Genomic DNA, 114,712 nt, shown 5'->3' on the forward strand with positions numbered 1-114,712 from the left:
CCAGGGTGGCCGGGTCGACGGCGTCGCCCCACAGGTGCAGGCCCCAGCCCGTGTAGTCGCCGGCCGGGCGGTAGTAGTGCACCGTGGCCGTGGTCAGCGGCGGGCGGGCGTAGCGGACCGTGCGGACCGCGCTCACCGCGGACGGCTCCCGGAGCACCGCCCGGTAGCGGATCTGGGTGCCGGCGGCCAGGTTGAGCGGTGTCAGGTCGTCGAAGACCGTGTACGCGGGGGACGAGTCGTCGCGGCCGATCGTGGTCCAGGGGGCGCCGGCGATGCTGCGTTCGAAGCGGACCACGTGGCCCGCGCGTTCCGGGTCGGCCACGGCTCGGACCTCGACGGTGCCGCGGACGTTGGCGGCCTCGGCCGGGGCCTCGATGGTCAGGGACGGGGCCGGGACCCGGGCCGTACGGGACGAACTGGTTCTGCTGTGGCCGGCGTTGTCGAGGACCACCGCGCGGTACTGCACGGCTGCGCCGGCGGGCAGGCCCGAGACGTCGTGGAAGACCTGGTAGGGGGCGTTGTCGTCGGTGCCGATCGGCTGCCAGCCGCCGCCCGCCGTCCGGGCGTAGAAGGTGACCTCGGCGAACGACGAGCCGGCGACGGTGGCCGGGACGCGCATGCGGCTGGGCGACTCGGACGGGGTGGGCCGGCCGAGCGACACCGCGGGAGCCGCCTTCGAGGGCGGGACCCGGCCGGACGAGGCGTAGACGACCGTGGACAGTGGCGGCACGGTGACGGTGATCGTCCGGTCGCCTGCCGACCGGACGGTGGCGGGGCCGGAGCCGTACACACGCTGGAAATCGCCCTTGGCGAAGTAGGTCGGGACGGCGGCCGTGCGGGGCTGCTCGCTGTTGTTGAGGGCGACGACGTATTCGCGCTGGCCGGTGCGGGAGAACGCGTAGATTCCGGGGCCCTCGTCGGCGTAGCGGTGCTGGTGGGCGCCGTCGCGCAGCGCGGGGTGCTCGCGGGTCAGGGCGGCCAGGGCGGCGATGTCCCGGTAGAGCGGGTGGGTGCTGACGAAGTTGTCCTGCGCGTGGGTGGCGGTGGTGCCGAGCAGGTCGTCGTCGAGGTAGTCGGGCACGCGGCTGGCGAACAGGGTCTGCCGGGCGTCCTGGTCGCCGCCGGGGCCGGTGAAGCCCTGTTCGTCGCCGTAGTAGACGACCGGGTTGCCGCGGGAGAGGTACATCAGCTCGTGCGCGAGCCGGTCGCGGGCGACCCATTCGGCGTCCCCGGCGCCGGGGTTGTCGGCCCGCACGAACGAGCCGATCCGGCCCATGTCGTGGTTACCGAGGAAGGTGGGCAGCTGGTAGACGTTCGAGTCGGCGTCGGTGTACCAGTCGTCGGCGGCGAAGAACGAGCCCAGCGCGGACGCGGGCTGGCCGCGTGAGGCGAAGTTGCGGGCCGCGTCCTGGAACGGGAAGTCGAGCACGGCCTGCATGCGGTCGCGGGTGGTGAACTGCGAGGTGAAGCTGCGGGAGGTGTCGAAGACCTCGCCGAACATGAAGAACTCGGGCTTGCCGTGCTTGCGGGCGAACGACAGCACCTCGGGACCGAATTTCTGCCAGAACTCGTCGTTGACGTGCTTCATGGTGTCGATCCGGAAACCGTCGACGCCGAAGTCGGCGATCCACTTCTCGTACACCTCGGTCATGCCCTTGACCACGCGCGGGTGCTCGGTGAACAGGTCGTCGAGGCCGAAGAAGTCGCCGTAGAGGGAGTTCTCGGCGGTGAACGTCGTGTCGCCGCGGTTGTGGTAGAGCGTGACGTCGTTGAGCCAGGCCGGGACCTTCAGGTTCTGCTCGGCCGGGTCGAGGACGGGAACGTACGGGAACGACTTCTTCGGGTCCAATGCCGGGAAGGTCGCCTTCCCGGCGTAGTCACGATCGTCGAACGGGCGGCCCGCGGCGTCGCGATAGGGCGAGACATCTTTCGAGACGTACGGCTGGCGCGCGCCCGACTCGTACCCGATGACGTCGGCGGTGTGGTTGGTGATGATGTCGAAGTAGACCTTCATGCCGCGGGTGTGCGCGGCGTCGACCAGCGACCGCAGTTCGGCGTTGGTGCCCAGGTGCGGGTCGATCTGGGTGAAGTCGGTGATCCAGTACCCGTGGTAGCCGGCCGACGGGCCGTCCTCCAGCTGCACGGCCTTGTTCTTGAAGCTGGGCGTGAGCCAGATCGACGTGGTGCCCAGGCCCTGGATGTAGTCGAGGCGCCGCAGCAGCCCGGCCAGGTCGCCGCCGTTGTAGAAGCCCTTGCGGGTGGGGTCGAAGCCGGAGACCAGCGGATCGGCGCCGAGGCCGCCCTGGTCGTTGGCCGTGCTGCCGTTGTCGAAGCGGTCGGCCATGACGAAGTAGAAGTTCTCGTCGGTCACCGGCGCCCGCAGCGAATGCCGTCCCGCAAGCCCACCGCCGCCGGGCCCACCGGCCGTGGCCGGCGTGCTGAGCGCGGTGGCGGCCAGAACGGCGGACGTGAGTACGGCCAGGCCTCGTCGTAAGCGCATGTCATCGACCGTAATGGATGATCAGGTCGGCCAGCAGCAGAATGTCTGATGCATTCGCTATCCCCCAAGCGCGTGATTAGGCGCCGCGATGGTTGACCCCGGACAAGCAACGTTCCAAGACTGGCTGCTTGAACCGGCCTCTCCGGGAAGGTCACTGTGACGCTCACGCTCACCCACGCCGTGGACAACGCGACAGTCGAACTGACCGTGCGCGGCCAGTGGACCCGCCGCACCGCGGTCGACGTCCATCAGGCGCTGTGCAACGGGCTCGCCGAGCACCCCTCGGCGATCATCATCGACCTGCGGGAGATGAGCGATCTGGACTGCCGCAGCGCTCCCACCTGGATCGCGGCCAGCCAGGCGGCCATGACGCTGCAACCGCCGGCGAAGGTGGCGATCTGCGCCCCGCCGACCCGGCGGCTGGTGAAACGACTCCGCCAGCTGGGCTGCGCCCGTTTCATGTCGCTGTTCGTCAGCGTCGATCAGGCCCGCTCGGCCGTGACCGGCGCGCCGCCGCTGACCGACCGTCTCCAGCTGCGCTGGATGCCACCGTACCTCGACGCGCTGGCCTCCGTTCACGACCTGATCGCGCTGGCCGGCCGCGCCTGGGGCGTCCCCGCGCTGGCCGGCGCCGCCCAGGACGTGGCGCGTGACCTGGTCGAGGACTCGCTGGCGTTCGCCGGCACGGCCATGCTGTTCACCGTCTGCCGCCGCCGCAGCAGCCTCTACCTGGCCCTGCGCGACCGCGACCCCACCTTGCCGCCGCTGCGGCGGTCGACGGCGCGGCTGCCGGTCGTCACCGCCCGCAGCTACGTCTGGGGCGCCTCGGCGCTGCACAACGGCAAGGTGGTCTGGGCCGTCGTACGGCCGGCCGTCAGGTGAGAAGAGCGGCTGTCGGGCCGAGCGCGCCGGTCGCCGCTTACGCGCCTCCGCCTATGACGTGGGGTGTATTCAGGGATCGACGACCATGATCCATAATCTCCGGATGCTCGTCGCCCCCGTGCTGGAGTTGCGCTCGGTCACCCGAACCCACGGTTCGGGCGAGACCATGGTCCGCGCGCTCGACGACGTGTCGGTGTCCGTGTCGCCCGGAGAGCTCGTCGCCATCATGGGCGCCTCCGGCTCGGGCAAGTCGACCCTCCTGGCCATCGCCGGCGGCCTCGACCGGCCGACCAGCGGTGACGTGCTGGTCGAGGGGGCGTCGCTGGCTTCGATGTCGCGCAAGGCGCTGGCCAAGCTGCGCCGCGACAGCGTCGGCTATGTGTTTCAGGCGCTCAACCTGCTGTCCAGCCTCAACGCGATCGAGAACGTGATGCTGCCGCTGGAGCTGGACGGAGTCGGGGTGCGGGCCGCGCGACGGGAGGCGGTCGGCGCCCTGTCGGCGGTCGGGCTGTCCGGTCTGGAGAGCCGGTTCCCCCACGAGATGTCCGGTGGCCAGCAGCAGCGGGTGGCGATCGCCCGTGCCCTGGTCGGCCGGCGCCGGCTGGTGCTGGCCGACGAGCCGACCGGCGCGCTCGACACGGCGACCGGCGACGCGGTGCTCAGGCTGCTGCGTGAGCGGGTGAACGCCGGCGCCGCCGGAGTGCTCGTGACCCATGATCCCGGGCACGCGCGGTGGGCCGACCGGGTCGTCCACCTCCGCGACGGACGGGTCGTCAGCGGCGCCACGGCGGTGACCGTGCCGATGCTGGTGATCCCGGCCGGCCGGGCGCGATGAGGTCCTGGCGGCCCGCGCTCCGCATCGCCCGGCGCGAGGCCCTTGCCCACAAAGGCCGCGCTCTCCTGGTGGCTGCCCTGATCGCGATTCCGGTTCTGGCCCTGTCGTTCGGCGCCGCGACGTACGACATGTTCACGCTCCGGCCCGGTGAGACCTACGCCCGGGAGGGCGGCCGGTCCGACGCCGTCCTGGTGTGGCGTTCCCGCAAGGCGATCGAGCAGGACTGGCGGGCCCGTGTCATCAGCAGCCCCGGCGGGGACATCGAGGCGCCGGCGGGCGTGACCGACCGGTCCGTGCTCGGCCTGCTGCCGCCGGGAAGCGCTGTCGTGCCGCTGGACGAGGGCTATCTCGTGGTCCGTACCAGGAACGGCGCCGGCGGCATCGAGGCCTTCGCGACGAACGCCGCGGATCAGCTGACCCGGGGCATCGTCTCGATCGTGTCGGGGACGGCTCCGGCCGGGGCCGGCGAGATCGCGGTGTCCGCGGCGGCGGCCGACCGGCTCGGGGTGCGACCGGGCGGCAGTGTGACCACACCCGACGGCGCACAGTCGTGGCGGGTGACCGGCGTCGCCGAGTTCCCGGCCGACCTGAGCGAGCGACTGCTCTTCGCGGCCGGCGCGATGCCGGCCGCGGTCCAGAACCGGCAGCCGACCCGGTGGCTGGCCGCCGTCGCCTCGCCGATCACCTGGGACCGGGTGCCGGACTTCAACCGCAAGGGCGTCTCGGTCGCGTCCCGCGCCGTCTACGCGAACCCGCCGAAGGCGGAGGCGGCGGCGGACCGGCCGGCCGGCATCGACATGGCTGTTCTCGTGGGCGGTCTGGGCGTTCTCGAGGTGGTTCTGCTGGCCGGGCCGGCCTTCGCGGTCGGCGCCCGGCGCCAGCGGCGGGAGCTGGCCCTGGTCGCCGCGAACGGCGGCACGCCGGCCCACCTGCGCCGGATCGTCCTGGCCGACGGTGTGGTCCTGGGCGGGCTGGGCGCGGCGGCCGGGGTGACGATCGGCGCCGTGGCGGCGCTGGCGCTCCGGCCCTTGATCGAGACGTCCCTCATGCACGAGAGGGCCGGCGGGTACCGGATCTTCCCGTCCGCGCTGCTGGCGATCTCAGCGCTGGCCGTCGTCACGGCGGCGCTGGCGGCGCTGGTTCCGGCGATCACGGCGGGACGCCACGACGTCGTGCACGGCCTGACCGGCCGGGCCGGCGTGGTGCGGTCGCGGCGCCGGTGGATCGTGGCCGGGGTGGCGCTGCTGGTCGTGGGCGGAGCGCTCGCGGTGGTCGGCGCGGTGACCGCCTCGCCGGCGGGGATCCTGGTCGCGGTGGTGGCCCTCGAAGCCGGACTGGTCCTGGTCACGCCGGGGATCATCGGGTTGCTCGGCCGGATCGGGCATGTCCTGCCGCTGCCGTTGCGGATCGCGCTGCGCGACACGGCACGGAACCGGGCATCGGCGGCGCCGGCGGTCGCGGCGGTCATGGCCGCGGTCGCGGCGAGCGTGGCGATCGGCATCTACTTCACCAGCGCTGGGCTGGCCGCGGTGGACAACTACCGTCCGGGCATCCCGGTCGGCGCGAGCTACGTGAACTTTCTGGGCGAGCCGCCGGCCGGCGGGATGCCGGCCGCCGTCGCGGCGGTCCGGAGCGCGCTGCCCGAGTCGCCGATCGTCGTCGTCAACGGCTACCGCTGCGGCGGCTCCCGGACGGCCGGCGCCACGTGCTCACTGGAGCGTGTCCTGCCGCGGGACCAGCGGTGCTTCCTCGCCGAGGTGAGCACGCCCTACACCTCCGATCAGCAACGCCGGGCCCTGGCCGACCCGCGCTGCGACGCCGACAGCGGCCGGGTCCGCGTCGGTGACGGCGTGACCGAGCAGGTCGGCGACGCCGACTTCCTCGACAGGGTGCTGCGGGTCTCGGGGTCCGACCGGCGGGCGGCGAAGGCGGTGCTCGACGCGGGCGGCGTGGTGGTGCGCGACCGGCGCTACGTGACCGGCGGCCGGATCACGATCGCGGTCCGGGACTCGCGCCGGCCGGGTTCCGGCCAGGACGTGCCGGACGAGAAGCTGCCCCGGATCCAGGCGCCGGCCTACGTGGTGACCTCGGGCGGCGGGCCGGAGGATCTGGCGGTCTACTCCCCCGGCCTGATCCGCCGGCTCGGCTTCGCGACCGTTCCGGCCGGGCTGATCGCGCTGCCGGCCGGCGGCGGGGCGGGCGTGCTCGATCAAGCCGGCGAGGACCGGCTGCGCGCGGCGCTGCTGCCGGTCTCCCTGCCGGCGGCGGCCAACCTGGTCATCGAGCGGGGCGCGCGAACCACCACGGATCCGCGGCTGCTGATCGCGGCGGTGGTGGCGTCGTTCATCACCATCGGGGCGACCTTCATCGCGACCGGGCTCGCGGCAGCCGACGGGCGGGGCGACCTGGCGACGCTGGCGGCGGTCGGCGCGGCGCCGGGCCTGCGCCGATGGTTGTCGCTGACCCAGGCCGGCGTGATCGCCGGGGTGGGCGCGGTGCTGGGCACGGTGGCCGGTGGCGCCGCCTGCCTGGCGGTTCTGGCCGCGTACAACCGGTCGACGGCCGGCGCCTACCCGGTCGTCGTGCCGTACCCGCTGGAGATCGCCTGGCCGAACGTGGCCGCCGCGCTCGGCGTGCCGCTGATCGCGATGGCCGGCGCCGGCCTTCTCACCCGGTCACGCCTTCCCGTGGAACGGGCTACGGAGTGATCGCCCGTTCCGCGGCCTCGGCCACCGCCAGCAGGGCAGGGTCCTCGAAGATCGGGCCCTCGAGGGTGAGGCCGACCGGCAGCCCCTCGCTCGTACGGCCGGCGGGCAGCGACAGCATGGGCCCACCGGCCACCGTTCCCGGGGCGGCGTTGCGGATCGCCGTGGCGAAGGCCGGCACGGGGCGGCCGTTGTGCTCGAAGGTGACGCCCTCGCCGACCAGCGGCGGCGGCGACGCCTTGGAACATCTCCGCGTACGCCTGCCGCAGCCGCCAGCGCTGGGCCCGATGCCCCTCGTAGCCGGCGGCCGGGACGGGCTGGCCGACCATGATCTGCACGTTGCCCTTGACGTCGGATGAGGCCACGAGATCGAAAGAATGGGTGGTACGGGCCCGCAGGAGCCGCACGAAGAGCACGATCGGCAGGCCGGCCTCACCGGCCGGGGCCAAGTCGTCCTTCAGCTCCACCTCGACGAGGTCGGCCCGGCGGCGGCGAGCTTGTCGAGCGCGGCCGTCAGCACCGCGCCGGCCCGCGGGTCGATGTCGTCGAACCGGCCGCGCGGCACGCCGAGCCGGACGCCGGCCAGGCCGGACAGGTCGAGGGCGGGACGTGAGCTGGTGATGACCCGGTCGATCCGGCGCACGTCGCCGACCGTGCAAGCGTGCGGGCCACGGGGCGGGGTCACGCCGTTTCGCCGTAGGCGGCGTGATCTGATCGGTCCATGATCTTCGACGTGAACCGCATCCGGTCCGGCTATCCCGCCCTGGCCGAAGGCTTCGCCCAGCTCGACGGCGCCGGCGGCACCCAGCCGGCCGGCGCGGTGATCGACGCGATCGCCGCGGCGATGCGCACGGCGGTGTCGAACCGCGGCACCGCCAGCGAGCCCGCCCGCCGCTCGGGCGAGATCGTCGAGGCGGCCCGGTCGGCGGTGGCCGACCTGCTCGGCGGCGACCCGGCGGGCGTGGTGTTCGGGCCGAGCGCGACCGCGCTGACCTACCTGGTGGCCCGCACGCTCGCCGAGGGCTGGGAGCCGGGCGACGAGGTGGTGCTGTCGCGGCTCGACCACGACGCGAACGTCCGGCCGTGGGTGCAGACCGGCGCGACGGTCCGGTGGGCCGAGTTCGACCCGGCCACCGGCGGGCTCGACGTGGCCCAGTACCGGAAGCTGATCGGCCCGCGCACCCGCCTGGTGGCGGTGACGGCGGCCAGCAACGCGGTCGGAACGGTCCCGGCCGTCCGGGAGATCGCCGACCTCGCGCACGAGGCCGGCGCGCCGGTCTTCGTGGACGGCGTGCACGCCACCGCGCACCGGCCGACCGACGTGGCCGCCCTGGGCGCCGACTTCTACGTGACCAGCGCCTACAAGTGGTCGGGCCCGCACTACGCCGCGGTCATCGCCGACCCGGCGGTGTGGGAGCCGCTGCACCCGCGGAAGCTGGTCCCCTCCCCGGACAGCGTCCCGGGCCGGTTCGAGCACGGCACGCTGAGCTTCGAGCTCCTCGCCGGCGTCACCGCCGCCGTCGACCACCTGGCCGGCCTCGTCCCGGCCGAGGGCGACCGCCGCACCCGCCTGCTGGCGAGCATGTCGGCGGCCGCCGACCACGAGTCCCGGCTGCTCGACCGGCTGCTGACCGGCCTGGCCACGATCGAGGGGATCACGGTTCTGCCGGCCCCGGCCGACCGCTGCCCGACGGTCTCGTTCCGCCTCGACGGCGTGACACCGGCCGAGACCGCCCAGGCCCTCGGCCGGCAGGGCGTCTGCGTCTCCCACGGCGACTACTACGCCGTCGAGTACTTCGACGCGATCGGCCTGCGCGCCTCCGGCGGCGCGGTCCGGGTGAGCCTCTACCACTACAACACCGAGGAAGAGGTCGACCGCCTCCTGCAAGGGTTTTCCCTGATTCGGGGATAGATATCCGTAGATAGCGTCGCTCCTGTAGCCGAGAGGAGCACACAAATGCTACGAAAGCCCCTGGTCTTCGCGCTGGCCGCCGGTACCGCGGCGGCCTCCGCGATGGTCGCGGTGTCCGGACCGGCCGCCGCGCAGGCACCCACGCCATCGGTGGACGCGGTCGCGCAGGCCGACGCCGTCGTCGCCGGCCGCCCGTCCGTTCTCAAGGCCGGCGCCCACGACACCTTCCACCGCAGTCAGGTCTACCGGTCGCAGGGCCTCACGTACGCGGCGTACGACCGCAATTACAAGGGTTTCCCGGTCAAGGGCGGCGACTTCGTCGTGGTCACCGATGACGCCGGGCAGACCCGCTACACGTCGGTGGCGCAGAGCAGCCCGATCGGCGAACTGTCGACGGTGCCCACGGTCTCCGAGGCCGCGGCCGTCGCGACCGCGAAGAAGCAGCTGAAGACCGTGAGCGGCGTCGAGACGACCCGCCTGGTGATCGTCGCCGGAGAGGGGCAGACGGCCAAGCTGGCGTACGAGACGACCGTCAACGGCACCGGCGCCGGCGGCGTCAGCCGGCTCACCGTCGACGTCGACGCGGTGACCGGCAAGGTGCTGTCCACCGAGGAGCACGTCACCGAGGCCACCGGCACGGGCACCGGCTGGATCAACGGCTCGGTGTCGCTGAACACCACCCAGTCCGGCTCCACGTACTCGCTCAAGGACCCCTCGGTCACCAACCTGAGCTGCCAGGACGCCTCGACCCGGACCACGTTCAGCGGCTCCGACAACGTCTGGGGCAACGGCAACGGCACCAGCAAGGAGACCGGCTGCGTGGACGCGCTGTACGTGGCGCAGAAGCAGAAGGCGATGCTGTCGGCGTGGCTGGGCCGCAACGCGCAGAACGGCTCGGGCGGCGCCTGGCCGATCCGGGTCGGCCTCAACCAGCAGAACGCCTACTACGACGGCACCCAGGTCCAGATCGGCAAGAACACCGCCGGCAAGTGGATCTCGTCGCTGGACGTGGTCGGTCACGAGCTGGGCCACGGCATCGACGACAAGACCCCCGGCGGCATCTCGAAGGGCGGCACGCAGGAGTTCGTGGCCGACACCATCGGGGCGGCCACCGAGGCCTACGCGGCCAACCCGAACGACCCGTTCGACTACCAGGTCGGCGAGGAGGTCAACCTGGTCGGCAGCGGCCCGATCCGGTACATGTACAACCCGTCGCTGGCCGGCGACAGCAACTGCTACTCGAGCAGCACGCCGGGCTCCGAGGTGCACGCCGCGGCCGGTCCGGGCAACCACTGGTTCTACCTGCTGGCCCAGGGCAGCGGCGGCAACGGCCAGCCGGCCAGCTCGACCTGCAACGGCAGCACGGTGACCGGCGTCGGCATCCAGAGCGCCATCAAGATCATGTACAACGCGATGCTGCTGAAGACCTCCAGCTCCTCGTACGCCAAGTACCGGGTGTGGACGCTGCAGGCCGCGAAGAACCTCACCCCGGGCAACTGCACCCAGTTCAACGCGGTCAAGGCCGCCTGGAACGCGGTCAGCCTGCCGGCCCAGTCCGGCGAGCCCACCTGCTGATCCACCACCACGCAGCAACGCTCGGACGCTCGGCTGGACCCTTCCAGCCGAGCGTCTTCGCGTTCCCTACAGGAATCCGTAGCCGGCCTCGGTGATGTGAGCGGCCAGTACGACGTCTCCCGGCTCCTCGGACCACACCTCCGCCCGCGCGCTCTCCCGCGCCAGGTCATCCCCGGTCAGCGGAACACCCTCATCCCACCTCGCCGGCCAGCCGGAGAAACGGCGTACCTCGACAAAGCCGCGAGACTCCAGCGAGATCAGACCGGGCGCCAGGATGTCAGCGAGCTCCCGCAGCGTCGTCTCCTCATGCCGGCGGAGTTCCCAGAGCGGCCGCGGCGAGTCCTCCAGGGGATCCAGAACCAGAACTTCGGCGTAGTCCAGCCCTTCTTCGGTCATGCGTTCCTCCCGACCGCGGCGCTTGTCTATTTGACGGGTGGAAGTAGATCACAGTAGCTTGCCGCTCATGAAAACCGTTTTCATTTCACTTACGGCGGCGGTGGGGCTGCTGGCCGGGTGCGCCGGCGCCGGGGCGGCACCCGCGCCGCGCGCGGAGGCGGCTTCGGTCGCTAACTGTGGGGTCACCGTCGCCGTCAAGGCGGCGCCTCAGCGGGCGATCGCCATGGAGCAGAACGCGACCGAGATCCTGCTCAGCCTCGGGCTGGCCGGGCGGATGGCCGGGACCAGCTACCAGACCGACCCCGTTCTGCCGTCGCTGAAGGGCGGCTACGACAGCGTTCCGGTCCTGGCCAAGCTCTATCCGTCGCGCGAGAAGGTGCTCGAGGCGCGGCCCGACTTCGTCTATTCGACATTCACTTCGGCGTACGCCGGTGAGGCCGCCGGGCCGCGGCCGGAGCTCGCGAAGCTCGGCGTACCCGCGTACCTGTCCCGGTTCGCCTGCGAGAAGGATCCCGCCGCGTTCGCCTTCGCGGGTCTCTTCAGTGAGATCGAGGAGGTCGCCACCCTGTTCGGCGTGCCCGAGCGCGGGCGGAAGCTGGTCGCCGGCGAGCGGGCCCGGCTCGCCGCGGCGCTGACGAGCAAGCACAGCGGGACCTCGCTGCTCTGGTACTACTCGGGCACCAGCACGCCGAACGTGGCCGGGCCGGGTGGCGTTCCAGCCGCGATCACCGAGCAGCTGGGCGCGGAGAACGTGTACGGCGACGCCAAGCAGACCTGGCCCGCCGGCAGCTGGGAGCAGATCGCGGCCCGCAACCCGGACGTGATCGTGCTGGCCGACCTCACTCGGGGCGGCGACGGCGACAGCGCCCAGTCGAAGATCGACTTCCTGCGGTCGAACCCGGTCACGGCCAAGCTGGACGCGGTCAGGACCGGGCGGTTCATCACCGTGCCGGGGTCCTCGATGGACCCCTCGGTGCGCAGCGTCGCGGCCGTCGAGACGGTCGGCGCCGGGCTGGCGGAGCTGGGCCGATGAAGCGGTTGCTGGATCTCTGGGACGAACAGCAGTCGGCGTACGTGGCCCACCGCGAGAACCGCTTCCAGGTCATGCTCGACATCCTGCGCCTGCACGGGGAGCAGCCGCGGGTGCTGGACCTGGCGTGCGGGCCGGGGGCCATCTCGCGCCGCGTGCTCGAGGCGTTCCCCGGCGCCCGGGTGACGGCCGTCGACTACGACCCGATCCTGCTCAGCGTGGCCGCGGGGGCTTTGCAAGAATTCGGCGACCGGGTACGGGTTCTGGACGTCGACCTGATCGACCCGGGCTGGCCGGCACGGTTCGAGGGTTTCGACGCGGTGCTGACGTCGACCGCGCTGCACTGGCTCTCCCCCGATCAGCTGCTCGCCGTCTACCGGGACGTCGCCGGCCTGCTGCCGCCCGGCGGGATCCTGCTCAACGCCGACCACCTGCGCTTCGACGACCGCTCGCCGGCCCTACGCGACCTGTCGGCCCGGCACGACGAGGACACGCAGCGGGCGGCGTTCGCGGCCGGGGCGCTCGACTACGCCGCCTGGTACGCCGAGGCGGCCCGGGAACCGGATCTGGCCGCGCTCGTGCCCGTACGGGAGAAGCGGTTCGCCGATCGTCCCCCGCAGCCGCTCGCGCCGCTCGAGTTCCACCTCGCCGCTCTGCGCGCGGCCGGCTTCGCCGAGGCCGGCACCGTGTGGCAGTACCTGGACGACTACGTCGTCTACGCACGACGGTGACCGGTCGCCTTCTGCTGTTTCCGGCGGCGGCCGGCGTCCTGCTGCTCAGCGTCGCCGTGTCGGTCACCATCGGCGTGGCCGACCTGGGCGCGGGCGAGGTGCTGCGGACACTGGCCGCGCACGCCGGGCTGCCGGTGCGGCGGCTGCCGCCGCTGGCCGACAGCATCGTGTGGGAACTGCGCACGCCGCGGGTGCTGCTGGCCGGAACCGTCGGCGCCGGGCTGGCGGTGTGCGGGGCGGTGTTGCAGGCGCTGACCCGCAACCCGCTGGCCGACCCGTACCTGCTGGGCATCTCGGCGGGCGCGTCGACCGGCGCTGTCGGGGTGCTCGTGCTGGGGGTGGGCGCCGGAACCGTGGCGTTGTCGGCGGGCGCGTTCGCCGGTGGGGTGGCCGCGTTCGCGACGGCCGTGCTGCTGGCCGGCCGCCGCTGGACCGAACCGGCCCGGATCCTGCTGGCCGGCGTGGCCACGGCCCAGCTGTTCTCGGCGCTGACCAGCCTGGTCGTCGTCGGGCAGGCCAGCCCCGACAGCACCCGGAGCATCATGTTCTGGCTGCTGGGCTCCCTGACCGCGGCCTCCTGGCCGTCGGTCGCGGTGACGGCGGCGGTCGGCGGCGCGGCCGTGCTGGCCTGCTGGGCGGCCGCGCCCGCCCTGGACGCCTTCGCGTTCGGCGCCGACGTGGCCCAGACGCTGGGCTTCTCACCGGCCCGGGTACGCGCGGTCCTGTTCGGGGTGACCGCGCTGCTGGCGGCCGTACTGGTGGCGGCCAGCGGCGCCATCGGCTTCGTGGGCCTGATCGTGCCGCACGCGGTACGCCGCCTGACCGGCTCCCGTCACCGCCTGCTGCTGCCGGCGTGCGCGGTCTCCGGCGCGGTCCTGCTGATCTGGGCCGACACCGCGGCCCGAACCGTCTTCGCCCCACAGGAGCTCCCGGTCGGCGTCGTCACCGCCCTGCTCGGCGTGCCGGCTTTCGCCCTGCTCCTGCGCCGTTCCGGAGGCCCATCATGAGCACCAGTCTCCCGTCGCCCGGGCGACCCGCTCCCGCGTCGCCGGGAAGAGACGCCACGGCCGCTGCTTTCGCCCCTGTCCGAGAGACAAGCCCTGACGCCGCCTCGGCCCGTCCGCCCTCACCCGCCGCGAAACGGTCGCCACGCTGCTCTCCCACAACTCGGACCGCGCCATCAGCGCCTCCTCCCGCTGCGCGGGAGGCGCGTTGTGCGGGTTGAAGCGCAGGACATCCACAGCCGACGTTGCGAGGCCGCTCGGAAGCGCGACGGGTCCGTCGAGGTCGACAGGCCGGGTCGCGATGAACAGGGTCTCGATGAACATGGTCGCGATGAACGGGAAGGTGCATGGTGAGGGTTGAGGCGCGGGGCGTCGACCGGCGGGTTCGTGACGTCGCGCTGCTCCGGGCGGTGGCCTTGGACGCGCCGCCCGGCAGCACGGTCGGGCTGCTGGGGCCCAACGGCTCCGGCAAGTCGACCCTGCTTCGGGTGCTGGCCGGGCTCGATCGGCCGGACGCCGGGCGGGTTCTGCTCGACGGGGTGGATCGGGCGGGGCGGCCGCGCCGGGAGGTCGCCCGGCGGGTCGCGGTGGTCACCCAGCACACGCCCGCCGACGCCGACATGACCGTGGGTGATGTGCTTCGGCTGGGGCGTATCCCGCACCGGGCGCTGCTGGCGCCGGCCGGCGCCGACGACGAGCGGCGGGTCGCCGACGCCCTCGACGGGGCCGGGCTCAGCGGGTGGGAGCGGCGCCGGTGGACCTCGCTGTCCGGTGGTGAACGCCAGCGGGTCGCCATCGCGCGTGCGCTGGTGCAGGAACCGGAGGTGCTGCTGCTCGACGAGCCGACGAACCACCTGGACATCAGGCACCGGTTCGCGCTGCTGGCCGACCTGGCCCGGGCGCCGGTCACCGTGGTCGCCGCCCTGCACGATCTGGACCTGGCCGGCCAGTACTGCGACCGGATCGTGCTGCTCGCCGGCGGTCGCGTCGAGGCCGCCGGCACGCCGGCCGATGTGCTCACCGCGGAGACGATCGCCCGGGTCTTCGGCGTCGCGGCCGAGGTCATCGCCGCCCCGGCGGGCCGGGTCCGGATTCTGCTGCGGGCACCCGATCAGGGTGATTCGGGTTTCTGGTCGATTCGTGGCGATCAGTGAAGGGGCGTGCACACACTGGCGCGCATGAGGATCCGTCGCGTCATCAGCGTTCTGTGCATCGGTGTCCTGGCCGCGGCCGGCCTGTCTTCGCCGGCCGCCGCGGCGGCGCCCGGCATCACCGACTGGAAGCCGTGCGCCGACCGGCCCGACGTGCAGTGCGCAACGCTGCGGGTTCCTCTGGACTGGGCCCGCCCGTACGGTCCGAAGATCTCGCTCGCCGTTGCCCGGAACCCGGTCGACGACCCCTCGAAGCGGGTCGGCACCCTGTTCCTCAACCCGGGCGGTCCGGGCGGGCCGGGAACCATTCTCGCCCTCTACGGCGATCTCGTCTTCTCGCCCGCGCTGGCCGAGCACTTCGATCTGGTCGGCGTGGACCCGCGCGGCATCGCGGGCAGCACCCCGGTGTTGTGCGACGGAGATCCGTACCCACCCGGTCTGACGCTCTTTCCCCGCGGCGCCGCCGAGTTCCGGCGGTTCGTCGAGGCCAACCGGGTCTTCGGGCAGAGTTGCGCCGACGCCACCGGGCCGCTGATCAGTCACGTCGACACGGTGTCGGTGGCCCGCGACCACGAGGCGGCGCGGGTGGCGCTCGGCGAGAAGGAGTTCAACTGGCTCGGGCTGTCGTACGGCACGCAGATCGGGGTGCAGTACGCGAACCTGTTCCCGCACCGCGTGCGGGCCATGGTCTTCGACTCCGTGCTCGACCACAGCATGGGCACCGAGCAGATGCTGCTGGACGAGGCCGCCACCGTGGAGGACTCGTTCAACCGGTTCACCCGGTGGTGCACGGCCACGGCCGCCTGCGCCCTGCACGGGCAGGACGTCGGCGCGCTGTTCGACCGGATCGTGGCCGCCGCCGACCGGAACCCCATGCCCGTGCCGGGCGCCGCCCGGCCGGTCAGCGGTGAGGACATTCGCCTGCTGACGCAGGAATACCTGGTGTTCAAGGAGCCGAACTTCTTCCGCCCGGTCTCCGGATGGCTCCAGCTCGGGCAGGCGATCAGCGCCACGCTCGCCGGCAACGCCGAGGGCTTCGCGATTCCCGCGCCCGAAGGGCCGCAGAGTTCTCAGGCCACCGGCCCGGCCTGCATGGACAACCCATCCGAGATCCGCACCTATGACGAGTACCAGCGGCTGGCCCAGCGGGCGAAGAGGATCGCGCCGCACCTTCAGGGGGCGTCGCAGTCCTGGACGCTGCTGCGCTGCACCGGATATCCGGTGCGGGCGACGAACCCGCCGCGACGGCTCGACGTTCGGAATGCGCCGCCGATCCTGATGGTCAACGCCACCCATGACGCCTCCACGGCGTACAAGTGGGCCTGGCAGTTGAAGTCTCAGGTGCGCGGCAGCGTGGTGCTGACCCGGATCGGCGACGGGCACACGTCCTCGATGCACGACGCCTGCGCCCGCGCCGCCATCGACCGCTACCTGATCGACGGGGTGATGCCGGCTCCGGGTTCGGTGTGCCGTTAGCGGCGCAGGAAAAGCAGGACCGCGAGGACGCGGCGGCTCTCGCTGCCGGTGGCGGGCAGGCCGAGCTTGCCGAAGATGCTGGACACGTACTTCTCCACCGCCCGCAGCGTGATCACCAGACGGTCGGCGATGCCCTGGTTCGAGGTGCCCTCGGCCATCAGGGTCAGCACCTCCCGCTCGCGCGGGGTGAGCGCGGCCAGCGGGTCGTCGCGACGGCGGCGCGACAGCAACGTGGCGACGATGATCGGGTCGACGGCCGAGCCACCGGCCGCGACCCGGCGTACCGCCGTCAGGAACTCGGGCACGTTGCTGATCCGGTCCTTCAGCAGATATCCCACCCCGTCGGCCGAGTCGGCCAGCAACGACATCGCCAGGCCGACCTCGACGTACTGGGACAGGACGAGAACGGCCAGGCCCGGGTACGCCGCCCGCAGCTCGATGGCCGCCCGCAGGCCCTCGTCGGTGTGCGTGGGCGGCAACCGGATGTCGACGATCACGACGTCGGGCACGGCCGCCCGCACCGCGGCCCGCAACTGGACCGCGTCGCCGCACCGGGCCACGACGTCGAATCCGGCGTCGGCCAGCAACCGCCCGATCCCCTCGCGGAGCAGGACGCTGTCCTCCGCGATACCGACCCGCACCGCTGCTACCGGCACGGCAGCTCCGCCCGCACCCGGGTGCCGCCACCGGCCGGCGTGCACACCCGCAACCGGCCGCCGAGGGCCTCCACCCGGTCGGCCAGCCCGCGCAGGCCGGTCCCCCGCTCGGTGTCCGCGCCGCCGCGCCCGTCGTCGACGACCTCGATGACGATCGCGCCGTCGGCCGGGGTGACCACGACGGCCGCGCACGACGCCTGCGCGTGCTTGCCGATGTTGGTCAGGCTCTCGCAGACCACGTAGTAGGCGGCGACCTCGATCGCCTCGTCGACCCGGCCCGGCAGGTCGACGGTCAGCCGCACCGGCACGGCGGCCCGGGCGGTCAGCGATTCCAGGGCCACCGCCAGCCCGTGCGCGCTGACCACCGCCGGGTGCAGCCCACGGGCCAGATGGCGCAGCTCCTCCAGGGAGACCGCGATCTCGGTACGGGCCAGGTCGAGCAGCGCACCCGCCTCCGGGTCCCCGTCGAGCCGGGTCCGCAGCACGCCCAGGTTGAGGGAGAGGGCGACGAGCCGTTGCTGGGCGCCGTCGTGCAGGTCCCGTTCCAGCCGCTGGCGTTCGCGCTGACCGGCCTCGAGCACTCGGGCCCGCGACCCGCGCAGCTCCTCCACGTTGGCCCGTAGCTGGGCCTGTAACCGGCCGGTCCGCAGCGCGATCGCGGCCGCCGCGCTGACCGCCTCGAGCAGGGCCGGCTCGTCGCGCAGGGCCGCGTCGTGCACCAGTGCCGCCATGGGCCGGCCGTCGTCGGAGATCATGGTGACTCGGGTGGCGTCGCCCGGCAGCCGCACCGGCCGGCCCTCCTGGTCGCCCCAGACCCCGAACTGCGGCAGCCAGTAGGTGAGCACCAGCGACGGGTCGCGCAGCGCGCGGACGAGCGGGCCGCGCAGGTCGGCCGGCCCGGCCCGCAGCTCGACGATCAGATCGCCGACCGAGCTGCGGGCGAGCCGGGCCTGGAGCAGCCCGGCCACGAAGGCGACCGGGGCGACACCGACCAGCAGCAGGCAGATCCGCTGAACGACAGGGAACACCGGTCCACCCAGGACACCGACGATCAGCAACACCGCGATCATCATGAGGCCGACGGTGAACGAGTCGATGACCAGCGACAGCGAACGGCGGAGCGGATGCCCGCGGCGCAGCACCAGCAGCACGGCGCCGCCCAGCGCGACCGCGCTGACCACCAGCAGTTCTGTCTGATGGATGACCGTGCCCAGCGTGTGCCGCTCGACGACGGCCAGAACGTGCGGTTCGAGGACGCCGAGCAGCATCGCGGCGAGCTGACCGGCGATCGCGGCCAGATAGCCGGCGGCCAGCAGGATCCGCTCCGCCCGCCCCCGCAGCCGGCCGGTCGGGAACGACAGGAAGACGTGCACGATCAGCACGAGCGGAAGCACGTCCACGGCCTGCCCGACGGTGTGCGGGATCCGGCCGCCCGACCAGCTCAGCGCCCCGACCATGCTGCTCACACCGGTGACGATCATCAGCGGCCCGAACCGGTTGCCCGGCCGGCAACGCCACGCGACCAGCCCGCCGACCGTGTACCCGGCCGCGATCCAGGCGACGACCGCGACGTGCGCCCGCGGGATCCCCTCGCTCACTCCGAGCGCGACGACGCCCACCCACGCGGCCGGCAACACCGAGCCGAGCGTGGCGAGCACAGTGGTCGTCGGGCGGAGCGTCCGCACCCGGTTGACGCTACGCCCCTCGGATACACCAGCAAACCGCCTCACCCGCGCGCTTCCCCGCCGGGAACGTAGCGGCCCGCGCGCCCCGCTGGACGGCTGACGGGGGTGGTCAGCCGGCCACGGTGCCCTTGCGGACGTCGAGGAACTGGCGGTCGTCGTAGTCGTGCCCGAGTTCGGAACGCACCTCGACCACGCCCGCCACCTGCCGGGTCAGCCGCTCGGCGATCTCGGCCGAGGTGTATCGCTGCACTCGCCCGGACAGCGTCACCACGCCGTCGACGACAGCCGCGGTCACCGTGGTGCCCTCGTCGTCCACGTAGGGCAGCAGGACCCCCGACTCCACGTCCGCGAGGATTTCGTCGTCCGGCCGCAGGTGGGCCTTGAGCAGGTCGGAGCGGGAGACGATGCCGACCAGCCGCCCCTCGTCGTCGACCACGGGCAGCCGCTTGACCTTCTCCCGGTCCATCAACCTCGCCGCCGAGGCGATCGACGTGCCGCTGACCGTCACCACGGCCGGCGCGCTCATCAGGTCGGCCACCGTGCTCGCCTCGGCCTTGCGCCGCTCGTCCCGGCGCCGGCGGCCCTCGAACATGCGCGGTTCCTCGCCCGCGAACTCGACCTTGCGCAGCAGGTCGGCCTCGGACACCACACCGGCCACCTGCAGGGCGTCGTCGACCACCGGCACCGCGCTCAGCCGGTTGGCGATCAGCAGGTCGACCACGTCCCGGTAGGAGTCGGCCGTCTTCACCGACACGACCTTCCTGGTCATGACGTCATCGACGGTCCAGGTCTTCACGGCGTCCTCCTTCGACAGACTTCAATTCCTGACACAGTACGGGGGTGCGCCCGCGCGCGTCAGAGCCGATCGGCCCTCCCGCCACTCCGGGCGGCGTCCTAGCCTGGACGTGAGCACTCCACGAAGGAGGCCGGGATGAACATCTTTCGCCGGGCTCTGTGCGCGCTGGGACGGCATTCGGGAGAGTGGTCCCACCCGGGAAGCCGCTGCGAGACGGTCCGCGTCTGCGCGGTCTGCGGCCGCACCGAGGAGCGGGGCCGGCACGACTGGGGCGCGTTCGCGGCCGCCGGCGGCTGCGACCGGGTCCGCCGGTGCCTGCGGTGCGGCGCGACGGACTCCTGGCCTGAGCACGACTGGGGGCCGTGGCTCTACGCGAACACCGAGTTCAACGCGCCGCAGGTGCGCGAGTGCCGGCGCTGCCACACGCGTGACCGGACGACGCCCACCTACCGCTGACGGTCAGCGGGGCGGAATGCGGCGGCGGACGTCCTCGGCCGTGGACGGGCCGGCCTCCCAGGCGGCGACCCACGGGTGGTCGTCCGCGTGCGGGGCGAGGACGCCCTCTTCCAGGAAGGCGTAGCGGTCGGCCAGGAGGCGCTTGGCGGCTCGGACGTCCACGCTGTCGTTGTTCGCCCAGAGCGCGGCGAACAGCGCCTCGGCGCGCAGACGGGCCTGCCGGCAGAACAGGTCGGCCAGTTCCACGCCCTCCGGGCGGTGGGCCTGTTCGCCCCGGGCGCGGACGCAGGCGGCGGACATCGCGAACAGCTCCGCGCCGATGTCGACGATCCGGCCCAGGAAGCCCTGTTTGCGTTCGAGCTTGCCCTGCCAGCGGGACATGGCGTAGAACGTCGACCGGGCGAGCTTGCGGGACGCGCGCTCGGCGTAGCGCATGTGGCCGGCCAGGGGCCCGAACTCGGCGTACGCCGAAGGGGCCTGGCCCCGGCCGACGGCCAGGGTGGGCAGCCACTTCGCGTAGAACGCCCCCGCCCGTACCCCGGCCCGGGTCTTGCGGCCGAGGCCGGCCTCCGGGTCGATGATGTCGCCGGCGACCGCGAGGTGGGCGTCGACCGCCTCGCGGGCGATGAGCAGGTGCATGATCTCGGTCGAGCCCTCGAAGATGCGGTTGATCCGCAGGTCGCGCAGGAGCTGTTCGGCCTCGGCGGCCCGCTCGCCCCGGGCCTCCAGCGAGTCCGACCGCTCGTAACCGCGCCCGCCGCGGATCTGAATCAGCTCGTCCGCGATCCGCCACGCCATCTCGCTGGCGTACAGCTTGACCAGGGCCGCCTCGATGCGGATGTCGTTGCGGTCGTCGTCGGCGATCGCGCAGCTCAGGTCGAGCATCGACTCCATCGCGTACGTGGTGGCGGCCATGAAGGCGAGCTTGCCGGCCACCGCCTCGTGCCGGCCGACCGGATGGCCCCACTGCACGCGCTGGGCCGACCATTCGCGGGCGATCGCCAGCGCCCGCTTGCTGGCCCCGACACACATCGCGGGCAGCGACAACCGGCCGGTGTTGAGCGTCGTGAGCGCGATCCGCAGGCCCTTGCCGGGGCCGCCGACGACGTTGCGCTCGGGCACGAAGACGTCGTGGAAGCGGGTCAGGCTGTTCTCCAGCCCGCGCAGGCCGAGGAACGAGTTGCGCCGCTCGACGGTGATGCCGGGCGCGTCGCCCTCGACGACGAAGGCGGTGATGCCCCGGCCCGGCACGCGGGCCATGACGACCAGCAGGGTGGCGACGGTGCCGTTGGTGGCCCAGAGCTTCACCCCGTTGAGCCGGTAGCCGCCCTCGACCGGTTCGGCCACGGTGGCCAGGCGGGCCGGGTCGGAGCCCACGTCGGGCTCGGTGAGCAGGAACGCGGACACCTCGCCGGCGGCCAGCCGGGGCAGGAACTCGGTCTTCTGCTCGGCCGTGCCGAAGATCTTCAGCGGTTGCGGCACCCCGATCGACTGATGCGCCGACAGCAGCGCGCCGGCCGCCGGGCTGACCGACCCGATGAGGGTCAGCGCCTTGCAGTAATGCAGATTCGACAGGCCGAGGCCGCCGTACGTCTCGTCGATCTTCATGCCGAAGGCGCCGAGCTCGGCCAGGCCGTGGAAGACCTCGTCCGGGATCCGGTCCTCCCGCTCGATCCGGGCCCCGTCGACGGTACGCAGGTACTCCCGGAGCCGGCCCAGGAACGCCGGATCGGGCTCGGCGGCCGGCCACGGGTCGATCAGATCGAGCCGTAACCGGCCCAGGAACAGCTCCTTACCGAAGCTGGGCTTGCGCCACTCGGTCTCGCGAGCGGCCTCGGCGACCTGCCGCGCCTGCTTCTCCGAGACATGGGCCTGCGTTGGCTGCGTTGCCGTCACGGCTACCCCCTGACCTGGCTCGCCGTCACGCTACTGAACGGTGTTACCAAGCGGTAGGCGTCTGGCGCATGCCGCGATTTCGCCCCCAGGCTAGACGCGGAACGAGGAGACCAGGCTGCTCAGCTCGGTCGACATCCGGGCCAGCTCCGCGTTGGCCTGCTGGGTCTCGGCGACGCCCTGGCTGGTCATCCGGGCCGCCTCGGCCACGCCGGTGATGTTCTGCGCGATCTCGCCGGTGCCGCCGGACGCCTCGGCCACGCTGCGGTTCATCTCGGCCGTGGTCGCCGTCTGCTCCTCCACCGCCGACGCGATGGTCGTCTGGAACTCGCTGATCCGGCCGATGACCAGAGAGATCTCCTCGATCGCGGTGACCGCGCCGCTGGTGTCGGCCTGGATCGCCTCGACCCGCTTGGAGATGTCCTCGGTCGCCCGCGCCGTCTCCTGAGCCAGGTCCTTCACCTCGGAGGCGACCACCGCGAAGCCCTTGCCCATCTCACCGGCCCGCGCCGCCTCGATCGTCGCGTTCAGCGCCAGCAGGTTCGTCTGCTCGGCGATCGCGGTGATCGTCTTGATGACATTGCCGATCTCGGCCGACGAGTCACCCAGCTTGTTCATCGTGGCCGAGGTGGCCGCGGTGACGGTCACCGCCTCGGCCGCGACCCGGGCCGCCTCGGCCGCGTTCTGCGAGATCTCCCGGATCGACGCGCCCATCTCCTCGCTACCGGCCGACACCGTCTCGACGCTGCGCGACACCTGCTCGGCCGCGGCCGACACCGCCTGCGCCTGCACCGACGCTTCCTCGGCCGAGGCGGCGATCTGGGCCGATGTGCCGGTCATCTGCTCGGACGCCCCGGCCAGGGACGCGGCCGAGCCCTCGATGGTCGCGATGGTGGCGCGCAGCCGGGCCATGGCGGCGTCCAGCGAGCGGCCCATCCGGCCCGGCTCGTCGCGGGTTTCCAGGCCGGTCGTGCGGGTCAGATCGCCGTCGGCGAGGCCGTCACAGACGTACGTGACCTTGGAAAGTGATTGCACGATCTTGCGGGCGACCAGGAAGCCGAGCAGCAGGGCCAGCGCCAGCCCGATGACCAGGATGACGATCGCGGTGGTCCGGCTGGACTCGTACCCCGACCGGGCGCTCGCGGCGTTCTTGGCCGCGTCGGCGGTCTCGATCTTGTCGAGGTCGGTGAGCTGGTCGTAGATCGAGTTCAGGGCGGGCAGGGTCTCGTTCTTGCGTACCGAGACCCAGGTCTTGATGTCTTTGCTGGTGCCGGCGGGCAGGAGCTTGTTCTCGACCAGCCCGGTGTAGGTGTCCCAGGTCTTCTCCAGCGCGTCGATCTGGGTGGTGTTCGCCGCCGGCATGGTGCCGCGGTACGCCTTCAGGGCCGCGTTGGCGTCCGTGATGTCGGTCTTGACGTCGTCGGTGAACTGCTTCGTCGTCTCGGGGGTGAGGGAGAGGGCCTGGTTGGCGACGTCCGAGCGGGTCTTCGTCATGACGAACTTGATCTGCCCGATCGCCTTGATGCTGGCGACGTTGCTGGCGTAGATCAGCTGGGCGGAGTCGCTGGCCCGGCCGAGCGACACCAGCCCGACGATCCCGACGACCAGCGCCACCAGGGCCGCCGTGGCGACCGAGGCGATCACCTTCACGCTGACGCTGAGATCCGCGAACGAGGCCCGGCGCGGCGCGGCGGAAAGGGTCATCGTGCTCATAACAGTCCTCTTCCGGATGAATCCGAGGATAGGGAGACCCACTACCACCTTCACTATGCAAGTGCCCGGCCCCACCCCTCACCGCTATCGGCGAATCCGTCAAACGAAGTTGAAGTTCACGCGGAACAGGTTGTCCGGGTCGTACTTGTGCTTGACGGCGAGGACACTTCCATAGAGCTCCGGCCCGTACACGTCGCGCAGCCCGGCTCCGCCGGCGGTCATGAAGTTGGCCATCTGGTGCTCGTACCGCCAGGGTCGCAGCGCCTCGACGAGCCGGTCCAGGGCGGCCCGCAGACGCGGCAGGTCGTCCGGCCCGCCCGCGCCGATGCCGAGCACCTGGAAGGGCAGCCCGCGCGAGGGCACCGCGTCCGGGGCCGCGGGGGCCCGGTCGAGGGCGCCGCCGAGGGCCCGGATCTCGACGGTGACCAGCGGGCAGTCCACCCCGGGGCCGACGGCGCCCAGGAATGCGGCCAGCGCCTCGTCCGTGAGTTCCCGCACGCCGAGGCCCTTGTCCACGTACGGCAGCGGGTTCAGCGGGTCGGCGTGCATCAGGGCGGAGTCGCGGTACGGCACCTCGGCCACCGAGTCGTCGACGGCGGTGCCGGCGGCCCGGATCGGGGCCAGCAGGGCCTCGCCCTGGTCGGCCGGGCCGGTGAAGGCGAACCGTACGTGCAGCAGGAAGGCGCCGCGCAGGTGCGGCGGCAGGTCGGGCACCGGAGGAAGCCGGTCGACGGCCACCGAGGTGCCGGCGTTCTCGGGCAGGGTGGCCGCCCAGTCGCGCCACAGCGGCAGCAGGGTGGTCATCTGCTCGCCGGGGAAGAAGATGCCGCCGGCGTAGATGGTGGGGTGGCGCAGCAGGCCGATGTCCATCCGGGTGACCACGCCGAGGTTGCCGCGGGTGCCCTTGAGGGCGTGGAAGAGCTCAGGCTCCTGAGTGTCGTTCACGACCCGAAGCGATCCGTCGGCGGTGACGACCTCGAACTCGGTGACGTGGTCGCTGGCGTAGCCGTACTGCCGGCCGAGAGTGGGGCTCTGACCGCCGCCAAGGACGTAGCCGATGGCGCTGACGGTCGGCGTGGACCCGTTGAGCGGCGCCAGGCCGTGCTCGGCGGCCGCGTCCAGGACCTGGCCCCAGCGCGCCGAGCCGGTGACCCGGGCGACCGCCGACGACGGGTCGACGGTGACGCCGGCCATCCGGTCCAGAATGATCAGGACGGCGCCGTCGCCGGGAACCGGCTGGAGGTGCCCGCCGCCCTTGACGGCCACGGCGAGGCCGTTGGCCGCCGCGTACCGGACGGCCTGCTGGACGTCGGCCGCGCTCGCGGCGTCGACGACGAGCGCCGGACGCAGTGGGGCGAGCACGTTGAAGGTGGCGCAGGCGGTGGCGTACTCCGGCTCGCCGGGCCGGAAGACACGAAGTTGATCAAGGTTGTCCACGCCGTCGATGATGCGGCGCACCCCGGCACCCGGGCATCGGGTGATGTCACCACCAAACGACGGCGAGAGTGGGAGACCTCAACCCTCCAGGGCCTCCCGCAGCTGTACGCGTGAGGTGACGCCGATCTTGGGGAAGATCTTCGCCAGGTGGGCCCCGACCGTGCGGTGCGAGATGTAGAGGCGCTTGCCGATGTCGCGGTTGGTCAGGCCCTGCGCGGCCAGCTGGGCGATCTGGAACTCGTGGGCGGTGAGCCGGTCGGTCGCGGCGGCGGCCCGCTGACCGCTGCGCTCACCGGCCGCGCGCAGCTCGCGCCGGGCCCGGTCGCCCCACGGCACGGCGCCGAGCGCGTCGAAGGCGTCGCGCGCCGCCCGCAGCGGCTGACGGGACTCGGCGACCCGCCGCCGGCGGCGCAGCCATTCCCCGTACGCCAGCTCGGCCCGCGCCCGCGTGAACGGCCGCCGATCCAGATCCTGGGCCAAGGCGTCCTCATATGCCGAGGGGTCGTCGCCCAGCAGGGCCCGGGCCAGCCGCAAACCGTCGTGCAGCGACGGCGACGGGGTGCGGGCCGCCGCCCGCTCCATCTCGGCGATGACCGGTGCGATCAGCTCGGCGCGGCCGGCGTGCGCGGCGGCGTCGGCCAGGTCGCCGATCGTGTGGCAGCGCAGCGCCGGCTGATAGGACGGGTCGCCCGGGTCGTGCAGGCGCAGCAGCCGCTCCAAAGCCTCGGCATGGTCGCCCTCGCCGAGAGCGGCCAGGGCCCGGGCGTGCTGGGCGGTGGCGAGCACCGGCCGGGCGCCGACCGGCAGGCCCCGCCGCTCGGCCTCGCCGGCCAGCCGCCGCGCGCCGTCGAAGTCGCCGCGCAGGGCGGCCAGCTTGGCCTGGCTGGCCCGGATCAGCCCCAGCAGGTACGGCTGCCCGGTCTCCTCGGCCAGGTCGCTCGCCTCCTGGGCGGCCGGGATGGCGACCGCGAGGTCGACCAGATGCACGGCGCTCCAGGCCTGGGCGGCCAGTGCTCGCGCGAGCAATTGCAGGCGGCCCTGCGTACGCAGCCCGGTGAGCGAGGCGGCCGACTGGGCGAGGGCCACGTCGAAGGAGCCGACCAGCACGGCGGCGCTGCCCAGCAACCGCACCGCCCGCGGGTCGGGCAGCGGCTGGGCCAGCACTTCCCGGGACCGTTCGATCACCACGGCGCCCCGGTCGATCGGCGCCGCGTAGGCCAGGATGGCCAGCAGCCGGGCGTCGTGCGGGTCCAGCGGCAGGCCCTCGGCCACGGCCACGATCCGCCGGCGGGCGTCCGGCCCGGGCTCGGACCAGAAGCAGCGCAGGGCCGCGCTCCACAGGATGCGCACGCCGAGGTCGAGGTCACCCGCGGCGGCGGTCTCCCCGGCCAGACCGGCCAGGGTGGTGGCGTCGGTCTCCCGGTCGCGCATGCCGTCGTCGAAGGCGGCGCCGATCCACGCGGCCCGGGCCCGCTGGCCGGCCGTGAGGTCGAGTTCCCGGGCGGCGCCGAGCAGCCGGTCGACGACCTCGGTGCGGCCCAGGTCGACCCCGGCGTCGGCCGCGCGGAGAAGCCGGTCGGCGCGGCGCCACGGGTCCGGGCTGAGCCGGGCCGCCCGGTCGAGGGCGGCCACCGCCGTGGCCGCGCCGCCCCGCCGCTGGGCACGGGCGGCCACCGCCTCCAGCGCGGCGGCGACGGTCTCGTCCGGCCGGTCGGCGGCCGAGGCGAGATGCCACGTCCGCCGGTCGGGGTCGGTGGTGAGCACTCCGGCCAGGGCCTGGTGCACGTCGCGACGGCGTGCGGGCCCGGCGTTCTGATGGACGGCCGAACGGATCAGCGGATGGCGGAAGGTCAGCCGGTCGTCATCGATCTCGACGAGGCGGGCGTCCACGGCGGGTCGCAGCGCCTCGGCCCCGACCGGGTGGCCGGTCAGGGCGGCGTTGGCGTCCTCGATCTCGGCCAGGGCGGCGCCGTCGTTGAGGGCGGCGACCTGCAGGGCCGCGAGCGTGTCGGGCGGCAGGCCGGCGGCCCGGTCGACGAAGGCCCGTTCCAGCCGGTCGGTCAGCGGCAGCCACGGCGCGGCCAGCGTTCCGCGGGTGGCGGCGACCGCGGCCGGGAGCTCGATCAGGGCGAGCGGGTTGCCGGCCGCCTCGGCCAGCAGCCGGTGCCGTTCGGGCGGGGTGAGGCCCGCCTTCGACTGGCCGAGCAGGTCGGCCGCGGCGGCGTCGGACAGCGGCCGCACGGTCAGCTCGGGCAGGCCGGCCCCGGTCCAGCGGGTGACGCCGGCGCCGGTGCGCACCGCGGCCAGCAGCAGGATCGGCTCGGACTCCAGCCGGCGGGCGAGGAAGCTGAGCACGTCGGCGGTGGCGGCGTCGAGCCAATGCGCGTCCTCGGCCACGATCAGGGTGGGTGTGGTGTCGGCGAGCTCGGCCAGCAGGTTGAGCACGGCGAAACCGACCAGGAAGGCGTCGGGCACGGTCTCGTCGGACAGGCCCAGGGCCGCCCGCAGGGCCGCCTGTTGCCCCGCCGGCAGCAGGCCGAACGCGTCGTGGACCGGATAGAGCATCTGGTGCAGGCCGCCGAAGGGCAGATGGGCCTCGGCCTCGGTGCCGGCCATGGTCAGGACCCGCAGTCCGGCCGTACGGGCGGTGGCGGCGGCCCGGGCGAGCAGGGCCGACTTGCCGATGCCGGCCTCGCCCTGCAACACGAGGGCGGCACCGTGGTCGCGGACGGCGTGGATCATCGCGGAGAGCCGCGCCACCTCGCTGTCCCGTCCCACCAACGTCACCGGCGAATTTTACGCGTGACCTGCGGCACCTAGGTCATATGGCCGGTGTTCGCGGGCGCCCGGGCGCGCAGAGTGCCGCTATGACCCAGGCAGTCGAACGCCGGCGGCTGGCCCGCGATCTCCACGACGGGGCCCAGCAGAGCCTCGTGGCGCTGATGATCAATCTGCGGATCGCCCGGGGGTCGTTGCCCGACTCGTCACCGGCGGCGGCGCCGCTGGACGAGGCGATCGCGGCGGCGACCCGGGCCATCGAGGAGATCCGCGCGTTCTCGTACGGGCTCCACCCGCCGATCCTGAGCCGGCGCGGGCTGGTGCCGGCCGTGCGGGCGCTCGCGGCCCGCTCGCCGGTGCCGGTGACCGTCACCGACGCCACCAGCGGCCGGTTCGACGCCGACCTGGAGTCGAACGCGTACTTCGTGATCGCCGAGGCGCTGACCAACGTGGCCAAGCACGCGCGGGCGGACCAGGCCGCTGTCACCCTCACCGAGGACGACGGCACGCTGACGATCGTGGTGCAGGACGACGGGGTGGGTGGCGCCTGCCCGCGGTCGCTGCGGGACCGGGTCGCCGCGTACGGGGGAACCCTGCTCGTCGAATCTCCGGCCGGCGCCGGAACCCGGGTGACGGCGGTGCTCAGAGGTCACCGATAGCGTCGCGCAGGGCCGCCCTCTTCGTGATGCCGAGCTTCGGGAACACCTGGTAGAGATGGCCGCCCACGGTGCGCGGGGACAGGAACAGGCGCTCGGCGATCTCCTTGTTGGTCATGCCGCCGGCCGCCATTCGCGCGATCTGGAGCTCCTGCGGGGTCAGCGACTCGACCCCACGGGCGCCGGCCGGCGTGCGGGTGGCCTGCCCGGCGGCGCGCAACTCGGCCTCGGCCCGGTCGGCCCAGGGGCCGGCGCCGAGCCGGCGGAAGGCCGCGTGGGCGATCTCCAGCTGGTGCCGGGCCTCGACCGCCTCGCGCGATCGGCGCAGCCTCTCCCCATACGCCAGACGGATGCGGGCCGCGTCGAACGGCCACCGCTCCACAGTGGGCATTGCCAGCGTCCGGGCGAAGAGCGTGTCGTCGTCGGAGACCAGGGCCTCGCACGCCGCCGACAGGATCGCCAGCCGCGGCGAGAGCGCGGCCACGTCCGCCTCCCGCATGGCCCGCACGTGCGCCTCGGCGTCGTGCCGGCGGCCGGTGCGCAGCGCCGCGTAGACCAGGTCGAAGGCCACCCACAGCGCGATCGGCACGTATGGGGCGAACGTGCCGGGCGGGCTGATCCGGGCCGCGTGCCGGTACGCCTCGTCGAAGTCGTTGCGGCTGTACGCCTCCAGCACCAGGGCGTGCCGCGCCATCGTGGCCGCCAGCCCGACCCCGATCGGCGCCGCCCAGTCGAGCATGTGCTCGGCCCGGGCCCGGCACTCGGCCGACCGGCCGTGCACCGCGTGCAGCAGCGCCTCGTGGTACCAGAAGTAGAACCGGAAGAACCGGGTGCCCGGCGCCGCGCTGACGCTCAGGCCCTCGGCGACCAACTCGGCCTGCTCCGCCCAGGCCCCGCGGTGGAAGTCGTCGACGCTCAGGTTCATGAGCGTGACCAGGCGCAGCCGGGCCGGTCCGCCGTCGTGGACGGCCTCCAGCAGCCGGCCCCGCAGCACGCCGATGCGGTCGGTGAACCAGCCACAGGCGACCAGGTTGAGCACCGCGTCGAGGTTGGTGTCGTGCTGGGCGGCGGCCAGACCGGCCTCGAACCGGGGCAGCGCGGCCACGCCGGTACGGACCGGATCACCGAACAGGTCCATGGCCAGCCGCAGATCGGGTTGCCGGACGTCGTGCAGCGGCGCCCACATCTCGGCCCGGCCGCCGAAGAAGGCGAGCAGGGCGACCATCCACTGAGCGCCCTCACGCGGGCCCTCCCCGGTCCGCAGGGCGCGCAGCACGAAGGCGTGCGCGACGTCGACCGGGGTGCCGGAGTCGAGCATCACCAGGGCGGCCGCCGCCGCGTAGTGCAGCGACGCGTCCGCCTCGCCCGCCGCCCGGCGGGCCTCGGCCAGCAGCTGGGCGGCGCTGCGGGCCTCACCCATGTACTCGGCGCCCACGTACGCGGCCTCGGCCAGCCGGCGGGCCCGCTCGGCGGCGTGCGGGCTCAGGTCGGCGGCCCGCGTCAGCGTGGCCAGCATGGCCTGGTAGTCGCCCCGGCGCAGCTGGCTCTGGGCCGCCTCCTCGAGCAGGGCCGCGACCTGTTCGTCGGGGCCGGTGGCGGCCTCGCCCAGATGCCAGGCGCGCCTCTCGACGTCACCGGGGAACGCGGCCGCGAGAGCCTGATGGGCGCGCCGCCGCTCGGCCGCGGTGGAGCCGGTCACGACCGCGGAACGGATCAGGGGATGCCGGAAGACCACCCGCCCGGCGCCGCCGTCGACGCGGACCAGGTCGTCCCGCTCGGCCGGCTCCAAGGCGTCGAGCAGCCGGGGGCTGCCCGCGGCGGCCGCTCCCTCCAGGGCCGCGGTGAGCAGCACGGCCCTCGTCTCGGCGGGCAGGGCGGCGATCCGGTCCGCGTACAACCGCTGCAGCCGCTCCCCCAACGGGAGCACCGAGGGGAGGTCGTCACCCAGTGCCTGTGGCAACTCCAGCAGCGCCAGCGGGTTGCCCTGCGCGGTCGCCAGCACGCGGTCGCGCGCTCGCGGATCGAGGGCGGGGAACCGCTCGGCCAGCAGGCCGGCCGACGTCTGCTCGTCGAGCGGCCTCACCTCGTACTCCCGCAGGCCGGAACGGTCGAAGAAACCGGAACCACCGGTGCGGAAGGCGGCCAGGACGGCCGCCCGGCTGCCGCCGAGCCGGCGGGCCACGAAGCTGAACACCTGCGCACTGGCCCGGTCGATCCACTGCAGGTCGTCCACGATGAGCAGATGGGAGCCGCGGCGCAGCAGCAGCGTGACCGCGCTGGCCAGCAGCAGCGGCTCCGGCATGGGCCCGGCGCCGAGGCCGAGGGCCACCCGCAGGGCCCGCTCGTGGGCCTCGCCCAGCGTTTCGATCTCGTCGAGCAGCGGCAGCAGGGCGCGGTTGAGGCCGGCGAAGGCGACCTCCGCCTCGTACTCGGCCACCGGAACCCGGATGACGCCGGTCTCCGTGGCCTCGGCCGCGTCGAGCAGCGCGGTCTTGCCGACACCGGGCTCGCCGGTCAGCAGCAGCGTGCCGCCCCGCTCGGCGAGGAAGGCGGTGAGGTAGTCCAGGTCCGCCGACCGGCCCACGAGAACGTTCACGGTGGCGATTCTCCCCGTCGTTCGAGTCAAACGACTGGTGCTCTCACCTCGCGGTGGCGTCAATCATGGTGTAGAGGATCGCCGAATGGGGAGGTTTCTGGATGAACAGCACGCTGAGGGTCGTCGTGGCCGACGACCACGCGCTGATCCGCGAGGGCATGGTGCGCGTGCTGGAACGCGGCGGGGTCGACGTGCTGGGCACCGCCGCCACCGCCGACGGCCTGCTCGGGCAGGCCCGCGCGTATCGGCCGGACGTGGTCGTGACCGACCTGCACATGCCCTCCGGCGACGGCCGCGACGGCATGTGGGCCGCCCTGCAACTGCGCCGGGACGATCCGGCGTGCGCGGTGGTCGTGGTCTCGCAGTTCATCGAGGAGGACTTCGCCCTCGAACTGGTCGCGGCCAGCCCGACCGGCGTCGGCTACCTGCTCAAGGAGAAGATCGCGGTCGCCGACACCCTGGTCGACGCGGTCCGCCGGGTCGCGGCGGGCGACGCCGCGCTCGACCCCGACGTCATCTCCGGCCTGCTGCGGCGCGGGCGCAAGGACGGCCCGCTGGCCCACCTGACGGCCCGCGAGCGCGAGGTCCTGGCCCTGATGGGCGAGGGCCGCTCCAACACCGGCATCGCGGCCCAGTTGTTCATCACCGTCCCGGCCGTGGAACGGCACGTCACCGGCGTCTTCGCCAAGCTCGGCCTGGGCGGTCCCGGCGGTCACCAGCACCGCCGGGTCCAGGCCGTTCTCCACTATCTGAGCTCGGAGCAGTGTGCTTTCCACACTGACGCCGGCCGCACCCGAAGGTGAGATGGCACCATGACAACGATCGGAACACGCAAGCTCGGCTCGTACGGGCCTGAGGTCTCCACCCTGGGCCTGGGCGCCATGGGCATGTCCGACCTGTACGGCCCGGCCGACGAGCGGGAGAGCATCGCGACGCTGCACGCGGCCATCGACGCCGGCGTCACGCTCATCGACACCGGCGACTTCTACGGCTCCGGGCACAACGAGATGCTGATCGGCCGCGCCCTGCGCGAACGCGACCGGTCCGAGGTGGTGCTCAGCGTCAAGTTCGGCGCCCGGCGGACTCCCGACGGCGGCTTCCAGCAGGTGCCGTACGACGTGTCACCGGCCGCCGTGAAGGACCGGCTGGCGTACTCGCTGCGCCGCCTCGGCACCGACTACATCGACATCTACCGGCCGTCACGGCTGAACCCGCACATCCCGGTCGAGGAGACGATCGGCGCGCTCGACGAGATGCGCCAGGCCGGCTACATCCGGCACATCGGACTGTCCGAGGTGGGCGCCGACACCCTGCGCCGGGCCGCCGCGGCCGCGCCGATCAGCGACGTGCAGATCGAGTACTCGCTGGTGTCCCGCGGCCCCGAGCGCAAGATCCTGCCCGTGCTGCGCGAGCTCGGCATCGGCCTCACCGCGTACGGCGTGCTCTCCCGCGGTCTGCTCAGCGGCCACTGGTCGGCCGAGCGGGCACTGACCGGCGCCGACTTCCGGGCCCACAGCCCCCGCTTCCAGGGCGAGAACCTCGAGGCGAACCTGCGCCTGGTCGAGGCGCTGTCCCGGGTGGCCGAGCGGCTGGGCGCCACGACCGGCCAGGTGGCCATCGCCTGGGTGCTGGCCCAGGGCGCCGACATCGTGCCGCTGGTCGGCGCCCGCCGCCGCGACCGCCTGGCCGAGTCGCTGCACGCGGCCGACCTCACACTGAGCGAGACCGTGCTGCGCCAGATCGAGGAGGCCGTCCCGGCCGGGTCCGCCGCCGGCGACCGCTACGCCGCCCCGATGATGGCCATGCTCGACAGCGAGCGTTAAGGGTCGCGGGCAAGCATCGACAGCATGCACGTGCGCGCCCTTAAAAAGGGAACCTGAACTGACACGCGGTCCAAGTCGGCCCTCTCGTACCAGCGCCCCTTGAAGCTGATCCTCGAGGAGAGAAAACGAGCGCCCGCCGTCGCGGTCACGGCGGGCGCTCATGGGGCAGCCGGGTGGTGGATCGGCCCGCTCGTGTGCGACAACCGGCGCCCGCTGCGGCCGGAGCGAAGCAGCAGGAGTTCGGCGCCGATGCTGACCGCCGTCTCCTCGGGAGTTCGCGGGTCGAGGTCCAAGCCGACCGGTGATGACAGCCGAGCCAGATGTTCGGCGGGCACACCGCTGTCGCGCAGACGTTCGAGTCGCTGGTCGTGTGTGCGGCGGGATCCCATGGCCCCCACGTAGGCCACAGGCAACCGCAAGGCCACCCGCAGGGCGGGGATGTCGAACTTGGGATCGTGCGTCAGAACGCAGATCGCGGTGCGTTCGTCGATACGGCCGGCCTCGGCCTCAGCCTCGAGATATCGGTGCGGCCAGTCCACCGCCACCTCGTCCGCGCCGGGCATGCGCCGTTCGGTGGCGAAGAGCGGGCGGGCGTCGCACACGGTCGTCCGGTATCCGAGGATCTTCCCGACCCGAGCCAGGGCCGCCGCGAAATCGGTCGCGCCGAAGATGATGAGGCGGGGCGGCGGCTGGTAGGAAGCTACGAACACCGGCGTTCCGTCCTGCTCCACCAGGCCGGTGCGGCCCTGCTGCCACATGGCGCGGACGGCCTCACCGTGCCCTGGGTCGCCGTCGGTGTGCTGTGGCCAGATCACGGCGCGCCGCGGGGGTCCGGAGACGGTGGTGGCCACGGCCACCCGCGCTCCGGCCCGGATCGCGGCGGCGACCGACCCGAGTTGCGGGAAGGTCGCCCGGTCGACACGTTCGACGAACACCTCAAGAGTCCCGCCGCATGTGAGCCCTACGGCGAAGGCGTCATCATCGCTCACGCCGAAGCGGTGAAGGCCGGAGATTCCCGTCTCGGCTGCTTCGCGGGCCAGTTCGTACACCGTTCCTTCGACGCAACCGCCGGACAGGCTGCCGACAGCCGTGCCGTCCGGTCCGGCCAGCATGGTCGCGCCCGGCAGCCGCGGAGCCGAACGCCAGGTGCTCACCACCGTGGCGACGCCGACGGGCTGCCCGTCGTTCCACCATCGCAAGAGATCGTCCAATACGTCGAGCACCGTAGGCTCCTATGCCGCTTGATGTCAGTTAGCGCCGGTACCAGCCGGCGCCGCGGCGCCGTCGGTCCCGCGGGTTTGCTTGTCCTCGGCCACTGTCACGGGCCAGCGGTGCCAGATCGCCACGTGCAGGATGATCGCCAAGCCGATGCCGTTGAGCGCCGCGAAGGCGATCCAGTCATCGGTGTTCGCGCCGGGCCGCCAGACGTGTCCGGCCACGCAGAGACGGAGCAGGCCATAGATCACGGCGGTGGCCGAGACCACGGCCCCCAGGACGGTCGCGCGCCCGGAAGCCGGCCGGAGCCGGTCGAGAATCCATGAGTCGAACAGCATGCCGACCAGGAGCGATCCGGCTACGGCGCATCCGGCTATCGCGGTGATGCGGGTAGCGGGCCAGGCCGCCCCGTGCCGGGCCACGAGATAGGTGAGGCTCGCGCCGCCCAGGACCACGAGGTTGCCGGTCAACCTGCGCAGATGGGGTCGGCGGATCAGTGTGATCGGCCAGCCGCGCAACGCCACGTACGGGACCACCTGCCACGCACCGATCACCGTGAGCCAAGCGCCGTAGGCACCGGGCTCCATCAGGTGACCTCGCACCACCAGCAGGTAGCCGGCCGCGCCGACGACCCAGCACAGCGTCAGTGCGGTCACCCCGGCCGCAGCCCGCGGCAGGTGGCGTACGGGAAAGCCCTCCCCGACCAGAGTCAGTTGCAGCATCGCCGTGAACACTCCGGCCGCCAGAGGCAGCGTCGCGGGCCAGATGGCCGTATGACCCGGCCCGGGGTAGGGATGCACAAGAGCGGTCACGTCGACACGGTCGATCACCGCCTGACCGAGCAGGGTGAACAGAACCGCCGCGACCAGCGCCATCACCGTGTCCGTCACCGCCGACCACTCCCCCGGCAGGCCGGTACCCGGCCAGTCGTCCCACCAGAAGGCGATCATCGCCACCGTCGGCAGCCCGAAGGTGGCGACCGGGCCGACCACCCGAAGTGCCGTCTCGGCACCTCCGGCGGCGAAAACCAGCACGAGGAACACCGGCAGGACGAACAGGAGCCCGGCAGCTCCCGCCGCCGGCTGCCGCAGCCTGATGTGATGTGTCACCGGTTCTCCCCCTGAGCCGCTCCGATCGTCTCGAGTCGAGTGTTGGGCGGTGACGCGGCACCGGCCATGGGGTAAACCCCACGGCCGCCCGCGGAAAACCCCTGCTCGCCGTACAGAAGGCCATACAGACCGGGCCGCCCGTGGCGCGCACCCTGAGGTGGACGTCCGTCACCGACATTTGGAGGGACTCGTCGTGGTCGTACCGACAACGTTCACCGTCAACGACACCCACCAGCAGCTCGACCTCGATCCGCGCGAGAGCCTGCTGGACGTGCTACGGGAAAGGCTGCGGATCACCGGCCCCAAGAAGGGCTGCGATCAGGGGCACTGCGGGGCGTGCACCGTGCACCTGGACGGGCAGCGCGTGCTGTCCTGCCTGACTCCGGCCGTACAGGTCGAGGGCCGGCACGTCACCACCATCGAGGGGATCAGCGGGCCCGGCGGCGGCCTGCACCCGCTGCAGGAGGCGTTCATCGAGAACGACGCCCTTCAGTGCGGCTACTGCACCCCGGGACAGATCATGTCCGGCATCGCCTGCATCGCCGAGGGCAACGCCGGCACCGACGACGACATCCGCGAGTACATGAGCGGAAACGTCTGCCGGTGCGGCGCCTACCCGGGCATCGTCGCGGCGATCCGGCAGTGCGCGCACCGTACGGAGGCTTCCTGATGCTGCCGTTCACCTACTTCCGCCCGCGGACGCTGGACGAAGCGATCGAGGCGCTGCGCGCGGGCGGGGAGTCCACCAAGCTCCTGGCCGGCGGAACGACGCTGTACGACATGATGAAGATCGGCGTCGAGGCACCGGCGGCCGTGGTCGACATCCACCTGTTGCGTGAACTCGACCACCTCGAGGTTCGCGCCGGCGAACTGGTGATCGGCGCGGGCGCGCGGATGTCGGCGGTATCGGCTCATCCCGAGGTGCGCCGCTTGTTCCCGGCGGTCTCGGAGTCGCTGTGGCGCTCGGCGTCGCAGCAGCTGCGCAACATGGCCACCATCGGCGGGAACCTGATGCAGCGCACCCGGTGTGCGTACTTCCGCGGTGGAGTGCCGTACCCGTGCAACAAGCGCGATCCCGGTACCGGCTGCGCGGCGCGTGACGGCGTGGACGGCGGTATGGCGGTGCTGGGCACCAGCGACGACTGCATCGCCACCTACCCCGGGGACCTCGCTGTCGCGCTGGTCGCGTTCGACGCCGTCGTCGACGTGCTCGGGCCCGACGGCGCACGGAGCCTGCCGGTGGCCCAGCTGCGCCCGTTGCCGGGCGACACCCCGCACGTCGAGCACGTCCTGCGGCCGGGCGAGGTGATCACCCAGGTCCGGCTGCCGATCACCGCCGTGGCTGCGAAATCGGCGTACCTGAAGATCAGGCCACGGGAGAGCTACGCGTTCGCGTTCGCCTCGGCCGCGGTCGGCCTGGTGCTGGCCGGCTCGCCGGCGGAGGCCGCGGTCATCGAGTGCCGCATCGCCCTCGGGGGCGTGTCGACTGTGCCGTGGCGTGCCGCGGCGGCGGAGCAATGGCTGATCGGCCGGCCGCTCACCGAGGACGCGGCCCGGACCGCCGGCGAGATCGCCATGCGCGGTGCGGAACCGGGGCGGGCCAACGCGTTCAAGGTCGAGCTGGGCGTTCACACCGTCGCCCAGTCCCTGCTCAGCCTGTCGAGGAGTGAGTCGTGAGCCGCGTAGATGCCCGAGACAAGGTGCGCGGCGCCGCACTGTACGGCTCCGATCAGGTGCCGGACGGGCTGGCCCACGCCGCCTTCGCCACCGCGACCATCGACCGCGGCCAGATCACCGAGGTGGACACCACCAGGGCGTCCGAGGTGCCCGGCGTGCGCCTGGTTCTCACCCACATCGACGAACTGCGCCCGGCGGGATTCGTCATGGGCGGCGGCTTCGCCGTGCAGAGCTTCCAGCCGCTGACCACCGACCGGATCGCCTACAAGGGCCAGCCCATCGCGCTCGTGGTCGCCGACGACCCGGTCACCGCGACCTACGCGGCGTCTCTGATCGGCGCCACGTACGTCACGGAACCGTTCGCGGTGAGCCTGGACGACCCCGGCGCGACGGCCGTGGTGCAGGAGGAGGCGATCCCCCTGCCGTTCCTCAAGGACATCAAGTTCGGCGACGCCGACGCCGCGATCGCCGGCTCCGACGTCCGAGTCGAGCAGACCTACGACCATCCGCCGCAGAACCCCGCTCCGATGGAGTTGCTGGCGAGTGTGGTCGAGTGGCGCGGTGACACGCTGGTCGTGCACGAGGGCACCCAGAATGCCGCGGCCGTCCGTAACGGCCTGGCGCAACAGCTCGGCCTGGACGCATCCAAGATCGAGGTCATCTCCCCCTACCTGGGTGGCGCCTTCGGCCAGAAGAACTCCCTGCAGAATCACACCGGACCGCTCGCCGTCGCGGCCCGCCGGCTCGGCCGTCCCGTCAAACTCGTCCTGACCCGGCCTCAGACGTTCCACAGTGGAAGCTTTCGGCCGCAGAGCCGTCACCGCATCAAAGTGGGCGCCGACCGCGGCGGCCGTCTCACGGCGATCGTGCACGAGGCCGACCAGCAGACGTCGAGGCACGATCTGTTCCCGGCCACCTTCACCGAGGTCAGTTCGCGGCTGTACGGCGTGCCCGCGTTCCGCGGGCGCCAACGGCTGGTGCAAACGGATGTGCAGACGCCGGGATACATGCGGGCGCCGTTCGAGCATCCCGCGGCGTGGGCGGTCGAATCAGCCGTCGATGAGATCTCGTACCAGCTCGGCATGGACCCACTCGAGCTCAAGCTGGCCAACGACGCCACGCACGACCCCGTCACCGGCCTGCCCTTCTCCTCCCGGCATGTGTCCGAGTGCTTACGCCGAGGGGCGGAGATGTTCGGTTGGTCCCGGCGGCCGGCGCGGCCGGGGAGCTGGCTGGACCCGGACGGCGCGCAGATCGGCTGGGGCGTGGCCATCGGAGCCTATCCGGCCTCGATGACCCCGGCCGTCGCCCGGGTCACGGCCAACGCCGACGGCACGTTCCAGATCGATGTGGACGGCCACGAGATGGGCCAGGGCATCCGGTCGGCGATCGCCCTGCTCGCGGCCGAGCTCCTCGAGGCGGACCCGGCTCTGATCCGCGTCGGCGTGGGTGACACCCGAGTCGCGACCCAGCATCTGACCGCCGGTTCGTGGGGCACCGCTTCGGCGCTGCCCGCGGTCCGCGCCGCCGTCCTGGAACTGCGGCCGCAACTCGGGGGCACGTTGCCGGTCACGGTGACCGCGAGCAACGGCCTGCCCGAGGCGATGGTCGAGCGAGCGCGCACCGGCCTGGTGACACTGGCCGGCCCGGTATACGACAGCTTCGTGACCTTCAGCTATGTCGCGCATTTCGTGGAGGTCCGCGTCGAGAAGGGTACTCGCCGCATCCGGGTGCCCCGTGTGGTCAGCGTCGCCGACTGCGGCGCCGTGGCAAGCCCGGTCACAGCGGCGAGCCAGGTCAGAGGCGCGGTCACCTGGGGGCTGGGCGCGGCTCTGCGGGAACACCTCGAGCTCGACAGCCGCTACGGCGGGTTCGTCAACGCGACCCTGGAGGAATACCCCGTCTCGGTCAACGCCGACATCGGGCAGATCGACGTCGACTTCATCGACAAGCCCGACTATCAGCTCAATCCCGTCGGTGTCAAAGGGCTGGGCGAGGTCTCCATGGTGGGCGTCGCCGGCGCGGTGTCCAACGCGGTGTTCCACGCCACCGGGCGGCGAATCCGAAAACTGCCCATCACCCTCGCGGACCTGCTGTAGCGGGGTCCGCTGTCGGGCGGGGCCGGTGGCGTCAGCCCGTCACCGGTCCCACCCTCCCGGCTGAAGGAGTAGCACCATGACCACTCATACGTTCGCCACCAAGGTCGCGCTCGCCCGGGTGACCCGGGCGAAGCTGCGAGCGACGGAGCACGAGGCGGCGGTGGCCGACCGGCGGGCCGGCGCCGTCGTGTCCTTCCACGGTGTCGTGCGTGACCACGACCACGACCGCGCCGTCCTCGAGCTCAACTACGAATGCCACCCGGACGCCGACGAGATCCTGCGCCAGGTGGCTGAGGACGTCGCCGCCGACCCCCACGTCGTCCGCCTCGCCGTCTCCCACCGCGTGGGCCCGCTGCGCGTCGGCGACCTGGCGCTGATGGCCTCGGTGAGCACCGCGCACCGGGCCGACGCGTTCGCCGCCTGTGCCCGGCTGGTGGAGGAAGCGAAGGCGCGGTTGCCGATCTGGAAGCACCAAGTGTTCCTCGACGGCACCGACGAATGGGTGAACTGCCCATGACATCGACCAGCGGGCTCACCGACCGCTTCGGCCGGGTCGCCACGGACCTCCGCGTGTCCCTGACCGATCGCTGCAACCTGCGCTGCGGCTACTGCATGCCCGAGGAAGGGCTCGCCTGGATGCCGCGCGAGCAACAGCTCAGCGACGACGAGGTCGTGCGGCTGGTTCGGGTGGCGGTCGAGCTTCTGGGGGTGACCCAGGTTCGCTTCACCGGCGGGGAACCGCTGATCCGTCGTGGCCTCGTCGGCATCGTCGACCGGATCGCCCGGCTCCGCCCACGCCCGGCGTTGTCGCTGACCACCAACGGCATCGGGCTCGATCGGCTCGCCGCAGCGCTGCGCGGGGCCGGCCTCGATCGGGTCAACGTCTCCCTCGACACTCTGCGACCCGACCGCTTCCACACCCTGACCAGGCGCGATCGGCACGCCGACGTGCTGCGCGGGCTGAGCGCGGCGGCGGCCGCCGGCCTGACCCCGGTGAAAATCAACGCGGTGCTCATCCGCGGCGTCAACGACGACGAAGCACCAGCGCTGCTGGACTTCGCCCTCCGCCACGGCTACCAGCTGCGCTTCATCGAACAGATGCCGCTGGACGCCCAGCACGGCTGGCGCCGCCTGGACATGGTGACCGCCGAGGAAATCACGGCGAGCCTCGTCTCCTATGGGCTCGTCCCCGATCAGAACCGGCGCGGTGCCGCCCCGGCCGAAATCTGGCTGGTGCCCGGGCACGTCGACGCGGCCGGCGAACCGGCACGCCTGGGCCTCATCGCGAGTGTGACGCAGCCGTTCTGCGGCGCCTGTGACCGGACCCGCCTCACCGCCGACGGGCAGATCCGCAGTTGCCTGTTCGCCTCGCAGGAGAGCGATCTGCGCTCGCTGCTGCGCAACGGCGCCACCGACCAAGAAATCGCCGCCGCCTGGCGAGCCGCCATGCGGGGCAAGCCCGCCGGCCACGGCATCGATGATCCTTCGTTCCGCCAGCCGGACCGGCCGATGTCCGCCATCGGTGGATGACGTCGCCACGGCGCTCACACAAGGGGCAGATCATGATAGTTCGATACTTCGCGGCGGCTCGCGCCGCCGCCGGCGGTCTCTCGTCGGAGACGATCTCAGCGACGACCCTCGGCCAGATGAATCGCGTTCTCGCCGCGCGCCACGGTGAGCGTCTGGCCGCCGTCCTGGCATCGTCGAGCTTTCTGGTCGACAGCACGGCCTGTCATGATCCACATCGGCCGCTGCCGGCCGGCGCCGTCGTCGATGTCCTGCCTCCGTTCGCCGGAGGATAGCCGCGAGATCCATCGGCGTCACGCCGAAGCTCCGTGGGGCGCGGCCGAGCCGGCCCGCGCCCCACGGAGCTGCCCGCCGGTCAGGCCCGGATCGTCATCCGGGACACGCGGTCGCCGTCCACGCGGAAGGTGAAGTGACCCGGGCCGGTGTAGCCGTTGCCGCCGACCTCGACGGTGACGGTGATGTCGGCGCCTTGGACGTGGATGTCCTTGACGGTCAGAGCGACCTGCTTGCCGATGAACTCGTTGTCGCTCCAGCCCCGGATGCGCTCGGCGCCCCGGAACTCGCGTCCCCAGTCGTCGACCACCCCGTCGTCGGTGAAGGAGGCCAGGAAGGCGTCGATGTCGTTGGCGTTGGCCGCGTCGAGCGCGCGCTGGACGGGTTCGGTCAGGTGGTTCATCTTCTCTCCTCGGTGGCGATGGCGAAGGGGTGGCAATGCGGCCAGCAACGCGGCGGCCTGTCTGATCAGCGTCATGCGGCCCGGTCCATGTCGGCGCCCAGTTCCAGCAGGTGCAGGGCCAGCCGGAGGTGCAGGTTGAACGGGCCGCTCTGCCAGTCCGGACCGAGCAGCCGCCCGATCCGGTCCAGCCTCTTGCCCATGGTGTTGGGGTGAATGTAGAGCTCGCGCGCGGCCCGGGTCGCGTTGCCGTTGTTGGCCATCAGCACCCGCACCGTGCGCAGCAGGTCGCCGCGGTGGTCGCGGTCGTGGCTCAGCAACGGCTCGAGCGTGCCCAGCGCGAACGTGCGCAGCTCTCCGGCCCGCTCGGCGTCGAACAGCTTGCGGTAGACGACCAGGTCGTGCGCGGTGACCACGCGGTCGTCGACGCCGAGCGCGGCCAGCAGCTCGGCCCCGTGCGCGGCGGCCGCGGCCGCCGCGGCCAGCCCGTCGCGGCGCGGGAGCACCGGGTCGGAGACGCAGATGGCCACCGGGGCGTGCCGGCGGGCCCGCAGGCGCTGGGCGACCCGGTGACCGATGGCCACCGGGTCGTCGCCGGGCAGGACCGCCACCGAGGCGTCGCCGTGCCGGCCGCCCAGGCCTTCAAGGAGCGCGGCCACGTCGGTCACCGCGCGGGCGTCGCGGGTTCGCACGCACACCACGACGTACGGCGTGTCCAGGTCGAAGCCGCGGAGCCCGGCCAGCGCGCTGACGCCCGGCGGCAACGGCCCCCGCGCGGCGAGCAACTCGTCGAGCAGCTCGCCGCGGAGCTGGGCGTGGGCGCGGGCCAGCTCGTCGCGGCGACGCAGGCCGAGCCCGGCCAGCCGGGCGGCCCGGTGGAGGTCCACGCGCCGCTCGTCGTTCAGCGGCTCGCCGGTGTCCAGCACCAGCAGGCCCTGGTCGAGGGCGACGACCGCCGTGGTGTCGGCGGCCTGTCGCACCCGGCGGCGGAAGCCCTCCGGGTCGCGCGGCGCCGTGCCCGCGACCAGCCGGAAGCCGCTGTCCAGGAGCCGGCACTCCCCGCCGAAGTGCCGGCCGAGGAGCTGGACGATCCGGCCGGCCGACGGCTCCTCGCCGGTCACCAGCGCCACGAGGTCGTCGACCAGCCGCAGCCGCTCGTCCGCGTCGATCGTCGTCATGTGTTCCTCCACTGTTGCCTCCGACGGGTTCGATCCTCGGCCCGGCGACGGCGGACGGCCATGACGCTGCCCTGACCCCGTACTCGGGAAAACCCCACGCCGGACCACTGGCCGGCACGACAGACGGCGGCCGGGGGCCGCCACACGATGAGGAGACAGCAAGCGAGGAGAGGAATCCCATGTCGCACCATCTCGATTCGCCGCTCGCGCGGCAGGACGTCCGCCTGGACATCACCGACCTGTACGCGTTCCGCGGCGAGACCGGCACCGCCCTGGTGATCAACGTCTGCCACTCGATCGCCGGTGACATCCCGGAGCCGGGCTTCCACCCCGAGGGCAAGTACGAGTTCAAGATCGACACGAACGGCGACGCGGTCGAGGAGATCACCTACCGGTTCACCTTCGCCGAGCGCGACGCCGAGGGCCGGCAGCGCTACGACCTGGTCCAGGTCGGCGGCGCCGAGACGCCGATCGCGAGCGGGGTCACCGGCGCCGAGGTCACCACGGACAACGGCCTGCGGGTGTGGGCCGGCAAGGCCGGCGACCCGTTCTGGATCGAACCGGACGTGCTGCACGCCATGGGCCACGCCGTGCAGGACGGCACGAAGCTCGACCTCGGCGACTGGACTCCGGCGCGGGCGAAGAACCTGTTCGCCGGCCACACCGTCCACGCGATCGTGCTGGAGCTGCCGGAGTCGGTCGTCAGCGGCCGGATCGGCGTCTGGGCGGTCGCGTCGCTGCAGACCGACGCCGGCGGCTGGCGTTCGATCAACCGGATCGGCCTGCCGATGATCCACCCACTGTTCACCCAGTACAACGAAGACCTCGGCGACCGGCTCAACGCGGGCGAGCCGAAGGACGACCCGGCCGTCTACGGCGACCTGGTGACCAAGGAGATCGCGGGCATCGTGGGCGCCTACGGCACCGCGGAGGATCCGGCCGCATACGCCGAGACCGTCACCCGCCGCCTGTTCCCGAACATCCTGCCCTACACCGTCGGAACGCCGGCCGTGTTCGGCTTCGCCGGCTTCAACGGGCGCTCGCTGACCGACAACGCCCCGGACGTCATGTTCAGCCTGGCCGCCAACACCCCGATCGCCCTGGGCATCGGCAAGGAATCGATCACGGCCAAGCCGCGGGAGACGTTCCCTTACGTCCCCGCCGCGTCCTGAAAAGCCTCGAGCTCGTCGTCGTCCTCGGGCTGGCGTTGCTGATCGGCAACCTCCTGTCGCCGTGGCTGCGCCTGGCCCCGCCGGTGTTGCTGGTCGGCCTGGGCGTGCTGGCCGGCTTCGCCCCGCAGCTGCGCGGGGTGCGGCTGGAGCCCGAGGCGGTGCTGCTGCTGTTCCTGCCGGCCCTGCTCTTCTGGGAGAGCCTGACCACCTCCCTGCGCGAGATCCGCAGCAACCTGCGGGTCATCGTGCTGACCAGCACGCTGCTGGTGGCCGCGACGGCCGCGATCGTCGCGGCCACCGCGCACGCGCTGGGCCTGCCGTGGGGGCCGGCCTGGGTGCTGGGGGCGGCGGTCGCGCCGACCGACGCGACCGCCGTGGGCGCGCTGGCCGGCTCGCTGCCGCGCCGCACGATCTCCGTGCTGCGCGCGGAAAGCCTGGTCAACGACGGCACGGCGCTGGTCATCTTCGGCCTGGCGGTGGGTTCGAGCCGCCCGGGCGTCGCGCTGACCGGGTGGTTGCTGATCTGGTCGTACGCGGGTGGCTGCGCCACGGGTGCGCTCGTGGGCGCGGCCGCCACCCGCATCCGCCGGCGACTGACCGATCCGACGCTGGAGAACGTGACCATCCTGCTGATCCCGTTCACGGCCTACCTGATCGCCGAGCAGGCCCGCGCCTCCGGCGTCATCGCGGTCGTGGTGGCCGGCCTGATGATGGGCCACGCCGGGCCCCGGCTGGGCAAGCCCCGCACCCGGCAGCAGACGTTCGCGTTCTGGGGGCTGGCCACGTTCCTGCTCAACGGCGCCCTGTTCGTCCTCATCGGCGTGCAGGCACACGCGGCGGTCCGCGGCCTGTCCGGCGTGACCGTGACCCGGGGCCTGCTGGCGGTGGCCGCCACCTCGATCGCCGTGGTGGGTGCCCGTTTCCTGTGGCTGTTCACCACCCCGTACCTCATCCGGGCCCTCGACCGCCGCCCCGGCCAGCGGGCCCGCCGGGTCGGGGCCCGGGCCCGGGTGGTCAGCGGCGTCTCCGGCTTCCGGGGCGCGGTGTCGCTGGCCGTGGCCCTGTCGATCCCGGCCGCGTACCCGTCGCGCGGCCTGATCGTCTTCACCGTCTGCGGCGTCATCATCGCCACCCTGCTGGTCCAGGCGGCCTTGTTCCCCCGTGTCGTGCGCTGGGCCCGGCTGCCGGCCGACACCGCCTTCGACGACGAGCTGCGCCTGGCCGAGCACGAGATGGCCGACGCCGCCCGGCACGTCGCCGCCAACGGCGACGGCGACACCGATCGGCGTCTGGCGGTGATCGCGGCCCGGCGCCGGGCGCTGGTCGGCCTGCGCGACGCCGGGCGTATCGACGACAGCGTCCTGCGGTACGTCGAGGAGCGGCTGGACGCCGAGGAGACCCTTCTCAAGCGCCAGTAGGCGCCCGGTCCAGCGCGTCCCGCAGCGCGGCCCGCTTGCCGATGCCCAGCTTCGGGAAGATCCGGTAGAGGTGGGCGCCGACCGATCGCGGCGACAGCCGCAACCGGGCCGCGATCTCCTTGTTGGTGAGGCCGGCGGCGGCCATCCGGGCGATCTGCGTCTCCTGTGGTGTCAGGCTTTCCGGTCCGGACTGCCGCTGATCGCCGCCGGCCGCCCGCAGCGCCCGCCGGGCCCGTTCGGCCCACGGCGCGGCCCCGAGCTCCTCGAAGGCGGCGAGCGCTTCCCGCAGGATGGGCCGCGCCTCGACGACGGCCCGCCGCCCGACCAGCCGCTCGGCGTGCAGCAGCCGGATCCGGGCCAGATCGAACGGCCACTGCCCGGCGCCCGGCGTCGCCTCGGCCACGGCGAACAGCTCCTCGTGACCCACCACCGCCTCGCACCCGGCCGTGAGCAGCGCCAGCCGCGGCGAGATCTCCGGCAGCCGGGCGGCCCGCATCGCCTCGACGTGGGCGCGGGCCTCCGCTCGGCGCCCGGTGTGCCATGCGGATTCGACCAGGTCGAGGACGACCCAGAGAGCGTGCGGGGTGTACGGGGCCAGCTCGCCGGCCGGGCTCAGGCCGCTCGCGTGCCGGAACGCCGCCTCGTGATCACCCCGGCCGAGGGCCGACAGGGCCCGGGCCTGATGGGCGAACCGCGCCGCTCCCCGCGCGTGGCGCCGCTCGGCGACGTCGGTCAGCTCGTCGGCCCAGCGGGCCGCCGCCAGGTGGTCGCCGCGCACGGCGGCCAGGACGCCCTGGTGATAGAGGAAGTACCAGACGATGAAGTCGTAGTTGTGGCTGCGGCACAGGGCGAGGCCTTCGTCGGCGAGCTCCTGCCCCTCGGCCCACCGCCCGGTCACGAAATCGTCGAGGCACAGGTGCATGAGCGCGCCCAGGCTGCTGCGCACAGCGCCACCGGCCCGGCCGTCCTCCACGAGCCGCCAGGCCCCGGCCCGGCAGCCGCCGAGAAGGTCGAGATAGACCGACGACGTGTTGATCCGGATGATCCGGTTGGGCTCGAACTCCTCGTCCTGCTGGGCGATGGCGGCGAGAAGGCCGGCCCGGTCGCGCGCGGTGGACCGGGCGGTGTCGGGGAAGGCGCGGATCTGAAGGTCCAGCTGCTCGGGCACGGCCGGGGTGAGCCGGCCGACGAAGTCATGCAGGGGCGCCCACAGTTCCGTGCGGCCGGCCCACCAGCAGACGAGCAGAAGCGTGTGCAGGGCCTCGATCAGATCGTCGTTGCCCGCGTCCAGCTCCGGCCCGGCGGCTTCGATGGCCCCGACGAGGACGGCGTGCGCGGTCTCGACGTCACCGTCGCCGTTGACGAGCATGTAGGCGGCGGCCGCGGCGGCGTGCAGCGACCCACCGAGCGCCGGATCGACCCGCCGGGCGTCGGCCAGGAGCCGGGAGGCGCTGCCGAGCTCACCGGTGATGTCGGCGCCGAGATAGGCCGCCTCGGCCAGCCGCCGGCTGCGATCCCGCGGCGCCGGGCTGAGCTCGGCGGCCCGGGTGAGCGCGGTGACCGCACCCGAGGCGTCGCCACGGCGAAGCACCCGGCGGGCGACGTCTTCGAGCAGCGCGGCCACCTTTTCATCGGATTCCTCGGTGGCGGCCGCCAGATGCCAGGCGCGGCGCTCGGGATCGTCCGCGAGCAACCCGGCCAGCACCGTGTGGGCCTCCCGCCGCTCGGCCGGTGTGGCCAGCTCGACGACCGCCGACCGCATGAGCGGGTGCCGGAACCGCAGCCGATTCGCCGCCGGCCTCACCTCGATCAGCTGCTCCCGCTCCGCCGCGCCCAGCCCCTGGGCCACGTCCTGAGCGGCGCGGCGCAGGATCATCAGGTCGATGGACTGGTCGAGGGCGGCCAGCAGCAACAGCCGCCGGGTGGAGGTGGGCAGGCCACCGAGCCGAACGGTGAACGCCGCTCGCAGCCGGTCGCTGAGTGGCAGGACGTCCGGGGGCCGCCGTTCGCCGCTCAGGGTGCCGGCGAGTTCGAGCAGCGCGAGAGGGTTGCCGTCGGCCTCGGCCATCAGCCGGCTCCGGATCCGGCCGGGCAGGCGCGGATGCCGGACGTCGACGAGGTGCCGGGCCGCCGCCGGCGCCAGCGGCTCGACACCCTCCTCGGGCAGGCCGGCCCGCTCGAAGTGGCTGATCTCGCCGGTCCGTGACGCCGCCAGCAGCCCGACGCGGGACCCGGCCAGGCGCCGGGCGACGAAGCCGAGGATGGTCGCGCTGGCCCGGTCGATCCAGGGAAGGTCGTCCACGACAAGCAACAGCGGCCGCTCGGCCGCGCCGGCACGAAGCAGAGCCAGCACCGCGTTACCCAGCACGAGCCGCGACGGCGCGGGCCCGCCGGCCGCCGCGGGCGGCCCCGACGGCGCCGGGACGAAGCCCACGCCGAGGGCGGCGCCCAGCGCGTCGGCGTACAGGGAGGGCAACCGGCCGATGTCGCGCGTCAGAGGAGCCAGGAGCTCGACCAGGGCGGCATAGCTCACGTCCGCCTCGAACTCGGTGCCCGTGGCGCGCAGCACGTGTGTTCCCGCCCGCTCGGCGAGGGCCGCCGCGGCGTCCAGGAGGACGCTCTTGCCCACCCCGGGGTCGCCGTAGAGCAGGCGTACCGCGCCGTGGCCGGCGGCCCTCTCCAGGAAGGCGGTCAGGGACTCCATTTCGCGTTCACGGCCTACCAGTTGCACGTCCTGGAAGCTAGCGGCCGACGCGGGATGCTGCGTCGGTCAGATGACCTACTCGATTACCCGTTCCACCGGGCGAGGCGGCGCCTCGAGACGACGCCCCGAATGTGGGCTTCCTCCACCGGCGGCCTCGCCCGATGTCGATCTTGCACCTGTTTTCCGGTGTCATCCCGCCAGTAATTTGCGAAACGCCCGCTGTCAACGGCCAGATGTGAGGAAAGAGATGACCGTCGAGGTCTATTACGACGACGACGCCGACCTGTCGGTTGTTCAGGGCCGCCGGGTCGCCGTCATCGGTTACGGAAGCCAGGGGCACGCGCACGCCCTGTCGCTACGGGACTCCGGCGTCGAGGTGGTCGTCGGGCTCCGATCCGGCTCGGCGAGCCGCGCCGCCGCCGAGGAGCAGGGCCTGACCGTCCTCCCGCCGGCCGAGGCCTGCGCCTGGGCTGACGTGATCATGGTGCTCGCGCCGGACACCGCCCAGCGGCGCCTCTACGCCGAGTCGATCGAGCCGCACCTCACGGCCGGCAAGGCGCTGCTGTTCGCCCACGGCTTCGCCATCCGGTTCGGGCTCGTCACGCCGCCGGCCGACGTCGACGTGGTGCTGGTCGCGCCCAAGGGGCCGGGTCATCTCGTACGGCGTCAGTTCGCCGACGGCCGTGGCGTGCCCGTGCTCGTCGCCGTGGAACAGGACGCCACCGGCGGGGCCTGGCCGCTCGCCCTGTCGTACGCCAAAGCGATCGGCGGCACCCGTGCCGGCGCCTTGCGCACCACCTTCGCCGACGAGACCGAGACCGACCTGTTCGGCGAGCAGGCCGTGCTCGCCGGTGGCCTCACCGCCCTGGTCACGGCCGGCTTCGAGGTGCTCACCGAGGCCGGGTACACGCCCGAGCTCGCCTACTTCGAATGCCTGCACGAGCTGAAGCTGATCGTGGACCTCGTCTACGAGGGCGGCCTCACGGCCATGCGGCACAGCATCTCCGACACGGCCGAGTTCGGCGACTACACGCGCGGCCCCCGCATCATCGACGGCCGGGTACGCGACGAGATGCGCTGGGTCCTCAACGAGATCCGCAACGGCACGTTCGCGGCCGAGCTGATCGACGACGTGGAGCACGGCAGCCCGCGCCTGCAGAAGATGCGGCAGGCCGCGGCCACGCACCCCATCGAGGAGGTCGGGGTACGCCTGCGCGTGCCGTCGCCCTCCCCCGAGCCCGAGCCCGAGCCCGAACAGCCCACCGCCGACATGGACCTGGCCGCGGTGCCGGACGACGGCTGGCGCTACGACCAGTCGCGGCTGCTGTCGACCGCGGACGAGGCGGGCACCACCGACGCCATCAAGGCCGTGCTGGGCGACATCGCCGCCCCGCTGATCGTGTTGACCACGCGCGGCGCGCGCAGCGGCCGCGAGGTCCGCACCCCGCTCATCCGGGTCGAACACGACGGCCGGTACGCGGTCATCGCCTCCAAGGGCGGCAACACCCGCAACCCCGCCTGGTACCACAACGCGGTCGCCCACCCCTCGGTCGAGTTGTGGGACGGCACGGCCCACGGCCGGTTCACCGCCACCGAGGTCGAGGGGGCCGAGCGTGACCTGTGGTGGTCGCGCGCCGCCGCCGTCTGGCCCTCCTTCACCGACTACCTGGCCCGGACCGATCGCCACATCCCCGTGCTGGTGCTGACCCCGGAGGAAACCCCATGACCGACTTCGACTACATCATCGTGGGGGCCGGCTCGGCCGGCTCCGTCCTCGCCGCCCGGCTGTCCGAGAGCGGCACGGCCCGGGTGCTGCTCCTGGAGGCGGGCGACGCCGAGCCGCTTCCGCTGATGGCGGTGCCCCCGGCCTGGCCGGCGCTGGAGGGAACCTCCGCGAACTGGGGCGGCCACTCGGTTCCGCAGACCGCCGCCGGCGACCGGACGGTCTCCGTGCCGCGCGGGCGGGCCCTGGGCGGCAGCTCGACGATCAACGCCATGTCCTTCATGCGCGGGCACCCCAGCAGCTACCACGGCTGGTCGTACGACGATCTCCTGCCCTACTTCAAACGCAACGAGAACCTGAGCGGGATCGCCGACCGCGACCCGGCGATCCGCGGCATGCACGGCCCCCTGCGCGTCGGGCCCGCCGTGACCAGGCACCCCCTGTCGACCGCCTTCCTGGAGGCCGTCACCGAGGTGGGCCGGCCGGTTGTGCGGGACTACTCCTCCGGTTTGCGGGAGGGCTTCGGCTGGGCCGACCTGAGCATCGCCGACGGGCGGCGGTCGGACGCGGCGACGGCGTACCTGCTCCCGGCGAAAGACCGCGCCAACCTGGACATCCGCACCGGCGTCCTGGTCCACCGCCTGCTGTTCGCCGGTGAGCGCTGCACCGGTGTCGAATACCGCGCCGGCGACGGGCCGCTGACCACCGCGAGCGCCGCCCGCGAGGTCGTGGTCAGCGCGGGCGCGATCGGCTCGCCCCAGCTGCTCATGCTCTCGGGGATCGGCCCGGCCGCCGACCTGCGCCGCCACGGCATCCCGGTCCGGGCCGACGTGCCGGCGGTCGGCCGGAACCTGCAGGACCATCCGCTGTCCGGCGTCGTCTACGAGGCGGCGCGCACCGTTCCGCCGGCGGCCAACAATCACGGCGAGGTGCAGGGCGCGGTCCGCAGCCGGGACGGGCTCGACGGCCCGGACCTGCAGATCATGATGGTCGACGTGCCGCTGCGGCGGGACGGCCTGGACGGTCCGGAGCTGGACCGGGGCTACACCATCGGGGTGTCGGTGATGACCCCGCACAGCCGAGGCAGCGTACGGCTGGCCGACGCCCGGCCCGGCTCCACGCCGCTGGTCGATCCCGGCTACTACACGGCACCGGAAGATCTGGAGGCGATGGTGCGGGGGCTGCGGATCGCGCGTGAGCTGGGTGACACGACGGCGCTGAAGGACTGGCGGAGCCGGGAGGCCCAGCCCGGGGACCGGGATCTGTACGAGTACGCCCGGGACAACCTCCGCCCGTACAACCACTTCGCCGGCACCTGCCGGATGGGCGACGACCCCGCCTCCGTGGTCGACGGCGAGCTGCGCGTCCGCGGTGTGACCGGCCTGCGCGTCGTCGACGCGTCGGTGATGCCGTCACTGCCCTCGGGCAACACCAACGCCACCGTCTACGCGATCGCCGAGCGCGCCTCCGACCTGATCGCCGGCTCCGGCGCGTAGGACGGCAACGCGAGCAGACACGCCAGCGAGATCAGGGCGGTCAGCGCGAGCATCCCGCCCACGGCCTCGCCGCCGTGGGCGGCGGCGAGGGCGGGGGCGGCCAGCGCCGGAATCGCCCCGCCGACGACCGCGCCCAGGTTGTAGGCCACGCCGGCTCCGGTGTAGCGATGGCCGGGGCGGAACAGCTCGGGCAGGTAGGAGCCGACCGGGCCGTAGGCCAGCCCGAAAATGGAAAGGGTCACGGCGAGCCCGGCCGCGAAGGCGACCGGTCCGCCGAGATCGATCACCGGGAACAGCACGGGCGCCCACAGCAGGGCCAGCACGCAGGCCACGACGATCGGCCGGCGGCGGCCGACCCGGTCCGACCAGGCGCCGGCCAGCGCGACGACCCCGCCGAAGAGCAGCGCGACCCCGGCGCCGATGCCGAGCACCACCGGCCGCTCGAGCCCGGCCCGCGTCCCGTAGCCGGTCAGAAAGGCCGTGCCGGTGAAGAAGAAGGCGAACGGCATGGTCTGGGCCAGCCCGCCCAGGATGACCTGGCGCGGCTGGCCGGCGAAGACCTCCCGCAGCGGCGACCGCCGGCGTTCCCCGCCCGGAAGGTCAGTCGATGGGAGGCCGTGCCGCACGTAGAGACCCACGCCGACCAGGACGATCGAGAGCAGGAACGGGATTCGCCAGCTGACCTGGAGCAGGCCCAGGAAACTCAGATTGGCCAGGCCGAACGCCAGCGGGGGGCCGAGCTGCGGGAACACCGCCGCCCAGCCGCGCGAACCGGCGGGGGCGGCGCCCGTGGCCAGCAGGACCGCGCCCGCCCACTCACCGCCCACGGCCAGACCCTGGACGAACCGTAGGACGACCAGAATGATCGGGGCGGCCACGCCAAGGACGGTCGCGCCCGGCAGCACGCCGATCGCGAAGGTCGCGAGGCCCATCGTGAGCAGGGTCGCCACCAGGGCCGGGCGCGGGCCGTAGCGGTCGCCGAAGTGGCCGAAGACGACGGAGCCCATCGGGCGGGCCACGAAGGCCACGGCGTACGTCGCGAACGAGGCGACGGTGCCGGCCGCGCCGCCCAGCGCCGGGAAGAACACCTGGGGAAAGACCAGGGCGGCCGCGGTGCCGTAGATGAAGAAGTCGTAGAACTCGATGGTGGTGCCCACGCAGCTCGCTGCTTTGATCCGCGTCATCGGGCCCACTCTGCGCCGATCGGCGGCCGGCGGCACCGGTCATTTGACCTATGTTCACTGCGGCGTACGACATAGTGCGGACCGGCCCGGGCGGTGCCTAGCGTGGACGGCGATGATGACGTTGGTGGGCCGGGACCGCGAGTTGCGGCAGATCGAGGACGGCGCCGCGGTCCTCGTCGTCGGTGACCCCGGCATCGGCAAGACCGCCCTGCTGGACGAGGCCGCCCGCCGGGCCGCGGAGGCCGGGCTGACGGTGCTGCGCTGCGCCGGCGTCGAGTTCGAGTCGGAGATCGGCTTCGCCGCCCTCAACCAGCTGCTGCTGGGCGCCGGGCCCGAGTCCGAGCCGGCGCTGGCCGTCTGTCTCGGCCTGGACACCGGGTCCCAGCCGAGCATTCCGGAGATCGCCGAGGCGCTGCTGTCGGTGCTGGGCAAGGCCGGACCGGGGCTGCTCGTGGTGGACGACGCGCCCGGGCTGGACCGCATGAGCGCCGAGGTGATCGCGACGGCGGCCGGGCGGCTGCCCGGCGCGGGCTTCCGGCTGCTGGGCGCGCAGCGCGCCGTGCCGCCCGGGCCGATTCCCTTCGGCCGGCGGCTGGCTGTCGGCGCCCTCGACGACGAGTCCAGCGCCCGGCTGCTCGACCAGCGGCGGCCCGGCCTGTCGTACGGGGCGCGGCGCCGGGTGCTGGCCGAGGCACGCGGCAACCCGCTCGCCCTGACCTTGCTGCCGGCCCGGGGCAGCACGTCGAGCTGGACCCCGCTGGCCTCCCGCCTGGTGACCAGGCTGCGGCGGGAGATCGCCGAGCTGCCCGCGGCCACCCAGGAGTCGTTGCTGCGGGCCGCACTCGGCGGCGACCCGGAGCCGGCCGGGGCCCGCTTCCGTCATCCGCTGACCCGGGTCGCGGTCATCGAGTCGTCGACCGCGGCCGCCCGGCAGCGGGCCCACGCCGCGCTGGCCGAACGGTACCGCGAGGATCCGGTCCGGCGAGCCCGGCACCTGGCCGAGGCGACCGTCGACCCGGACGAGGCCGTCGCGGCCGAGATCGAGCACGCCGGGCGGCTGCTGCTGGCCCGCGGCGACGTGGCCGGCGGTGTCGAGCTGGTCAGCCGGGCGGCCGAGCTGAGCGGCGCCGGCCCGGCGCGGGCCGACCGGCTCATGGACGCCGCCTATGTCGGCCTGGAGCTGGGCGGCCGGCTGGGCGAGGCGGCGCGGGCCGTCCGCGAGATCGGCGCCACCGGGTCGCTGCGGGCCGCCGTCACCGCGGCCCGGCTGGTCTACGACGAGGGTGGCTCGGTTCTCGGCGTCCACCGGATGCTGGCCGAGGCGTTGACGGCGAACCCCGGCGCGCCCGCGCGCGACGTCGAGGACGCGCTGCACACGTTGATGCCGGTCTGCTGGAGCGCCGCCCGGACCGATCTGTGGGCGACGGTCGGCGAGCACCGGCCGCAGAACTCGTCCACGGTGGACGTGTGCCTCGCCGTACTCCAGAATCCCCTCGCCACTGCGGCCGCCGCCATGCCCGCCCTGGACGCGCTCATCGACGAGGCCGCCGGCCCTCAGCTCGCGGTGCGGCTCGGCATGGCCGCCGCCTACGTCGACCGGGTTCCCCGCGCCCGGGCCGCCCTCGAACGCGTGGCCGAGAACGGCCGGCGTGGCGGAGCCGTCGCCGCGGCCCTGCACGCCCTGGTCTCGCTGGCCGGCGAGGACTGGCTGACCGGCGCCTGGGACCGGGTCGAGGGCACCGCGGCGGAGATCATGGAGTTGAGCGGCCGGTACGGGTACGGCCGGTACCTCGCGACCGGCGGGTTCACCCGGGCTCTGGTCGCCGCCGGCCGAGGCGAGCCGGTCCGGTGGACCGCGCCCCGCGACTCCGGGATCGGTCGGATCCTGGGCCACCACCTCGAAGGACTGTCCGCGCTGGCCCGTGGCGACTATCAGCGCGCCTACACCGAGCTCGCCGAGATCATGGCGCCCGGCACGCTGCCCCGCACGTCGCCGCACGTCATGTGGGTGCTGCTCGACGTGGCCGAGGCCGCGGCCCGCAGCGGCCACCGGGCCGAAGCGCGGGCCCACGCCGAAGCGCTCGCCGGCACGGACGTCGCGAGCATTTCGCCCCGGCTGGCCCTGCACGTCGCCGCGGCCGCCGCCGTCGCCGGCGACGCGGATCTGTTGTTCGAGCAGGCGCTGGCGACCCCGTCCGCCGCCCGCTACCGCTTCGACATCGCCCGGGTCCAGTTGCTGTACGGCGAACGGCTACGGCGCAACCGGCAGGCGGTCCGCGCCCGGCAGCAGTTGGCGGCGGCCGCCGAGACCTTCGAGGAGCTGGGCGCTCGGCCCTGGGCGGCCCGCGCCGAGGCCGAGCTCCAGGCCACCGGCCGGCGCCGCCAGTCGTCGGCCACCACCAACATCCGGCTGACCGGCCAGGAGACCGAGATCGCCCGGCTCGCCGCCACGGGCCTGACCAACAAGGAGATCGCCGCGCGCCTGCTGCTGTCACCGCGCACGGTCGGCAGCCACCTGCACGGCGCCTTCCGCAAGCTCGGCATCAGCACGCGCGCGGCCCTGCGCGACGCCCTCCCGTGATCAGAAGGTGAGCAGCCGGTACTCGCCGATCTCGTGGAAGCCCAGGGCGCGGTAGAGCGGCACAGCCATCACGCTCGACGTGAGGCTGACCGTGCGCGCGCCGCGCTCGTACGCCAGCCGGACCGCGGCCCGGGTCACCGCGGCCGCGATCCCCCGGCGCCGCCGATCGGGCTGCGTGCCGACGAAGTACAGCGTGGCCAGGCCGTGGCTGAACCAGATCTCGGCGGTACCGGCGATGCGGCCCTCCACCCGCCCGGCCACACGCACCACGCGCCCGTCGAAGGACTTCTCCCGTTCGACCGCCGCCGCCACACCTTCGGGGACGATCCCCGAGACTCGGGCGTACGCGGTGACGAACTCCTCGACGTCCTCGGTCACCCCGACGCTCACCGCGGTGGGCACGTCGGCCACCCGGTCCGCCTCGACCGCCATGATGGGCGCCCGGACCAGTTCGGTGGCGCCCAGCCCGATCAGCGCCTCGGCCGTGCCGGGAGTGCTGTCCGGCCCCACCCACCAGATCCAGGGCACGCCGGACAGGCGGGTGCGGGCACGCTCGTACGCCCGGGCCGGGTCCGCATCGAGCACCCGGAGAACGCCGTTGAGCGTCGGGTGCGGCACCCCGCTGCGATAGGTGAGCGGGTCGTCGCGTGTGTCGACCGACCATCCCTCGAGGTAGGCACGGTTGGCGGCTAGTTGGACATCGAGGTTTTCCACCCACCGATCGTCCCCACCGCGGGCTCGGCCAGCATGGGTCATTCGACTCTCTTTTCCTCCCCGTCCGGGGGCCGTGGATCGCGGCGCCAGGCGGGAGAATCCGGTGCTGTGTATATGGGTATCGCAGGTTATGAGCCGTCGTTCCTGGTGGGGCTCGACGCGGTGCGGCGGGCGCACGGGTCGCGCCTGGCCGGGCTCGTCGGGCGGCGGCTGACGGGGTTCGCCGTGGTGCGGTTCGTCGAGGACGGGGACTGGTACGCCGAGTGCCCGGTGGTCCTGGACTTCGACGGGGTTCAGGTGGAGGTCTGCCACACGAAGTTCGCCGAGCTCTGGATCGGCTGGGACACGATCGACACCGGGGCGGCCATCACCGGCTGGGAGTCGCTGGATCTGACACCCGCGTGGTCGCGCCGGGACGACCGGCTCGAACCGCTCGCCGGGCGGGAACTGCGCGAAGTCGCGCTCCTGGAATGGCGGCCACCGCGCCCCGATCTGGCCGCGGGCACGGTGGCCGTGGAGTTCACGTTCGACGAGGGCCGTCTGGAGATCGCCAACGGCCTGGACGAGAACCTCATCGAGACCGGCGCCGTGCAGGCGAGCTCTGTTCGGCACCGGCTCCGTTGAAACGAGTTCAGGAGACAATGACGCCCATGACCACCACCTCCGTCGTGTCCATCGTCTACGTGAACGACGCTCCCGCCGCCGCCCGCTTCTACGGCGATCTGCTCGGCCTCAGCCCTTCGCTGGAGACGCCGGCCTACATCACCTTCGACCTCGGGCCGGGCGCTCAGCTCGCTCTGTGGTCCGGCCAGTACGAGGATCTGTCGCCGACCGTGCCGCGTACCAGCGAGGTCTGCCTGGCCATCGGCGGCGGAGGACCCGACGAGATCACCGCGCTCTTCCAGCAGTGGCAGTCCAAGGGCGTGACGATCCTGCGCGAGCCGCACGACACGGGATTCGGGCTGACCTTCCTCGCCGCCGATCCCGACGGGAACCGCATCCGGGTCGCGCCGAAGGACTGAACACCGCTCCGGGCGGGCGGCCCGGCCGTACGGAAACCGGAGCCGTCGTCACGGGTTCTACCGCCTTGTGGGCTTTCGCGCGGCCCAGGTGCTGATCGGTGCTGCCGCCAGGGTGAAGACCAGGGCGAGGGCGGCCACGCCGATCAGCGCGCCGCGCAGGTCGGTGCTCTCGGCCAGCAGGCCCACGTAGGCCGGGCCGAGCAGGAAGCCCAGGTAGGCGGTGGCGGCGACGGCGGAGGTGGCCCGGCCGTGCTCAGCCGGGCCGGTGTCGCGCAGGCTGCGGCTCAGGAGGGTGGGGAAGAGCGTCGCGGTGCCCAGGGCGGCCAGCACCAAGCCGGCCAGGGCCACAGCGACCGAGGGCGCGGTGGCCAGCACCACGCTGCCCGCGGTGGCCAGCACGCCGCCGCCGAGCAGCATCGCGGTGGGGTGGCTGCGGGAGAACGGGGCCAGGCTCAGGCGGGCCAGCGCGGCGGTGGCGGCGAAGGTGGCCGGGGCCGCGGCGGCCAGCTGGGGTGAGGCGGTGAAGACGTCGGTGAGCATCACCGCGCCCCAGCTCTGGTGGGCGTTCTCGACGGCGTACGCCAGGGCGGCGACCAGCCCGACGACCAGCAGCGGCAAGGCGGGGCGGAGCCGGGCGCGCTCTTCGCGAGCCTCCACCGGCAGCCGCAGGGACGCGCTGGTCAGGTGAGCGGCCGCGGCCAGGGCGAGCATCACCGCCGCGACCACGGCGAAGGCCGCCGGCAGGGACAGTCCCGCGCCGAGCAGCGCCCCGGTGGACAGGCTGGCGATGACCACGCCCACCGAGAACAGCCCGTGGGAGCGCGTGAGCAGAGGCTTGGCGGTGGCGTGCTCGGCCCGCCCGGCCAAGGTGTTGATGGCCACGTCGGCGGCCCCGGAGGCGGCGCCGACCACGAGCATCCCGGCGACCAGCAGCACCACCCCGTCGGCGCCGGCGGTGATGAGGAGTCCGGCGCCGGCCAGGGCCGCCAGCAGCCAGGGCGCCACGCGGAGCCCGAAGCGGTCCACCGCGCGGCCGGTGAAGGCCATCGCCGGCATCGCCCCCAGACCGATGAAGAGCAGGGCGGTGCCCAACTGGCCCTCGCTGGCCCCGGCCTGGGTGCGCAATTCCGGCAGGGCCGCTCCCCAGGCACCCCAGAAGATTCCGAACGCGGCGAAGGCGGCGTACGGCGCGTAGGCGGCAGGCATGAATCGTAACGTTACACAGCCGGATAGGATGCTGCCATGACCACCCCCGCCCGACGCCGCCCCACCGTCAAAGACGTCGCCAAAGAGGCGGGAGTGGCGCCGATGACGGTCTCCTACTCCTTCAACCACCCCACCCGGGTCGCCGAGGCCACCCGGGCCCGCGTGCTGGAGGCCGCGGCCCAGCTGGGCTACCGCCCCGACAGCACCGCCCGGGCCCTGCGCTCCGGGCGCGCCAACCAGCTCGGAGTGGTGGTCGGGGAGCACCTGTCCTACCTCCTCGACAACCCGCAGGCGGCCCAGTTCCTGGCCGGGGTCACCGACGTCTGCGTCAGCGAGGACCTGGGCGTGGTGCTGATCCCCACCCGAGGCGACGCCTCCGACGTCGACCGGGTGCTGGCCGCGTCGGTGGACGGATACGTGCTCTGGACCACCGTCGCCGACGACCCGGTCCTGGCCGCCGTGGCCGGCAGTGGGCGACCCGCCGCCATCCAGGGCGGCCCGGCCCACCCGGGGCTGGCGTGCATCGGCCCCGACGACCGCGCGGCGGCGGCAGCGGTCGCGACGGCCACGCCGCTGGCCGAAGCGACCCCCGTCATCGTCAGCTTCCCCCTCGACCGGCGCCGCACCAGCGGCATCCTGCGCGGCCACGACCTGCCCCCGGACCTGACGGACCCGCGGGCGGTCCCCTTCCCCGTCACCGGAGCCCGCCTGGCCGGCTACCGCGACGCGCTGACCGAGGCCGGTCGCGACTGGGACGACGTACGGATCGCCGTGGTGGAACGCAATCAGCGCGAACTCGGCGAGCAGGCCGCCGGGGCGCTGCTCGAGACCCTGGAGGGCGCCGGCCCCGTGGTGATGCTGACGATGAGCGACGAGCTGGCGCTGGGCGCCCGCGCCGCCACGGGCCGCACCCGGCGAGAGGTGACCCTCACCGGGTGGGACGGCTCCCGAGAGGCCATCACCTCGGGAGTCTGGTCGGTGGCGGCCTCGTTACGCGACCAGGGCCGCGCCTGCGCGCGAGCGGCCCTGTCCGGCGGCCTCGACCACCACCAGGTGCCCTGGACCGTGGTGGCGCCCGAACGACAGGACGTTCGTCGCTCGGCGGCCGGAGTAGGGCCTGAGTAAGATCAGCATGGTGGCTCGCTTTGTTCTCTTTCCCGGGCGGCACCATCTGCTGACCCGCTTTCAGGCCGACTACCTGCGGGAGCTCGCCGGTGACGGTGCGACCATCGTCTGGGCGGTGACCTCGGCCAACCACGAGAACACCAAGCGCAATCCCGTCCCGTACCACCGCCGGGAGGCCGCCATCGAGCGGTTCAGCGTCGGCACCGGTCTGCGGTCCGTGGTCGTCCCCATCTTCGACGCCGCGCCCACCGACGCGTTCGCCGAGGTGACCCTCAAGACGATCACCGTGGCGACCGGGCTCGACCTCACGCCGGACGACACCGTCGTCGCCTGTTCGACGCCGGAAGTGGCCAAGCTGTACGAGGTTCTCGGCTTTCCGATCGCCCGGGTCGAGGCCTCCCGGGCGACGCCGCCGGAGCGGCCCTGGGACGTGCTTCTGCGGCTGAGCCGCGGGGACGAGACCTGGCGCGAGCTCGCCCACCCGGCGACCATCGACGTCTTCGAACGGTACCGGCTGGTCGACACCGTCCGTACCGTCATCAACGACCCGATCATCGGGGACGAGGGCGGTCTCACCGCCACCCGCGACTACCGCACGTACGTCGAGGCCTTCACCGCCGCCGCCGAGCGCAAGTGGGCCGCGGTCCGGCAATATGTCGAGCCCGGCCGGATCGTCGACATCGGCTGCGGGGCCGGCTCCGTGCTCGAGCTGGCCGACCGGGAGCCGGCGCTCTACGAGAGCGATCTGATCGGCGTCGAGATCGCCCGCCACCTGTACCAGGAGTGCCTGCACAAGAAGGATCAGGGCGTCTTCCGCAACGCGAACGTCTACTTCTATCAGCGCAACGTCCTGGGCGGCGCCATCTTCGACGAGCGTTCCGTCGACACGACTCTCACCTTCGCCCTGACCCATGAGATCTGGTCGTACGGGCAACGCCGCGCCTCGGTCCGGGAATTCGCCCGCCGCATCTTCGAGCACACCGCCCCCGGCGGCGTCTGGGTCAACAGTGACGTCTGCGGACCCGACGACCCGCACCGCGAGGTTCTGCTGCGCCTGACCCGCGACGACGGCGCGAACCCGGCCACCGTCTCCGGTGAGCCGTCGAAGGCGTACGTGGAAAGCCTGTCGACCCGCGCCCGGCTCGACCAGTTCGCCGCCGATTTCGCGTTCCCGTTTTCCTTCGCGGCCGTCGACGACGAGACCGTGCGGATCGAGCTGGGCTCGGCCATGGATTTTCTGACCCGCAAGGACTACACCGACAACTGGCTCTCCGAGACCAAGGAGCAGTTCTGCGGCCTGAGCTTCGCCGACTGGACGGCCCTGCTCACCGAGGTCGGGTTCACGCTCGACCCCGCCTCGGCGCCGATCCGCAACGACTGGGTCGTCGACAACCGGATCGCCCCCGTCGCGTCGCTCGCCGGCCTCGACGGCACCCCGCTCCCCTGGCCGTCCACCCACCTGCTCGCGGTGGCCCGCCGCCCCCACAACGGCTGACCGCGTCGGCGCGGGTAGCGTTCCGGGCACTTCCATGAACGCGGACCGGCTGTTACACGACTTCTCGCTCGAGATGACCGGCAAGGACCTCGGCGAGCTGGCGGCCGCCCGCGGCACGATCCCGCCGGGCACCCGGATCAACATCACCTTCCTCGCCCACGAGGACTCGGCCGTACGGCTGGTGGCGGCGACCGCCGTGCGGGCGGCCGGCTTCGTCCCCGTACCCCACCTGTCGGCCCGGCGGCTGGCCTCGCGGCAGACGCTGGAGGAGTTTCTGGCCGCGCTCCAGGCGGCCGGGGTGAGCGACGAGGTCTTCGTGGTCGGCGGCGACCCCGCCGATCCGCACGGGCCGTACCCCGACTCGCTCTCGATCATCGAGTCGGGCCTGCTCGAGCGGTACGGCGTCCGGCGGGTCAGCATCGCCGGCCACCCCGAGGGCCATCCCGGCATCCCGGACGGTGTGCTGTGGGACGCCGTCGCCGACAAGAGCGCCGCCCTGGCCAGGCACGCGCTCGGCGGCGACATCATCACCCAGTTCGGCTTCGACGCCGACCCGGTCCTCGACTGGATCGCCGCCCTCCGCGAGCGCGGCCTCCACAGCCCGGTCCGGGTCGGCGTGCCCGGGCCGGCCGGCGCCGGCCGGCTGATCCGCTACGCCGCCCGCCTCGGCGTCGGCACCGGCGCCTCGATCGCCGATCTGGTCACCACCACCGGCACCGCCGGGCCGGGCCGGTTCCTGCGCGCGCTCGCCACCGACTACCACCCCGCCACGCACGGCGAGGTCAAGCTGCACTTCTACACGTTCGGCGGCCTACGGGCGACGTCGGAGTGGATCCACGCGTACGCGAAGGAGCACTGATCTTTTTGCGCAGCGAACGGCTGGCGATCCGCAGGTTCGCCGCGACCGACCTGACCGACTTCCTGGCCTACCAGAGCGACCCGGTGGTACGCCGGTACCTGCCGGGCGAGCCGATGAGCGCCGCCCAGGCGGCCGGCTATCTGGCTGTCCAGGCGGATCTGGACGACGGGGTCCGCGACGCGTGGCACGGGTACGCCGTCCACCATCTCGGCGAGGACCGGGTGATCGGCGATGTCGGCGTCTGGCTGCCGGCCCGGCCCGCGGGCACCGGCGACGTCGGCTTCCAGTTCCACCCCGGCTTCCACGGCCGGGGCTACGCCTTCGAGGCGATGCGGGCCTTCCTCCCGTACGCCTTCGCGACTTTCGCCCTGCGCACGGTGACCGCGACCTGTTCCCCCGCCAACACGGCCTCCTGGGGCCTGATGGAACGCCTCGGCATGCACCGGATCGAGGAGACCGGCGAATACGTCAAGTACGGCCTGACGCCGAGTGAGCCGAGCGCGAGGTAGCTGGTTGCTCGTGCGGTGCTCTTGCGGAGCGCTCGGTTGCAGCCGCGACGCCGCCGGGCGGGCGGGCCGATGCGGAAGGGGTGAAAAAGCTTTCCGTGACGCTGGCCGCCGTCCTGTCGATCGTTTCTCTCGTCGTGGGCAACGGCGACGCCGCGGCGGCGGGGGCGGCCACGGCCTCGCTCGGCATCATCGGCAACTACTCCGACGACGATATGCGGAGCATGCGTTCGGCCGGCGGGGCCGGTGACGCCCTGGTCGAGATGAACTGGTCGCAGGCCGAGCCGGCGCCGGGCCAGTTCGACGTGCGGTACCTGGACTCGGTCGCCGCGCGCGCGGCCACGCTGCGGGCGATGGGCTACACCATCTCGCTCAACACCGGGATCCAGAGCGCCCCGGCCTGGCTGCTGGCGCGGCCGGGCGCGCGCTACGTCGACCAGAACGGCGTCACCTACACCGGCGGCAGCGAGCCCAACCTGGTCTTCGGCACGGCCTACCGTCCGCTCGCCGTCCGCTATCTGACCCGGGTCTTCCAGCAGCTGGGCACGGACTTCTCGCTGGTCCGGGCCGGCGGCGGGCACTGGGGTGAGCTGACCTACCCGAGCAGCGAGAAGCAGCGCAACCTCTACTTCGCGTTCGACGTCAACGCCGCCCGCCTCAACCCGGTGCCCGGCTGGAAGCCCGGTCAGCCGAGCCGCGCCGGCCAGGCCGCCAAGTTCCTCAACTGGTACCTGAACGCGCTCGCCGGATATCAGAACTGGCAGATCACCGCGCTGCGCCAGGCCGGCTGGGCCGGGACGGTCGCGATGCTGTATCCGTCGTACGGCATGCGCGCCGGCGACTTCGACAAGGCCGTCGCCACCAACCTGTCCGGCACCTCCAGCGCCGAGATCAACGGCGAGGTGCAGCGGGGGTACGACGCCACGCGGCAGATCGGCGCGCTGAAGGACAAGAAGGTCGCCGTGTACGGGACGTGGGCCGAGAATGCCGACACCGTCGCGTACCTGGCCGGGCTGGCCCGGGGTAAGGGCCTGCCCGTGATGGCCGAGACCACGCACGTCTGCCGGCCGTCGCAGCTGCCGGCCGTCATGGGCATCGCCCGGGCGAACGGCCTGGCCGCGCTCTACATCGTCCGGTTGGGCGCCGCCGACATCGTCGGTAACGCGAGCTACCTGCGTACGGCCTGAACGCAGGCTTCCAGCAACCGCTCGGCGGCCGCCGCCCAGGTGAAGGTGGCCGCGTGAGCGACTCCACGGGCCGCCAGGGGCCCGCGCAGCGCCGGATCGGCCAGCAGCCGGGCGATCGCGGACGCCCAGGCGGTGCTGTCGTGCGGCGGCACGTAGGTGGCCGCGGTCCCGCCGACCTCGCGCAGCACCGGCACGTCGCTGGCCACGACCGGCGTCCCGGCCGTCATCGCCTCCAGCACCGGCAGCCCGAACCCCTCGACCAGGGACGGGTAGGCGAGCAGGGCGGCGTCCGCGTACACCGCGCCCAGCAGTTCCTCGGCCACGAACGGCAGGCGCACCACCCGGTCGGCCACACCGAGCCGGTCGACCGCCGGCCCGACCTCGTCCGGGAACCGCGGGTCGGGCGAGCCGACCAGCACCAGCCGGGCGTCCGGCACCTTCGCGATCGCCTCCACCAGCACCACGGCGTTCTTGTGCGGCCGTTGCGCGCCGACGTGCAGCACGTAGCCGGGCTCGAACCCGTATTCGGTGGCGAGCCCGCGCCCCGGCGGCGGAAGGAGGTCGACGCCGTTCGGGATCACGTGCGCCCGGCGGCGGTAGCGCTCGGCGATCTGGCCGGCCGAGGCCCGGCTGACGGTCAGCGCCGTGGTGGTCCGGGTGATCAGCGTGGTGAGCAGCCGGTAGGACAGCGCGACGGCGCGCGACGGCGCGAACCGGGGATCCGCTTCGAAGATGCAGTCGTGGACCATGGCCAGGCTGGGCACGCCGGCGAACGGCGTGGCGCCCAGGTGGTACGGGAAGAACATCACGTCGACCGGCCGCCGGCGCAGCACCCGGCGCCACCGCCACAGTTGCCGCACGTCGACCGGCGGCAGATCGACCGGGTGCAGGGTGACGTTCGGCCGGCCGGCCAGCCGGTCCACGTCGAACCGCTGTGACCGGGTACGGCCGGTGAACACCACCAGCTCCACGCCCTCGGCCCGGGCCAGCTCGGCGCAGAGCCCATACATGACCCGGCCGATGCCGTGGTAGCGGTCGTCGAGGACCCGTCCGTCGACCCCGATGCGCAGTCTCATCGCCACCTCCGCGGAGCGAACTCGGGAAAGGCCATCGCCAGCGCGACCGCGCCCGAGACGCCGGCGACCGCCACCCATCCGGCCGGGTTGTCGACGACGGCCAGGGCCGTCGCCAGCAGCATCAGCACGGCCAGGTCGCCGGCCGAGCGCCGGCGGGTGAGCAGGACACGCACCGCGGGCCGCAGGGACGGCAACGCGAGCAGCGGCAGCAGGACGACGCTCAGGGCGGCCACCGTGGCGCTGACCGCCACCCCGGCGACCCCGTAGGCGAGACCGGACAGACCGGCGACGGCCAGGTAGGCCACCGTCGTCCCGGTCAGGGTCCGGACCGCGCTCCCCCGGACGTCGTCGGCCTGCAGGACGGTCACCACCAGGTTGAGCAGTCCGACGGCCAGTCCGAGCACGGCCGCGAACGGCAGCCAGCGGTCGACCGCCGCGAACGTGTCCGGCAGCAGCAGCCGCCGGATCGGCGCCGGGAGCGTGATCAGGGCGGCGGCCATGACCGCCGCCACGAGCAGGTAGGTGCGGATCGCGTCGGCCTTACGACGTGCCGAGCCGTCCCGGCTCAGGGCGGCGAAGTTCGCGGTGGAGACCGCGTTCGACACGAACAGCGGAACCCGGCCGAGCGCGGAGGCGGCCTGATAGGGCGCGGCCGCGCTGGCCAGCCCGAGCACGGCCACGATCACCGTGTCGGCGGCCGAGGTGACGGCGACGTTGGCCTGCAACCGGACCTGGCGTACGGCCGCCCGGAGAAGCTCGGTCTGGGCCGGGCCCCAGGTGGGCCGGCGCAGCAGCCGGCGGGCGGCCAGCACCGGTGCCAGCAGCACCAGGCCGCCGGCCGCGAACCCGCCGAGGGCGCCCGCCGACTGCCAGTGCGCGCCGAAGACCAGACCGGCGCCGGTGGCCGCCTTGACCAGCGCCTCGAGGGTGAGCAGCCCGGCGATCGCGGTGATCCGGCCGGTGCCCTGCAGGTAGCCCATCCCGGTCGAGCCGACGGCGAGGATGAGCGAGGCCGCGGCCAGCAGGGCCGCGTCGGCCACCGAGCCGAACAGGAGCACGCCGGCCACGAGCAGGACGGTGAGGCCGGCGCCGAGCACGAGGTTCGACCAGAACGCGAACGAGGTGACCACGGCCTGCCGCTCCGGGTCGCCGGCGGCGCGGCCGACCTCCCGGGCCAGCACCCAGGAGACGGCCGCGCTGGAGATGGTGGTGCGCACCAGAAGCAGGGCCTGGCCGGCCGCGAACGCCGCGAACTCCGCGGGGGCGAGGCCGTGGGTCATGGCCAGCGCGTACCCGTAGTTGACGGCGCCGGCCGAGGTCGTGGCGACGAGCAGCCAGCCCGCGCCGCCGCGGCCACGGCGGCCGGCGCCGCGCAGCGTGTCGGTCATCAGATGCTCCGCCGGACCCAGCGGTGCCGGCCGACGACGCCGAAGGCGGCCAGCGCCAGCACGGCGAACAGCAGGGCGAGGAAGCCACTGCTCGAGGCGTTCGCCGCGATCGGGCGGGGCGGGTTGGCGCACTCGGACAGGGCGGTCATCCCCCCGACGACCCAGAGCTCGATGTTCTCGTAGCGGCGGCTGCCGAACCCGTACAGCTGCCGGCCGTTGCCCTTGACCCAGTCGGCCAGCTCGGGCGAGCTGTTGCCGTAGCGCAGGCGACTGTCCTTTCCGGACAGGAGGAAGGCCTGGACGCCGGAGCGGACGGCGGCGGGGCCGTCGCGGAACGCGGTGACGTGGTTGCGCGGCAGGACCGGGACCCAGCGTTCGGCGTTCCCGGTGGCGTTGACCGCCACGCACGGCAGTTGAGCGGTGATCCGGGCGCCCATCCGCGTGGTGGCGTCGTCGCGGGCCAGGGCCACGTTGGTCACCCAGCCCAGCGCGCTGACCGCGACCGCGGCCACGCAGACGGCGACCGTGACCCGCCGGGCGACGCCGTCGAAGGAGAGCACCGTCAGCAGGACCGCCGGGACGACCGAGTAGACGCTGAGTTGCTCGTTGGCCTGCCCGACCAGCACGCAGTAGGCCAGGAAGCCGAAGCTGAGGCCGCCGAACGCCATCAGCCAGGCGGCCCGCTCGTCCGGCCGCCGGCCATGACGGACGACCAGGTGGAGCAGGCCGGCCGCGCCGAGTGCGAAGACCAGATAGCCGGCGGCGTAGCCGAGGAAGCTGTCGGTGAAGACCGAGAAGGACGAGACGCCCGTACGGTTGAGGCCGCTCAGCTGTTTGAGCCCGAAGAGCCGTTCGGCGCTGATGTTGTGCTCGGCCAGCCACCACGAGCCGGCGCCGTTGAGGCCGGCCCAGATCGGGAAGACCGCGTAGACCGCCGCCGCCACCAGCAGGGATCCGCCGGCCCGGCGCAGGAAGGGCCAGTCGCGCCGGAGCAGGGCCACCGCGAGCGGCACCAGCGTCACGAACAGCAGGGGTTCCTTGACCAGCAGGGCCAGACCGGACACGCAGCCGACCACGACGATGTAGGTCGGCGACGAGGCGCGGCGCAGCCGGATGGCCAGGTAGACCACGATCACCTGGGCCATTACGGCGGTGGGCTCGATCAGCGCGGTGCGCCCGAAGCGGAGCACGAACGCGTCCACCGCGAAGATGATCATCGCGGCCGCCACCAGCAGCGGGTCGGCCGTGAAGCGGCGGGCCAGCATTCCGACCGCGACGACGGTCAGCAGCGTGACCAGGGCGCCCATCGTCCGGGCGTGGAACATCGCCTCGAGCACGGACCCGCCGCCCCCGACCGTCTCCCAGAGCCCGAGGAGCAGGAAATGCAGGGGCGGGTGGACGGCGGTGAGCTGCTGTCCCCACGAGATGGAACCGTGCTCGGCGATGTTCTGCCCGGCCACGGCGTACATCACCTCGTCGAGGTCGAAGTCGCGGGCCCCGCGAACGTTGGTGAACAGAGCCAGGGCGGCGGTCAGCGCGGCCCCGGCGTAGATCCACGGCCGCCCTCGGCGCCAGTACCGCGGCTCAGCCGGCCGGGCTACGTCGAGCAGTGTCGTGTCAAGCACCGGTGCCTGCCTTCGCGGTGATGTTCTCGGAGATCAACCGGGCTACGACGTCGTGGCCGTGGTCGTTGAGGTGGGCGTGGTCCATCAGGAAGTCGTCCCAGTGGCGGACCACGTCGCGGGTGGGCACGTAGACGACGTCGTCGCGGTCACCGGCGATCCGCCGGAGCAGGGCGTCGTGGTGGCTCAGGACGGCGTTCGAGCGGGGGAACATGTGGTCGTCGACGCGCCACAGGCCGACCAGCACCTTGGTGGCCGGGCCGAGGTCGTCGAGCAGGTCGCGCAGCCGGTGGTCGAAGTCGTCGGACCCGAGCCGGTGGTAGCCGCCGGTGACCGCGATGATGGCCCGCTTGACGGTGATCTTCGAGCCGGAGACGAGCCGCTGCCGCCAGCGTTTGACCGGGTGGCGGGAGTAGTACGGCCGGGGCTCCATCCCGGCCGGGCCGCGCCAGCTCCGCGGGCCGAACCGGTCGAGCAGGGCCTGGAGCAGGCGGCTCGGATGGACGTGCCCCTCGGCCGCGCCGAACGACAGGATGATGACGTCCGGCCGGAACCGGCGAATCTGTTCCGTGGTGCGGCGGTCGACCTCGGCCACGGTCTGCGCCGACCGGGACAGCTGCTTGATCTCGGCGTCCGCGTCGAGCAGCCGGGCCGCGCGGACGGCGTACGAGCGGCCGCCCACGCCGAGCCCCAGGGAACTGCTGCCGCCGAGGATCACTACCTTGGTGCTCACGACACTCCTTGCATGATGTCTTCGAAATAGGCGCGCAGGTCGTACGCCCGGGGACCGCCGGTGCGCTTCCAGCCGACCAGGTCGGCCGGGCGGGCGACGCGGGCCTCGATGCCCGTCACGTCCAGCCCGTAGCGGCCCAGCAGGACGAGGGTGTCGCGTTCGTCGAGGCCGGCCAGCAGGAGCCGGACGCGCCTCTCGCCGATGCCCGGCTCGTCCCAGTCGATCTGGTCCACGCTGCGCAGCGCGCGGTAGTCGATCCGGGCGGCCTGACTGAGCGGCAGGTCGGCCACGGTGGACAGGTCGCAGATCGCCCGGCGGTCGGCCCGGACGCGGCGGCAGTCCTCGTGGATCAGCAGGCTGGCGATCCGGTCGGTGGTGGCGTCCCAGTCGAAGCGGGCGGCCCACGACCGGCACCGCTCGGCCCACTCCTTGGCCACCGCCGGGTCCTCGAGCTCGACCAGGGCCGCCACGAGCTGGCCCGGCAGCTGTTCGGCATGCGGGACGACCCACCCGGTGACCCGGTTGCGCACCGAGTCCCGCAGGCCGGGCGCGGCCAGCACCACCGCCGGGACGCCCAGGCTCATCGCCTCGGTGACCGACAGGCCCCAGCCTTCGAGCTCGGACGTGCAGACGGTCACCCAGGCCGTGGCCAGCAGCCGGTCCCGCTCGGCCTGGGGCAGCCGGCCGTGCAGCCACACCCGGTCACCGGCGCCGACCATGGCCTCCAGGCCGGAGCGGCAGGGACCGTCGCCCACGATGTGCAGTTCGACGTCCGGCACCAACTCGGCCACCCGGGGGAACGCGCTCAGGAGCAGGTCCCACCGCTTGTGCGGGGCGAGACGGCCGACCACGACGATCCGGGGCGTACGGCTGCGCTCGGCGCCGGCCGTGGAAAGCGGCTCCTGGCCGTTGTTGGCGATGTAGATGGGACCCACGAGCCCGAGTGCCGTACGCACCTCCGACCGCGACGAGGGCGACACCACGGCAATGGTTCGCCGCCCGTAGACGAGCCGATTTCCCACCCTTTCCATCCATCGGCCGATGGCGGCCACCGGAAAGGGCAGATTCTGGGCGAACATCGTCTGATGTACGTGATGAATAAGCACCAGAACCGGCACCCGGCGACCCACCGCCAAGGGAGAGAAGAATGGTATGCCGTTGCAGGTGTCGACAATGGCGTCGATGTGATTGCGGTGCCGGAGAACCCAGAGCCAGGCGAGCAGATAAACGGTGTACGCGTTACCCATCCGCCGCACCGTCACCCCGTCCACGGTCTCGGCCCGCGGGGCTCCGGCGGGCCGGGCGGCCAGGACGGTGACCCGCTGGCCCTCACCGGCCAGGCGCCGGGCCACCGAGTGCATGAAGACCTCGGCCCCGCCGGCCCGCGGATGCGACGAGTCCTTGAAGTTCAGCCACACCACGTGCTCGCCCTCGTGCGAGCGGTAGCGCCGTCGGTTCATGCCGGCACCGGCAGGACGTCCGTGGTGTCCTCGCGGAGGTCGTACCGGTTCGAGACGACGCTGTACGCCGACATGCGCAGCCCGGCGTAGTCCGCGGTGTCCCGCGCCACCGGCAGGGACCCGGCCCCGTCCGGCATGGCGTCCCCGACGATCAGGGCGGCCACGTCCCGGTCCATCAGGCTGACGTGCCGCCCGTTGCCGCCGATGGTCACGACGTGCGCGCCGCCGGCCAGCACGCGCAGGGCGTGGGTCAGCAGTACGTTCGCCCGGGGGCCGAGCACGTGCGGGTCACCGACGCCGATGCGGCGGGCGGGGCTCGTCGCGACGCCCCGGAGCACGGCCGGCGTCCAGCCCGGGCGCGAGCTGCCGACCACCCGGATACCCACCGGCGAACAGAGCGCGAATTCGTCGACGACCTCGATCGTCCGGTCGCTGGAACCGCCGTCGATAACGGCGATGGAGCCGGCGACGGGAAGGCGGGCGATGACGTCGGAAAAGGCCGCCAATATCGTTCGGGCCCGGCTTTCCTCGTTCACCAGAGGAAGCATGAATTCCGTGTCGAGCGCCGAAGAAAAGGGCGTCGCCAACGCCATAGCATTCGCGAAAGTCTGTCGCATCCCGTCAACCCCACGTCGTGATGACGCGCCAAGATCGGCGCAAGACGCACGTTACCGATAAACCGCACATAAACGGCATGACCGGACACGGGTCTGGCGGTTCGGAATGAGCGGCCGACTGAACGAACTAATCCTCTAGGGCGCCACCCGGAAAGCGCTTGCCCGCCCTCGTCCACACCACGGCGACCGCGGGGTCCGTAAGTTTCGGTACTAGCAGCAGCAGCGGAGCCTCGGCAAGCTCGCGATGCGGCCTCAACGCGTCGCTGAGCAGTTCCGGAACCGCGCTTCACCTGGCAGTACTCCGTACTCATGCCACCGGAGATCGACTTCGGTATTTCCGCGATGTTTCCGGAAGTTGTTGACAACGAGCGGCCGGCGGGCCACGCTCTCGCACAGACGCACTTCGATGTCCGTGGGGCTGTTTCCCCGGCAGCCCCCTCACGAGGAGGACGCACCTAGATGACCGCAGAACTCCCCCGCCGCCGTAGCCGGCTCCGGCTCCTAGCCGGCGCTGCCTGTGCCTTGGCGATGACCGTGACCGGCGTGATGGTCGCCGGTGTCGCGCACGCCGAGGCCGACCGGACCGTCAGCTCCAACACGACGGGCACGCACAACGGCTACTACTTCTCGTTCTGGAAGGACAGCGGCAACGCCAGCATGACGTTGCGCGCCGACGGCCGGTACTCGAGCAGCTGGGACCGCAGCACCAACAACTGGGTCGGCGGCAAGGGCTGGGCCACCGGCACGCGCCGGACCGTCACCTACTCCGGCACCTACAACCCCGGCAACAACAACACCTACCTGGCCCTGTACGGCTGGACCCGCAACCCGCTCATCGAGTACTACATCGTCGAGAACTTCGGCAGCTACAACCCGAGCAGCGGCGCCCAGCGGCTGGGCACCGTCACCACCGACGGCGGCACGTACGACATCCTGCGCAGCCAGCGGGTCAACCAGCCGTCGATCGACGGCACCGCCACGTTCTACCAGTACTGGAGCGTCCGCCAGCAGAAGCGCAGCTCCGGCACCATCACGGTCGCCAACCACTTCGACGCGTGGGCCCGCGCCGGCCTCAACCTGGGCAGCAGCTTCGCGTACCAGATCATGGCGACCGAGGGCTACCAGAGCCAGGGCAGCTCCGACATCACCGTCCGCGAGGGCAGCGGCGGCGGCACCAACCCGACCACCCCGCCCCCGGGCGGCGGCGGCAACTGCACCGCGGTGCTGAGCGCCGGCCAGCAGTTCGGTGACCGCTTCAACCTCAACGTCGCGGTCAGCAACGCCACCAACTGGACCGTCCAGCTCAACCTCAACGGCGGCCAGAGCGTGCAGAACAGCTGGAACGCCGCGGTCAGCGGCACCACCGGGACCGTCACCGCCACCCCGAACGGCAACGGCAACAACTTCGGCGTGACCATCATGGCCAACGGCAACTGGACCTGGCCCACAGTCACCTGCCGAACGAGCTGAGGCGAAGCGGCCCCCGGCTGTCATGCTGGGGGCCGTGAGCGCCGAAGCGGAACCACGGGCGGAGTTCGACCGCTGGGAACACCGGGAGATCACCTTCTTCACCGTTCTCCCGTACGCCCTCCTCGCGATCAGCCTCCTGCTCACGCTGCTGCTTCAGCCCGGGCACCGTCCAGCGGTGCTCGGGCTGTCGGCCGCCACCGCGCTCTGGTTGCTCCGCCCGCGTACGCGCTTCTATTACGCGGGCCTGATGCTGCTCACCGCCGGCCTGGTGGCGACAGCGCCCTTCTACGGCCTGTTCGCGTTCGCCGGCTACCCCCAGGCCTACGTCCACCTGAACGGCCGGTGGCGCTACGCCGGCGTCGCCGCCACGGCGACGATCTCGGCCGCCGCCTTCCAGGGCGGGTACTCCGCCATCGTCGCGGACGGCTGGTGGGAGTGGATCGCCGTCAGCGCGCTCAGCGTCGTACTCGCAAGCGTCTTCTTCTTTTTCACCGACCTGACCTACCGGCGCAACCAGCAACTGAAAGCGGCCCTGGCCGAGCTGGAGGCGACGCTGCAAGAGAACGCCGAGCTGCACGCCCAACTGCTGGTCCACGCCCGCGGGGCCGGCGTCCAGGACGAGCGGCAGCGCATGGCCCGCGAGATCCACGACACCGTGGCCCAGGGCCTGGCCGGCATCATCACCCAACTCCAGGCGGCCGAGAACACCATGGACCGCCGGCACCTGACGAACGCGCTCACCCTGGCCCGCGAAAGCCTGACCGAGGCGCGCCGCACGGTCCACGCGATGGAGCCGTCGATGCTGGCCGAGGCCCGGCTGCCGGAAGCCCTCGACGACCTGGCCCGGCGCTGGTCGCGGGCGAACCACATCACCGCCGCGGCGACCACCACGGGCGACGCCCGTCCCCTGCGTCCCGACATCGAGGCCGCCCTCCTGCGCACGGCCCAGGAATCCCTGACCAACGTCGCCAAACACGCGCGGGCCACCGAGGTCACGCTCACACTGTCCTACATGGAAGACCTGGTGACCCTGGACGTCCGCGATGACGGGGTCGGTTTCGTCCCGGCGGCCCGGCGCGCCCACGGCTCCCCCGACGGCGGTTTCGGCCTGGCCGGCATGCGCCGGCGTGTCCAGCGCCTGTCCGGCCGCGTCGTCGTGGAATCGGAGCCGGGCGGCGGCACCGTCATCTCGGCCACCCTCCCGGCCCTCCCCGCCGTCCACTGACGCCGCCGGGTGCTGTCGAGGCCAAGGCCGGAATCGAACCGGAGCGCCCGAAGGACCCGCTTTGCAGGCGGGCGGCTCCACCAGGAACCCACCGAGGCCGTGTACGTGCGTGCGGGAGGCGGGATTCGAACCCGCTCAGCGATGCACCCGCTTTACAGGCGGGCCCGACTCTCCCACGTCGGCGCTCCCACGAAATACCGCGTCGGGATGGGGAGACTCGAACTCCCGGCTTCCGGTTCCCAAGACCGGCGCCCTACCTCCTGGGCCACATCCCGTCCGTCTCCTCGGCGTCGTGCCTCTGCCGTTGGGCTACGAGGACAAGCAGCTCGGAGAGGAGGATTCGAACCTCCACCGTCCTGGCTCAGAACCAGGTGTCCTGCCGTTGGACCATCTCCGATCGAACGCATGGTGTGTTCGTAGACCCGACCGGGATCGAACCGGTGTCTCCGCCTTGAGGGGGCGGCGAGCGTGCCGCTGCTCCACGGGTCCATGTGCTCACCAAACAAAAAGGCCGCCTTCCCGGAGTCGGGAGGCGGCCTCGGCGCTGGGCGCTGGGCTCAGGCGCTGGGTGGCGCCTCCCGACAGGTGGGCTGCTCCTCGAGGAACGATCCGCGGGCAGCCTCGGCCGGCAGCTGAGGCTGCGGCTCGGCGACGGCATAACAGCGGATCATCGGAGTGCTCCCGGTCTCGTGTGACGGCGTTGGTGCTGGTGATTAACGTAGAGCGGCCGCCGGGGGATCGGCAAACATATTATTCCGCCGGCGGACCGGGGCGTTTCGCGGCGGCCCGCGGGGGAACGGAAACGGCTCGTGGAGAGTGGACAACTCATCGGCGACCGGTACCGGCTTCGGGAACGGCTCGGCCGCGGCGGCATGGCCGTCGTCTGGCGGGCCGACGACGAGGTGCTGGGCCGCGAGGTGGCGGTGAAGGTGCTGTCACCGGACCTGGCCGGCGACCCCGACCTGCGACGGCGGATCCGGGACGAGGCGCGGGCCGCGGCCCGGCTACGGCATGTGAACGTGGTCGCCGTCTACGACTACGGTGAGTTCGGCGAGGGCGGGCACACCCTGTCGTACGTCGTGATGGAACTCGTGGACGGCCGGACCCTGGCCGACATGCTCACCGGCGGCCCGCTCCCGTGGAAGGTCGCCGTGCTCGTCGGCGCCCAGGTGGCGGCCGCGCTGGCGGCGGCACACGCCGACGGTGTCGTCCACCGCGACGTGAAACCGGCGAACATCATGGTCACGGCGAGCGGCGTGAAACTCGTCGACTTCGGCATCTCGGCCACGGTCGGCGCCCTCGACGGCCAGGACGGCCAGGTCCTGGGCACGCCCGCCTACCTGGCGCCGGAGCGCATCGCGGGCGGCCCGGTCCGGCCCGCGACCGACGTCTACGCCCTCGGCCTGGTGCTCCACCTGGCCCTGGCCGGCCGGATGCCGTGGGACGCCTCGACGGTCACCCAGATGGTGAAGGCACATGTGTACGCCAAGCCGGCGCCGCTGCCGGCGATCGCCGGCCTGCCATCGGCGGTGACCCGGCTGGTGGCGCGCTGCCTGACGAAGAACGCCGCCGACCGGCCCAGCTCGATCGAAGCCTCGGAGGTGCTCGGGGAACTCGCCGGCCTCCCGCCGGCTTCCCTGATGCGCCGCGCCGCCGGCCCGGCGTTGTCACCGCCGAAGGCTCCGGCCCGCCGCGGCCTCACCAGGCCGCCGGCGTTCCCCGCGCCACGGCGTACCAACCGGGCCCACCAGGACACCACCGAATGGCCGGCCGTTCCCGCCAGCCAGCGCACCAGCGATCTGAGTGCCGCCGACCAGGCCACCGGCGGATCGTCGACAGCCGCCCACCAGAAGACCGGCGAGCTGGCGGGTCCCGCCGGCCAGGACACCAGCCGGCTGTCGGCGGTTCCCGCCGGACGACGCCCCCAGGACCGGTCGGCAACACCCGCACGCCGACACACCGGCGGACCGGCGGCGGCTGTCGGCCGGCGCAGCAGTTGGATGTCGGTGGTTTCCGGCCGTCGGCGCTCCCCCAAGCTGTTCATCGCCGCCGGTGTGGCCGCCGGGATGCTGACCGCGGGTGGTGTCTGGTGGGCGGACAGCCCACCGTCGCAGCCGGCCCAGGCGGCCGCCGTTCCATCCGCGCCCTCCACCGGCACGATCAGTTCACCCGGCGTAACCCGGCCGGCCGACACCGGCGCCGCCGACTCACCCCGCGCTACGCAGCCGGCTGGGGCCGCCAAGTCGCTCCGTGCCGCTCAGCCGGTCGCCTTGCCGCACAGCGGCGCGGCCAATCCGGCCGGTGCTGCCCCGCCGGCTCGACCCGCCGTACGCACGGTCGCTCTCGACACCGGGCCCGGCCCGGCAAAGGCTGAAGCGAAGGGTAAGGCGAGGGGAAAGGGAAAGGCGCCGAAGAAGCCCCACCCCGCCCACGGAAAGAAGCCCGGCAAGAAGTGACCCATAGGCGAAGGCGGCGGGGAGGCCGAACGAGCGTACGGGAAAAGCCCGGCCAGAAGTGACCGGCGGCGAAGGCCGCGGGAGACCGGACGTTTGAGGGCCGTCGCGGAAGGTACTTGCCCGAGCATGGAATATCGCACGCTCGGGCGCAGCGGATGCGCCGTCTCCTCGCTCTGTCTGGGAACGATGACCTTCGGTGACGAATCCGACGAGAAGGTGTCGCACGCCCAGCTTGACCGTTTCGTCGAGGCGGGCGGGACGTTCGTGGACACCGCGGACGTCTACTCGGCCGGTGAGTCGGAACGGATCATCGGCCGTTGGCTGGCGTCGCGGCCGGCCGAGGTCACCGGGGCGGTCGTGCTCGCCACCAAGGGACGGTTCCCGATGGCGGCCGACCCCAACGGCGCCGGTCTGTCCGCGCGCCATCTCACCCGCGCCCTCGACGCCTCGCTGTCCCGGCTCGGGGTCGAGGCCGTCGACCTCTACCAGGCTCACTCGTGGGATCCGTTCACCCCGCTCGAGGAGACCCTGCGTACCCTCGACGGTTTCGTCCGGGCCGGGAAGATCCGTTACTACGGTTTCTCGAACTTCACCGGCTGGCAGCTCACCAAGGCCGTCGCCCTGGCCCGCGAGCTCGGGCTGGCCGGCCCGGTCACCCTTCAGCCGCAGTACAACCTGCTGGTGCGCGAGACCGAGTACGAGATCGTCCCGGCCTCGCTCGACGCCGGCATCGGCCTGCTGCCGTGGAGTCCGCTGGGTGGGGGCTGGCTGACCGGAAAGTATCAGCGCGATCAGCGGCCCACCGGCGCCACGCGGCTCGGGGACAACCCGGAGCGGGGCATGGAGGCGTACGACCGCCGCAATGTCGCCCGCACCTGGGATGTGGTCGACGCCGTGCAGCGGATCGCCGAGGATCGTGGCGTGTCGATGGCCGAGGTGGCGCTGGCCTGGGTGACCGACCGGCCCGCCGTGACCTCGACCATTCTGGGCGCCCGCACCCTCGACCAGCTCGAGGCCAATCTCCGGGCGGCCGGCCTTCATCTCACCGCCGAGGAGACCACGGCCCTCGACGAGGCGAGCGATCCACGGCCGAACGACTACCCGTACGGTCCGCTCGGCCTCAACCAGCGAAGCCGCACTTTTTAATCATGCATTGAGAGGCTTCAATTGCGGGGGTACGATTGGGAGCGCTCCCAACTCCCCGGAAGGAAGCCTTGTGCCTCTCCCCCGAATGATCCCCGTCGCCGCGGCGGCCGTGTGCGCGACCGCCGCGGCCGCCGTCGCGCTCGCCTCGAGCCCGGCCACGGCCGGAACTCTGTCCGGCACCCTCTACCGCGACCCCAGCACCGCCGTCGCCCGCTGGGTCAGTGCCAACCCCAACGATTCCCGTACGGCGTTGATCAGCTCCCGCATCGCCAGCCAGCCGGCCACGCGCTGGCTGTCCAACTTCAACGTCGGCACCGTCCAGTCCGAGGTCTCCGGCTATGTCGGCGCGGCGGTCGCGGCCGGTCAGGTTCCGGCGCTGACCCTGTACGGCATCCCGAACCGCGACTGCGGCGGCGCCAGCGCCGGCGGCGCGCCCGACCTGAACCAGTACCAGGCCTGGATCAACAACATCGCCGGCGGGCTGGCCCGGCGTACCACGCTGATCCTGCTCGAACCCGACTCGATCGCCCTGCAGACCTGCCTGAGCGCCAACGAGATCACCGCCCGCAACCAGGCCCTGGCCACCGCCACCCGCACCCTCAAGGCGGCCGGGGCCAAGGTCTACCTGGACGGCGGCCACTCGGCCTGGAACCCGGCCGGCGAGGCGGCCAACCGGCTGGCCAACGCGGGCGTCGCCGACGCCGACGGCTTCTACTCCAACGTCTCGAACTTCCAGTCCACAGCGAACGAGACGGCGTTCGGCCGGTCGGTCCTGAGCGCCCTGTCCGGCCGCGGCATCAACGGCAAACGCCAGGTCATCGACACCAGCCGCAACGGCGGCGCGGCCGGCGACTGGTGCGGCGACGACAACACCGACCGCCGCATCGGCCGCTACCCCACGCTCGACACCGGCGACGCCAACATCGACGCGTACCTCTGGGTGAAGCCCCCGGGCGAGGCCGACGGCTGCCGGTACGCGGCGGGATCGTTCCAGCCCGACCTGGCCGCGAGCCTGGCCACCGGAGCACCGCTCCCGCCGACCACCACCCCGCCGACCACGCCACCCACCACCCCGCCGACGACCACGCCCACCACGCCGCCGGTGACCACGCCGTCGGCCGGCGCTTGCGGCGCGACGTACGTGACGTCCAGCGCCTGGCAGGGCGGTTTCCAGGGCCAGATCACCGTCAAGGCCGGCGGCAGCGCGATCAGCGGCTGGTCCGTCTCGTGGACCCTCGCCTCCGGCCAGTCGATCAGCCAGGTCTGGGGCGGCAACCTGACGGTGTCCGGATCGACGGCCACCGTCCGCAACGCCGCCTGGAACGGTTCCCTCGCCCCGGGCGCCAGCGCCGAGTTCGGCTTCATCGCCTCCGGCTTGGCCGGCTCACCCTCCCTCACCTGCACAGCCTGAATCGCATCGCGCACCCCGGCCGAAGCGGCCGGGGTGCGCGTCGTTCTCAGGACCGGGCGGTCGCGGTGACCACCACGTTGTCGCGGTAGTGGCGGGTTTCCGGGTCGAAGGGGCCGCCGCAAGTGATCAGGGTCAGCCGTGGAGCGCCGTCCCGGGCGAAGTACTTCGCCAGCGGGATGGCCGTCTTGCGGTAGCGCTCGCGGGCCACCACCTCGAACGTACGGTCCTTGCCGTCGGCGCCCGTCAGCGTGACCGCGTCACCGGGCTTCAGAGAGCCGAGCCGGAAGAAGGCTCCTTTCCCCTCAGCCGCGCTGTCCACGTGGCCGGCGACCACTATGGAGCCCGCCGTCGCCGAGAAGCCGGGACCGTACCGGTACCACCCCACCCGGTCCACGCTCGGCGGGACGGCGAAGTCGCCGGTCGCCTTGTCGATGCCGACCGCGTCGACGCGCGCGTCGAGGTCGAGTGCCGGGACGCGCAGCCGGGCCGGCGCGTCGGTGGCGGAGGCGCGGGGCAGAGCACCGTCCGCGACAGGCACCGCCGAGGAGGTCGCCGGCGAACTCGTGGGCGGGGTGGAGGCGAGCGTGGTCACGGCCGGTGCTCCGAAGTCGTCCGCGGGCTCGGCCCGGCAGGCGGCCACACCCGCCGTGACGGTCAGGGTCAGGCCGGCCGTGAGCAGAAGCAGGGCACGCCCCGGCCGCGGCCGGGGCGTGCCGTCTCGGTCCGAGACGCTCATCGGCGGGCGGTGACCAGCCGGGTCAGGCCGGCCATGGCCAGCAGGATGCCGACCGCCCCGACGCCGTACCACGGCAGCGAGCCGTTGCCGTCGGCCTGGCCGCCGTCGCCGCTGGGCACGCCGCCGGGCGCCGAGTGCAGGCCCGTGATCGACTGCGAGACGATGCCGAGCGTCTTGCCCTCGGCCGAGCCGATGGCGTACACGATGGTCGCCGTTCCTTCCTTGAGGTCAAGGTCGGCCGGCCCGAGTACGCGGGTCTGCGTGCCCGCCAGCACCACATCGGCCGAGACCGTGCCGGCGTCGACGTCCGCCTTGCCCTCCTTGCCGTTCGTCACGTCCTCGAAGACCGGCTTCCCACCGGCCCGCACGTCGACCGCCGGGGCCGCCGCCGTGTGCCGCACGATCAGCCGCGCCTTGCCGGCGGCCAGCTTGCCGGTGTCGTTCACGAACGGCGTCAGCGTCGGCTTGCCGTCCGCCGAAAGGTGAGCGACCAGGCTGATGTTGGCGCCACCGGGCACCTCGGCGTCGTCGACCTTCAGCAGGGCGCTGCCGATCGCGGCGCCCGGTTTGGTCAGCGCGATGTCGTACTGTCCCGCGGGCAGGCTCAGCGGCCCGGCGACCTTCCCCGGCTGGAAGTCCGGAATGGTCTTCTTCCCGTTGACGTAGACGTCCACCGCCTGACCGGGAATGCCGTGCACCACTGACACCTGAGAGTTCGCCTTGGCGTAGGCCGGCGACGTCCCCAGCGCCGCGGCCCCACCGAGGGCGAGCATGGTTACCGCGCCGATGGTGACCGCACGGCGGAAAGGCAAAGAGCGCATCGTGTCCTCCACGGGATCGTCGTCGATGTCGTACGCCCTGTCCTTCGTCACCACCCCAGCGAACGGATGCAGCCCCCCAAAACTTTTCTGACAAGCGCCGTCGGCACATCGTGGGGTCAGGTCGCTCGTGGAAGCGGCAACAGAGAGAAGCCGGCAAGACCCAACCCCGGCCAACCGGAGCGATCCCCTATGACGGACATCGTTCGACCGAGTTCATCCCCCGTATGGCGGCTCGCCGAGTGCATGTCTGAGACGATTGATTACCTCATCGACGGTGAAGTCCCACCCGGTCAGCCGCTGGCCACTCCAGTTGATGCCCACGCGGAAGTCGTCCTGGGCCAGGTCGGGCAGCGCCGCATCCCGCCAATGATCCAACGGCATCGATACGACGCGAAATTGAGGACCCCATAAATTGGCGGCCCGCTGCGCACGGGCTTCCGACGACCAATATGGGAAAACCGGCCGCCCGGAACTCGAGACGGGGGTCGGGCTGCCGCCGTCGTCCCGAACCCACCAGACAGTATGAGTTTGAACGATCTCGCGGAAGAAAGCCGCCGCCTGAGCTCCGCTTGTGCTCACCCGAATCCTCCCCGACCGTTACGAATCGAACTCAGCGCTTGAGCGCCACGCCAAGGGTTCCAGCACCGCCCCTCTTCACGGCATCAGTAACCGGGCGGGAGCCTACGGTGTCCGCCAGGATCCATGAGGACGTGATCCTCTGGCCACCGAGGTGTCAGCAACATACCACCATCTCGCTCGGGAATCGGTTCGTGGCTCAGCTCCATTGATTCCCACGATCCATCTTCGCGCTGGCGCCGAGGAGCCATTCCACGTTTCATGCGGCTGATGTTTGCGGCTTCATATTGATCTGCGGCGTCCGGCTCCGCAGCTTCATTTTTCCAGAACCTTTTGCGCATGGTGGACATGGACGGATCAACACCATCTTTATTGGGCTTGGAATAATCTTCGCCCAATTTCCAGCGCCCACCGCAGTTATGTACGAGCACCGACGTTGTGCCGGCGAGCACGTAATACGTGTGCAGGTCGGCGACGGTGAGGTCGTGCATCGGCTGGGCGCCGGCGAAAGTGCGGCTTGCCACGACGGATGCGGGGGTGGTACCCGTGTGCAGGCGGGTGCCGGGGGTGAGTTGGGCCGCCTCCTGCCAGTCGCCGGTGGTGGCGTTCCAGATCTTGTGTTTCTGGGTGGTGTGCAGGACCGCTCGGCCGTTTTTGGTGGCGACCGTGACGTCGGTCAGGTGGGTGTCACGGTGGACATGCAGGGCTGTGACGACGCGGGCGCCGGTCAGGCCTGTGCCGGGGTCGGTGGTGCGTACCCGGTCGCCGATTTTGACGTTCTTGATGGGCTTTGTGGAGCCGTCCGCCATCAGCACACGGGTCTGCGGGGCGAAACTGTGCGGTTCGGGCCTGAACGAGACCGGGCACGAACCGCCGTCCGATGCCGAATCTTGGGCCTTCCGGCCGGTCGGGGCCCGGGGGCCCGCCTCGCCGCCGCGGTTGACGGTGGGCTTCGAGACGTGTTCGGGGGCCGTCTTGGCCGGTGAGATGTCGGAGCCGCGTGGCGGGGCCGGCCGGGACGGGCCGGGGGCGGCCGTCGTGTCGGGGGTGGCGCCCTTGCTCGGCTTGCCCTTGCTGCTGCGGCCGGGGATCATGCCGTCGGTGGCGGCGGTGATCGCCACCTGCTTCAGGTCGATGGTGCCGGTGGTGATGAACTGGTTGACCGCGTCCTCGACGCCGGAGAGGGCGGCGTCGCCGGCCTTGCTGATCAGGGTGCGGCCCAGGCCGGCCCCGGCCTTGGTGACCAGCGGGCCGACCAGCTTGCCGACCACCTGACCGCCGAACGGGCCGCCGAGCAGGCCGGTCACCGCTCCGGAGCCCAGTGACTGGGCCATGTCGCCGAAGTTCTTGATGTCGCCCTGGCCCGCGTCCTTGGCCAGGTTGATGATCGCCGCCGAGCCGACCACGCAGGCCACCGCGGCCGTTCCGGCCGTGGCGGCCGTGCAGGCCAGGCCGGCCAGGATGGCGCCGCCGAACGCGGCGATCTCGATCAGCGTGTCCTTGTGTTTCTTGACGAACGCCTTGGCGTCGCGGATCGCCGCCGCGGGATTGGTGACGGCCTTGGTCGCCGTCCGCATGGCCGCGGCGCCCTGCTGTTTGAGTCTCTTGACGCCCTGGTCGTAGTGCTGCTTGGCCCGGGCCGCCTGTGTGCCCATCCACTTCTTGCCCTGGTCCCACTTGGTCTTCAGGTTCTTGGTGGTGCTGGCCAGGGATTTGTAGGTGGAGGTGTTCTTGACCCGCTGGGCCAACGGCTTGGCCGCCTGCACGGCGACCTTCACGATCGGGATCGACGTGACGGCCTTGGTCACCTTCTTGAAGGTCTTCTTCAAGATGTCCGGCCACTGGCCGGTGGTGTCGGTGTCCAGCAGCGGCGAGTTGTCGGCGTACGCGAACCGGTTGGCGCTGACCGGGTCGGGAACCGGGTTGTTGGCCACCGAGTCGCGCGAGTCGAACTGGCCGGTGTCGGGGTTGTACCAGCGGGCGTGCATGTTGACCCGCCCGGTGCTGCTGTCCGTCCACTCCTGCTGGAAGCCGAGGGAGCCGCTCATCGCCGTCGCGCGCAGCGGCTTGCCGAGCGGGTCGAACATCGCCGAGCCGGTCAGCGTGGTCCCGGCGCCGGTGAACTGCCCGACGTGGTCGGTGTGCTGGTCGGTGTAGGAGTACCGGCCGTTGCCGGTGCCGAACAGATCGTCGGACGGGTCCCGTACGTACCCGGTGGTGCCGTCCGTGGCGAGGTTGTTGCCCAGGCCGCTGTAGCTGAATCCGGTGCGCAGGACCCGGCCCAGGCCGTCGTACGCGTACGTCTGGGTGCCGCCGCCGTTGGGCGCCTGCTGGCTGATCGCCTGGCCGAAGGCGTTGCTGCGGGTCAGCGTCGTCGTGCCGTTGACCACCGCCTGGGCCAGCGTCCCCCGTGCGGTGTACGTGTACTGGGTGCCGTCGCTCGACGAGGTCAACTGGTCGCGCGCGTCGTAGGCCAGCGTCCGGTTGCCGATCCTCGTGCGGTTGCCGGCCAGGTCGTACTCGTAGCGGACCGTGGTGACGCCGTTGTTCCAGGAGGTGAGCTGGTCGGCCAGGTCGTACGTGTAGGAGTTCTCGGTGGTGCCGCCGAACCCGGTGGTGGTCTTGTCGGTCAGGTTGCCCTTCTTGTCGTAGCCGTAGTCGATCGCGGCCACTTCGGCCCCGGCCGACGTGTGCAGCTGGTCGCGGGACAGCCGGCGGAAATCGTCGTACTCGAAGGTTCGGGTGTTGCCGCCGGCGTACGCGATCGAGGCCGGCTGGGACAGCACGTTGTAGGCGAAGGCGGCGGACAGGCCGGCGGTCTGGTTCGTCAGCGTGCGCAGCCGGCCGGCGTTGTCGTACGTGTAGGCCGTGGTGCCCGACGCGTCGGTCCGGCCGGCCAGTTTCCGGTCGGGCGTGTAGCTGAAGGTGCCGGCGCCGGACGGACCGGTCGTGCCGCGCAGCAGGTCCCGGTCGTCGTAGGCGAAGGTGTCGGTGCCGCCGGGCGCGGAGACCGAGGTCATCCGGTCGCCGGCGTCGTAGCCGAAGACTCGGTCGGTGGTGTCGGCCTCCGCCCCGGCGCCGGTCTGCCGGGTCAGGTTGCCGCGGGCGTCGTACTCGTAGCCGACGACGACTCCGCCCGGCGAACGGTCGGTGGCCACCTGTCCGGCGGCGTCGTAGGCCCGCGTGAAGGTGCGATCGGCGGGATCGGGATAGCGCGCCGTCGGCGGCTCGATCACCGACTCGGCCAGGTTCATGGCGTTGTAGGTGGTGTAGAACGCGTTGCCGCGCCCGTTGGTGAAGCGGGTGCGGTTGCCCAGCGCGTCGTAGCCGAAGCTGGTCTGCATCGCCTCGGTGGCCGACACCGGCTGCCGTTCCGAGGTCAGCAGGCCGGTGGCGTCGTAGGTGAACGTCGTGCGGGTGCCGCGCTCGTCGACCTGGGCGGTGGTCTTGCCTTCCAGGTCGTACTCGGTGAACGTGCCGGCCAGGTAGTCGCCGTCCGGTGCGAGCTCGTAGGTCTCCACCGGCCGGCCCGCCTTGTCGAACGCGAGGCCCGTCTCGGTGCCGTTGGGCAGGATGGTGACGTTCTGGCGGCCGAGCCCGTCGTAGTAGAGCTTGGTGACGCTGCCGGCCTGGTCGGTGCTGGAGACGACCTGGCCGGTGGCGTTGTAGGTCTGCGAGGTGGTCACCCCGGCCGGCGAGGTGACCGACCCGAGCCAGCCGCCGGCGTTGTACCCGTACCGGGTGGTGTGGTTGGCGTTGTCCTGCCGGACGACCTCGGTGCTGGTGAGTTTTCGGCCCAGGTAGTCGAAGGTGGCCGTGTCGACGGCGCCGGTCGGGTCGGTGATCGAGAGCGGGTCGCCGGCCAGGTCGTACGTGTGCCTGGTGACCGCGTTGCCCGGCGCGGTCTCGGTCGCTACGCGGCCGAGCTGGTCGTAGGTGTACGAAGTGGTGCGCCCGAGCGCGTCCGTGACCGTCTTCAGCTGGCCGAGCGCGTCGTAGGCACGGGTGGACTGGGGCGTCACCGCGGCGCCGCCGGGCGGCGTGTAGGTGGGCAGGACGGTGGCGATCGGCCGGTTGGCCGCGTCGTAGCGGGTCGTGGTGACATGGCCGGCCGCGTTCCGGACCGCCACCGCGTTGCCGTACGTGTCGTAGCCGGTCGTGGTCGCCGCCCGGGCCGCGACGGGCTGGGTGCCCGCGGTCTCGGTCATCGCCGCCGGCGCGGTGACCACCGTGGGCCGGCCGGCCTCGTCGTAGGTGTAGTCGGTGGTGTCGCCGTTCGGATCGGTCGAGGCCAGCACGAGGCCGTCCTCGTCGAGCCGGTACGAGGTTCGGATGACCCGCGCGTCGCCGCCGGGGCCACCGCCGTCGCGGACCGCGGCGACCTCGGTCGCGCTCAGCGCCTTCTGGTAGAGCTGAACGTCGTCGATCTGGCCCGACCAGAAGTCGGTGACGGCGCCGTTCCACCGCCCGGCGCCGACCGTGACACCGCCGGAGGAGCCGAACGGGCGGGCCGCGGCGTCGGTGTCCTGCAGGGAGCCGTTGACGTAGAGCCGCATCGTCTGGGCGTCGGCGTCGTACACGCCGGTCAGGTGGGTCCACGTTCCGGCCGACGGCACCGAGGTGGAGGTGGAGGCGACCGCGGCCGGTGAGGCGGTGTCGTACTGGCTGGTGATGAACTGCCACCGGTTGGCCGGGCCGTCGTAGCGCAGCTGGAACGGGCTCTGTTTGAGCCCGTCGGCGCTGACGGCCTGGCGCGTCTGCCCGGTCGCGCCGAGCTTGACCCAGGCGGCGACGGTGAAACCGCGGGTGGTGTCGACGGGCGTGGCCGCGCTCGTCAGCCGGCCGTCGGCGCCGTTCAGCACGGCCGCGCCGCCGCGCTCGGCGGAGAACGTGACGCCGCCGGCCGGGGTGAGCTTGCCGTTGCCGACCTCGTCGGCGGCCCGGCCCTCGGTGAGCCCGTCCAGCTTCCAGCGGGCCGCCCGGTCGGCGCCGGTCAGCCACAACGCCTCCGACGTCTGGTTGCCGGCCCCGTCGTACGCGTAGCCGATCCGCTCCAGCACCGGCCCGGTCCCGGCCCGGCGGTTCGTCGCCGTCAGCGCGTCGTCGCCGTTGTACTCGTGCTCGGTGACCTGGTTGACGCCGTCCGGGTCGAGCGTCGACGAGGTGGTCCGCCCGGCGGCGTCGACCGCGTACCGGGTCACCGTGACGCCGTTGTTGGTCTTGCGCTCGGTGAGGTTGCCGGCGGCGTCGTACGTGTTCTGCTCGACCACGAAGGAGGCGCCGGTGGCCGGGTCGCGGCGGGTGGTCGATCCGTTCAGCCCGTTGTCGGTGTAGGTGTAGGCGGTGACCCAGTTCATCGCGTCGGCCTCGGTGGCCAGCCGGCCCGCCGGGTCGTACGTCTTGGTCAGCACCGTCACGTCGCGGGCCGGCGACGGGTTGTTCGGGTCGCCGGTGAAGTCCTCGAGCACGGCCGAGGTCAGCTGCCCGTCGGCGTCGTAGGTGTTGCGGGTGACGTCGCCGTCCGGCTCGGTCTCGGTGACCACGTTGCCGAACGCGTCGTAGGTGTAGAAGGTGCTGTGCCCGGTGGAGTCGACGGTCTCGGCCTGCTGCCCGTGGGCGTTGTAGACGCTGAAGACGGTGCGCCCGGCGTCACCGCCGGTGCTGTCCTGCACGTGCTGCTCGACGAGATAGCCGTCGACGTCGTACGCCATCGAGGTCGCCGCGGTGTGCGCCACCCCGGTGATCCGGTCGGTGACCTTGGGCTCGACCTTCCAGATCACCCGGCTCAGCGCGTCGTAGCCGTACGACGTCGTGCGCCCCTGCGGGTACGTGGACGTGGTCACCGTCTCGTCGGTGACCCGCCCGGCCAGGTCGTACACGAAGGACGTGCGCTTGCCCGACGGCTCGGTCCGGGCGGCCACGTCGCCGTTGCTGTAGTAGGCGATGGTCTGCCGGTTGCCGGCCGGGGTGGTGATGGACGTCGGCAGGCCGGCGGGAACGAGACCGCCGCCGGTCGCCGCGCCGGTGCCGTCGGAGTACGCCGTCCGGGTGACCCGGCCGAGCGGGTCGGTCACCGCCGTCCGGTTGCCCTTGGTGTCGTACGTGTAGGTCGTCAGATAGCGGTTGTCGGTGGCCGACGACGAGCGCCCGTCGCGCGTGGTGAGCAGGACGTCGTTGCGCGGATCGGGCGTGAGCTGGGCGGTGGTCGCGTCCGGGTAGTAGGTGTTGTAGACGGTCGAGCACCGGCCGGCGGACTGGTCCTGGCAGGTGGTCGTGGAGACCACGTTGCCGCGGACGTCGTGCTCCTCGGTGGTCACCGCGCCGTTCGGGTCGGTCGTGGTGCGCGGGAAGCCGCCGGAGTCGTACCCGTACTTCGTGGTCTTGCCGAGGGCGTCGGTCGAGGAGATCTTCCGGTCGGTGTCGAGCTCGTGCACGTCGGTGAGCCACTTGCCGCCCGGATCGGTGGTGATCACCGTCTTCACGGGCGGTCCCGGCGTCTTGGCCCGGGCGTCGAACTGCGTCTTGACCTGGGCGGTCGACAGTTCCGAGCGGTAGTAGGCGAACTCGGCCAGGTAACCCGGGAAGAAGCCGTTGGTGCTGTCCGCGGCCGCCGACGGCCAGTTGAGCGTGGTGCCGGCGCCGACGTACGGGTTCCAGGCGTCGGTCGCCTCGACGGTGCGGTCGACCGTGCCGGCCGGCCGGCCGTCGAGGTAGAGCGTGGTGCTGCCGGTGCCCGCGGCGAGCGCGACGTGGTGCCACTGACCGTCGTTCACCGTGCCGCCGGTGGTGATCGGCGTGGCGCCGTCGCAGTAGCAGAACTGGCCGCGCACCTTGCCGTCACGCCCGACGTAGAGGGCCGGCACCCAGGCGTCGGTGTCCTCGTCGGGATCGTTCCAGATCTCGTGCGACTGGAACGAGTACAGCACGCCGCCGGTGCTCGCCCCGGCGTCCATCTTGAACCACAGGCTCACCGACACCGGCCCGGACCGCGGCACGTTGCCGTCGCCGAGCGCCACGTACGACGCCTCGCCGTCGAAGGAGGCGACCTTGTCCTCGAACGGCCCGCCGGTGTTGCCCAGGCCGACGTCGCTGTAGTGGGCGTCGTCGCCGATGACCTCGTTGACCGGCCGCCAGGTGCCCGACTCGGCGAACCGCCAGTAGTCGGCCGGCCGGGCGGCCAGCACCGCGGCCCGGTAGACCTTGCTCGAGCCCGAGGTGGTGGGTTTGCCGAGCCGCCACACGCCACCGTTGATGTCGGTGACCGTGCTGACCGTGCCGTCGGCCCGGTCGTAGTCGATGGCCGCTGTCGCGTTCCCCGACGGGCGCAGGATCTTGATGACCGGGTGCGAGTCGGTGGTGCCGGAACGGTACAGCGCGGCGATCTCGTCCGCGGTCAGCGGGCGGTCGAAGTGGGCGGCCTCGGCCAGCTCGCCCTTGAAGAAGCTCGGCACCGCGGCCGACGAGGGCTGGTCCGGCCAGCCGTTGCCGTTGAAGCCGGCGCCCAGGTAGCGCCGGGTGGCGCCGGACAACGCCGAGATCGCCAGCGCGCCGGTCTTCGTGCCGGCCTCGGCGCCGTCGAGGTAGAGCCACTGCTTGCCCGCGCCCGCCACCAGCACGGCCTGGTGCCAGCGGCCGTCGTCGACGGCGGCCGGGGTGGCGATCGTCGTCTTCGACCCGTCCCACAGGCCGCCGTGCAGCCGGCCGCTGGCTCCGATGTAGAGGGCGGGCGTGTAGTGGCCGGTGGTGCTCGACTTGGTGACCGGGTCGGCGGAATAGCCGTACAGCACGCCGCGGTTGCCGGGCTCGGCCCGGAACCACAGCGACAACGACTGCACGCCGGCCGACGCGCCGAGCGGCGACGGGAGCTCGACTCGTGACGACGTTCCGTTGAACGCGGCCGCGGTGGCCGACGCCCCGGTCAGCGGGCCGGGCCGGCCCAGCGTCACATCGACGTAGCCGCCGTTGTCCAGGCCCTGGTTGGCCAGGACGGCGCTGGTCGCGGTGGCGCCGCCGGTGTCGGTCAGGCGCCAGTAGGCGTCGGGGCCGGCGTTGGCGACGATGGACGGATGCTGGGAGGCGGACGTGTGCTCGTACGCCGTGCACTTGCCGTCGTTGTGCGGCGGGCAGACCCGGGTCAGCTCGTCGTCCGGCCCGTAGTGGTACTCGTGGGTGTAGCTGGTCTCCGGGTCGTCCGGGTCAAGCCGTTCGGTGCTGACGTACCGCACGTGCCATCGCCCCGAACCGGTGGACATCCAGTCGATCCACAGGCGACGGCCGGAGGCGGCGGTGATGGATTTGGTACGCCCGTCGGCGTACTGGAAACTCAGCGCGCGGTTCTGCACGTCCGTGATGGAGGCGATCCGGTACCGGCCGGCGCCGGCGGCGGCGGTGAACACGTACGCCGTGCCGTCCTTGTCGATCAGGCGATAGCCCCCGCTGACCGCGGTGAAGGTCGCGAACCGCCCCGGCGGCGGCACGAACGAGCCGTCGCTGTTACGGCCGAAGCCGACCTCCTGCCCGTTGGGGTAGGTGACCACGACGCCCTGCAGCGCGCCGGCCCGATCGCGCGCCTCGGTCGCCTTGGCGTCCAGGATGCTCGACCAGCCGGCGCCGAACGCGGTGTCCCGCCGGACGTCGAGCGTGTTGTAGAAACGGTCCATGGCCAGTGACGGCCCGACGGTCGGCACGGTGACGTCGGTGACCGTGGTGGTGTAGTTACGGGTGTCCGGGTCGAAGCCGCGATCGCCGTTCTGCGACAGGCTCATGGTGATCAGGGACTGCGGGAACCGGGGCAGCAGCGCGTTGGTCTCCTGGGACGTGCTCACGGCCGCGCCGTCGCTCGCGGTGGCCGTCCAGGTGTAGGTCTGGCCCCACTTGAGCGCCCCGGCCGGCACGGTCCAACTGCGTGACGACCGGGTGCCGGACTGGGCCACGGCCGTGCCGGCCGCGTTCGTGACGGTGAACGCGTACGTGGTGGCGTTCGGGCCACCGTCGGGATCGTTGCCGGTGACCATCAGCTCCGGCGTCAGGGTGGGCACGGTGGCGCCGGTGCCGGGGTACTGGGCGTCGATCTGCGGCGCGACGTTGCCGGCGGCGGCGAGCGCGGCGGCGGCCCCGCGGGTGACGATCTTCGGGCTGGTGGACTTCTCGACCTGCCGTTGCGGCCGGCTGGCGGGCGGCAGAGCGCCGACGCCCTTGCCGGGTTTACGCCCCGCTCCCCCGTCGGCCCGGGTGTCGGCGGCGGAGGCCGGCCCGGCCCGCAGCGGCCCCCCGTCGAGCTGCCGCGGGACGGGTTTGGCGGCCACCGTCGGCGGGGATTGGAAGTACGCCTTCAGCGATCCCAGCATCGAGACGACGGACGGCCCGCGTTCCAGCTCGCCGGCCAGGTGAAGCGGGACCGCCCCACTGATGGTCAGCGACATCGACGCGAACAAGCCCAGAATTCGTCGTCCGGCGGCCATGGCACTCCGTCCCCGATCGTCATGGCCGCGTTCTGCGCGCCGTGCACAGTGGAGCCGCTTGATCGACTGCCCGGCTAGTGTTCGGGCCGGGCCCGTACTGTTCGGAACGATCTCGAACAGGCCGAACGACCAGCGCCGTCAGCCAAAAAAATCATGTGCGCTATTTCACCGAGTCGGATAAGCGCACCGTAGTCAGACAGCTACAATCCGTTTCCGAAACTCCGATGGAACCGGCGAAAGGGGGCGGCGCTCAGCATGCCAACTACTGAGGGTCATTCCGCCTTCGTCACGGGAACGGCAGATCGGGGTGTAGCAAGGTGAGGCCGGCCGCACCCATTGGCCGACTCGCGTCGATCCGGCTCACGCCGAGCCCTGCCCGGGCCGATCGCCGCGACCATGAGCGTTCAGAACACCATGAAGGCATCCGGGGCAGGGACGGGGGAACCACCATCGGCTCACGTACGCAGTGGGCCTTGGGGTGAAGCCGCTCCGCGCGGCCGGGCAACCTTCCCGCCCGAACCCGACAGCTAACCTCGCAGGCGTGCCGGAAGGATCTCCCTACCGTGCACGAACAACGTTCGAGCCGGCGCCGCATGGCCGCCGGCACCATCGCCCTGTCGCTGAGCCTGGGCGCCGGGCAACTGGTCGCCGCCTCCAGCGCCACGGCGGCACCGATCTCCACCGCACAGCTCGCGGCCGTGGCCGCGGCGAAGAAACAGGTCTCGATCCGCACCGCGATCAGCGCCCGCACCATCGCCATGGGCCGGTCGACGAGGATCACGGTCTCCTACCGGAACCCCGCCAACGGCGCCGCGGTCAACTCCGGCACGGTGCGGCTCCAGGCGTACCGCAACGGCAAGTGGGTCACCTGGTTCGCGAAGAAGCTCACCAGTAAGGGCACCGTCGCCTTCACCCCCGCGCCGAAGGTCACCGGCTACTTCCGCACCGTCTACAGCGGCAACAGCGCCTTCGCCGCACGCACCGGCGGAAAACTCAAGGTGACCGTCGTCCGTGTCTCCTCGGGCCGGAGCGCGAAGATCCTGGCCGAGGCGAAGAGGCACGTCGGCAAGCTTTACCTGTACGGCGCGGCCGGCCCCAACCGGTTCGACTGCTCCGGCTACACGATGTACGTCTACCGCAAGTCGGTCGGCGTCAAGCTGCCGCACAAGGCCAACTCCCAGCAGCGGTACGGCCGGGCGATCAGCAAGGGCGCCAAGCAGCCCGGTGACCTGCTCATCTCGCGCCGGGGCTCGTACGGCTACCATGCCGCCGTCTACGCCGGAAACGGGTACATGTACGACTCGCCCCACACCGGCGCCCGGATCAGCAAGCGTAAGATCTTCAACGCCAACTACGTGGTCCGCCGCCTGGCCTGACCGCCACTCCCGCGGCCGGCGTCAATGGGGATGCCGGCCGCGGGAGCGGTTCAGGCGCTCGGAAACAGTGCCGCCAGCGCCGCGTCCGAGGCGGCCAGGGCGGTCCGGTCGAAGGTGCTGCCGGAGGTGACGAGCTCGGCCGCGCCCGTACGGTCAAGCAGCTCGGCGAGCCGGCTCTCCACCTGCCGTGGCGTGCCGGCGATGGCCGCCGCGACGGTCTGCTCCAGGTATTGCCGCTGGCGCGGCGTGCGGTCGGCGGCCTTGGCGACGGCCACCGGTTCCAAAGGCGGAAACACCCCGGTCGTACGGCTTCGCGCCATCGCCCACGCCTCCGGAAGGAGCAGATCGGCGGCCTCGGCGGCGGTGTCCGCCACCAGCACGTCCAGGCTGATCGCCACCCACGGCCGCTCCTGCCGCGCCGACGGCCGGAACTCACGCCGATAACGCTCCAGCGCGTCCAGCCTGTCCTCCCGCAGAATCGGGCCACCCACGATCACCGGCAGCCCGAGCGCCGCCGCGACCTCCAGCCCACTACCCGTCGCCAGCACGAACAAAGGCACGACGCCGTACGGCCGGGGATGCAGCCCGATCTCCGACGTCCCGTCGAGAAACCCGCGCAGCTCCCCCAGGTCGGCGGCGAAGTCCCGCTCCACCTGCCGAAGCGCCCGCCGCACCGGCGCGGTGAACCCCGGCGACCGCCCCAGCCCCAGATCGACCCGCCCCGGCGCGAAGGCCGACAGAGTCGCGAACTGCTCAGCCACCACAAGCGGCTGATGATGCGGCAACATCACCCCGGCCGACCCGACCCGGATCGTCCCGGTGGCCCCGGCCACGGCCGCCAGCAGGACAGCCGGCGCCGACCCCGCGATCCCCGGAACGCCATGATGCTCGGCCACCCAGAACCGCCGATACCCGAGCCGCTCGGCCCGCGCCGCCCGCGCAACCGTCCCACGAAGCGCTTCCGCCTCGGCTTCACCAGCACGCGTACGGGACCGGTCAAGAAGCGAGACCTGAAACCGAGAGTCGATCACCAACCTTCCAGCACCCTCCGGTGCCGGGTTGTTCCTCCCCCGGCCGAAACAAAGGCCCAGCTCACACCTCAGAGCCGGCCGAGATCGACCTCGACCGGGAACGGCGCGGTCACCTTCACGACGCCGGTGAAGACCTCGCCGTCACGGTAGCGGCCGGCGGCCGGGTCGAGGACGTACGTGTAGACCAGCGGCGCCCCGGTGGCGGCCTGCTCCACGCGCCAGTAGAACTGGATGCCGGCCCTCGCGTACTGGTCCGCCTTGACGACCCGGTCGGTCGTCTCCGTTCCCGGGGCTACGATCTCGGCCACCAGGAGTACGTGCTCGGGGCGCGTCGGAGTGACGTCGATGGTGTCCGCGCGATACACCGTGACGTCAGGGCGGAGGTTGGTCAGCGGAGCGTCGCACAGCCGCACCTCGACATTGGTGTCGGCGTTCCAGCCCGGGCCCACGGCGGTGTCCCACGCGTTCGCCAGCAACCTGGCCAGGCGGTTGTGCCGCTTGGACGGGCTCGGGAGTGGGTGGACCACCCCGTCGACGATCTCGATGCCCGTGCGGCTCTGCGCTGTCCACGCGTCGTACTGCTCCAGCGTGATCTGCATGGGCACTTCTTACACCCCGGCGGCGGAACGGTAGCTCCGACACGATGACGGCCGCGACGATGAGGGCGCCGCCGGTGAGGGCGCCCGCGGTCAGGCGTTCGCCGGCCAGGCGGCCGATCAGGGCGGCCCACACCGGCTCGCCGGCGTAGATGACCGTGGCTCTGGTGGGTGGGACCGCGCGCTGGGCCCAGTTCATCGTGACCTGGATGAGTGCGCTGGCCACGCCGAGAGCGCCGGCGATCGCGGCCAGGGTCCACGAGGGGGCGGGCAGCGGCTCGCCGGCCAGAGGGCGCACCGCGAAGCAGATCAGGGCGCACACCGCCACCTGGACGACGGTGACCCGCCGGGCGTCGACCGTGCCGGCGAAACGTCCGATGAGCAGGATCTCGGCGGCGATCGCGACCGTGCCTATCAGCGTCACCACCTCGCCCGCGCCCAGGCTCAGCCCGGCCGTGGCGGCGCCGGTGAGCAGCAGCAGGCCGGCGAAAGCGCAACCGATCCCGGCCCACGTGCCGGCGCTGGGCGTACGGCGGGTCGTCGCCCACAGCCCCAAGGGCACCAGCGGCACGTACAGCGCCGTGAGGAACGCCGACGTGGAACTCGGGATCGACTGGAGCCCGACGGTCTGCAGCCCGTACCCGCCGGCCAGCGCCACGCCGACGACGGCGCCAACCGCCAGTTCGCGCCGGGTCACCTGTCGCAGGGCTCGTGGGGACAGCGCCGCCAGGGCGAGCGCGGCCACGCCGAAGCGCAGGCCGACGAAGGACCACGGCCCGGCGACGGCGAGCCCTTTCTGCACCGTGCGGAAGGTGCCGCCCCAGACTGCGGTCACCGCGACAAGAGCCCATTCTTTCCTGACCATGTACGCCACGGTGCCGAGCCCACCGTCCGTACACAACTAATGGAGATCAAGAGGCATCGGAGGCGCAACTATTGTAAGAAGGTGCCCACCTTGGACGAGAAAGATTGCGCGATCCTCGACCTGCTGCAACAAGAGGGGGATCTGCCGAACATCGAGCTGGCCCGCCGGCTCCAGCTCTCGCCGGCGGCCACCCTGCGGCGGGTGCAGCGCTTGCGCGCCGAAGGCGTGATCACCGGGGTACGGGCTCTGGTCGACCCTGAGAAGGCGGGCGCCCGGGTCGAGGCGTTCGTGCTCGTGGCCCTCACCGAGCACTCCGACGAGGGTGACGCCCGCTTCGCCGAGGCCCTGGCCGCCATCCCGGCCGTCCTGCGGGCCGACGCGGTGACCGGGCCCGAGGACGTTCTGCTGCACATCGCCGCCGCCGACGCCCGCGAACTGCAGCAGGTGCTGCGCTCGCTGACCCGCGTGGGCGCGCGCCGCCTGACCACGCTGCTGCGGCTGGAGGCCGTCAAGGAACCGGCGCCGGTTCCCGCGAGGCCGGCCGGCTCACAAGTCCGGAGCGCCCTTCCACGTGGTGGCCAGCTCCCGGCGTGAGGTGACGCCCAGCTTGGTGAAGATCTTGCGGATGTGCCACTCGACGGTGCGAGGGCTGAGGAACAGCGCCGCGCCGATCTCCGCGTTGGTACGGCCGTCGACGGCGAGGCGGATGATCGACGTTTCCTGGGCGGTCAGATCCCGGCGCGCGTCGGCGGCCGGGCGGCGGACGTTCTCGCCGGCGCCGGCCAGTTCCCGGCGGGCCCGTTCGGCGAAGCCCTCGGCGCCCATGGTGGTGAACGCCTGGTGGGCGGCGCGCAGTTCGACCCGGGCGTCGGCGTCCCGGCCGGCCCGGAGCAGCCATTCGCCGTACAGCAATCGGGCCCGGAAAGCCTCTGTGGTCGTCTCGGTGACCGACAGGTGCTCGATGGCCTCGCGGTAGCGGTCCTCGGCCGTGGCGGCCGGATCGGCCAGCGCGTCGGCGATCGCCTGAGTTCCCCGGGCCCATCGGGTACGCACGTCGGCCGTCCGCTCGGCGAGACGGTCCCGCGCCTCGACCACGATCTCCCGCTCGCCCAGGCGTGCCGCCGCCTCCGCCATCTCGCGCAGGGGAAAATGCGGAAGACCGAGGTCGGTGTACGCGGTGGCCTCCCGCGCCGCCTCCAAAGCGGCCCGATGGTCGCCGATCCCGTTGTACAAAGCGGCTTTCACGTGGTGGGCCAAGGTGTGCAGGCGGCCGTCACCACGGGTGGTGGCGTCGCGCAGCTTGGCCTCGATCAGCTTGCGGGCCGGCTTCTCCTGGCCCCGGTAGGCGGCGAGGGCGAGCCCGGCCGACTGTTGCAGCGGGGCGGCGGTGGCCCGGGTCATGGCGTCGCCCTCGTCGAGCAGGTTCGCGGCGTCGGCGAACCGCCCGGCGTACAGCAGGCTGCCCGAGCGCAGGGTCAGGGCGGCCGGCAGCAGCCGGAGCACACCGGTGCGCCGGGCATGGGCGACGGCCTCGGCGCTCAGCCGGTACGCGAGGTCGATGCGGAACAGCTCGTGCACGGCCGGCTGGATCAGCCAGAGCAGTCCGATGTGCTCGGCCGGGTTCAGCGCGTCGAGGGCACGTTCCAGCAGCGGGCGGGAGGTGGCCCGATCGTCCAGGATCCAGGAGACGAGACCGGTCAGGAGCAGGTCGGGGAACGACTGCCCGGCGGCCGGTACGGCGCGAGCGGCCCGGGCCGCGGTCCGCAGGTCGTCGCCGCCGAAGCGGCCCGCGTAGACGGCGGCGCCGATCGCGCTCAGGAAGGCGTCGCGGGCCGCGGCCGGGTCGAGCGGTTCCAGGCGGTGGGCGGCCGCCAGCAGCGGCGGCCCGGCCGCGCGGCCCGGGGTGAGCATGAACATGACCTGGGCCCGCAGACGTTCCACGCGGGCCTGGTGCAGGGGGTCGATGGAGCCGAGCTGGGCCGCGCCGAGCAGTTCGGGCACGCGGGAGTACGCGCCGGCGTCGAGCCGGGCCGAGGCGGCCGCCACGAGCAGGGCACCGCGGTGGGCGCCGTCGAGGGTGAGCTCGGCCGCGCGTTCGAGGAAGGCGGCCGCGGCGGACGGGCCGCCCCGGGCCAGGGCGCGGCCGGCCGACTGTTCGAGTTCGGCCGCGACCGCGTCGTCCGGGCCGTCGGCCGCGTGGGCGCGATGCCAGGCGCGCCGGTCGGGGTCGCGCTCCGGGTCGGTGGCCTCGGCGAGCGCGGCGTGCACGGCGCGGACCTCGGCGATCCGCCCGCAGCGCCAGGCGGCCGAGCGGACCAGCGGATGCTTGAACCGGACGCGGGTGTCGACGTCGATGAGCCGGGCGGCCTGGGCCGGCTCGGCGGCGTCACGGCCGACCCCGAGCTGTTCGAGGGCGCGCCACAGCAGCTGGGCGTCACCGACCGGTTCGACGGCGGCGGCCAGCAGCACGGTGCGGGTGTCGGCGGGCAGCGCGGCGATCCGGCGCTGGAAGCCTTCCTCGAGCCGGCTGGTCAGCGGCATCGGGTGGTAGCCGCCGAACCCGAACGCCAGTTCGGCCGGCGACATGTTGCGGGGCAGCTCGATGAGCGCCAGCGGGTTGCCGCGGGCCTCGGCCACGATCCGGTCCCGTACGCCCGGGTCCACCGGCCCGGTCAGGGTCGCGTCGAGCAGGGCGCGGGCGTCGGCGTCGGGCAGCCCCTCGATCAGCAGTTCGGGCAGGCCACCGAGGGTGTTCCCGTCGTCGGTGGTGCGGGCGGCGAAGACCAGCGCCACCGCTTCGGTGTCGAGGCGCCGGGCGACGAAGCTGAGAATGACGGCGGACATGGCATCGATCCACTGCACGTCGTCGACGACACAGAGCAGCGGCCGCCCGGCCCCGGCCTCGGCGAACAGCCCGAGCACGGCCAGCCCGACCAGCAGCTGGTCCGGCGCGTGACCGCTGCCGAGCCCGAACGCGGTGGCCAGCGCGTCCCGCTGCGGCGGCGGAAGCCGGTCGAGCTCGCCCAGCAGTGGCGCGCAGAGCTGCTGAAGCCCCGAGTAGGCGATCTCCGACTCCGACTGGACACCGGCGGCCCGCAGCACCCGGGCGAAGTCGGCCCGGTCGGCCAGATGGTCCAGCAGCGCGGTCTTCCCGCACCCGGCCTCGCCTCGCAGCACCAGCGCTCGGCTGCGCCCGCCGCGCACCTCACGCAGCAGCCGCTCGAGCACGTCCCGCTCCCGCCGCCGCCCCCGCAGCTCGGCGCGCCCGCTCCCCTCCGGCATGCCCCGAGCCTAGCCCGCAGTGGATCACCGGCGACGATGCGCCGACGGCGTGCCGGATGCCGACCCCGGGCGCGGGTCGGCTCTGGCCGTGGGTGTGCCGTTACGCCGCCGGGCTCTAGCGCCAATCGGCGTTGGCAATAGGCTTGGGGAGTGACGACTCCGGACGATCTGCGGGATCTCGACGCTGTGGCCAGCCTGGCCGATCCGGTGCGGCGGCGGGCGTACGAGGTGGTCGCCGCCGGTGACGGGCCGGTCGGGCGGGACGAGGTGGCCGAGGCGCTCGGGGCGGGGCGGACGCTGGCCGCGTTCCACCTGGACAAGCTGGTGGCGGCGGGACTGCTCGAGGTGTCGTACGCCCGGCGCTCGGGCCGCACCGGCCCCGGCGCCGGACGTCCGGCCAAGCTGTACCGGCCGGCCGCGGGGGAACACGCGGTGAGCGTGCCGCCGCGGGCCTACCGGGCCGCCGCCGAACTGCTCGCGGAGGCCTTGGAGCAGGCCGGGGCCGAGGAGATCCTGTACGGCGTCGCCCGGCGGCACGGCTCGGCCGGGCCGGCCGCCGCCGACGTGAGCGAGCTGCTGACCGGGCAGGGCTACGCGCCCGAGGCGGAGAACCCGGACCGCATCGTACTGCGCAACTGCCCGTTCCACCGGCTGGCCGAGCAGTTCCCGCCGCTGATCTGCGGGATGAACCTGGCGATGGTCGACGGCCTGCTGACCGGGTCGGGCCTGGACGCCGAGTGGACGGCCCGGATGGACGCCGCGCCCGGCCGCTGCTGCGTGACCCTGTCTAAAAAGTAATCCCGTTGACTTTAGACGGCTCGGCTGATGAGCTGACGCCATGGACGCCTTCCACCTGGCTCAGATCAATACCGCCCGGCTCCGCGCCCCACTGACCGACCCGTCGATGGCCGAGTTCGTCGACGGCCTCACCCGGATGAACCAGCTCGCCGACCGCTCACCCGGCTTCGTCTGGCGGCTCGAGGGCGAGAACGGCGACGGCACCATCGCCCGCCCGGACGACCCGAACCGCATCTACACGCTTTCCGTCTGGGAGTCCCCGGAGCATTTGCGGGCGTACGCCTACCAGTCCGAACACCTGGACTACCTGCGCCGCCGCCGCGAGTGGTTCCACCCCCACGGCACCGAGGCCGCCCTGGTCCTGTGGTGGATCCCGGTCGGCACGATCCCCACCCTGCGCCAGGGCATCACCCGCCTCGGCCGCCTCCGCGCCGACGGCCCCACCGCCGGCGCGTTCACCCTGCGCCAGCCGTTTCCCGCACCGCAGGTCAGCGCGGCGAGGTGAGGGACAAGCGGATCGCGCTTTCCAGGATGTCCGGGCTGACCGGCTTCTCCAGGTACGGCGCCTGGGGCTGAACCAGGCCCATGGCCAGCGCGATGGTGCGCGGCACGCCCGTCGCGAACACCACCTTGATGTGCGGGTGGATGGCGGTGACCCGGCGGGCCAGGTTGCCGTTGAGGTCGCCGGGCAGGGACAGGTCGGCGACCAGCACGTCGATGTCGCCGTGCTGCTGGCACAGGGCGACGGCCGTGTCGCCTTCGCCGGCGGTCAGCACGCGGAAGCCGCGGGTCTGGAGCATGTGCGCCATCGCGGCCAATACGTCCGGGTCGTCGTCGACGACCAGAACTCCCGGTTTGTACCCCGACATGCCTTCACGCTAGCCCAGATGCGGCGCCGGCCGAGGTCGATAGCCTGCCTTGGTGGACATCTCCGAGGTGGCGCTGCGAGCCCAGGTGGCCTGGTTGCGCCACCTGGCCGACGGCGGATTCGACCGGATCAGCGCCGGCGACGGGTTCGCGGTGGCGACCGGCCTGGCCTCCAACAGCGAGAACGGCGCCGTCGGCTCCGCCCGCGAGCTGCCGGAGCTGGTCGACTGGCTGCGCGAGAGGGCCGTACCCGCCTCGGTGATCGTCACCGGGCCGCCGGATCCGGCGACCACCACCTGGCTGATCGACCAGCGACTCCATCCGGAACGCACCGGGAACAACATGGGCCGCCGGCTGGACGAGGCGCCTTCACCACCCTCGGCCGAGTGGCCGATCAGCGAGGTGACCGACGTCCGGGCGCTGCGGGAGAACCAGAGCGTGTACGCCGAGGACGGCTGGTGGCCCGAACCCGCCGGCCTCGACCGGCGGGTCGAGGTGGCCGCCCGCCTCGGGTTCGGCCCCGGCCGGCCGATCCGGCACTGGACCGCCCACCACGAGGGCGTTCCGGTCGGCGCCGCCACCTCGTTCCAGTTCGGCGACACCGTGCTGCTGGCCGCCTGTTGCGTCGCCGCACCCTGGCGCCGCCGAGGAATCGGAACGGCCCTCACCCAGCGCCGACTCGCCGGGAGCGCCGTCCAGGCCGTCGTCTTTCCCACCCAGGACGGCTACCACCTCCATCACTCCCTCGGCTTCGAGCTGGCCCCGGCCCACCCGGACCGCTGCTTCTACCTGCCCTAGCGCGGTGACCACGCATGGCAGGTCCACAGCGCGCTCACCGATCGCCCTCGTCCATCCACTCCAGGGTGGCGAACAGGTTCGCCCGCTGCGGGATGAAGGCCGCCTCCAGCAGTGCGGACTCCCGCGCAGCCTCGACCACGGCTGACCAAGGCGCCTCGCACGGCGGCAGCCAGTGGCTCGACGACCTCACCGCCCATCGAGATCAACTCGGACTTCGCGTCCTCAGCGACCTCCGTCAAGTCGTCGTCCAGCCGCCCGATCTCCCCTTCCACGACCGCGAAGTCTGCCGCAGCGTGACCGGTGCAGACCAGCGACATCCCCGTCCTGACCGCGCAAGCCCGGACTCGCAGCGAACGACAGCAACGCTGGGACCGGCCGCGGACCATGGCCGCCTGACGGATCTGACCCGGTGAACGTTCGTGGTCAACGCCCTAGCCAGTCGGCCCCGCCGCGATGACCCGGTCGAGCCATTCCCGCAGCATCGCCTGCTCGACGGCGGACAGGGCGGGCAGCTCGGCCGCCCGCAGGGTCACCGCAGCGCCGGCGGGACCGGCCGGCGAGAAGGAGCCGGCCGATGAAGAGGGGCCGGCCGATGAGGACGGGCCGGCCGATGAGGACGGGCCGGCCGATGAGGACGGGCCGGCCGATGAGGACGGGTCGACCAGGATGACGGCCGCGATCGCGTCCCACATGGCGTCGGCCAGCTGAGGGTCGCGGACGTCGGGCGGCTGGGCCAGCAGGGCGATGACGGTGCCGTTGCCGGCGGCCTGGATCATCGCCACGGCCCGGGCCTCGGGCACCCTCAGCCGGCCGGCCCGGGCCACCCGCCGCACGCGCTCGGCCAGCACCGCCTGGCCGGCCTGGCCGGCCGGGGTGGCCAGCCGCGCCGGGTCGATCAGCAGGCCGTAGAGCGGGGCGTTGTCCAGCCCGAAGGCGATGTGAGTGTCCCAGCTGACCCGCAGCTCGGTGACCGGGTCGCCGTCGCCCACCGCCTTGCTGTCCACATACGCCGCCAGCACGTGCTGCGTGACCGCGTCGAGCAGGGCGTCCTTGTCGGCGAAGAGGCGGTAGATCGCGGGCGGCTGGAGCCCGGCCGCCGCCGCCACGGCCCGGGTCGTCACCGCGGCCGGGCCCTCGGCGCGCAGGAGTTCGGCGGCGACATCGACGATCCGCGCCCGGATGGCGTCGCGTCCGGTGACCTTTGTCATGGTGACGACGATAGCATCGTCGATGTTATCGTCGATATCAACAGCGATAACAGGAGGCATCATGATCGTCGTGACCGGCGCCACCGGCCAGCTCGGCTCGCAGATCGTCGACCGGCTGCTGGAGCGCGTCCCCGCCGACCGGGTCGCGGTGAGCGTCCGCGACCCGCGGAAGATCTCCCGCACCGACGTCGAGGTCCGCCGCGGTGACTACACCGACCCGGCCGGCCTGGCCGAGGCGTTCGCGGGAGCGACCCAGGTGCTGCTGGTCTCGGCCAACGCGACCGGCGGCGAGGCCCTGACCATGCACCGCAACGCCATCGACGCCGCCCGCGCGGCCGGCGCCCGCCGCATCCTCTACACCAGTCACCAGGGCGCCGCCCCCGACTCGCTGTTCGCGCCGATGCCCGACCACGCGGCCACCGAGCAGTATCTGCGGGAGTCCGGCGTCCCGTTCACGTCGCTGCGCAACGGCTTCTACGCCAGCACGATCGCGTTCATGGTGGGCAACGCGCGGGAGACCGGCGAGATCGTGGCGCCGGCCGACGGACCGGTCTCCTGGACCACCCACGCCGACCTGGCCGAGGCGGCCGCGATCATCCTGGCCGAGGACGGGCGCTTCGAGGGCCCGACTCCCCCGCTGGTCGCCCCGGCCGCCTACGACCTGCGGGACATCGCCGGCATGCTCGGCGTCCGCCGCGTGATCGCCGACGACGAGGAGTGGGCGGCGACCCTTCCCCCGCACCTGGCGGCCCTGATGCTCGGGATGTACCGCGCGTCGCGCCGCGGCGAGTTCGCGACCACCGGCACCGATCTCGAGAGGCTGCTGGGGCGGCCGGTCGGCGCCGTTCTCTGACCCCGGCCGTTCAGGCGATCTCGAAAGCCCGGGAGCCGGGCGGCCAGAAGGAGACCGCGAGCAGGGCCAGGATCGGAACCGGGGACAGCAGGGCCAGCGGCTCGGCGCCCCAGATGACGAAGCCGCCCCAGTACACCGAGGGGCCCGTGCCCTCGCGATTCGTGTTGGCGAGCAGGGAACCGGTCGAGGTGGGGATGTTGCCGAGGCAGGCCGGGGTCAGCAGCACGAGCGCCGACACGCAGAGCCACGAGTACACCCGTTGGCGGCGCGGGCCGTAGCGGCGTATCCGCTGGGCCGTGACCAGGCCGAGCGCCGCGCCGAGCAGGGCGCCGGCCACGCCGCCGAGGATGGTGTCGCGCCGGTGGCCGGGTGGTTCGGCCCACATCAGGTCGAGCCTCCCGGTCGCCAGCTGGACGACGGCGAGATAACCGTCCCGTTCGCCCGTCACCTCGGCGGTCCCCGCCGAGATGTCGTGCCAACCGTGGGCGCGCATGTGCTGCTCGATGGCCGATGCTCCGCCCGCGGCGCCGGTCACGCCCGCCCGGCCGGCCCGGACGCCGGTGCCGCCGTGCAGGGTGTTCTCGCTGAACGGGTTCCAGAAGGTGCTCCGCCCGTAGTAGTTCACCTGCTCCTCGAACGGGCCGGGCAGCACCGTGCGGGCCACGCTGATCGCGGTGGCCGCGTCGGGAGCCTTGACGGGCACGGCGCGCCAGGCCAGCCAGGAACCGAGCGCTATGCCGCTGAGCCCGCCCAGCACGGCGGCGAGGGTGGCCACGACGAAGGCCCGGCGGCCGAACGGGCGGCGTGCTCCGGAGGAGCGCATGATCATGGGGCAGGCACGTCGCTTCGGGTCGGGATGAGCTCGGGACCCACGCCGGGAGCCGCGTCGGAGCCCGGGCGGACGATCTCCGCGTGGACCTCGTGGGGCTTCAGGGTACCGCTCAGGATCTCCTCGGCGAAGTGGCAGGCCACCCGCTGGCCCGAGTCGTCGAACACCCGCAGTTCCGGTCGGTCGGCGGCGCAGCGCGCCTGCGACCAGGGGCAGCGGGTGCGGAACCGGCAGCCGCTCGGCGGGTTGGCCGGTGACGGCAGGTCGCCGGCCAGCAGGATGCGTTCGCGCTGGTCCTCCACGTACGGGTCGGGAATGGGCACGGCCGAGAGCAGGGCCCGGGTGTACGGGTGCAGCGGGCGCTCGTACAACTGGCCGGCGTCCGCCTCCTCGACCAGCGCGCCCAGGTACATCACGCCGATGGTGTCCGAGATGTGCCGGACGATCGCCAGGTCGTGCGCGATGACCAGGTAGGTCAGCCCGTGCGAGTCCTGCAGGTCGCCGAGCAGGTTGACCACCTGGGCCTGGATCGACACGTCGAGGGCGGACACCGGCTCGTCGGCCACGATCAGTTCGGGGCCGAGGACCAGGGCGCGGGCGATGCCGATGCGCTGCCGCTGGCCGCCGGAGAACTCGTGCGGGTACCTGTTCAGCGCCGACGCCGGCAGGCCGACCGAGTCGAGGGTGGACCTCAGCCTCGTACGCACATCGGCCTTGTCCTTGTCCAGACCGTGCGCCTTGAGGCCCTCGACGAGCAGGGACTCGACCGACTGGCGCGGGTCCAGGCTCGACATCGGGTCCTGAAAGACCATCTGCATGCGCCGCCGGAACCGGCGCAGCTGTTCGCCCTCGAGCGCGCGGACGTCAGTACCGTCGAAGCTGATGGTGCCGTTCGTCGGCTCGACGAGGCGCAGCAGGCCGCGGCCCAGCGTCGACTTGCCGCAGCCGGACTCGCCGACCAGGCCGTACGTCTCGCCCCGCTTGATTGCCAGGGAGACACCGTCGACGGCGTAGACCCAGCCGACCGTACGGCTGAGAAGCAGTCCGCTCTTGATCGGAAAGTGGACCTTGAGGTCGTCGATCTCGACCAGGGCGCTCACACCGGCACCTCCTGCGGTACGGGGTTCGTGCATCGCAGCGCGCCACCGCGAAAGGTCGGTTCCAACGGCACCGTCTCGCCGACGCAGGCGTCGTTCACCCGGTCGCAGCGCGGGGCGAACGCGCACCCCTCCGGCCAGGGGATGTTGTCGTTGACCGAGCCCCGGATCTGGTGCAGCCGCCCGCCCCGGTCGACGTCGAGGCGGGGAACCGACTGCAACAGACCATGGGTGTACGGATGTCGCGGCGCCCCGAACAGGTCGTGCCGGGCCGCCCGTTCGACCACCTTGCCGGCGTACAGCACGTTGACCGTGTCGCAGAGCCCGGCCACCACGCCCAGGTCGTGGGTGATCATGATGAGAGCCGTGCCGGAGTCCTCGACCAGTTCCTTGAGCAGGGTGAGGATCTGGGCCTGGATGGTCACGTCGAGCGCCGTGGTCGGCTCGTCGGCGATCAGCAGGCGCGGCTTGCAGGCCAGGGCGATGGCGATCAGCGCCCGCTGCCGCATGCCGCCGGAGAGCTGATGCGGGAACTCCTTGAGCCGCCTCGCCGGGTCGGGGATGCCGACCGCGTCGAGCAGTTTCCGGGCCTCGCGCAGCGCCTCCTGCCGCCGCTTGCCCTGGTGGCGTTCCAGCACCTCGGCCACCTGAAGCCCGAGCGGGATCACCGGGTTCAGCGAGGACAGCGGATCCTGGAAGATCATGCCGATGTCCCGGCCGCGCCGGTCGCGCAGCTCCTGCGGGCGCAGCTTGAGCAGGTCGGCGTCGTCGAACAGGACCTCGCCGCCCACCTTGTTGCCGCGGCGCGGGAGCAGGCCCATGATGGCCAGGCTGGTGACCGACTTGCCGCAGCCGGACTCGCCGACCAGGCCGACCGCCTGGCCCGGCTCCACCGTGAAACTGACACCGTCGACGGCGGTGAACGGCGTACCGTCGCGCCGGAAGACCACCGACAGGTCACGAACGTCGAGCAGAGGCATGCCTGATCACCGCCGGTTCTTCGGGTCGAGCGCCTCGCGCATGCCCTCGCCGAGCAGCGTGAAGCCGAGGGCCACGAGGATGATGGCCAGGGCCGGGAAGTAGGCCAGCTCCGGGCGTACCTCGAAATAGCGCACGCCGTCGACGCCCAGCATCAGGCCCCACTCGGCCCGGTTGATGTCCGGGTCACCCAGGCCCAGGAACGACAGCGCGGCCGCGTCCAGGATCGCCACCGCGAAGGTCAGCGTGGCCTGCACGATGACCGCGGTGAGCGAGTTCGGCAGCATGTGCCGGGTGACGATGTGCCGCCTCTTCACGCCCAGCGCGCGGGCGGCGAGCACGTGATCGCTCTCCCGTTGGGCCAGCATCGACCCGCGCAGCAGCCGGGCGAAGATGGGCACGTTCACGATGGCCACCGCCATGATCACCGTCCATTGCGTGGACTGGCTGGCCAGCGCGACCAGGGTGATCGCCAGCAGCAGGCTCGGCAGGGCCAGCATGACGTCGGTGAACCGCATGATCACCACGTCGATCCAGCCGCCGGCGGCGCCCGCGACCCCCCCGAGCAGCACGCCCAGCAGCAGGCCGATCGTGGTGGCCAGGACGCCGACGAACATCGTCTGCCGGGCGCCGTAGATCATCCGGGACATGAAGTCGCGGCCGAGCGGGTCGCTGCCGAACGGGTGCCCGGCGGTCGGGCCGGGGATGGTGTCGACGGTCAGATCCTTTGTCAGCTCGGGGAACCGCTGCACCGGGTCGTGCGGCGCCACCAGCGGCGCGAAGATCGCGATCACCAGGAACAGCAGGATGATCGTGGCGCCGACGATCGCGGTCGGGTTGCGCAGCAGCCGGCGGCCGGCGTCGCGGAACAGGCTGACCCCGCCGCCCTCGGCCGTGCGCGCGGTCAGCTCGTCGATCCTCTGGCGCTTGTGTTCGGCCAGCTTGTTCATCACACACGCACCCGGGGGTCGATGACCGCGTACGAGAGGTCGACCACCAGGTTGACCACGATGAAGACCACGGCGGCGAGCAGGATCAGGGCTTGCAGCACGGGATAGTCGCGGCTGCCGCTGATCGAGTCGGTGATGAGCGTGCCCAGCCCGCCCCAGTTGTAGACCTTCTCGGTCAGCACGGCGCCGGCCAGCAGGGCGCCCGTCTGCAGGCCGATGATGGTGACCACCGGCAGCAGCGCGTTGCGCAGCACGTGCCGCTTGCGGACCGTCGGGTTTCGCAGACCCTTGGCTTCGGCCGTACGGATGTAGTCCGCGTCCAGGACGTCCAGCACGCTCGCTCTCGTGATCCGGATGATGATGGCCAGCGGGATCGTGGCCAGCGTGAAAGCGGGCAGCACCAGATGCCAGAGCGCGTCCGCCGAGGCGTCGAACTCCCGGGTCAGCAGCCCGTCCAGCACGAACAGGCCGGTCACGTCGGTGTTGTCCATGCCGGTGCTGATCCGGCCCGACGGCGGGAAGACGTGCACGCTCTGGGTCAGCCAGTCCTTGAGCAGGTAGCCCAGGAAGAAGATCGGGATCGAGATGCCGACCAGGGTGAGGATGATGGTGGCATTGTCGAGCGCCCGGCCCCGGTGCCGGGCCGCGAGATAGCCGAGCGGCACACCCAGGCCGATCGCGATGATCATCGCCGCGACGGCCAGCTCGACGGTGGCCGGGAAGGACCGGCCGATCACGTCCATCACCGGTTCGCCGGTCCGGATGGAGTTGCCGAAGTTGCCGGTTACCACGTTCTTGAGGAAGTGGCCGTACTGGACCCAGATCGGCTCGTCGTAGCCGAGGGCCCGGATCAGGCGCTCCCGGGTCTCCGGGGTGGCACGTTCACCCAGCAGGGCGTCGACCGGCCCGCCGGGAAGGCTGCGCAGCCAGAAGAAGATCAGCGTCATCAGGGCGAGCAGGGTGATGAACAGCTGGATCAGGCGGCGCGAAACGACTTTCAGCATCGTTCTCCGATTCGCGTCGGACGGCCCGGGCCGTGTCCGGCCCGGGCCGGCGGCCTACTTGGTGATCGAGACGGTGTTGAACTGCTCGGCGGTGAGCGGGCTCGGCACCAGGCCTTCGACGTTCTTCGTGGTGACCAGGGCGGGCGGGCCGTGCCAGATCGGGACGGCCGGCAGCCACTTGCTGGCGATGTCGCGGTTGACCTGCTCCCACGCGGCTTTCTTGGCGTTCTGCTCGACGGTGGCGTCGGCCTTGCCGATGGCGGTGAACATGTCGGTCATGGCGCCGTCGCCGAACTCCTTCTTCTCCCGGCCGAAGAACGTGCCGACGAAGTTGCCGGGGTCGTTGTAGTCGCCGGTCCAGCCGAGGATGTGCAGGTCCTGCTTGCCGAACTGCTGCACGTCGTCCTTGAAGCCGCCGTTCCACGGGCGCGGCACGCCATTGATCTTGATGCCGGCGGCCTGCAGGTCGTTGGCGAGGACGGTGAAGATCTCCTGCGGGTTCGGCATGTACGGCCGGGACACCTCGGTCGGGTAGTAGAAGTTCAGGGTCAGCCCGGTCGCGCCGGCCTCGGACAGCAGCTGCTTGGCCTTGTCCAGGTTGTAGTCGTACTTCTGCACGTCCGGGGCATAGCCCATGACCGTGCTCGGCAGGAACTCGTCGGCCACCGTGGAGCCGCCCGGTCCCTTGGTCTGCACGAGCTGGGCGCGGTTCAGGGCGTACGCGATCGCCTGGCGTACCCGCAAGTCTCTCAGCTTGGGGTTCTTCTGGTTGATGCCCAGGTAGAGGATGTTGAAGGCGGGCCGGTTGAGCACCTTGTAGCCCTCGTCGGCCAGCGCCTTGCGGTCGGCCGGGGCCGGGAAGTCGATCGCTTGCACGGTGCCGGCGCGCAGCTCCTGCTTGCGGGTGTTCTCGTCCTTGATGACCTTGATGATCATCTTGTCGACCTTGGCCTTGTCACCCCAGTAGTCGGGGTTCTTGTTCAGCGTGATCTCGCCGGTCGCCTTGTTCCAGCCGCCGTAGGTGAAGGCGCCGGTGCCGGTCGGGTGCTCGGTGGCGAAGGCGCTGTACGCGAACGAGTCGCCGTTCTGGGTCACCTTGTCGGCGTCGTACTGCTTCATCGCGGTCGGGCTGGCGATCGAGAACGCGGTGAGCGCGAACGCGCCCGGGAAGGCGCCCTTGTACTTCTTCATCGTCACGACCGCGGTGGAGGCGTCCTGCGCCTTGCAGTTGTCGTAGACGGCGTCCGGGCTGCCGGCGAAACCGCCGAACACGTCGGCGTAGTAGATCATCTGGGACTGGGCGGCCTCGCCCTTCATATTGAACCAGCGGTCGAAGTTCGCGCAGACCGCCGCCGCGTCCAGGGCCGAGCCGTCGTGGAACTTGACGCCCTGGCGCAGCTTGAACGTCCACACCTTGCCGGTGGGGTCGTTCGACCAGCTCTCGGCCAGGCCACCGGTCAGCTCGGCGGTGCCGGGCTTGTGGGTGACGAGAGTGTCGTACATCTGCCGGATGGGCCGGAACGACTCACCGTCGTCGTTGAAGATCGGGTCGAAGTTCTTCGGATCACCGGCCCCCGCGAAGATGAAGGTCCCGCCGGTCGCCGCCTTGTTCTCGTCGCCACCGCTGTCGCGGTCACTTTTCGCGCAACCGGCCCCGCCGATGGCCAGCGCCGCGACGACCCCGGCGGCGATGACCGTCCGGAGCCTCCGTGCCTGCATCCCCGATGCACGCATGATATTCACCTCGTCCTGTGGGTACGGGCAAACGCGGTGACGGGCTGGTCACCGTTGGCGAGACCCTAACCACTTACGAAGATCAATATCCCGGGTTGGTACCGGATCGTGTCCTTCGGCGGGGCCCGGCCGCTCAGCGGGCAATGACCGGCTGTCCCTCACCCGGGCGCATCCGTCCCCGGCCGACAGCTGTCGAGTTAGGACACCCGGCTGCGTTAGATTGTTCGGGGTCGATGCGGGGAGGGGACGTGGCGACACCATCGGCGCCGTGGTGGCAGCGGGTCGACGAAGCGGCGGAACTGATCGCCTCGACGGTGAACGCGGCCGCGGCGCAGGCCCGCCGGGACGGGGTGTACGTCCCGCCCGACGGCACGCCGGCGCCGCGCCGGCGGCGGCACGCGGCCTCGCTGCGCCACCTGGCCGAGGTGATCAGGGCCCACCGGATGGCGCCCGGCCTGGCCGTCGACAAGGACGTCGTCGCCGGCGTGCTCGCCGGCGACCGGCGGTACCTGAGCGACCCGGTCGCCGTCGTCGCGGTCGCCCGGGCCTCGCACCACATCGCCGGCGTGCCGTTCGGCCCGGACGACGCCCGGCGGCTGGCCGTCGCCGTCGGCCACCTCGGCACACTCATCGACGCCGCCCGCGAGGCCGACCGCCGCGCCCCGGACCTGCTACCTGTCCCGCGCCCGTCGTCGGAGCTGGTCAGACAGGAAGCCGAGCTTCCGAGGCGGCGCCGGTGGCTGCCCTGGGCCGTCGTACTGGCGATCTTCGCCGCCGGTGTGGGCTCGGGCGTGGCCGGCTCCCGGCTCGCCGCCGGATCGGCCGAACCCACACCGGGCGCGGCGCCGACGCCGGCCACCGGATGGGGCTGTCTGCCGTCCGGCGTACCCCGGCCCGACGGGGCGCTCGTGATGGGCCCACCCGGCACGCCGTCCGTCCCGTCGATCCGCCCCGACTGGTGGTCCAACGCCGTCAACATGGGGCTGACCACCCGGCCGGCCGGATTCGTGGCCGCCGTACCCGCCGGATCCACCCTGCCGTACGAGCAGATGGTGATCCGCAGCGGCATCACGCTCATCGCCGGACATCGCTACCGGCTCGATTTCACCGTCACGGCCGACCGCTCCGTCGACGTCCTGCTGCGCGTGCAGGACAAGAGGCCGCCGGCGTTCCAGCCGGCGCTGATGGAAAGCCTCCCCCTGAGCCGGGTGCCCTGCCGGCACAGTTACACCTTCACGGCCGGCCGGACCGTCACGGACATCGGCGAGGTCACCTTCCAGCTCGGCGGGGTGGGCGCCCTCGTCGTCACCGTCGACGACGCCGTGCTCGTCGACACCGGCGTCTGAGCCGCCTCCATCTGTCGGCCGCCGGCCCTATCTGTCCCCGGGCGCCGGCCGGCGGACAGTTCCGCCTTGCCGCGGCCATCGATGCCGTCCGATGCTCCCACCGGCCCCGAACTTCGAGGAGCATGAGCATGGCGATTTCGCGACGCACGGTGGGCGCATGGTTCGCGGCCCTGCTGTGCCTGATTCCCCTCCTGGCCGCGACACCGGCCGAGGCGGCGGCCCACGGCCGGGTGCTGGTCGTCGGCGACTCGATCAGCCAGGGCCTGGAGGGCGACTTCACCTGGCGCTACCGGCTGGCCCAGCATCTGGCCGCCGTCGGGCAGTCGGTGGACTTCGTCGGCCCGTGGGCCGGGACCCACGTGATCCCGGCCGCGCTGCCGGCCGAGGGCCAGACCCTTCCGGCGGTGCACACCGGCGGGTACCGGCCCGGCATCAGTTTCGACTCGGCCAACCTGGCCCAGTGGGGCTGGCAGATGAACAAGGCGAAGGCGGTCATTGAGGCCGAGACGTTCGCCGCGAACCCGGACTATCTGCTCCTCGAGCTCGGCTTCAACGATCTCGGCTGGTTCGTCAGCGACGCCAATGGCCTCTGGACCGACCTGGGCGCCTTCCTGGCCGGCGTCGACCGGGCCGCCGCCCGGCGCGGACATCAGATCAAGGTCGCGGTGGGTACGGTGCCGCAGCGGTCCCCGATCGAGGGACGGGCCGACCTGCCCGTGGCCATCGACGCCTACAACGCGAAGGTGCGCTCGAGCCTGGGCGCCCTCGGCGCGAACTACGCCAACCTGAGCCTGGCCGTGGCCGACATCGCCGCCCGGTACGACTGGCGGGTCGACTCCTACGACGACCTGCACCCCGGCGTGCGCGGCGAGTACGTGATCGCCGACGTCTACGCCGACACCCTGGCCGCCGCCTGGTCCTTCGGGGCCGCCGCCTCGTACCCGCCGGCGACCGTGGACGCGCCGATCAATCTGGCCTTCCCGGCCGCGGTGACCGTCACACCGATCACCGAGGGGCTCCGGATCTCGTGGTCGCACGTGTTCGGGGCCGGCGGCTACCTGCTCTACCAGCGCAACGTGAGCGCCGGCGAGACGACCTTCACCCAGCTCCCGCTGCCCATCGGGGCCGACTCCTGGACGTCACGGCCGCTGCCGGCCGGGATGCGGGCCGAGTACCAGGTCCGGGCGGTCAAGGGCAACCTGCGGGCGAACACCCCGTCGAGCGTGGCCACCGGCACGGTCGGCGGCAGCCCGCCCGGCGTGGTCCCGCGGGTCGAGGTCTCGAACATCGCGGAGAACTCGGCGAAGATCAGCTGGACGCCCGCCTCGGGCGCCGACAGCTACGCCATCCACGAGACCTACCTGCGCACCTGGGTGCAGAACAAGCTGCCGTGGAACATCGCCGGCCCCACCTTCACCGCCGGGCTGCTCACCTCGGGCACCTGGTACAAGTACACCGTCGTGCCCTACAACGGCTACCTGTCGGCCGGTGGCACCTCGACGGTCGGGTTCCGCACCACCGGCATCGGCACCCGCGAGGTGGTGGCGATGGGTGACTCGTACGCCTCCGGCCTGGGCGCCGACGCCTACGACGCCGACCCGGACAACACCGGCTGCAAGCGGTCGGCCTACGCCTGGGGACGGCAGATCCTCGGCTCGTTCATCGCCCGCCGCTGGCTGCTGGCCTGCGCCGGCCGGCTGATCCACCAGGTCAAGGCCGACCAGGTGCCGGTGCTGGCCGGGCTGCCGAACGCCTCACCGCGCCTGGTCACCGTGGTGGCCGGCGGGAACGACGTCGAATGGTTCCAGATCCTGCTCGAGTGCGCGGCCGGCGACTGCACCGACCAGCGGGGCCGGGCCGAGAGCAACATCGACAACATCGAGGACAACCTGGTCGACCTCTACAAGGCGATCAAGGCGGCCTCGCCGGCCAGCGACGTGGTGGCCGGCGGATATCCGATCATTCTCGAGCCCGGCGCCAGTGGTTGCGGCCAGCTCTACTTCAGCAACGCCGAGCGCGACATGGTCCGCGATCTGACGATCCGGATGAACAACATGATCGAACGGGCCGCCCGCGAAGCCGGTGTCATCTCGGCCGCTCAGCAGGTCGAGGACGAGTTCCGCGGGCACGGCGTCTGCAACGGCAACACGGCCGACCCGGCCAACCAGGAATGGCTGCACCAATGGGTGCTCGACACCAACGTCGTCGAGTCGTTCCACCCCAACCGCCGTGGACAGGTCGGCTACGCCACGGCCTTCCTGAACGCGTTCCAGTCCTATGCCGCCCAGCCACACACCACCGACGAGTGAGGAAACCCGACATGACCAAGCTTCGACTCCGTACGGCCGCGGTCCTGGCCCTGCTGTTCCCCGGCCTGGCCGTCACGCCCGCCCCGGCCCGGGCCGCGGTCGGCCCCCTGCACGGGTGCCAGGCCAACTACGTCTGCGTCTACCTGAACGTCAACTTCAACAGCAACCGCGGCCCGGACTCCTCGTGGTACGCCCCGGACTGGCTCGCCGGCTGCGGCATGATCGACCTCGGCCGGCCCATCAACCTGCGTAACGCCGTCGACTCGGTGGTCAACAACACGAGCAGCAAGTACCTGCTGCTCGACCACAAGTCGGCGAACCACTCGGCCGACGTGGGCCTGGGCCTGATGGCCCCCCACAAGGGCTACTCGAGCCTGCTCGGCGGCAACAACAAACTGGACGAGATCGTCAGCCCCGACTGCGTCTGACTCTCGCTTATGGGATCAAGCGGCTGCCGCATGGAGTATCCCGCCGGGCCGCGGTGACATGGATCCATGACTCGCACCTGGGATGTCCTCACCGCGGCCACCGTCGTCGGCGGCGGCCTGCTCGCCGGCGTGTTCTTCGCGTTCTCCGCCTTTGTCATGAGTGGACTGCGGCGCCTGCCCGACCCGGCGGGCGCCGCCGCCATGCGCTCGCTCAACGTGACCGCCGAGCGGCCGCCTCTCATGATCGCCCTCTTCGGGGTGTCGGCGCTGTGTGTCGCGGTGGCCGTCCGGGCGCTGGCGACCTGGTCGCAGCCCGGCTCCGGCTGGCTGCTGACGGGCGCGGTCCTGACCGTGGCCGGGGCCCTCGGCGTCACCGTCGTGGTCAACGTGCCGCTCAACAACCGCCTGGACGCGGACACGATCACCTGGTCGCGGTACCTGGCCGGCTGGGACCCGGCCAACCACGCCCGGACCGTCCTCTGCCTGGCCGGCTGTGCTGTCCTGCTGATCGGCCTGCTCCGCCGGCAGTGAGCGGGGTGGCACTTTCCGGGGATTCGAGACCGTCGCCGTCTCCGTAGCGTGAGTGCGAACCGAAGATCACTCGCACGGGGAGAAACACAGATGGTCAGCAGAAGGGCAATGCTGCTCGCGGCGGCCGCGGGGACCCTGGCCGGCTGCGGACCGGCCCGGCATCACGCCACGTCCGCGCCGGCCTCCCCCGCACCCTCCTCCGCCGCCGCCTCCTCGGCACCGCCGCCGCCGAAGGTCCGGCTGATCGGTGACGGCAGCACCAGCGACACCGGGCCGCAACCGCACCAGCCGGTCGCCCGGCCGCTGCGGCCCGGCGAGGAGCCGCCGCAGTTCGTGGTGTTCTCCTGGGACGGCTCCGGGCGGGCCGATCTGTTCACCCGGTTCCGGGAGCTCGCGCGGGAACTGCACGGCAATATGACGTTCTTCCTGACCGGCCTCTACACGCTGCCGAAGTCGAAGCGCATGCTCTACCGGCCGCCGCGGCACCCGGCCGGCGCCTCCGCCATCGGCTGGTTCTCCGAGAAGTCGGTGCACGGCACGATCGGCCAGCTCGGCCCGGCCTGGCTGGCCGGCAACGAGATCGGCACCCACTTCAACGGTCACTTCTGCGGGCCCGGCGGCGTCGAGCGCTGGTCGCCGTCCGACTGGGACAGCGAGATCGATCAAGCCCTTTCCTTCGTACGGAACTGGCGCACCAACACCGGCTTCACCGACCTGCCCCCGCTGCCGTTCGATTACGGCAAGGAGCTGATCGGCGGCCGGACCCCCTGCCTGGAGGGGCAGAAGAACCTGCTGAAGGCGTCCCGCGCCCAACAGTGGAAGTACGACAGCTCCGGCACCGGCACCCAGGTCTGGCCCAAGCAGTGGAAGAACGGCCTCTGGCAGGTGCCCATGCAGAGCATCCCGTTCCCGGGGCACAGCTTCGAGGTCATCTCGATGGACTACAACATCATGTTCAACCAGTCGCGGACCCCACACGGCGACCCGGCGCGGCACCAGGCCTGGAAGGCGCAGGCCCGAGACGCCTACCTGGCCGGTTTCCGGCGGGCCTACACCGGCAACCGGGCGCCCCTGATCATCGGCAACCACTTCGAGAACTGGAACCGTGGCATCTACATGGACGCGATCACCGAGGCGGCCCGGGCCATGGCCCAGCACCCGCACGTCCGCTTCGTGTCGTTCCGCCAGCTCGTGGCCTGGCTCGAGGCGCAGAACGAGGCCGTCCTGAAGCGCCTGCGCGCGCTGCCCGTGGGCCGTGCTCCGCGCGGCGGGTGGGCCGAGTACCTGGGCAGTGCCGGCTGAGACTGATCCGTGACCTTGAGCTGCGGGGCGGTGACGGAAAGTCGGGTGAATACAGTGGAATCATCCGCAAATGGTCCTCGTTGACTGGCGCGACCTGGTGCGCGCGACCGACGGTTATCTCGCCCAGCCGGGTGTTCCCGCCGAACAGCTGGCCGCGTGCGAGAGCCTCACCCACGACCTCCGGAGGCTGTACGAGGTCACCGACGGCTTCCTGGAGCAGGACGGGCAGCGGTTCTTCCTCTGGCCGCTGGCCGACCTGACCTCTCGCAACGAACGCGAGTGGCGTGACGCGCCGCCGGCCCGGCGCGAGCTCGTCGCGATCGGCGACGACGGCACGGGGGCCCGTATCTGCGTACCCCGGGACGGAAACCCCGGTGTTTTCCTGTGGGACCCGGTGAGCGCGGCCCCGCACTGGCTGGCGAACGACCTGGGTGACTTCTGGGTCGGATGGACGCAGCGCAGACTGACAACGATCGTGCCCGTAAGTTCCGGAACCTCGCCGTCCGCTTGACTGCCCCGGGGGCAATTTTTAAGACTGTTACACATTAATCCCCTCTCCCCCGAGGAATCCCCTATGCGTAAGTCACGGTTTTTCATCGCGGCCGCGGCCGTGGTGGTGGCCCTGAGCGGCGGCCTGGCCGTCGGCTCCAGGAGCGACACGGCCGAGGCGGCCGTGGTCTGGAACGAGGACTTCAACGGCGCGGCCGGCACCGGCGTCGACACGTCGAAGTGGAACTTCGACGTGGGCGGCAGCGGCTGGGGCAACCAGGAGCTGCAGTACTACACCAGCGGCACGAGCAACGTCGCCATGGACGGCCAGGGTCACCTGGTCATCACCGCCCGCAAGGGCAGCGGCGGCAACAACTGCTGGAACGGCACCTGCCAGTTCACCTCCGGCCGCATTCAGACCTCCGGCAAGTTCAGCCAGCAGTACGGGCACGTCGAGGCCCGCATCCAGGTCCCCAACGGCTCCGGCCTCTGGCCCGCCTTCTGGATGCTCGGCGGCGGCAACTGGCCCACCGACGGCGAGATCGACATCATGGAGGTCGTCGGCCGGGACCCCAACCGGCTGTTCGGCACCCTGCACGGACCCGGCTACTCCGGCGGCGGCTCGTTCGGCGGCACCCTGGTCGCCGGCTCACCCTGGTACCAGGCCTTCCACACGTACGCCGTGGACTGGTCGCCCAATCTGATCGTGTGGACGGTCGACGGCCAGGAGTACTTCCGGGCCACGCCCGACTCGCTGCGCGCGGCCAAGGGCAACGTGAACTGGGTGTTCGACCACCCGTTCTTCATCATCCTCAACCTCGCGGTCGGCGGGAACTTCGGTCAGGGCAACCCGGCCGGCCTGCCCAACGAGAGCCGGATGCTGGTCGATTACGTCCACGTCAGCACCTCGACCACCACCCCGCCGCCGACCGGTAACGGCACCGCCCTCAAGTCCAGCCTGAGCGGCCGCTGCATCGACATCCCGAACGCCAACCCGGCCGACGGGGCGCGCCTGCAGACGTGGGACTGCAACGGCTCGGCGGCTCAGCAGTGGACGGCGAACGGCGACGGCACGATGCGGGCCATGGGCAAGTGCATGGACCCGGCCGGCGGCGCCCTCGCCAACGGCACCCCGATCCAGCTGGTCACCTGCAACGGCAACCCGGTGCAGCGGTTCACCCTGTCGGCCGCGGGTGACCTGGTGAACGTCTCGGCCAACCGGTGCGTCGACGTCAAGGACCGCAACACCGCCAACGGCGCCCAGCTCCAGCTCTGGGACTGCGCCGG

At 72.2% G+C, this 114,712-nt stretch carries 92 protein-coding genes, 4 tRNA genes, 2 pseudogenes and 1 riboswitch (2 of these 99 cut by a window edge); of the genes and pseudogenes, 51 read left to right on the top strand and 47 right to left on the bottom strand.

Features of this window, described 5'->3' with window-relative positions:
* Positions 1-2,500: the 5' portion of an alpha-amylase family glycosyl hydrolase gene (locus AB0C26_RS31830; protein ID WP_360255011.1), read on the bottom strand. 242 nt of this gene lie to the left of the window's left edge; the window shows 2,500 of its 2,742 coding nt (coding positions 1-2,500); it begins with the start codon at positions 2,498-2,500; its stop codon lies beyond the left edge, outside the window.
* A gap of 156 nt (positions 2,501-2,656) precedes the next feature.
* Between AB0C26_RS31830 and AB0C26_RS31835 the strand changes: the two genes are divergently transcribed.
* The 3 genes from AB0C26_RS31835 (at position 2,657) to AB0C26_RS31845 (ending at position 6,925) form a co-directional block, all read left to right on the top strand.
* Positions 2,657-3,382 carry a hypothetical protein gene (locus tag AB0C26_RS31835; protein ID WP_360255013.1) on the top strand — a complete coding sequence of 242 codons (726 nt, stop codon included), beginning with the start codon at positions 2,657-2,659 and terminating at the stop codon, positions 3,380-3,382.
* A gap of 103 nt (positions 3,383-3,485) precedes the next feature.
* Entirely contained in the window at positions 3,486-4,217 is a 732-nt protein-coding gene (locus AB0C26_RS31840; RefSeq protein ID WP_360255015.1) for an ABC transporter ATP-binding protein, read from the top strand.
* A gap of 68 nt (positions 4,218-4,285) precedes the next feature.
* Positions 4,286-6,925 (top strand): FtsX-like permease family protein, encoded by a 2,640-nt coding sequence (locus tag AB0C26_RS31845; protein ID WP_360255017.1) that lies wholly within the window; start codon positions 4,286-4,288, stop codon positions 6,923-6,925.
* Here the strand turns inward: AB0C26_RS31845 and AB0C26_RS31850 are convergent.
* Both AB0C26_RS31850 and AB0C26_RS31855 read right to left on the bottom strand, forming a co-directional pair.
* On the bottom strand, positions 6,915-7,103 hold the full coding sequence (locus tag AB0C26_RS31850; protein WP_360255019.1) for an amidase family protein: 189 nt from the start codon (positions 7,101-7,103) through the stop codon (positions 6,915-6,917). The genes AB0C26_RS31845 and AB0C26_RS31850 overlap by 11 nt on opposite strands.
* 276 nt (positions 7,104-7,379) lie before the next feature.
* Complete coding sequence (locus AB0C26_RS31855) at positions 7,380-7,565, bottom strand: hypothetical protein (protein ID WP_360255021.1); 186 nt, start codon at positions 7,563-7,565, stop codon at positions 7,380-7,382.
* Positions 7,566-7,643: 78 nt separating this feature from the next.
* On the opposite strand from AB0C26_RS31855, the gene AB0C26_RS31860 reads away from it, so the two are divergent.
* Together AB0C26_RS31860 and AB0C26_RS31865 are read left to right on the top strand one after the other, a co-directional pair.
* Positions 7,644-8,834 (top strand): cysteine desulfurase-like protein, encoded by a 1,191-nt coding sequence (locus AB0C26_RS31860; RefSeq protein WP_360255023.1) that lies wholly within the window; start codon positions 7,644-7,646, stop codon positions 8,832-8,834.
* 45 nt (positions 8,835-8,879) lie between these two features.
* On the top strand, positions 8,880-10,409 hold the full coding sequence (locus AB0C26_RS31865; RefSeq protein ID WP_360255025.1) for a M4 family metallopeptidase: 1,530 nt from the start codon (positions 8,880-8,882) through the stop codon (positions 10,407-10,409).
* A gap of 66 nt (positions 10,410-10,475) precedes the next feature.
* On the opposite strand, the gene AB0C26_RS31870 is transcribed toward AB0C26_RS31865, so the two are convergent.
* Positions 10,476-10,805, bottom strand: coding sequence for a hypothetical protein (locus tag AB0C26_RS31870; protein ID WP_360255027.1), 330 nt, complete (start codon positions 10,803-10,805; stop codon positions 10,476-10,478).
* 67 nt (positions 10,806-10,872) lie between these two features.
* Between AB0C26_RS31870 and AB0C26_RS31875 the strand changes: the two genes are divergently transcribed.
* From AB0C26_RS31875 to AB0C26_RS31885, 3 genes are read left to right on the top strand one after another with little or no spacing between them, the layout of a single operon-like run.
* Entirely contained in the window at positions 10,873-11,838 is a 966-nt protein-coding gene (locus tag AB0C26_RS31875; RefSeq protein ID WP_360255029.1) for an ABC transporter substrate-binding protein, read from the top strand.
* Positions 11,835-12,566, top strand: a complete 732-nt coding sequence (locus AB0C26_RS31880) for a class I SAM-dependent methyltransferase (RefSeq protein WP_360255031.1) — start codon at positions 11,835-11,837, stop codon at positions 12,564-12,566. The genes AB0C26_RS31875 and AB0C26_RS31880 overlap by 4 nt, the downstream gene beginning before the upstream one ends.
* Positions 12,563-13,573, top strand: a complete 1,011-nt coding sequence (locus tag AB0C26_RS31885) for an iron chelate uptake ABC transporter family permease subunit (RefSeq protein WP_360255033.1) — start codon at positions 12,563-12,565, stop codon at positions 13,571-13,573. The genes AB0C26_RS31880 and AB0C26_RS31885 overlap by 4 nt, the downstream gene beginning before the upstream one ends.
* Here the strand turns inward: AB0C26_RS31885 and AB0C26_RS31890 are convergent.
* A complete protein-coding gene (locus AB0C26_RS31890; protein ID WP_360255035.1) occupies positions 13,568-13,894 on the bottom strand; it encodes a hypothetical protein in 327 nt (108 codons plus the stop codon). The two genes, AB0C26_RS31885 and AB0C26_RS31890, sit on opposite strands and share 6 nt — an antisense overlap.
* A gap of 23 nt (positions 13,895-13,917) precedes the next feature.
* Between AB0C26_RS31890 and AB0C26_RS31895 the strand changes: the two genes are divergently transcribed.
* Entirely contained in the window at positions 13,918-14,724 is an 807-nt protein-coding gene (locus AB0C26_RS31895) for an ABC transporter ATP-binding protein (RefSeq protein WP_360255037.1), read from the top strand.
* Between the two features lie 24 nt (positions 14,725-14,748).
* Positions 14,749-16,197 (top strand): alpha/beta hydrolase, encoded by a 1,449-nt coding sequence (locus AB0C26_RS31900; protein ID WP_360255039.1) that lies wholly within the window; start codon positions 14,749-14,751, stop codon positions 16,195-16,197.
* On the opposite strand, the gene AB0C26_RS31905 is transcribed toward AB0C26_RS31900, so the two are convergent.
* The 3 genes from AB0C26_RS31905 to AB0C26_RS31915 all read right to left on the bottom strand — a co-directional run bounded on the left by AB0C26_RS31905 (position 16,194) and on the right by AB0C26_RS31915 (position 19,334).
* Positions 16,194-16,838, bottom strand: coding sequence for a response regulator transcription factor (locus AB0C26_RS31905; protein WP_360255500.1), 645 nt, complete (start codon positions 16,836-16,838; stop codon positions 16,194-16,196). The two genes, AB0C26_RS31900 and AB0C26_RS31905, sit on opposite strands and share 4 nt — an antisense overlap.
* 5 nt (positions 16,839-16,843) lie before the next feature.
* Positions 16,844-18,538 carry a histidine kinase gene (locus AB0C26_RS31910; protein ID WP_360255041.1) on the bottom strand — a complete coding sequence of 565 codons (1,695 nt, stop codon included), beginning with the start codon at positions 18,536-18,538 and terminating at the stop codon, positions 16,844-16,846.
* Between the two features lie 109 nt (positions 18,539-18,647).
* Positions 18,648-19,334, bottom strand: a complete 687-nt coding sequence (locus tag AB0C26_RS31915; protein ID WP_360255043.1) for a CBS domain-containing protein — start codon at positions 19,332-19,334, stop codon at positions 18,648-18,650.
* Between the two features lie 135 nt (positions 19,335-19,469).
* Between AB0C26_RS31915 and AB0C26_RS31920 the strand changes: the two genes are divergently transcribed.
* Positions 19,470-19,790, top strand: a complete 321-nt coding sequence (locus AB0C26_RS31920; protein WP_360255045.1) for a hypothetical protein — start codon at positions 19,470-19,472, stop codon at positions 19,788-19,790.
* A gap of 3 nt (positions 19,791-19,793) precedes the next feature.
* Here AB0C26_RS31920 and AB0C26_RS31925 read toward each other — a convergent pair whose 3' ends face one another.
* The 4 genes from AB0C26_RS31925 to AB0C26_RS31940 form a co-directional block, all read right to left on the bottom strand.
* A complete protein-coding gene (locus AB0C26_RS31925) occupies positions 19,794-21,686 on the bottom strand; it encodes an acyl-CoA dehydrogenase family protein (RefSeq protein ID WP_360255047.1) in 1,893 nt (630 codons plus the stop codon).
* Between the two features lie 90 nt (positions 21,687-21,776).
* Positions 21,777-23,396 (bottom strand): methyl-accepting chemotaxis protein, encoded by a 1,620-nt coding sequence (locus AB0C26_RS31930; protein ID WP_360255049.1) that lies wholly within the window; start codon positions 23,394-23,396, stop codon positions 21,777-21,779.
* A 99-nt stretch (positions 23,397-23,495) separates the two neighbouring features.
* Positions 23,496-24,854, bottom strand: coding sequence for an FAD-binding oxidoreductase (locus tag AB0C26_RS31935; protein ID WP_360255052.1), 1,359 nt, complete (start codon positions 24,852-24,854; stop codon positions 23,496-23,498).
* 57 nt (positions 24,855-24,911) lie between these two features.
* A complete protein-coding gene (locus AB0C26_RS31940; protein ID WP_360255054.1) occupies positions 24,912-27,620 on the bottom strand; it encodes an AAA family ATPase in 2,709 nt (902 codons plus the stop codon).
* A gap of 80 nt (positions 27,621-27,700) precedes the next feature.
* Between AB0C26_RS31940 and AB0C26_RS31945 the strand changes: the two genes are divergently transcribed.
* A complete protein-coding gene (locus AB0C26_RS31945; RefSeq protein WP_360255058.1) occupies positions 27,701-28,270 on the top strand; it encodes a histidine kinase in 570 nt (189 codons plus the stop codon).
* On the opposite strand, the gene AB0C26_RS31950 is transcribed toward AB0C26_RS31945, so the two are convergent.
* Positions 28,254-30,863 (bottom strand): LuxR family transcriptional regulator, encoded by a 2,610-nt coding sequence (locus AB0C26_RS31950; RefSeq protein ID WP_360255060.1) that lies wholly within the window; start codon positions 30,861-30,863, stop codon positions 28,254-28,256. The genes AB0C26_RS31945 and AB0C26_RS31950 overlap by 17 nt on opposite strands.
* Positions 30,864-30,964: 101 nt before the next feature.
* Here AB0C26_RS31950 and AB0C26_RS31955 point away from each other — a divergent pair, with 101 nt between their 5' ends.
* Both AB0C26_RS31955 and AB0C26_RS31960 read left to right on the top strand, forming a co-directional pair.
* Positions 30,965-31,666, top strand: coding sequence for a response regulator transcription factor (locus tag AB0C26_RS31955; protein ID WP_360255062.1), 702 nt, complete (start codon positions 30,965-30,967; stop codon positions 31,664-31,666).
* Positions 31,667-31,675: 9 nt separating this feature from the next.
* Entirely contained in the window at positions 31,676-32,686 is a 1,011-nt protein-coding gene (locus tag AB0C26_RS31960; RefSeq protein WP_360255064.1) for an aldo/keto reductase, read from the top strand.
* 158 nt (positions 32,687-32,844) lie between these two features.
* Here AB0C26_RS31960 and AB0C26_RS31965 read toward each other — a convergent pair whose 3' ends face one another.
* Together AB0C26_RS31965 and AB0C26_RS31970 are read right to left on the bottom strand one after the other, a co-directional pair.
* Entirely contained in the window at positions 32,845-33,909 is a 1,065-nt protein-coding gene (locus AB0C26_RS31965) for an XdhC/CoxI family protein (RefSeq protein ID WP_360255066.1), read from the bottom strand.
* A 24-nt stretch (positions 33,910-33,933) separates the two neighbouring features.
* On the bottom strand, positions 33,934-35,010 hold the full coding sequence (locus tag AB0C26_RS31970; RefSeq protein WP_360255069.1) for a hypothetical protein: 1,077 nt from the start codon (positions 35,008-35,010) through the stop codon (positions 33,934-33,936).
* A gap of 193 nt (positions 35,011-35,203) precedes the next feature.
* Here AB0C26_RS31970 and AB0C26_RS31975 point away from each other — a divergent pair, with 193 nt between their 5' ends.
* The 6 genes from AB0C26_RS31975 (at position 35,204) to AB0C26_RS32000 (ending at position 40,588) form a co-directional block, all read left to right on the top strand.
* Positions 35,204-35,680, top strand: a complete 477-nt coding sequence (locus AB0C26_RS31975; RefSeq protein ID WP_360255071.1) for a (2Fe-2S)-binding protein — start codon at positions 35,204-35,206, stop codon at positions 35,678-35,680.
* Entirely contained in the window at positions 35,680-36,687 is a 1,008-nt protein-coding gene (locus AB0C26_RS31980) for a xanthine dehydrogenase family protein subunit M (RefSeq protein ID WP_360255073.1), read from the top strand. The genes AB0C26_RS31975 and AB0C26_RS31980 overlap by 1 nt, the downstream gene beginning before the upstream one ends.
* Positions 36,684-38,786: a xanthine dehydrogenase family protein molybdopterin-binding subunit gene (locus AB0C26_RS31985; protein ID WP_360255075.1), complete on the top strand. Its 2,103-nt coding sequence runs from the start codon at positions 36,684-36,686 to the stop codon at positions 38,784-38,786. Before AB0C26_RS31980 ends, AB0C26_RS31985 begins: the two co-directional genes overlap by 4 nt.
* A 76-nt stretch (positions 38,787-38,862) precedes the next feature.
* The gene (locus AB0C26_RS31990; protein WP_360255077.1) at positions 38,863-39,303 is read left to right on the top strand and encodes a molybdenum cofactor biosynthesis protein MoaE; all 441 of its coding nucleotides are present in this window, start codon (positions 38,863-38,865) and stop codon (positions 39,301-39,303) included.
* Positions 39,300-40,316, top strand: a complete 1,017-nt coding sequence (moaA, locus tag AB0C26_RS31995; protein WP_360255079.1) for a GTP 3',8-cyclase MoaA — start codon at positions 39,300-39,302, stop codon at positions 40,314-40,316. The genes AB0C26_RS31990 and moaA overlap by 4 nt, the downstream gene beginning before the upstream one ends.
* A 32-nt stretch (positions 40,317-40,348) precedes the next feature.
* The gene (locus tag AB0C26_RS32000) at positions 40,349-40,588 is read left to right on the top strand and encodes a MoaD/ThiS family protein (protein WP_360255081.1); all 240 of its coding nucleotides are present in this window, start codon (positions 40,349-40,351) and stop codon (positions 40,586-40,588) included.
* Positions 40,589-40,668: 80 nt separating this feature from the next.
* On the opposite strand, the gene AB0C26_RS32005 is transcribed toward AB0C26_RS32000, so the two are convergent.
* Positions 40,669-40,989: a nuclear transport factor 2 family protein gene (locus tag AB0C26_RS32005; protein WP_360255083.1), complete on the bottom strand. Its 321-nt coding sequence runs from the start codon at positions 40,987-40,989 to the stop codon at positions 40,669-40,671.
* Between the two features lie 71 nt (positions 40,990-41,060).
* A complete protein-coding gene (locus AB0C26_RS32010; protein WP_360255086.1) occupies positions 41,061-42,164 on the bottom strand; it encodes a helix-turn-helix domain-containing protein in 1,104 nt (367 codons plus the stop codon).
* Between the two features lie 179 nt (positions 42,165-42,343).
* Here AB0C26_RS32010 and AB0C26_RS32015 point away from each other — a divergent pair, with 179 nt between their 5' ends.
* Both AB0C26_RS32015 and AB0C26_RS32020 read left to right on the top strand, forming a co-directional pair.
* Positions 42,344-43,336 carry a DUF4331 family protein gene (locus AB0C26_RS32015; RefSeq protein ID WP_360255088.1) on the top strand — a complete coding sequence of 331 codons (993 nt, stop codon included), beginning with the start codon at positions 42,344-42,346 and terminating at the stop codon, positions 43,334-43,336.
* Positions 43,333-44,754 carry a Na+/H+ antiporter gene (locus tag AB0C26_RS32020; protein WP_360255503.1) on the top strand — a complete coding sequence of 474 codons (1,422 nt, stop codon included), beginning with the start codon at positions 43,333-43,335 and terminating at the stop codon, positions 44,752-44,754. The genes AB0C26_RS32015 and AB0C26_RS32020 overlap by 4 nt, the downstream gene beginning before the upstream one ends.
* On the opposite strand, the gene AB0C26_RS32025 is transcribed toward AB0C26_RS32020, so the two are convergent.
* The gene (locus AB0C26_RS32025) at positions 44,741-47,485 is read right to left on the bottom strand and encodes a LuxR family transcriptional regulator (RefSeq protein WP_360255091.1); all 2,745 of its coding nucleotides are present in this window, start codon (positions 47,483-47,485) and stop codon (positions 44,741-44,743) included. The two genes, AB0C26_RS32020 and AB0C26_RS32025, sit on opposite strands and share 14 nt — an antisense overlap.
* A 220-nt stretch (positions 47,486-47,705) precedes the next feature.
* Here AB0C26_RS32025 and ilvC point away from each other — a divergent pair.
* The 3 genes and pseudogenes from ilvC to AB0C26_RS32040 all read left to right on the top strand — a co-directional run.
* Positions 47,706-48,674: pseudogene (gene ilvC / locus AB0C26_RS32030) on the top strand (ketol-acid reductoisomerase); the annotation flags it as partial.
* A gap of 54 nt (positions 48,675-48,728) precedes the next feature.
* A complete protein-coding gene (locus tag AB0C26_RS32035) occupies positions 48,729-49,184 on the top strand; it encodes a nitroreductase family deazaflavin-dependent oxidoreductase (RefSeq protein WP_360255506.1) in 456 nt (151 codons plus the stop codon).
* A complete protein-coding gene (locus AB0C26_RS32040) occupies positions 49,181-50,677 on the top strand; it encodes a GMC family oxidoreductase N-terminal domain-containing protein (RefSeq protein ID WP_360255093.1) in 1,497 nt (498 codons plus the stop codon). The genes AB0C26_RS32035 and AB0C26_RS32040 overlap by 4 nt, the downstream gene beginning before the upstream one ends.
* Here AB0C26_RS32040 and AB0C26_RS32045 read toward each other — a convergent pair.
* A complete protein-coding gene (locus AB0C26_RS32045) occupies positions 50,626-51,861 on the bottom strand; it encodes an MFS transporter (RefSeq protein ID WP_360255096.1) in 1,236 nt (411 codons plus the stop codon). The genes AB0C26_RS32040 and AB0C26_RS32045 overlap by 52 nt on opposite strands.
* A gap of 112 nt (positions 51,862-51,973) precedes the next feature.
* Between AB0C26_RS32045 and AB0C26_RS32050 the strand changes: the two genes are divergently transcribed.
* Positions 51,974-54,442, top strand: coding sequence for a LuxR C-terminal-related transcriptional regulator (locus AB0C26_RS32050; RefSeq protein ID WP_360255099.1), 2,469 nt, complete (start codon positions 51,974-51,976; stop codon positions 54,440-54,442).
* Here the strand turns inward: AB0C26_RS32050 and AB0C26_RS32055 are convergent, their stop codons facing one another.
* Positions 54,443-55,156, bottom strand: coding sequence for a GNAT family N-acetyltransferase (locus AB0C26_RS32055; protein ID WP_360255101.1), 714 nt, complete (start codon positions 55,154-55,156; stop codon positions 54,443-54,445).
* Positions 55,157-55,270: 114 nt separating this feature from the next.
* Here AB0C26_RS32055 and AB0C26_RS32060 point away from each other — a divergent pair, with 114 nt between their 5' ends.
* Complete coding sequence (locus AB0C26_RS32060) at positions 55,271-55,780, top strand: hypothetical protein (protein WP_360255104.1); 510 nt, start codon at positions 55,271-55,273, stop codon at positions 55,778-55,780.
* Between the two features lie 26 nt (positions 55,781-55,806).
* The gene (locus tag AB0C26_RS32065; protein WP_360255107.1) at positions 55,807-56,178 is read left to right on the top strand and encodes a VOC family protein; all 372 of its coding nucleotides are present in this window, start codon (positions 55,807-55,809) and stop codon (positions 56,176-56,178) included.
* Between the two features lie 57 nt (positions 56,179-56,235).
* Here AB0C26_RS32065 and AB0C26_RS32070 read toward each other — a convergent pair whose 3' ends face one another.
* Positions 56,236-57,384, bottom strand: a complete 1,149-nt coding sequence (locus AB0C26_RS32070; protein ID WP_360255109.1) for an MFS transporter — start codon at positions 57,382-57,384, stop codon at positions 56,236-56,238.
* 36 nt (positions 57,385-57,420) lie between these two features.
* Here AB0C26_RS32070 and AB0C26_RS32075 point away from each other — a divergent pair, with 36 nt between their 5' ends.
* From AB0C26_RS32075 to AB0C26_RS32095, 5 genes are all read left to right on the top strand, one after another.
* A complete protein-coding gene (locus AB0C26_RS32075; RefSeq protein WP_360255112.1) occupies positions 57,421-58,509 on the top strand; it encodes a LacI family DNA-binding transcriptional regulator in 1,089 nt (362 codons plus the stop codon).
* Positions 58,510-58,516: 7 nt separating this feature from the next.
* Positions 58,517-60,004 (top strand): class I SAM-dependent methyltransferase, encoded by a 1,488-nt coding sequence (locus AB0C26_RS32080; protein WP_360255114.1) that lies wholly within the window; start codon positions 58,517-58,519, stop codon positions 60,002-60,004.
* A 34-nt stretch (positions 60,005-60,038) separates the two neighbouring features.
* Positions 60,039-60,863 (top strand): methylenetetrahydrofolate reductase, encoded by an 825-nt coding sequence (locus AB0C26_RS32085; RefSeq protein WP_360255117.1) that lies wholly within the window; start codon positions 60,039-60,041, stop codon positions 60,861-60,863.
* 5 nt (positions 60,864-60,868) lie between these two features.
* The gene (locus AB0C26_RS32090) at positions 60,869-61,372 is read left to right on the top strand and encodes a GNAT family N-acetyltransferase (RefSeq protein WP_360255119.1); all 504 of its coding nucleotides are present in this window, start codon (positions 60,869-60,871) and stop codon (positions 61,370-61,372) included.
* Between the two features lie 95 nt (positions 61,373-61,467).
* Entirely contained in the window at positions 61,468-62,556 is a 1,089-nt protein-coding gene (locus tag AB0C26_RS32095) for a beta-galactosidase (RefSeq protein WP_360255122.1), read from the top strand.
* Here AB0C26_RS32095 and AB0C26_RS32100 read toward each other — a convergent pair.
* From AB0C26_RS32100 to AB0C26_RS32125, 6 genes are read right to left on the bottom strand one after another with little or no spacing between them, the layout of a single operon-like run.
* Positions 62,538-63,632 (bottom strand): glycosyltransferase family 1 protein, encoded by a 1,095-nt coding sequence (locus AB0C26_RS32100; RefSeq protein ID WP_360255125.1) that lies wholly within the window; start codon positions 63,630-63,632, stop codon positions 62,538-62,540. The two genes, AB0C26_RS32095 and AB0C26_RS32100, sit on opposite strands and share 19 nt — an antisense overlap.
* Entirely contained in the window at positions 63,629-65,020 is a 1,392-nt protein-coding gene (locus AB0C26_RS32105; RefSeq protein WP_360255127.1) for a hypothetical protein, read from the bottom strand. Before AB0C26_RS32105 ends, AB0C26_RS32100 begins: the two co-directional genes overlap by 4 nt.
* On the bottom strand, positions 65,020-66,645 hold the full coding sequence (locus AB0C26_RS32110; protein WP_360255130.1) for a phospholipid carrier-dependent glycosyltransferase: 1,626 nt from the start codon (positions 66,643-66,645) through the stop codon (positions 65,020-65,022). Before AB0C26_RS32110 ends, AB0C26_RS32105 begins: the two co-directional genes overlap by 1 nt.
* Positions 66,638-67,375: a hypothetical protein gene (locus AB0C26_RS32115; protein WP_360255133.1), complete on the bottom strand. Its 738-nt coding sequence runs from the start codon at positions 67,373-67,375 to the stop codon at positions 66,638-66,640. Before AB0C26_RS32115 ends, AB0C26_RS32110 begins: the two co-directional genes overlap by 8 nt.
* A complete protein-coding gene (locus AB0C26_RS32120; protein ID WP_360255135.1) occupies positions 67,372-68,835 on the bottom strand; it encodes a glycosyltransferase family 4 protein in 1,464 nt (487 codons plus the stop codon). Before AB0C26_RS32120 ends, AB0C26_RS32115 begins: the two co-directional genes overlap by 4 nt.
* The gene (locus AB0C26_RS32125; protein ID WP_360255138.1) at positions 68,832-69,371 is read right to left on the bottom strand and encodes a glycosyltransferase; all 540 of its coding nucleotides are present in this window, start codon (positions 69,369-69,371) and stop codon (positions 68,832-68,834) included. Before AB0C26_RS32125 ends, AB0C26_RS32120 begins: the two co-directional genes overlap by 4 nt.
* A 540-nt stretch (positions 69,372-69,911) precedes the next feature.
* Here AB0C26_RS32125 and AB0C26_RS32130 point away from each other — a divergent pair.
* Together AB0C26_RS32130 and AB0C26_RS32135 are read left to right on the top strand one after the other, a co-directional pair.
* Entirely contained in the window at positions 69,912-70,922 is a 1,011-nt protein-coding gene (locus tag AB0C26_RS32130; protein WP_360255140.1) for a glycoside hydrolase family 11 protein, read from the top strand.
* A gap of 34 nt (positions 70,923-70,956) precedes the next feature.
* Positions 70,957-72,147: a sensor histidine kinase gene (locus tag AB0C26_RS32135; RefSeq protein ID WP_360255142.1), complete on the top strand. Its 1,191-nt coding sequence runs from the start codon at positions 70,957-70,959 to the stop codon at positions 72,145-72,147.
* Between the two features lie 110 nt (positions 72,148-72,257).
* Here the strand turns inward: AB0C26_RS32135 and AB0C26_RS32140 are convergent.
* The 4 genes from AB0C26_RS32140 to AB0C26_RS32155 all read right to left on the bottom strand — a co-directional run bounded on the left by AB0C26_RS32140 (position 72,258) and on the right by AB0C26_RS32155 (position 72,636).
* A tRNA-Tyr gene (locus AB0C26_RS32140) sits at positions 72,258-72,338 on the bottom strand.
* A gap of 11 nt (positions 72,339-72,349) precedes the next feature.
* Positions 72,350-72,422: transfer RNA gene (locus AB0C26_RS32145), tRNA-Pro, on the bottom strand.
* Between the two features lie 50 nt (positions 72,423-72,472).
* Positions 72,473-72,544, bottom strand: a tRNA-Gln gene (locus tag AB0C26_RS32150).
* 20 nt (positions 72,545-72,564) lie between these two features.
* A tRNA-Glu gene (locus AB0C26_RS32155) sits at positions 72,565-72,636 on the bottom strand.
* Between the two features lie 320 nt (positions 72,637-72,956).
* Between AB0C26_RS32155 and AB0C26_RS32160 the strand changes: the two genes are divergently transcribed.
* The 3 genes from AB0C26_RS32160 (at position 72,957) to AB0C26_RS32170 (ending at position 77,160) form a co-directional block, all read left to right on the top strand.
* Positions 72,957-74,603 (top strand): protein kinase, encoded by a 1,647-nt coding sequence (locus AB0C26_RS32160; protein WP_360255144.1) that lies wholly within the window; start codon positions 72,957-72,959, stop codon positions 74,601-74,603.
* A gap of 126 nt (positions 74,604-74,729) precedes the next feature.
* Entirely contained in the window at positions 74,730-75,749 is a 1,020-nt protein-coding gene (locus AB0C26_RS32165; RefSeq protein ID WP_360255147.1) for an aldo/keto reductase, read from the top strand.
* Between the two features lie 70 nt (positions 75,750-75,819).
* Positions 75,820-77,160, top strand: a complete 1,341-nt coding sequence (locus tag AB0C26_RS32170; RefSeq protein WP_360255149.1) for a glycoside hydrolase family 6 protein — start codon at positions 75,820-75,822, stop codon at positions 77,158-77,160.
* 46 nt (positions 77,161-77,206) lie between these two features.
* Here AB0C26_RS32170 and AB0C26_RS32175 read toward each other — a convergent pair whose 3' ends face one another.
* The 4 genes from AB0C26_RS32175 to AB0C26_RS32190 all read right to left on the bottom strand — a co-directional run bounded on the left by AB0C26_RS32175 (position 77,207) and on the right by AB0C26_RS32190 (position 88,754).
* Entirely contained in the window at positions 77,207-77,896 is a 690-nt protein-coding gene (locus tag AB0C26_RS32175; protein ID WP_360255151.1) for a class F sortase, read from the bottom strand.
* Positions 77,893-78,669, bottom strand: a complete 777-nt coding sequence (locus AB0C26_RS32180; protein WP_360255508.1) for a DUF4397 domain-containing protein — start codon at positions 78,667-78,669, stop codon at positions 77,893-77,895. Before AB0C26_RS32180 ends, AB0C26_RS32175 begins: the two co-directional genes overlap by 4 nt.
* Before the next feature lie 261 nt (positions 78,670-78,930).
* A complete protein-coding gene (locus tag AB0C26_RS32185) occupies positions 78,931-79,296 on the bottom strand; it encodes a DUF2750 domain-containing protein (protein WP_360255153.1) in 366 nt (121 codons plus the stop codon).
* A gap of 83 nt (positions 79,297-79,379) precedes the next feature.
* Positions 79,380-88,754 (bottom strand): LamG-like jellyroll fold domain-containing protein, encoded by a 9,375-nt coding sequence (locus AB0C26_RS32190; RefSeq protein ID WP_360255155.1) that lies wholly within the window; start codon positions 88,752-88,754, stop codon positions 79,380-79,382.
* A gap of 409 nt (positions 88,755-89,163) precedes the next feature.
* A riboswitch (cyclic di-AMP (ydaO/yuaA leader) is annotated at positions 89,164-89,310 on the top strand.
* A 7-nt stretch (positions 89,311-89,317) separates the two neighbouring features.
* Here AB0C26_RS32190 and AB0C26_RS32195 point away from each other — a divergent pair.
* Positions 89,318-90,130, top strand: a complete 813-nt coding sequence (locus tag AB0C26_RS32195) for an NlpC/P60 family protein (protein WP_360255157.1) — start codon at positions 89,318-89,320, stop codon at positions 90,128-90,130.
* 50 nt (positions 90,131-90,180) lie between these two features.
* Here AB0C26_RS32195 and AB0C26_RS32200 read toward each other — a convergent pair whose 3' ends face one another.
* The 3 genes and pseudogenes from AB0C26_RS32200 to AB0C26_RS32210 all read right to left on the bottom strand — a co-directional run.
* A complete protein-coding gene (locus AB0C26_RS32200) occupies positions 90,181-91,161 on the bottom strand; it encodes an MsnO8 family LLM class oxidoreductase (RefSeq protein ID WP_360255159.1) in 981 nt (326 codons plus the stop codon).
* Positions 91,162-91,229: 68 nt separating this feature from the next.
* Positions 91,230-91,760: a Uma2 family endonuclease gene (locus AB0C26_RS32205; RefSeq protein ID WP_360255161.1), complete on the bottom strand. Its 531-nt coding sequence runs from the start codon at positions 91,758-91,760 to the stop codon at positions 91,230-91,232.
* Positions 91,761-91,812: 52 nt separating this feature from the next.
* Positions 91,813-92,622 (bottom strand): annotated as a pseudogene (locus AB0C26_RS32210) (DMT family transporter); the annotation flags it as partial.
* 90 nt (positions 92,623-92,712) lie between these two features.
* Here AB0C26_RS32210 and AB0C26_RS32215 point away from each other — a divergent pair.
* The gene (locus AB0C26_RS32215; protein WP_360255164.1) at positions 92,713-93,216 is read left to right on the top strand and encodes an Lrp/AsnC family transcriptional regulator; all 504 of its coding nucleotides are present in this window, start codon (positions 92,713-92,715) and stop codon (positions 93,214-93,216) included.
* Here the strand turns inward: AB0C26_RS32215 and AB0C26_RS32220 are convergent.
* The gene (locus AB0C26_RS32220) at positions 93,169-95,904 is read right to left on the bottom strand and encodes an AAA family ATPase (protein ID WP_360255166.1); all 2,736 of its coding nucleotides are present in this window, start codon (positions 95,902-95,904) and stop codon (positions 93,169-93,171) included. The two genes, AB0C26_RS32215 and AB0C26_RS32220, sit on opposite strands and share 48 nt — an antisense overlap.
* Positions 95,905-96,054: 150 nt before the next feature.
* On the opposite strand from AB0C26_RS32220, the gene AB0C26_RS32225 reads away from it, so the two are divergent.
* Positions 96,055-96,702 (top strand): transcriptional regulator, encoded by a 648-nt coding sequence (locus AB0C26_RS32225; RefSeq protein ID WP_360255168.1) that lies wholly within the window; start codon positions 96,055-96,057, stop codon positions 96,700-96,702.
* Positions 96,703-96,742: 40 nt separating this feature from the next.
* The gene (locus AB0C26_RS32230) at positions 96,743-97,207 is read left to right on the top strand and encodes a DUF3291 domain-containing protein (RefSeq protein WP_360255171.1); all 465 of its coding nucleotides are present in this window, start codon (positions 96,743-96,745) and stop codon (positions 97,205-97,207) included.
* Here AB0C26_RS32230 and AB0C26_RS32235 read toward each other — a convergent pair.
* Entirely contained in the window at positions 97,191-97,571 is a 381-nt protein-coding gene (locus AB0C26_RS32235) for a response regulator (protein WP_360255174.1), read from the bottom strand. The genes AB0C26_RS32230 and AB0C26_RS32235 overlap by 17 nt on opposite strands.
* Before the next feature lie 52 nt (positions 97,572-97,623).
* Here AB0C26_RS32235 and AB0C26_RS32240 point away from each other — a divergent pair, with 52 nt between their 5' ends.
* Positions 97,624-98,367: a GNAT family N-acetyltransferase gene (locus AB0C26_RS32240; protein ID WP_360255176.1), complete on the top strand. Its 744-nt coding sequence runs from the start codon at positions 97,624-97,626 to the stop codon at positions 98,365-98,367.
* Positions 98,368-98,798: 431 nt separating this feature from the next.
* On the opposite strand, the gene AB0C26_RS32245 is transcribed toward AB0C26_RS32240, so the two are convergent.
* Positions 98,799-99,575 (bottom strand): TetR/AcrR family transcriptional regulator, encoded by a 777-nt coding sequence (locus tag AB0C26_RS32245; protein WP_360255178.1) that lies wholly within the window; start codon positions 99,573-99,575, stop codon positions 98,799-98,801.
* A 61-nt stretch (positions 99,576-99,636) separates the two neighbouring features.
* On the opposite strand from AB0C26_RS32245, the gene AB0C26_RS32250 reads away from it, so the two are divergent.
* On the top strand, positions 99,637-100,428 hold the full coding sequence (locus AB0C26_RS32250; protein ID WP_360255181.1) for an NAD(P)H-binding protein: 792 nt from the start codon (positions 99,637-99,639) through the stop codon (positions 100,426-100,428).
* A 10-nt stretch (positions 100,429-100,438) separates the two neighbouring features.
* On the opposite strand, the gene AB0C26_RS32255 is transcribed toward AB0C26_RS32250, so the two are convergent.
* The 6 genes from AB0C26_RS32255 to AB0C26_RS32280 are packed head-to-tail and all read right to left on the bottom strand — an operon-like array spanning position 100,439 to position 107,005.
* A complete protein-coding gene (locus AB0C26_RS32255) occupies positions 100,439-101,257 on the bottom strand; it encodes a hypothetical protein (protein WP_360255185.1) in 819 nt (272 codons plus the stop codon).
* Positions 101,254-102,357: an oligopeptide/dipeptide ABC transporter ATP-binding protein gene (locus tag AB0C26_RS32260; RefSeq protein WP_360255188.1), complete on the bottom strand. Its 1,104-nt coding sequence runs from the start codon at positions 102,355-102,357 to the stop codon at positions 101,254-101,256. The genes AB0C26_RS32255 and AB0C26_RS32260 overlap by 4 nt, the downstream gene beginning before the upstream one ends.
* On the bottom strand, positions 102,354-103,334 hold the full coding sequence (locus AB0C26_RS32265) for an ABC transporter ATP-binding protein (protein ID WP_360255190.1): 981 nt from the start codon (positions 103,332-103,334) through the stop codon (positions 102,354-102,356). The genes AB0C26_RS32260 and AB0C26_RS32265 overlap by 4 nt, the downstream gene beginning before the upstream one ends.
* 6 nt (positions 103,335-103,340) lie before the next feature.
* Positions 103,341-104,282 carry an ABC transporter permease gene (locus AB0C26_RS32270; protein ID WP_360255510.1) on the bottom strand — a complete coding sequence of 314 codons (942 nt, stop codon included), beginning with the start codon at positions 104,280-104,282 and terminating at the stop codon, positions 103,341-103,343.
* Positions 104,282-105,286, bottom strand: a complete 1,005-nt coding sequence (locus AB0C26_RS32275) for an ABC transporter permease (RefSeq protein WP_360255192.1) — start codon at positions 105,284-105,286, stop codon at positions 104,282-104,284. The genes AB0C26_RS32270 and AB0C26_RS32275 overlap by 1 nt, the downstream gene beginning before the upstream one ends.
* A gap of 54 nt (positions 105,287-105,340) precedes the next feature.
* Positions 105,341-107,005, bottom strand: a complete 1,665-nt coding sequence (locus AB0C26_RS32280) for an ABC transporter substrate-binding protein (protein ID WP_360255194.1) — start codon at positions 107,003-107,005, stop codon at positions 105,341-105,343.
* A 263-nt stretch (positions 107,006-107,268) separates the two neighbouring features.
* On the opposite strand from AB0C26_RS32280, the gene AB0C26_RS32285 reads away from it, so the two are divergent.
* The 7 genes from AB0C26_RS32285 to AB0C26_RS32315 form a co-directional block, all read left to right on the top strand.
* Positions 107,269-108,366 carry a hypothetical protein gene (locus AB0C26_RS32285; protein WP_360255196.1) on the top strand — a complete coding sequence of 366 codons (1,098 nt, stop codon included), beginning with the start codon at positions 107,269-107,271 and terminating at the stop codon, positions 108,364-108,366.
* 128 nt (positions 108,367-108,494) lie between these two features.
* Positions 108,495-110,675 carry a GDSL-type esterase/lipase family protein gene (locus tag AB0C26_RS32290; RefSeq protein ID WP_360255198.1) on the top strand — a complete coding sequence of 727 codons (2,181 nt, stop codon included), beginning with the start codon at positions 108,495-108,497 and terminating at the stop codon, positions 110,673-110,675.
* 11 nt (positions 110,676-110,686) lie between these two features.
* Positions 110,687-111,103, top strand: coding sequence for a hypothetical protein (locus AB0C26_RS32295; protein ID WP_360255200.1), 417 nt, complete (start codon positions 110,687-110,689; stop codon positions 111,101-111,103).
* 66 nt (positions 111,104-111,169) lie between these two features.
* Complete coding sequence (locus AB0C26_RS32300) at positions 111,170-111,634, top strand: anthrone oxygenase family protein (RefSeq protein WP_360255203.1); 465 nt, start codon at positions 111,170-111,172, stop codon at positions 111,632-111,634.
* Between the two features lie 90 nt (positions 111,635-111,724).
* Positions 111,725-112,936 (top strand): hypothetical protein, encoded by a 1,212-nt coding sequence (locus tag AB0C26_RS32305; RefSeq protein WP_360255205.1) that lies wholly within the window; start codon positions 111,725-111,727, stop codon positions 112,934-112,936.
* Between the two features lie 70 nt (positions 112,937-113,006).
* Positions 113,007-113,447, top strand: coding sequence for an SMI1/KNR4 family protein (locus AB0C26_RS32310; protein ID WP_360255207.1), 441 nt, complete (start codon positions 113,007-113,009; stop codon positions 113,445-113,447).
* Between the two features lie 63 nt (positions 113,448-113,510).
* Positions 113,511-114,712 carry the 5' portion of a ricin-type beta-trefoil lectin domain protein gene (locus AB0C26_RS32315; protein ID WP_360255209.1) on the top strand. The gene runs 31 nt beyond the window's last position, so 1,202 of the gene's 1,233 nt are visible here — the first part of the coding sequence; its start codon is at positions 113,511-113,513; its stop codon lies off the right edge, out of view.

Origin of the sequence: Actinoplanes sp. NPDC048796 (assembly GCF_040650035.1) — a bacterium.
Taxonomy (GTDB): domain Bacteria; phylum Actinomycetota; class Actinomycetes; order Mycobacteriales; family Micromonosporaceae; genus Actinoplanes.

Excerpts from the sequence above, each read along its gene's own strand:
- AB0C26_RS32205 (WP_360255161.1), bottom strand. The coding sequence starts at position 91,760 with ATGCAGATCACGCTGGAGCAGTACGACGCGTGGACAGCGCAGAGCCGC.
- AB0C26_RS32295 (WP_360255200.1), top strand. The coding sequence starts at position 110,687 with ATGACCAAGCTTCGACTCCGTACGGCCGCGGTCCTGGCCCTGCTGTTC.
- AB0C26_RS31890 (WP_360255035.1), bottom strand. The coding sequence starts at position 13,894 with ATGTTCATCGAGACCCTGTTCATCGCGACCCGGCCTGTCGACCTCGAC.
- moaA (WP_360255079.1), top strand. The coding sequence starts at position 39,300 with ATGACATCGACCAGCGGGCTCACCGACCGCTTCGGCCGGGTCGCCACG.
- AB0C26_RS32065 (WP_360255107.1), top strand. The coding sequence starts at position 55,807 with ATGACCACCACCTCCGTCGTGTCCATCGTCTACGTGAACGACGCTCCC.
- AB0C26_RS32175 (WP_360255151.1), bottom strand. The coding sequence starts at position 77,896 with ATGAGCGTCTCGGACCGAGACGGCACGCCCCGGCCGCGGCCGGGGCGT.
- AB0C26_RS32080 (WP_360255114.1), top strand. The coding sequence starts at position 58,517 with ATGGTGGCTCGCTTTGTTCTCTTTCCCGGGCGGCACCATCTGCTGACC.
- AB0C26_RS32060 (WP_360255104.1), top strand. The coding sequence starts at position 55,271 with ATGGGTATCGCAGGTTATGAGCCGTCGTTCCTGGTGGGGCTCGACGCG.
- AB0C26_RS32035 (WP_360255506.1), top strand. The coding sequence starts at position 48,729 with ATGGACCTGGCCGCGGTGCCGGACGACGGCTGGCGCTACGACCAGTCG.
- AB0C26_RS32230 (WP_360255171.1), top strand. The coding sequence starts at position 96,743 with ATGGACGCCTTCCACCTGGCTCAGATCAATACCGCCCGGCTCCGCGCC.
- AB0C26_RS31860 (WP_360255023.1), top strand. The coding sequence starts at position 7,644 with ATGATCTTCGACGTGAACCGCATCCGGTCCGGCTATCCCGCCCTGGCC.
- AB0C26_RS32105 (WP_360255127.1), bottom strand. The coding sequence starts at position 65,020 with ATGACCGACACGCTGCGCGGCGCCGGCCGCCGTGGCCGCGGCGGCGCG.
- AB0C26_RS31980 (WP_360255073.1), top strand. The coding sequence starts at position 35,680 with ATGCTGCCGTTCACCTACTTCCGCCCGCGGACGCTGGACGAAGCGATC.
- AB0C26_RS32050 (WP_360255099.1), top strand. The coding sequence starts at position 51,974 with ATGATGACGTTGGTGGGCCGGGACCGCGAGTTGCGGCAGATCGAGGAC.
- AB0C26_RS31840 (WP_360255015.1), top strand. The coding sequence starts at position 3,486 with ATGCTCGTCGCCCCCGTGCTGGAGTTGCGCTCGGTCACCCGAACCCAC.
- AB0C26_RS31900 (WP_360255039.1), top strand. The coding sequence starts at position 14,749 with ATGAGGATCCGTCGCGTCATCAGCGTTCTGTGCATCGGTGTCCTGGCC.
- AB0C26_RS32100 (WP_360255125.1), bottom strand. The coding sequence starts at position 63,632 with ATGAGACTGCGCATCGGGGTCGACGGACGGGTCCTCGACGACCGCTAC.
- AB0C26_RS32275 (WP_360255192.1), bottom strand. The coding sequence starts at position 105,286 with ATGCTGAAAGTCGTTTCGCGCCGCCTGATCCAGCTGTTCATCACCCTG.
- AB0C26_RS32305 (WP_360255205.1), top strand. The coding sequence starts at position 111,725 with ATGGTCAGCAGAAGGGCAATGCTGCTCGCGGCGGCCGCGGGGACCCTG.
- AB0C26_RS32290 (WP_360255198.1), top strand. The coding sequence starts at position 108,495 with ATGGCGATTTCGCGACGCACGGTGGGCGCATGGTTCGCGGCCCTGCTG.
- AB0C26_RS32190 (WP_360255155.1), bottom strand. The coding sequence starts at position 88,754 with ATGGCCGCCGGACGACGAATTCTGGGCTTGTTCGCGTCGATGTCGCTG.
- AB0C26_RS32085 (WP_360255117.1), top strand. The coding sequence starts at position 60,039 with ATGAACGCGGACCGGCTGTTACACGACTTCTCGCTCGAGATGACCGGC.
- AB0C26_RS31945 (WP_360255058.1), top strand. The coding sequence starts at position 27,701 with ATGACCCAGGCAGTCGAACGCCGGCGGCTGGCCCGCGATCTCCACGAC.
- AB0C26_RS32235 (WP_360255174.1), bottom strand. The coding sequence starts at position 97,571 with ATGTCGGGGTACAAACCGGGAGTTCTGGTCGTCGACGACGACCCGGAC.
- AB0C26_RS32180 (WP_360255508.1), bottom strand. The coding sequence starts at position 78,669 with ATGCTCGCCCTCGGTGGGGCCGCGGCGCTGGGGACGTCGCCGGCCTAC.
- AB0C26_RS32130 (WP_360255140.1), top strand. The coding sequence starts at position 69,912 with ATGACCGCAGAACTCCCCCGCCGCCGTAGCCGGCTCCGGCTCCTAGCC.
- AB0C26_RS31870 (WP_360255027.1), bottom strand. The coding sequence starts at position 10,805 with ATGACCGAAGAAGGGCTGGACTACGCCGAAGTTCTGGTTCTGGATCCC.
- AB0C26_RS32045 (WP_360255096.1), bottom strand. The coding sequence starts at position 51,861 with ATGACGCGGATCAAAGCAGCGAGCTGCGTGGGCACCACCATCGAGTTC.
- AB0C26_RS32270 (WP_360255510.1), bottom strand. The coding sequence starts at position 104,282 with ATGAACAAGCTGGCCGAACACAAGCGCCAGAGGATCGACGAGCTGACC.
- AB0C26_RS32005 (WP_360255083.1), bottom strand. The coding sequence starts at position 40,989 with ATGAACCACCTGACCGAACCCGTCCAGCGCGCGCTCGACGCGGCCAAC.
- AB0C26_RS32255 (WP_360255185.1), bottom strand. The coding sequence starts at position 101,257 with ATGATCATGCGCTCCTCCGGAGCACGCCGCCCGTTCGGCCGCCGGGCC.
- AB0C26_RS32010 (WP_360255086.1), bottom strand. The coding sequence starts at position 42,164 with ATGACGACGATCGACGCGGACGAGCGGCTGCGGCTGGTCGACGACCTC.
- AB0C26_RS31990 (WP_360255077.1), top strand. The coding sequence starts at position 38,863 with ATGACCACTCATACGTTCGCCACCAAGGTCGCGCTCGCCCGGGTGACC.
- AB0C26_RS32075 (WP_360255112.1), top strand. The coding sequence starts at position 57,421 with ATGACCACCCCCGCCCGACGCCGCCCCACCGTCAAAGACGTCGCCAAA.
- AB0C26_RS32120 (WP_360255135.1), bottom strand. The coding sequence starts at position 68,835 with ATGAACCGACGGCGCTACCGCTCGCACGAGGGCGAGCACGTGGTGTGG.
- AB0C26_RS31880 (WP_360255031.1), top strand. The coding sequence starts at position 11,835 with ATGAAGCGGTTGCTGGATCTCTGGGACGAACAGCAGTCGGCGTACGTG.
- AB0C26_RS32165 (WP_360255147.1), top strand. The coding sequence starts at position 74,730 with ATGGAATATCGCACGCTCGGGCGCAGCGGATGCGCCGTCTCCTCGCTC.
- AB0C26_RS31920 (WP_360255045.1), top strand. The coding sequence starts at position 19,470 with ATGAACATCTTTCGCCGGGCTCTGTGCGCGCTGGGACGGCATTCGGGA.
- AB0C26_RS32040 (WP_360255093.1), top strand. The coding sequence starts at position 49,181 with ATGACCGACTTCGACTACATCATCGTGGGGGCCGGCTCGGCCGGCTCC.
- AB0C26_RS31895 (WP_360255037.1), top strand. The coding sequence starts at position 13,918 with ATGGTGAGGGTTGAGGCGCGGGGCGTCGACCGGCGGGTTCGTGACGTC.
- AB0C26_RS32250 (WP_360255181.1), top strand. The coding sequence starts at position 99,637 with ATGATCGTCGTGACCGGCGCCACCGGCCAGCTCGGCTCGCAGATCGTC.
- AB0C26_RS31955 (WP_360255062.1), top strand. The coding sequence starts at position 30,965 with ATGAACAGCACGCTGAGGGTCGTCGTGGCCGACGACCACGCGCTGATC.
- AB0C26_RS32265 (WP_360255190.1), bottom strand. The coding sequence starts at position 103,334 with ATGCCTCTGCTCGACGTTCGTGACCTGTCGGTGGTCTTCCGGCGCGAC.
- AB0C26_RS32220 (WP_360255166.1), bottom strand. The coding sequence starts at position 95,904 with ATGCCGGAGGGGAGCGGGCGCGCCGAGCTGCGGGGGCGGCGGCGGGAG.
- AB0C26_RS31930 (WP_360255049.1), bottom strand. The coding sequence starts at position 23,396 with ATGAGCACGATGACCCTTTCCGCCGCGCCGCGCCGGGCCTCGTTCGCG.
- AB0C26_RS31875 (WP_360255029.1), top strand. The coding sequence starts at position 10,873 with ATGAAAACCGTTTTCATTTCACTTACGGCGGCGGTGGGGCTGCTGGCC.
- AB0C26_RS32070 (WP_360255109.1), bottom strand. The coding sequence starts at position 57,384 with ATGCCTGCCGCCTACGCGCCGTACGCCGCCTTCGCCGCGTTCGGAATC.
- AB0C26_RS32280 (WP_360255194.1), bottom strand. The coding sequence starts at position 107,005 with ATGCAGGCACGGAGGCTCCGGACGGTCATCGCCGCCGGGGTCGTCGCG.
- AB0C26_RS31960 (WP_360255064.1), top strand. The coding sequence starts at position 31,676 with ATGACAACGATCGGAACACGCAAGCTCGGCTCGTACGGGCCTGAGGTC.
- AB0C26_RS32245 (WP_360255178.1), bottom strand. The coding sequence starts at position 99,575 with ATGACAAAGGTCACCGGACGCGACGCCATCCGGGCGCGGATCGTCGAT.
- AB0C26_RS32000 (WP_360255081.1), top strand. The coding sequence starts at position 40,349 with ATGATAGTTCGATACTTCGCGGCGGCTCGCGCCGCCGCCGGCGGTCTC.
- AB0C26_RS32310 (WP_360255207.1), top strand. The coding sequence starts at position 113,007 with ATGGTCCTCGTTGACTGGCGCGACCTGGTGCGCGCGACCGACGGTTAT.
- AB0C26_RS32300 (WP_360255203.1), top strand. The coding sequence starts at position 111,170 with ATGACTCGCACCTGGGATGTCCTCACCGCGGCCACCGTCGTCGGCGGC.
- AB0C26_RS32015 (WP_360255088.1), top strand. The coding sequence starts at position 42,344 with ATGTCGCACCATCTCGATTCGCCGCTCGCGCGGCAGGACGTCCGCCTG.
- AB0C26_RS31865 (WP_360255025.1), top strand. The coding sequence starts at position 8,880 with ATGCTACGAAAGCCCCTGGTCTTCGCGCTGGCCGCCGGTACCGCGGCG.